Raw genomic sequence first — 113432 nt, 5'->3', positions numbered from 1 at the left:
CAGCGACCTTGATGCCAAACCCGACGCCTTCTTCGACGTGAGCTACCGTGGCATCATCATGGCTGGCCAGTTGAATGCCGCTTGCCGTGGCGCGGGCTGCAATCTCGCGGCGGTTTTTATCCGAGTTGCGCTCCCCGCGCGCTGTCATGTGCTCAATGAACACTTCCAGCTGTTCATCAGAGAAGCCTTTGGCCTCCTTGTAGTACTTTATGTAGTAATCAAGGGAGGTGAACTGACGTTGGCCCGGCGTGTGGTCCATCAACGAGGTCAGGCGAACGCGGTCGTCGCCTTCAAACAGGCTAAAGCCTTCCACACAGTTGTCTGCAGAAACTTCGCAGCGCAGGTGCAGGAAGTGGTCAGCTCGCAGCCGACCGGCGGCCTGTGCGGTTTCAATGGCGTCTGCCATGGCGCGCATGTCTTGGGCGGTGAAATCAGCGCCATCGTCCATACCCACGCGCAGCGCGTCGAGAACGGTTGTGATGCCCGCGCAGGCAATTTGCGCGTCATGAGCTTGAACGGCTGAAATCGGATTCCACAGGACTCCCGGGCGCGGTTTGTAGTGGTTTTCCAAGTGGTCGGTATGCAGCTCAACCAGACCCGGGATCAGGTAGTCGCCTTCGCAGTCATGGCCTTGAGCGGCGTTTCCGCTGTCGATGCTCCGGATCAAGCCGTTTGCGGTATCAATGGAGCCGTCGATTACTTCGTCAGGCAGAACGACCTTGGCATTCGTGAATGTCAGAGCGTTGGCGTTGTATTCGGCTTCTTCAGTACTCTTGCTGCTTTGGGATGTGAGCGCGTCGCTCATTGGGAAGCTCCTTCAAACCGAAATGTTTCTGCAACCCGGAATGGGCCGCCACGCTCTTCTTCGACATAGAGCGCGATTTGATTGATGGTGACAGGCTTGTTCAGTACCGGTGCGAAGTGATGTTCCGCTGCCGCCTGAAGCGCAGGCATAATCGTCTTGTCGTTGATCTTGCCTGTCAGGGTGAGATGGAAGCGGAAGAATTCAAAGATGTATGGATAGCCCCATTGCAACATGTAGGCATCTTGCTCTGGGGTCAAACCGGACTGACGCCTGCGGGCAATGTCGGCGTCGGAAAGTGGCGCGCGAAGTGTATCGAGTTCTCGAATGGCCCGGCTGGCGAGATCGTTGAGCCCTTCACTTGGGGCCGTTGGGGTGAGGGCAAGAAAGGCACCGAGCCGATTTGGGGCAATGCCATCCAGCTGGAAGGGGCGGGTTCGTGCGGCAAAGCTGCGGACCTGCTCGCAAACCATGTCCTCTGTAACGCCTTCGGCGAGCTCGAAGGGTGGCTTCAACGTGCCGTGAAAGCCGTAGCGGCGGGGCGTTTCCGTGTACTGCCAGAGTTCGGCGGCGCTGATGCCATCGATCTTCGGCTGTGTGAGAGGGGTGTTGGTGAACGGATCCCGGCCCAGCCAGGTGTTACCCAGCTCGGCTAGAGGTTCGGTTCGGGCGGCGGAGTAATAAACTGCGTAACGCATGGCAATTCCCTGTTTGCCCACTGCTTTATTGAGCGCCTGTGTCTGATGAATGACGGTCTGAAATTTGTCCAAAAATCTCTACAAATTTCTCGATATCTTCGGACTGAAACAAGGCAAGGTTGTGGAAGAGTACATCCTCTGGCAGATCCCACCACCTCAAAGCGCGTAAACGCTTTGAAAGCTCTTGTGGGAAACGGTCCTTGATCTTCTTGGCCGGGACGCCGCCCACGATCGTATACGGCTCGACATCTTTTGCGACCAGAGCTCCTGCTGCAAGGATGGCCCCATCGCCGACCGTCACACCGGCAAGCACGGTAACGCCATGGCCAATCCATACATCGTTCCCAATCGTGACACGCGCTTGACGGCGTTCCTTGAAGAATGCGTGGTCGCGTTCTGCGTCGGCCTCGTAATACTCCGGCGTATAGGTGAAGCGATGCTGACTGGGGCGATGCATCGGGTGATTTGGCGGCCCCAAACGGACATGGGCGGCGATTGCCGTGAATTTGCCGATGGTTGTGTCCGCTATCATACAGTCCGAGCCGACGTAGGAATAATCGCCCAGCTCGGTGTATTCGAGGGTTGAGCGCTGCAAGATTTCGCAGCGCCGGCCAATGGTCGTTTCTCTCAGTTGGACAGAAGGGTCGATGACCGTTTCGGTTATCTTCGGCTGAATGCTCATGGTCAGGCCGCTGCCTTGAACTGAGTGACGTCGATGATACGGTCGGCAATCTGATCACGGGCTTCGTGATCGTGCAGAATGCCGAGCATTGCAACGCCCTTCTTCTTCTTCTCTTCAACCAGTTCCACGACGACGGCGCGGTTCTTGGCATCCAGAGACGCAGTAGGCTCATCCAACAGCAGGATTGGGTAATGGGCGATAAAGCCGCGGGCAATGTTCACACGTTGCTGTTCACCGCCTGAGAACGTGGCGGGCGGCAGCTGCCACAGCCGCTCTGGCACATTCAGACGGGTGAGCAGAACACGCGCTTGTGCAAGTGCTTCTTCTTCGGACACGCCCTGAGCGATGAGCGGATCAGCAACCAGCCGTAACGCGGGGACCCGTGGGATGGCCCGGAGGAACTGGCTGACGTAGCCGATTGTATTGTCACGCAGGCGTATGATGCGCCGAGGGGCAGCTTGTGCCACGTTGATGATTTCTTCGCCGTCGGTGATCAGGATTTGGCCCTTTGGGCAGCGGTAATTGCCGTAGATCATTTTGAGCACGGAGCTCTTTCCGGAGCCGGACGGGCCGCCCAGAATGACGCATTCTCCTTCTGCTACGGCGAAAGAGACGTTGTCGACCACCGGCAGTTCAATGCCCTCGCGCAGATGCATGCGGAAGGTTTTGCCAACGTTGGAGAGGCAGATTTTCGTCTTCATGGCGGACCTCAAGGCTGCAAAATGGAGGAGACAAGAAGCTGGGTGTAGGCTTCCTGCGGATCATCGAGAACCTGATCTGTCAGGCCGGTTTCAATCACATGGCCGCGGCGCATTACCAGCGTGCGATCTGACAGCAAGCGTGCCACAGCCAGATCATGCGTGACGATGATAACGGAAAGGCCAAGGTCTGAAACCAGACCGCGGATAAGGTCCAGCAGCCGGGCCTGAACAGAAACGTCGAGGCCGCCAGTGGGCTCATCCATGAAAACCAGGCGTGGATTGGTGACCAGATTGCGAGCAATCTGAAGCCGCTGACGCATGCCGCCCGAGAATGCACGCGGATCATCGTCAATGCGATCTTCCGCAATTTCCACGCGATCAAGCCAGTCAATTGCGGTGGAACGAATGTCGCCGTAATGGCGCGCACCAACGGCCATCAGCCGCTCACCAACGTTTGCACCGGCGGAGACAGACATCCGCAACCCATCTGAGGCATGCTGATGAACAAAGCCCCAGTCCGTGCGCATGAGCATGCGGCGTTCCGCTTCACTCATTTGGTAGAGGTTTCGCATGGCGCCTTGGCGGTTGCGGTACTCGATCACGCCCGAAGTCGGAGCCAGCCGGGTGGACAGGCAGTTCAGAAGGGTTGTCTTGCCTGAGCCACTTTCGCCAACAATGGCAAGCACTTCTCCGGGGTAAAGCTCGAAGTTTACGTCCTTACAGCCAATACGGTCGCCATAGTACTTGGTGGCGCTGGAGACACGTAGAAGCGGCAGATCTTCACTCGCATCTGCAGTGGTCTGCGTCATTTCACTGGTTTGCATAGGAGTTTAGCCTTTGTTCTAGCGTGCCTGTGTGCAGCTCAAAAAGGTGGTTGTCGAAGTCGTAGAAGTAGAGCGAGCGGCCTTCGCCTTCGATGCGTGGGCGGTCGGGAAGAACTTCGACACCGATTTTCTCCAGCCGGGCTCTTGTGCTGTCGATGGCTTCTTCGTTCACCTCAAAGGCGATGTGATTGTAGGTCCTGCTTGGCAGAGCCTCGCCTTCCATTGCTGCAACCCAAAGCCCGCCCAGATCGAAAAACTTCTCACGTGAGTGGGAGAAGGTCTTGTCGCCACTGGAATAAATCTCCGTCGCCCCAAGGCCTTCAACAAGGAGCGTGCTCATCCGATCCAGATCCGACACGATGAAGGTCATATGGCTAAGGCCCTTAATCATGCGTCCGCACCCTGGTTTTCGCTCTCAGTGATTGGGTTTGCCGCCATGTGGCCAACGTGCCCGTTCTCCCGGCGGTCCTCACAGAAGTCGCTGTCGGAACACACGAACATGCGTGCACCCTTGTCATCCAGAATGACTTCATCGAGGTAGACATTCTCAGCACCGCACAATGCGCAGGGCTCCTCAAATTTCTGGATCTCGAACGGGTAGTCTTCGAAGTCCAGGCTCTCGACCTTTGTGTGGGGCGGCACCGCGTAGATGCGCTTTTCACGGCCCGCGCCAAAGAGCTGAAGGGCTTCCATTTCGTGCATTTTGGGGTTGTCGAACTTCGGGATTGGTGATGGATCCATCACGTACCGATCGTTCACCAGCACTGGATAAGCGTAGGTTGTGGCGATCTCGCCGTATTTGGCGATGTCTTCGTAAAGCTTCACGTGCATGAGGCCATACTCTTCCAGAGCATGCATCTTGCGGGTTTCGGTCTCACGAGGTTCCAGCTTGCGCAGGGGTTCGGGGATCGGCACCTGATAAACCAGTGTCTGGTTGGCCTTGAGCGGCTCTTCCGGGATGCGGTGACGGGTCTGGATTATTGTTGCATCACTGGTCTTTGTGGTTGCTTCAACGCCGGTTGTCTTGACGAAGAAACCGCGCAGCGCCACTGCGTTGGTGGTGTCGTCAGAGCCTTGGTCGATCATTTTCAGAACGTCATCGGCACCAATGATAGCCGCAGTAACCTGTACGCCGCCGGTGCCCCAGCCATATGGCATCGGCATTTCGCGGGAAGCGAACGGTACCTGATAGCCCGGCACGGCGATGGCTTTCAGAATTGCGCGGCGGATCATGCGCTTTGTCTGTTCATCCAGATAAGCAAAATTGTAGTGGTCTGCGAAGTTGTCGTAGGTCTGCTCGGTCATTGTGCTGCCTCTTCGACGGGGCCATTTGCCTGTACGGCTTCAACTTCTTGTCTTGCTTGCCAGTCCTTGCGCATGCGCCGTACCAGCTCCAGCTCTGCCTGGAAGTCCACATAGTGTGGCAGCTTCAGGTGCTCGACGAAGCCAGTGGCCTGAACGTTGTCAGAGTGGGAGAGCACGAACTCTTCATCCTGCGCCGGGGCAACCGCTTCTTCGCCCAGTTCGCGGCAGCGCAAGGCGCGGTCCACGAGTGCCATGGACATGACCTTGCGCTCTGCCTGACCCGGTGCGAGGCCGTAGCCACGGGTGAACTGTGGCGGTGCGACGGTGCTGCCCTGAAACTGATTGATCATCTGACATTCAGTCACGGACATGCGACCAAGAGGAACGGAAAAGCCAAGCTCCTCGACAAAGAAGTCCACGTCCACCTCGCCGAAGCGTATCTCACCGGCAAACGGGTGGGAGCCACCAAAGCCGCGCTGGGTGGAGTAGCCAAGTGCCAGCAAGAAGCCTTCATCACCGCGTGCAAGGTTCTGCAGGCGAATGTCCCGGTCCGCTGGGAACTCCATGGGCTCACGGGTCAGATCGCCCACCACGGCATCTGACGGCACCTGCGGGTCAGGCTCCATCATGCCTTCCGCATTCAGAAGGTCCGTCACGCGTGGTATCTCTTCGGCGGCGTCGTACTCAGCTTGCACTGGCTCGGGCAGTTCGCCATCAGCTGCCAGTTTGAAGTCCAGAAGTCGATGGGTGTAGTCGTAGGTTGGGCCCAAAAGCTGACCGCCCGGCAAATCCTTGTAGGTTGCCGAGATGCGGCGGCGCACCAGCATGGCAGCTGTGTCTACCGGCTCGGAATACCCGAAGCGTGGCAGTGTGGTTCTGTACGCGCGCAGCAGGAAGATAGCCTCGATCAAGTCACCTCGGGACTGCTTGATGGCGAGCGCCGCCAGCTCCACGTCGTAAAGGGAGCCTTCTGACATGACACGGGATACAGACAAGTAGAGCTGCTCGGCGATTTGCTTGAGTTCCAGAGCTGGAACCGAACGATCGCCGCGGCGGTCCCGTTCCATGAGCTTGTGTGCATTGCGGATGGCCTTTTCGCCACCTTTGACGGCAACATACATCTATCGGGCCTCCTTCATGGAAATCTTGCTACTGCGGGGCAGGCCGGCCACGTGGGTCGGGCTGGCGAAAAGAACATCCACGCCCAGAGGATATAGCGTCTGATTGGCGATCATCTGTGGCCAGAACGCTGGCGACAATGGGACGGCATCAAACTCGGTTTCTGTCTTGATGCCGGGGCCTGAGAGCGTCGCGCCGCTCGTGTTGGTCATGTCATCTACTGCGATGAGAAGGGTGGTGGAACGGTCTGGGTATTCGTCCGTGCCCACAGCAAAGCCAGAGATGGCGGTCATTTTTTTCGGATCGCTGATAAGGGCAAAGGCTGCGTCAGAGGCCAGCGCGACAATGGGAGCACCCGTATGGAAGCGAAGATAGTCGACCACGTCCACTTCTTGAGCCAGTGCCGGGTCCAGATAGACGGGGGTGTCGTAGTCCAGAAGCGTGAGAGCGAGTGCTGCAACCGTCTGTGTCAGGGGTGCTGGCACTTCCAGACCAAGCTCCGGCATTTCTTGCAGGGAACCGGGGCGTGCCAAGGCATTCATGGCCACTTTGAAGATTTTCTGCGCATCATGAACCGGGTTTTTCAGGCCGGGTGCCGGTGCTTTTTGCAGGCCGAGGGAAGGGGTCGTCATACTCAATCTCCTCGTACCATGGTGAAGAAGTCCACCTTGGTGGCGGCAACTTCCCTACGGGTCTGGTGTTCCTGTTCTTGTTGAGCTGTGCGCAGTTGCTGAAGAAGCTTAGCTTCGATCTCTGCATTCCATTTTTCGGTCTGGAGCAGGGCGTCGAACACCGCAGCGTAGAGCGCCTTTCGTTTGCTGCGCCCAAGACATTGGCCGAAACCTGTCTCACCGCTTTCCAGCGCAACGACGCAACGGGTGACAGTTGCTTCGCAAAGATTGAATGGAGCTCCCGTGCCGCCAGCACGACCGCGCACCATGACCAAGCCAGTTTCTGGCTGGCGCAGCACGGTGTAGGTGGGGCTGGGTTCAAGTGCTTCCCATGTGGCCTGCAAGGTGGCTTCTGGCGCTTCTGCCAGAAGAGCCATTGCTGCCTGCCGGGCCTTAATTTCCGGGGCTAGGGCCGGTTGCGCGTCAATCGACATTTTGAATCCTCAGAGGCGTTGGATAAGGGCGATTTGGCCTATGCTTCGGGTTAGTGTCTGTTTGCAGTACGGCTTAAATATGTCTATTTGTATAGACAAATTTTTTACTCGCATCCGAGCTACAGATGTTTCATGACAAGCGAATGACGGATCAGTTGGATTTCGAAGGGCGCCCGGTCAAGCGACGGGCAGGCATCGCGGTGTGGAAGCAAATCGCCGAGACCTTGCGTATTGAGCTGACGCGCGCCGGCCTTGGTGAAGGCGCACGCATCCCCACTGAGCAAGTTTTGGCAGAGAAGTTCTCCGTCAACCGACACACGGTTCGCAGAGCTATTTCTGTCCTGATCGAAGAAGGGTTGCTGCGCTCCGATCAGGGGCGAGGTACTTTTGTGGCTAAGAGTCCAATAGCCTACAAAATTGGCCCCAGAACTAGGTTTACAGAGAATCTGAGAGATCAAGCCGAGACCATTTCAGGTCGTCTTCTTGGCATTCGGGAGGTGGAGGCAGATGATCTGTTAGCCGCCGAACTACAGGTCGCAATCGGAACTGTACTATTTGAAATGCAGACCTTGAGCCTTGCTGACGGCGTGCCTCTGATTACTGGTACAGGCTATTTTGAGAAAGCGAAATTCCCGACCCTCGAAGCGGATTATCTGGAGACCCGCTCGATCACAAAAGTGATGCAGAAGATGGGCTACGGCAATTATCGGCGAGGCGAAACCCGAATCACGGCGGTACATTGCTCGAAGGAGCACGCCGCGATTTTGGAAATCGAGGCGGGATCCCCAATGATTGCTACATACAGTGTGGATGTTTTGGAAGACGGAACTCCCATTCAGGTGGGCCGAAGCTACATGGCATCAGAGCGTATTCAGCTCACCGTCTAGGGGGCTTGTGAGCGTTTCAGTCACGCCAGAACCGGGGCGTTTCTTTCAGTTCCTTCCAGCGATCCTGTGCGTCTTCCCAAGCATGGTCAGCCCGCGCTTTGTGCCAGCCTGCGACAAACCCTATGGCGGGTAGGAGCGGGTGCTTGGTTTCTGCGGCTGGCAGGTCCATGGCTACAAGACGGTCGGTCATTGCAACGTCATTCAGATAGCCAAACACATCTTGCAGTTGCTTAAGCGATTTGATGAAGACAGCGGTCTGTTCTTTGTCGTAGAGGCTCTTGAAGAACTCGATGCAATAGCGGAGTTTCTTCAGCGCCTTACGCAGGTCGTGACGCTCTTCGATGGTTAGTTTTTCGAGATGCTTGGCGCGCTTGGCGCAGGCTTTCCAGCGCTTTTGAATGGCGTAGTTGGCAAACTCTCTCGCTGGCATGTCCAGAGCCTCAAGGATTTCCGTGTTCAGCGATTGACGCCATTCGCGTGTTTGTATGAAGCGTGCAAGCTGAAGGATCAGGTGGTTTGCACGTTCCGTCTCCAGCTGCTTGATCACGTCTTCGCGCACGGCATCCCGCGCGGAATCCAGCGCCTTCAACAAGTCTGTGAACTCGATACCCTCGGGGCGCAAGTCGTCCAAAGGCCCGATAATGTCTGTTGCCATCACGTCCAGATCACGCAGATTGCCAAGGTAGGTGGCAAGGCGTTGGGCTTCCCTTCCCATCTCAGAGAGCGCCGTGCTTCCGATCAGGGATTCGTAGACTTTTAGCGCGCTCCTAAAACGACGCAGGCCGACGCGCATCTGATGGGTGAACTCAATGCGGTCATTATTGGCATGCTGAATGAGGCTGGCACGGTTGCCGGCGATTTGCGTCAGGCAAGAGGAAAGGATCGAGACCAGCGCGTCTTCCGCGGTCTCAGATTGACCGAGGGCGATCTTCCCGGCTGTCGTTGCCTCGATGGACCAGCTCAACTCCTCATCCGCTTCAAGGCAATCGGCCAGAGCGTGGCCGATCTCGGCCTTGCTCTGCTTGGAGAAGTTGAAAGGAATGTCGCCCAGAATCTGGCCGGCCAGAATGTAGAGTTCTTCAACTGGGCCTGACTTCAGCTCAAGCTCAATTTCGCAAATCTCTTGTTCAATGCTCTTGGCCACGGCCTTGCCATTGTCAAAGGCCACCTCGATTTCGGTCGCTGGACCCCGCACAAAATCCCGGGCGACGCGGTCTATCCGCGTTTCAAACCGCGCAACGATTTCCGAGCCATTCAGAAGCTCTGCCACTGAGGCGCGGACGCTTTCATCTTCAATCAGGGCAAGATCGGGTTCGGTGTTCTCGGTCGGGACTTCAAACTCGCGCGTGTTGGACAGTCCGCGCGTCAGGCCGGTGCCAACTTTCAACGTCTGCACAAGACCGCTGCCGGTGTTGCGAATGCGAAGCGTTGTAGAAGCTTTTTTCAGCCGCTTGTCAGGTGTGTCGAAATAAATTGAAACAAGTTTCTTGGTCTTTTCATCTTCGACAGAGAAATCTGCGCAATCAGCTCTGGCCAGAGCCTTGGCCAGATTTTCGCTAGACACAGAGAGTTTGAGTTCAACTTCATTCATAGGGATTGAACTACCTCTAATTGCAGGTTCTCACGAGAAGTTGTGGCAAGAGTCACAGGTATCTCAGCGGCTGTAAAGTCCTGCATTCGGGTTATGTTTCAACGTTTCTTGCGCGGCAAAAGAAAACACCAGCAGACCTAAACTAAGATAAGGATATACCCTAAGGCAAGTCGAGGAATAGAGGTAAGCAACGGAAAACGCCCTTAGAGGTGACACCTAGCGAAACCAAGGGTTTAGGTTGCCGTGATACGAAGATCCGGCGCTAGCTTGATGATCTGTAACCTGTTAGCTGGCGAAGTTGGCCTTGGGCAATTCACTGTTTAAAACTCGTTGGTTACGCGCGCGAGGGCTCCGACAAGCCGCAGGGGAGCGCGGTTCGCATGATGAATGCATGCAGCGAGCGAATTCGTGAGTCGGCTCAAGGCTTGATTGCAAGCGGGTTCTGGTCGAACAAGTACGCATCAAAGCTCGGGTCATCGACATCAGACAGGGCCAGAAGGCGCGCTCGCACGTTCTCCAGATGTTGCCACATGGCTTTGCGGGCTTCTTGTGGATCCTTGATCTGCAGCGCTGTCAGAATGGCCCGGTGATCTTCAAGCCATTCCTTGCGATATTCATGATCGAAAATGCGCTCATGCAAGGTCGCCCACATACGCGACCGCTTGCGCTGCTGCCAAAGGTTTCGCATCATTTCAACGAGAGCGGAGTTCTGAGTGGCCTCAGCAATGAGCATGTGAAACAGTTCATCTGCCTCTTCACCACCCGATCCATCTGCCAGCTCGCGGCGCTCCTGTTCCAGCGCATTGCGCATTTTCATGATGTCGTTCTTGGTCACCATGGTTGCAGCGAATGCAGCGATGTTACTTTCCATCAGCTGGCGCGCTTGCAAAAGCTCAAAGGGGCCAATGTCTTCTGAAGCTGGCGTAGTGGTCGGCGCGTCACTTGGCAGGCGCAGTACATAAGTGCCGGAGCCCTTGCGCACATCCACAAGGCCTTCAATTTCCAGCATGATCATAGCTTCGCGGACGAGTGAGCGGGAAACGCCCAACTCCTCGGAGATTTGCCGTTCGGGGTGCAATCGATCGCCCACAGCATACCGCCCTTTTGACAGATCCTCACGGATCGCCTGCGCGACATCCTGGTAGCGTCTTTTTTGTTCTCCGCCTGGCACTTGTATTCTCCTTGAGCTCCTGTCGTCGCTTCCGGCCCAAATCATGGAAACGAACCTGATGGAGGCTTGTGCAGCTTACGCCATCATCCTCATGATATCACTATGCTGTTTCGGCGCCATGTGTAGTTTTGACCAAGTGTTGCCGTCGGTGCGACCTTCATTCATTCGCACACAAAAACAGTTCTTTCCGAGTTGAGTGATATCGGAAAGCTTAGATGTGCCTTTGCTTCGAAAATGTCAATTCTTCTTTGAAGAAAAGCGCCCTTAAGAGCAGTGAACGCTGAGTTTATGCATCATTTCCGTCTTGTGGCTTCCATCTACGAAGTAAAGCGGCATTCGTCACCACCGAGACTGAACTCATTGCCATGGCAGCTCCGGCGATAATTGGAGAGAGCATACCGAAGGCGGCAAGTGGGATGCCGATTACATTGTAGATGAACGCCCAAAACAGATTCTGCCGGATTTTGGCGAGCGTTGCTTTTGAAACATCAAGGGCGGAAGCAATCATTTTGGGATCTGAGCGCATGAGCGTGATGCTTGCCGCTTCCATGGCAACATCTGTGCCGGAGCCCATGGCAATGCCCAGGTCCGCCGCAGCCAAGGCCGGGGCGTCGTTGATGCCGTCACCTACCATGGCAACCGACTTTCCGGCGGCCTTCAGCTCATTGACAACAGCGTTCTTGCCTTCTGGCTGGATGCGGGCGCGGACATCCTCAACGCCCACCTGCTCCGCAACAGCTTTGGCGGCCAGCTCAGCGTCGCCAGTGAGCATGACAGTTGCAATGCCGCGCGCTTTAAGCTGCGCGACAGCTTCCGCTGCGGTTTCGCGAGGTGCATCGGAAAGGCCCAGAACGCCCACCACCTTGTCACCAACGGAAACGGTGACTGCGGTTTGCCCCGCGCTTTCGTAGGTTTTGATCAGGCCATCGGCCATCAAACTGGAGATACCAAGGCCATCCATCAGCGCTTTGTTGCCGATGGCGACCTGCTGTCCAGCCAGCTCAGCCACAAGGCCTTGCCCCGGCACGGCTTTCACTGCGTGGGGTTTGCCGAGCTTGATATTGTGTTCTTCTGCGGCGCGGATGAGCGCGCCTGCCAGTGGGTGTTCGCTGCCCTGCTGCAGCGTTGCAGCGATGAACAGCAGACGCTCGTTGTTGCGATCAAACGCCTGAATGCTTGTCAGTGTTGGGCGGCCAACCGTCAGCGTGCCTGTCTTGTCCAGCACAACGGTATCAATCTTGTGCGCCCGCTCCAAAGCTTCAATATCGCGGATGAGAATACCGGCGCGCGCCGCTGCCCCGGTGCCCGCAACGAGGGCCGTGGGAGTTGCCAGACCGAGCGCGCACGGGCAGGCGATAACCAGAACAGCAACCGCGGCACCTATGGCAGCGTTAGTGTCTCCGGTCAGGTAAAGCCAAGCGCCTAGTGTAATTGCAGCAATGACGAGAATGGTGGGAACGAAGATTGCGGCCACCCGGTCTACAAGCCGTTGGATGGGAGCCTTGGATGCTTGCGCACCCTCTACAAGGCGAATGATTTGCGCAAGTCGTGTTTCTTCGCCCAAGGCGGTAGCGCGCACGTAAAGGGCGCCAGAGCCGTTGATTGTGCCGCCGGTTACCATTTCGCCAGCGCTCTTTTCAACCGGCAGGCTTTCGCCGGTGAGCATGGACTCATCGACCGCGCTTGCGCCCTCCAGCACTTCGCCATCGGTGGCAATGCGTTCCCCCGGTTTCACCAGAATGACGTCGCCAAGGCGCAAGTCGGCAATGTTCACGTCGGTGATGGTTTCGCCATCCACGCGGTGCGCCGTATCTGGACGCATGGCAGCAAGCGCGCGCACTGCCGCCGTGGTGGAGCGTTTTGCCCGGTGTTCCAGATACTTGCCAAACAGAACCAGTGTCAGAATGACGGCGGAAGCTTCAAAATACAGGTGGGAGTTGCCGGAGAACTCCGGCATGAAAATCTTGTAGAGGCTGTAGCCGAAGGCGGCGCTGGTGCCGAGGGCGACCAGCACATCCATGTTGGCAGAGCCGTGGCGCAGAGACTTGAACGCACCGCTATAGAAACGGGCACCTACAAAGATCTGCACTGGCGTTGCCAAAAGCAGCTGGATCATGCCCGGCAGATGCCAATCCTGACCAAAAGGCATGCCTGCCATTGGGGCGACAAGAGGCAAGCTGAGCAGGGCGGAGAAAACGAGCAGGACGAACGTGCGCCGCTCTTTCTTTTGGTCTTCTGCCTCAAGGCGCTCACGCTCCAAGCGCGCTTTCCGTATGTCTTCTTCGCGCCTCTTGGCACCAAAGCCCGCTTTCTCAACTACATTCACCAGGGCCTGGGGCGGCATTGGCTGATCAAGATGAATCTCAGCCGTTTCAAGGGCCAGATTCACAGTGGCGTGGTTCACACCTTCGGCCTGGTTCAGGGCGCGCTCTACTTTCGAGGCGCAGCCCGCGCAATTCATGCCAGAAATATCAAGGGTGATGCTTTGTAGATTGGAAGCAGTGCTATCGGTCATCAGAGCAGTCTTAAATGCTTTAGGTAAGATTTTCGCAGTTATGACCATTGTTCATGGCGGGTCAAGACTTGTTGCCAATGCCGCGTGCTTCGCTGTTGCACTGGTGCATTCCTGCAATCAACTGCCGGTGTCCGGTTCGCACTGCTTGGGGCTTTGCGCCGTTGGAACTTGCCCGAGCATCTTGGAGAGCAGGTCGAACACCAAACGGATGCGCCTGCTTGTATGCAGTTCCCTGTGCGTGGTCAGCCAGATTGGAACGGGGATTGGCGGAAACTCTGGCAAAATCTGGACCACCTCCGGGGTGCGCTCCGCAACATCTTTCAGCATGATACCGATACCGAGGCCGCGTTTAACCATTTCCCACGCGACGGTTCCATCTTCAGAGAACAGGCGCACATTGTCTGCCGTGATTGGCAGCTCCAAGTCCTTCAACCAACCGAGAAACCTGTCTGGCTTGCTGAAGCCGACGAAATCGTGCCCGGACAGATCGGCGGGACTTTGAGGCGTGCCTCGGGCCTCCAGATACTCCGGACTGGCATAGAAATGTGCTGTGGTTTCGCGCAGGAGTTTGGCAACCAGCGTTGCATGATCGGGGCGAACGTGGCGAATGCCAATGTCGGCCTCGCGGGTGCGCAGGTCAGCCAAGGCATTGGAGGCCTGAACCTCCACCTCAACACCCGGCGCTTGGTTTCGCAGCTCTTTGAGGATAGGCGGAAGCAGATAAACGGCAAACAGGTCCGTGGTGGCGATACAAACTTTTCCAGCCACGTCCTGCGACTGCCCGGACGCCTTCAAGGAGATTTGCGTTGCCGCCTCGGCCATGGCCTCAACGTGTTCCAGAAGTTCGCGGCCAGTGGGGGTCAGCGATAGCTTTTGGCCGGTGCGCTCAAACAGCGCGACGCCCAGATCTTCTTCAAGCGCGGCGACCTGTCGTCCCAGTGTTGGCTGCGTCAGGCTAAGAGCGCGGGCGGCGGCCGACAGCGATCCTTCCTTGGCGGTGACAAGAAAAGCCCGGGCTTGGTTCCAATCAAAAGCGACCGACTGCCAGTTCATGCAGTTTCGTATACCAGATCAACGGATTTCGGCAATTCAATTTGAGGTTGGTGCTGGCTACGGTTGAGGCAAAGGAGAAAGCCATGACCACCTCAGCCAAATTCTGGGACAATATCTCGGAAAAATACGCCAAAGCCCCGGTTCGCCAGCCATTGGCTTATGAGCAAACCCTTGACCGGGTCCGCACCTATCTGGAGCCACAGCATGAGGTTCTTGAGTTGGGCTGCGGCACCGGATCAACAGCTCTGACGTTGAGTGAAAATGTACAGCGCATCACGGCGACCGACTTGGCAGAAGGAATGATTTCCATCGCAACGCAGAAGGCCGCGAAGCAGGGCATTGAAAATGTTGAGTTCCGGCAGTGTTCTGCGTTGGGGGAGGGGATCGGCGAGGCTCGATTTGATGTTGTGATGGCGTTCAACCTGTTCCATCTGTTGCCCAATCTGGAGCACTGCCTTGCTGCCAGCCATAAACTGCTCAAGCCCGGCGGCCTCTTCATCTCCAAGACGCCTTGTTTGTCAGAGGGAAATCCGCTTTTTCGCGTGCTTGTTCCCGCGATGCGCCTGATTGGAAAGGCACCCTATGTCAGATTTCTTGGTGTGTTTGAACTAGAAGGTCTGGTGAAGAATGCGGGCTTCAAGATTTTAGAGACGGGCAACTATCCCGTGAAGCCGCCAAGCCGCTTGATTGTGGCGCAAAAGCTCTCGGAGCCCTCAACATGACAAAGGGGCCGTTGCGGCCCCTTTGATATCTAATCGTGGTGTTCGCCTCAGGCGACTTCCTCTTCAAGGTTGTCGCGGGAGAGGATATCCATGCTCGGCATGAGGCTGAGCAGTTCCTTTGTGTACGCGTGCTGTGGTGTCTCGAAGAGCGCTTCTGTCTCCTGAACCTCCAAGAGCTCTCCAAAGCGCATCACGCCGGTGCGGTTACACATCTGGCGAATTACTGCCAGATCGTGGGAGATGAACAGCATTGTCAGGCCCAGTTCGTCCTGCAAGTCCTTTAGAAGGTTAAGGATTTGCGCCTGAATGGATACGTCGAGAGCTGAGGTCGGTTCATCGCAGAGCAAAAAGCGCGGCCGTGTCGCCAGTGCACGGGCAATGGAGATGCGCTGACGCTGACCACCAGAGAACTCGTGGGGGTACTTTTTGCCTGCCGCCGACCCAAGACCAACGTGGTCCAGCAGGTCGTCCACGATACGGAAACACTCTGAGTTCGTGGAAGCCAGTTTGTGGAACTTGATCGGCTCGGCCACAATGTCCCGCACTCGCATGCGCGAGTTGAGCGAGGAATACGGGTCCTGAAAGATCATCTGCATCTGGCGGCGCATGGCCAGCACTTGCTTGCGATCGCTCAAGCTTGTGAGTTCTTGCCCGGCAAAATGCACCGTGCCGCCGCTGGGGTGATAAAGGCCGGTGATCACGCGGGCCACAGTGGACTTGCCCGAGCCGGATTCACCCACCAAACCAAAGGTTTCTCCGGGCTGGATGTCAAAACTGACTTTCTTCAGAGCGGAGAAGTACTGCCGGTTCTTCGGAATCCAGGCGTTCTTTGTCAGGAACTTCATGTCGATGTTCTTGACGGAGAGAAGAGCGCCATCAACCGGCTTGTAGTCACGGGACTGACCAAGCCAATGGGTTGAAATGTCGATTTGCTTGAACGGTTTCGCTGAACCCTCAATGTAATCCACCTGCGGGAAGCGGTGAACCTTCACATCTGGGCGCGGGACAGCAGCAATCAGGCTTTTGGTGTATTCGTGAGTTGGCGCGCCGAGTATCTGGTGAGACTCGCCATACTCCACCAGATTACCCCGGTACATGACCGCCACGTGGTCGGTTATTTCAGCGATCACTCCCATGTCGTGCGTGATTACCAACATGGCCACGTTCTTTTCGGTGCAGAGCTTTTTCATCAGCTCGAGAATTTGCGCCTGAATGGAAACGTCGAGTGCTGTGGTTGGCTCGTCTGCGATCACGACTTCCGGTTCTGCACACAGTGCCAGAGCGATCACCACTCGCTGGCGCATGCCGCCTGAGAACTGGTGCGGATACTGCTTCACGCGTTCCGCTGGGTTTGGGATGCCCACCTGGTCCAGCAGCTCAATGGCACGCTGTTGCGCCTCCGACTTGGACAGCGGCAAGTGTTGCAGCATGGTCTCCACCAGCTGGAACTCAACTGTCTGCAGGGGATCCAGAGAGGTGAGGGGATCTTGGAAGATCATGCCGATGCGCTTGCCGCGAAGCTCACGCATCTTCTTCTGGGGCAGGTTGTCAATGCGTTCGCCGTGAACGTAGATCTCACCGGCACCGATGCGGCCCGGATTTTCCAGAAGGCCGATGACAGCGTTACCCACGGTGGATTTACCAGCACCGGACTCGCCTACCACGCCCAAAATCTTTCCGGGATCGATGGACAAGGTGACGTCTCGCGCCGCAACGAAGGTGTTCTTTCGGCCCGGAAACTCAACGGTAAGGCCACGGATTTCAAGAATGCTCATCTGAAGCCTCCCCTATCGCAGTTTCGGGTTGAGCGCATCGCGCATCCAGTCGCCAAGCAGGTTCACTGCCAGCACAAGAATCGCGAGGGTGAGACCCGGGAAGATGGCGATCCACCATTCGCCGGAAAACAGGAAGTCGTTGCCGATGCGGATCAAGGTACCCAGCGAAGGCTGGGTTGCTGGCACACCCACGCCGAGGAACGACAAGGTTGCCTCAGTGATGATGGCCAATGCCAGATTGATGGTTGCAATAACCAGAACCGGCCCCATCACGTTCGGAAGCACATGGCGGAACATGATGATGAAAGAAGGGATGCCGATCACGCGGGCGGCCTGAACGTATTCCTTGTTCTTCTCGACCATGGTGGAGCCACGCACCGTACGTGCATACTGCACCCAGAAGGACAGGCCGATAGAGAAGGTCAGGATCCACACGGCCCAGCGTTCCCGGTCCAGATTGCCGAAGATGCCGTTGGCAACGCCGTCAATCAGCAGCGCAATCAAGATCGCCGGGAAGGTCAGCTGTATCTCGGCGATACGCATGATGATTGCATCGGTCCGTCCGCCCACGTAGCCTGAAAGGAGCCCGAGGAAGATACCGAGCACGGCTGCAAAGGCCACGGAAAGGAAGCCGACGGCAAGAGAAATCCGCATGCCATAGAGAATGCCAGAGAGCATATCGCGGCCCTGATCATCCGTGCCCAAAAGGAACTGGGGGTCATGGTATGCCATGCCTACGGGAGGGACGCGGGCATCCAGAATGCTGATCTGCGCCAGATCAAATGGATCATGGGGCGCAATCCATGGAGCCAAGAAGGCGGAAATCATCAGGACTGCCGTCACGATCGCCGCGATGACGGTGACTTTGGAGCGGATGAAACTGTGAAAGATGTCGCTGTCCAAAATCCGCGCAATACGTCCCTTGGCAACGTCCTGTTCAGGCATTGTTGTTTGTTCTGTCATTGCTTTAGCCCTCAGAGTCCGGAGCGCTCGGTGCGCAGACGTGGGTCAATCACAACGTAGAGAATGTCTACGGCCAGATTGATCACCACGAAGATGAATGCGGTAAGCATGAGGTATGCTGCCATGATCGGGATATCTACATTCTGCACGGCCTGCAGAAACAGAAGGCCCATGCCCGGCCACTGGAATACCGTTTCCGTGATGATGGCAAAGGCGATGATCGATCCAAGCTGCAAGCCGGTAATGGTGATAACAGGCACCATGGTGTTTTTCAGAGCGTGAACGAAGTGAATTGAGCGATCGGGCAAGCCGCGAGCGCGGGCGAACTTGATATAGTCCGTCCGGATGACTTCCAGCATCTCGGCGCGGATGAGGCGCATGATCAGCGTCATCTGGAACAAGCCCAGCGTGATGGATGGAAGGATGAGCGCCTTGAGCCCGCTTAATGTCAAGAAACCGGTGGTCCACCAGTCGCCGATTGCCACAACGTCACCCCGGCCGAAGCTTGGCAGCCATTGCAGGTGAACAGAGAACAGGAAGATCAGCAAGATCCCGATAAAGAAGGTCGGGAGAGAGACGCCAATCAGCGAGACTGTCAGGAACAGTTTGGACAGTGGGGAATGGCGGTTCAGACCGGTATAAACGCCCATTGGCACGCCAACGACAAGGGCGAACAGGGCGGAGACGAAGGATAGCTCCAGTGTAGCCGGGAGGCGCTTGGCTATGAGCTCTGCGACCGGCTGCTTGAACTGATAGGAGTTGCCGAAATCGAACTGAAGTGCGCCCATGATGAAGCGCGCAAACTGAATGATGATGGGGTCGTTCAGCCCCAAGCGTTCTCTCAGGGCCTCGCGTTGTTCAGGTGTGGTCTCAATGCCCACCATCTGGTTGATGGGATCTCCAACAAACCGGAACAGCATGAAGGAGATAAGGGCCACGACAAACATGACGACAACCGCCATGACGAGGCGACGAGAAATGAAGCCAAACATGGTATTCCAATGAGGTTCTTGTGATTGAGAAGACCCGACGCACGTGTTGCGTCGGGCCACTATTTCGTGTCGGAAACCTGACTAGTTTTTGACTACATGGCGGAATTTGAAGTAGTTGTCTGCGCGCTGTGCAACGGAGACGTTGTCCGCAACACCCCAAGCCAAACCTTGCTGGTGGAGAGGAATGTGAGAGACTTCTTCAGTGGTCAGCCGGTAGGCTTCAGTAATGTAAGCGTTGCGCTTTTCCTGATCGTTCTCAGAGAGGATCAACTTGCTCAGCTCATCTACCCGCGGGTTGCAATAGCCGCCGAGGTTGAATGGGCCGCCATTGCCAGCGTCATCCCGGCAGTTGTGCAGGTTCAGGAGCACGTTGTAGCTGTCAAAGGAACCTGGGGTCCAACCAAGCAGGTAGAAGGAGGTGTCGTAGCCGCCAGAAGCCAGAATTTTTGCAAAATACTGTGCCTTTGGTTGGGCGTTCAAATCTACCTTGATGCCAACACGTGCAAGGAACGACGCAACAGCCTGACAGATTGCCTCATCGTTCACGTACCGATCGTTTGGACAGTCCATGCCAACGGAGAAACCGTCTGGATATCCCGCTTCTGCCAGAAGTGCCTTTGATGCTTCCGGGTCGTATGGGAACCGCTGGAACTCGTCAGAGTGCTCGAACAGGAACGGAGAGATCATGAGAGCGGTAGGCGTTGCCAGATCGCGCATGATCTTGGTCTTGATCGCTTCAATATCAATGGCCTGGTAGACAGCTTTGCGCACCCGAACGTCCTTGAACGGGTTCTTGCCCTTCACATCGGAGTAAAGAAGTTCATCGCGCTTCTGGTCCATGCCAAGGAAAATGGTCCGCAGTTCCGGGCCTGTCAGGGCCGAGGTGCCATCATTGCTGTTAACGCGGTTGATGTCCTGAACTGGAATTGGGTACACCATGTCCATCTCACCGGACAGCAATGCTGCAACGCGGGTTGCGTCAGAGCTGATCGGCGTGAACTCAACTGTGGTCAGGTTGTGCTTGACCTCATCCCACCAGTTCTCGTTCTTTTCGTAAACTGTTCGTACACCTGGTTCGTGACTGGTGATCTTGAACGGGCCCGTACCGTTCGCATTGAGCGAAGCATAGTTCGGGCTGGTGTCAGATGCAGAGGTGACCTTGACGGCATCATTTGCCTCGGTCCACTCCTTGTCCATGATGAGCCAAGTGCCCCATTCCGAGTGGAGGATTGGGTTTGGTGCCGACAGAACGAAGTCAACGGTGTAGTCGTCGACAATTTCGACTTTTACATCTGGCGCAAGGCGTGTGGTCACGTCAGAGCCTTCTGACCGGACACGCTCGGCGGAAAACACCACATCTTCGGCAGTGAAGTCATTGCCGTTGTGGAACTTCACGCCCTCGCGCAAATAGAAGCGCCAACGCGTTGGCTCAATGATTTCCCAGCGCTCAGCAAGTGATGGCTCGATCTGGAGATCTGGTGTCAGTCGCACCAGTCCTTCATACACATTGCCGTGCATGCCAAGCGTGAAAGATTCATTCAAGCTGTATGGATCGAGCTGGTTTAAGGTGCCCTGAAATGCGAACTTTAAGGTCTCGGCGGACGCACTGGTTCCGGCCAATGCCGCAATGACTGCGGCTGCTGCAGCTACGCGATAACGCATGTTCCCCTCATCTCCACGCTGTTGAACGCGCGGTTCTTAATGATATCGGTACGATGTAGACGACGTTGACCCGATCCCAGTTCCCACGATCCAACGTCGATGAAGGGAGTGTACCTACGTAATTGCACGCGTCTAGAGGGAGAGTGAAACTTTCGTGATCCAAATCAGCACATTATTGATGAAAATATGTGTTTCTGCCTGATTTTTGGCATTTATTTTCTGATAGCTCATGCAGAAGATGAGAAAAGCTAAACAGCGCGTTGTTGCTCTTTCATGGTTGTCGTGCTGGATGCCGTTAGGACATTCTCAAGTTTCGAACCATTTTCGAGAATCGTTACGCTGAGCGGGCGTTCTCGGCCACGCACCGTGATGTCTTCCTGTTTGCCGATAAGGCTTTCATTCAGGCCAGCACTGCGTATGACGGATGTCGAAACCACAGCAGTCGCCCCGTGGGACTTTGTTTCCGTTTCCAATCGGCTGGCAACATTCACAGTGTCGCCCAAGGCTGTCAGGCCGGACTCCAGAACATTTCCGCCATCAAGTCCTACCCGGCCGATGATGGCTGGTCCGGCATGCAGGCCGATGCCGATGCGCAGGGGGACAGCCAGCTGGCTCTTGAGTTCGTCGTTCATGACCTGCATTTCGCGCTCGATATCGATGATGGTTTGCAATGCCGCGCGCAGCGCTTGAGTGCGGTCCATATCGATGCCGAACAAGGCCATCACCCCGTCTCCCATGACCTTGTCTATGAGCCCGCCGTTCTGGTTCACCGCCTTGGTCACGCCTTTGACATAACGGTTGAGAATGAACACCACGTCATAAGGCAGACGGTCCTCGGCCATACGGGTGAAGCCTCGCAGGTCTATGAACATGACTGCAATGGGTTGCTCAACGCCCCAGCGGTATCGGTCCATAGTGCCGGGCTCGGGCTGTTGGAGCTCGGTCGTGAGCAATGGGTAGACGCGCATGTTGGCCTTGGGGCGGATCTGGCAGGCCAGCCGCACGCCTTTACCTGCCCCAATGCGTTCTAATACCTTGGCTTCCGCCGCATTTGGCGGGTCCAGCTCGTCCAGCCCTTCCATAACCAATGTTCTGCACGTGGAGCATCGGGCTCTCCCGCCGCAAACGGCTTGAACTGGCACCCTGTTGGCGCGGCTTATTTCAAGCAGCGTGGGCCCGGGGGCAGTGCGTACCCGCACACTATTGGGATAGTTGATGGAAATCTTTTTGCGGAACTGGGCAGTGAAGGTGCGCATTGCAAACAGAATAACAATCGATACGGCCACAACCGCGAAGATGGCCCTTCCGATTGTGTCGTATTCCATGAGCTGGGCCAATACCTCTGGGGGCAGGGAAGCAGCTTGTTCTCCCTTCAGGTAGATCATCCGGCCAGCGTGGGTCCACCCGGTTGTAGCCGTAACCGGAATTATGATGGCGAGTGTCAACAGACCCAGTTGGACGCGTCGGTACCAGGGCTTCAACCGCAGCCAGAAATGCAGACCAATGCAGCTGTGTATCCAGACGAAAAGCAAAAGCAGTGTCTGGTTGAGGAAACCGCCCGGCCACATGAGAGAAAGCACCGAGTTGTAGTCAACAGAGGTGTTGAACAGGTTCTCGCTGATGCGGGTTCGGTTGAGATGCAGAACCAGAAAAAACGGAATGCCCATGCCAAGGGCCAGCTGCAAGGCTTCCCAACTAGGCATCTTAAGCGTTCTCCGGCGCACCGTCTTCCAAAGGGCCATGGCGACATGAACGATCAGAGCGCCATAGAGCAGGATCGTTCCGGGCCATGAGTGCCAGATGGCATAGCGCCAGTCCTGAAACTGCATCATTGCCGCCAAAGAGATGTTGCCCAGAGCATGGTTGATGAAGTGCGTCAGCGCAAAGACAAACAGCACCAGCCCGGAGACGAGGCGCAAGCGCTGGTTCAAAGACCCTTGGACAGACTGTTTGTCGACAACATCGTTCATCGGCATCTCCGGTGGCTGGTGCACGAAGATGTGCGTCTATGCCATGACCGTCAAACACCAATTTTGTTTACAGACTGTTTAAGGCATGGACGGGGAGCCTGCAGGCTTTTATCCAAGCCCGGATATCTGTCGTTTGTGGCGGGTCTATCACTTGATTTGATGGGCCTGCGTGCTGCTGATCTGGAGGGCCCTATGAAGCTTTATGGTATTCGAAATTGCGACACCGTCAAAAAAGCGCGGAAGTTTCTTGATTCCGCCGAGGTGGCCTATGACTTTCATGACTACAAGAAAGAGGGCGTAGACGCAGACGTTTTGAAGGCGTTTGTCATAGAGTTTGGTTGGGAAGCGGTGCTGAACAAACGCGGCACCACGTGGCGTCGCCAGCCCGATGAGGTCAAAGAGGCGGTCAACTCCCAAGAGAGCGCAATTGAGTTCATGATGGGCGAGCCGAGCGCAATCAAACGCCCGCTGGTTCAGGCCAATGAGAAGCGTTTTATCGGGTTTGATCAGACGGCATGGGAAGTTGCGCTTGCTGAAGGCACTCTGGCCTGATCAGTCGAAGTCTGCGATGTCGAACTGATGCACATCTTGCAATAGCTGGACAAGACCGCGTGCGCCATGATCCAGTGACGCACGCCCTTTTTCCGCTGTTGCGGCAGCTGCGTTTCCCATGACACCTTGCGGGTTCAGGTCTTCCGTTTTCCAGCCATACTGGTGGCGGCCATGACCTCGCAAATGCTCGAAGTTTTTGAGGTAGTCCTGCTGGGCAGAAGGGAAATCTGCAGCTTTCTCCATGCGAACCAGATCAGGTCGCAGCGCCAGCATCAGGGAGGTTTCAATATCACCCCCGTGGATGCCATAGGTGAATTCTTCTTGCGTAAACAGGCCCTCTGGCTGTCCATAGCGCAGCCAGCTGGTTTCCACTGCGAGCATCTTGTTTTCCACGCGCAAAGTGCGTGTCACAACGTCCATCAGGGGTGCATTGCCGCCGTGGGAATTTACGATCACCAGTTTGCGCAGACCGGCCCGGTTTACGCTTTTGCCAATTTCAATCCAGCTCTTGATGGCGGTTTCCCAGCTGATCGTCAGTGTTCCGGGAAAAGAGATGTGCTCGTCTGACTTGCCGATGGCCTGAACGGGCAAGAAGGTTACGGGCAGGTCGTCCGGCAGAAGCTCAATGGTGCGTTCCACCTGTCCTTCGGCAATGGTTGCGTCTGTGCTCAACGGCAAATGTGGGCCGTGCTGTTCGATTGCCGCTATTGGTAAGACGGCAATCCAGTCTTTTGACGCCTCAGAGAAATCGGTGGTTGTCATCTCTTGCCAATGGCGACGCGGCAGACCCTGCATCTTTTTTGTTCCCGAACTGGTTGGGGCTTGCTTCATCCTGAGTGATGAAGCCTTGTGATCTCGTAACACCTTAAATAGATAGATAGCAAATCCGGTGAAAGGGAAGAGAATGCAGTTTCGCACAGAACATCAGCACGCCGTTCATCTGCCGCTCGAATCGTCCAATGCGATTTTGGCGCTGAGTGGGGTGACAAAGAGCTTCGATTCTGGCGGTCCTGTTCTGAGCGACTTTTCTCTTACTGTCACAAAAGGCGAATTCCTGAGCATTCTTGGGCCATCTGGCTGCGGGAAATCCACACTGTTGCGGCTAATCTCCGGTCTGGAAGAGCCTACATCCGGACGCATTGAGGTGGACCATGGTCCCGCTGCAACGGATGAACTTGGCTTTGTGTTTCAGGAGCCCACCTTGCTGCCTTGGACGACCGTTTTTGGCAACGTTCACTGGCCTTTGAAGATCAAGGGTATTTCTGCCAAGAAGGCGGCGGAACAAGTGATGGAAGCCCTGGCGTTGGTGGGGCTGGCCGACAGCGCAGACAAGTGGCCATCGGAGCTTTCTGGCGGCATGAAAATGCGTGTCTCCATTGCAAGAGCCTTGATCACGAAACCAAAAATTCTGCTTATGGATGAACCGTTTGCGGCTCTGGATGAGATTACGCGAAACAAGCTCAACGATGATCTTCTGGAGTTGTGGGAACGGTTTGGCTGGACCATCGTTTTTGTAACACACTCCGTCTATGAGAGCGTCTACCTGTCCTCTCGGCTGGTGGTGATGAGCAGGCAGCAGGGCCGGGTGGTCCGTGACTTTGAAGTTGAGGCTCCCTATCCGCGGGGCAGGGAGTTCCGGTTGTCGACACCCTATGCAGAATTGTGCAGGCAAGCGGTTGATGCTTTGGAGCAAGCCAGCGTATAAGTTAGCTGGTTTAATTGTTAGGTTTCTAACAAAATCCACAGACCGTCATTGGACATATAAAAACGCAGGCTAAGAAAATGCCGTGAGCACGACGTGCGTGCTTACTATCGATTCCTTAAACAGCGAGAACTGCATCGCCATGGGTTTCAATTTCAAGAAGAGCACCACTTTTCGACTTGCTCAGGCCGCCAAGGCTCAACGAGCTCGTTCCGGTGCGCACCTTTCCCGCATCGGCCTTCACCCGGGTCAGGAAGCGGTTCTGAAGGTCCTCAGCGAGGCTGATGGCCGCACCATGAGCCAGCTTGCTCTCGCGCTTGGTGTTCAGCCGCCTACAGTAACCAAAATGGTTACACGCCTTACAGCGCAAGGTCTGGTTGAGCGCCAGCTTTCTGATACGGATGGTCGCCTTGCGCGCGTTTACCTGACTCAAGAAGGTCAGGACCGCATTCAGCAAGTTGATCGGGCCTGGAAGCGTCTGGAACGTGAAGCTCTGGCCGGCCTTGACGACAAGGATCGCAAGAAGTTGCGCAAGCTGCTGCGCGTCGTCGAGAAGAACCTCTCCAACAAGCAGTTGGATGATGATGACGATGAAGATGATGACGCCGATGACGCCAAGGTTGCATCTGACAAGGTTGTAGACGCGCTTCCGGTGGAAACACAGGTTTAACCTGCGTTTCTACCCAAGCTGTCATGCGCCTTTAAAGAAGACCGCGTACCGAACCTCCACGGAGGTTCGTAATGTCATCTGTCAAAATAAATAATATTTCCAAGAGCTTCGGTTCCCATAAAGCTCTTAGCGAACTGGATCTGGATATCCAGGAGGGCGAGTTCCTTTGCGTGCTCGGCCCATCTGGTTGTGGTAAGACGACCCTGTTGCGTATCATCGCTGGTCTTGAGCGCATCGATGACGGTGAAATCCGTTTCGATGATGAGTTGGTTTCGTCTGCTCACACGCATAGAACGCCTGAAGAGCGCAACGTGGGGATGGTCTTCCAGTCCTATGCGTTGTGGCCACACATGACGGCAAAAGAAAACGCCGAATTCCCTCTTAAGGTGGCGAACAAGTCAGCTGAAGAGAGGGCGAGCATTGTGAACGGGGCCATGGACGCGGTGCGTCTGACGCCGTTTGCAGATCGGCGCCCCAGCGAGTTGTCAGGTGGTCAGCAGCAGCGTGTCGCGCTTGCACGGTGCCTGACGCAGGCTCCAAAAATCGTGCTCATGGATGAGCCGTTGGCCAACCTGGACATGCACCTGCGCGAAGACATGTTGCAGGAGTTTTCCCAGTTTCACAAAACGACCGGCTCCACGATCATGTACATTACCCATGATCAGGCCGAAGCCATGTCCATTGCGGACCGGATCGCGGTGTTGCTGGATGGCAAGTTGCAACAGCTTTCGCGACCGGAGGAGCTTTACAACTGTCCCAAGAACGCAGCGGTGGCTCGGTTTATTGGCGCAGGCTCGGTGCTTTCCGCCGTTGCCAATGGCGAACAGACTGTCTCATTCGACGGCGAAACCGTTGTAGCCAACTCTGAAACCCCATTGGTTTCAGCTGAGGCGGTGACCATTGTCATTCGTCCCGAAGACCTTCACCTCGGGTCCGGGCGCTTCAAGGGCAAGGTGGATGATGTGACCTACCTTGGCGGCCGTTTCCGGGTGCGTTTGCTCTGCATCCATCAGGATAAGCAGGTCGAGCTGACGGCTTACAGTTCCAGCCGCTTGGCCGAGGGCGAACATATTGCCTTCGACGTGGCGCAAGTCTGGGCCATGAAGGGCTAGGGGCAACGCTCAGACGTTGTCAATCAAAGCCAGCAGGTCGGTGACGCCGATGTCTTTACCGGCCTGCAAAAGCAGCGTGCTCACTTGGCCTCGGTGATGGGTCTGATGATTGAAGAAATGCTGCAGCAGATCCGAAAACGGTTTGGTCATCGGGATCCCGGCCATGTTCTTGTAGGTGAGCGTTTGGTTGAGATCAAACTGAGTGATCTCCGAGGTGAACTTCGTAATCGTGCTATCCATCTGCACCCGAGCTTCCCAAAGGTCTGGCAGCCGATCGTAGAGGACCATGTCCAAAGACGAGGGCTTGGCGCGTTTCGCAAGGGGAGCGAGCGCTGAAAAATGTGCCGGGTGCTCTGAGAAGCGTTGAAGCCATATGATGTCTGCCACGTAGACGTGGTTCAGCGTGCCAAGAATGGACTTGAAGTAGGCTCCGCGATCTTTTTCGATCTCTTCAGCAGTCAATGTGTTCGCCGCTGTGTAGATCTTTTCGTTCATCCAGCGGTTATAGCGTGCCATCAGGGCGAGGTCGTGAGGCGTCGGCATTCATCTCTCCCATGTCATTGCTCGGCGAACTATGGCACGGGAGAGAGGTTTTTTCAGTTGGTCATTTCTCAGTGACTAGCGCTTCGTGTGCGGTTGGTCATCAGTCCAAGGCAACACACCGCGTGGCAGCACCCCGCTTAGTGACTGGGCAATCAGCATGATCAGGAAGATCACGACGACAGTTACCACTGCCAAAGCGCTTGACAGCACCGTGTAACCACCATCATCCAGATTGAACACCAGCACACCAAGCGTTTCGTTGCCAGCTGACCAGAGCAAGGCGGAAACCGTCAACTCGTTCATGGCTGTCATGAACACGAGGATGCCACCTGCGGCTGCCACCGGCCCCAGCAGAGGGGCTGCGATGCGGAACAACCGGTCAAAGAATGATGCGCCGACAATGCGTGCCGCTTCATCCAGCTTCGGGTCAAGCTGTTCAAACCCAGCGATCACGGGCTTGATGGCAAGTGACAGGAAGCGGGCAAGGTAGGCCACGAGAATGATGCCCAGAGTGCCATAGAGGCTGATACCGATGATAGGCAGCGGCTTGAGGAACACGAGGATCATGGCGATGGACAACACGACACCGGGAAGGGCGTAGGGCATTTCGGAGAGTGTTGCTGCGAATTTTGCCGCGCGGCTTTTTTGCCAGACCATGAAGAAGCCAAGAGGAATTGCCACAATCGCCAAGGCAATGGCGCTGACGAGTGCCAGACCGCCAGAGTTGGCGAATGCCCGCAAGGTTGCGCTCTGACGGAACAAGATCTCGCGGAAGTTCTCTAAGCTGGCTGTCTCAAAGGTGAGGCCAACGCCGTAGGCTGGTACCAGGGCCGTCGCAAGCAGAGCGGACAGTGGCAAAACGAGAATCATGAGAATGATGAGCCAAAGCAGTGCCTCTACAAGGGGGCGCAGGCCTTTGAGAGGTATGAACAGCGGGGCACCGGGTTTGGACATGAGCCGGGCTTCGATGCGCCCCTTCACCCAATTTTGCAAAAGGACCGCTGCAAGGCCAATCAATCCCACCAATATGGCGAGGATCGCGACATCCGAGATGATTGATGGACCGAATGAGGTCAAGCGGCGGTAGATCAGGGTTGGCAACACATAATAACTCTCGGGAATACCCAGCATGGCCGGAATGCCGAAGTTGCCCAGAGCCGATACAAAGGTGAGGCCTGCTGCTGCGACCAGAGAAGGGGTGAGCAGCGGTACGATGATCTGAAACGCGATGCGCTGGGCTCCTGCGCCTGCCATCCGGGCTGCCTCGATCAGTTCCCGCGGGATTTGACGGAAGGCCGCGCGCAGCAGCAAGAACGCCAGAGGCGCGTGCTGAATGCCAAGCAGAAGAATGATGCCTTCTCTGGAATAGACCGGATTGGTGGAGCCGGGTTCCGGGGCAATGCCAAGGGTGTTGAGCAGTGCTGAGGAAGGACCAAAAACCTGTATCCAGGAAAGCGCGGTGACCTGCGGCGGGATCATCATGGGCAGCATGAAGCAAAACACCAGCGGCAGCTTCAGACGAATGTCCGTCAGGGCAACCAAAAAGGCGAAAAAGCCGCCGAGGACGATGGCAAACAGCATGCCGAAAAAGCTGGTTTCCAGCGAGTGCATGGTTGCACGCCATGTGGAGCGGGAGCTCAGAGCCCGTTCCACTGGACTGATTTCAAATGCGCCGTTGGTGAAGACTGCTTCCGTGGCAAGGCGCAGCAAGGGCCAGCCAGCCAAAACGGTGATGGCCAGAACAATCACCCAAAGTGTGGTGTTTTCTGCCAGCCATTGCGCGGAGAGCCGCGGCTTGAAAGGAAGGACGCGCCGGAGGAAACCTGCCGACGCGCCACGTTCATTCGCAATGTTGAGAGACAAGATTATTCCCCGAAGATCTCGATGAACTTCATCTTGTCCTGCTCAGCAGTTTCCAAAGCTTCACCAGCGTCAAAGTCCATCAGCTTGATCTTGTCGCGGGAAGGGAAGCCAGCTGGAGCGTCAACACCTGGATGTGCCGGCAGGTAGCCCTGTGCTGCTGCGAGCTTCTGACCTTCTTCGGAGAGCAGAAACTCAACGAACTTGGCTGCGGCAGATGGGTTGTTTGCAGTAGACAGAACAGCAACTGGCTCGGTTACAGCAGAAACGCCCTCTTCAGGGAATACGAACTCAACTGGTGAGCCTTTTGCCTTCTCACGAATTGGCAGGAAGTCTACTACAACACCGGCCATTTTCTCGCCGCCTGCAACAGCCTTGAAGGTGCCGCCGTTGCCGCCTTGTGGCTTCACGTCGTTTGCGGCCAGTGCGGAGTAGTAGTCCCAACCCAAAGCTGGGTTCTGGGTCAGAGCTTCCATGTGGATGGTCGCTGCACCAGAGGTGAGCGGAGATGGCATGGCAACAAGGCCCTTCAGCTCTGGGGACACCAGATCTTTCCAGGAAGTTGGCTTCACGTCAGAGTTGGTGTTGTAGACGATGCCGGTGGTGATCAGCTTCGTGGAGAAGTAATGGTTGTCGGCGTCATAAAGAGCCTTGTCATAGGCGCTGAGGTCCAGACCTTCGACTGGGGCCAGACGACCTTCACGCTTCAGGCCTTCCATGGTGACGATGTCAGCAATCAACAGCACGTCTGGCTTTGGGTTACCTGCAGCGAACTCAGCGCGCAGCTTCGCCATGATCTTGGTGGTGCCGTCGCGAACCCAGTCTACCTTGATGTCCGGGTTGGCAGCCATGAAAGCATCAACAGTTTGTTGTGCGTCAGCATTTGGCTGGCTGGTGTAAACAACCAAGGTTTCTTCGGAGAGAGCTGGTGTGGCGACTACAGACGCAAGGCCGAGCGCCAGAACGAGTTTGCGTAGTGACATGATGCTACCTGTTTGTATGTGAGGCTGCGATGGCGGTTGCTTTCGCGATGAGCGCTTGCTTAATCGTTACATGTTACGCGAGTACGACGGTTTCCTTACACGCCAATGACGAAATGATTGATATATAATCGCTTTTTTGCTCACATTCGAAATTATCCTTATAAATCAAGGCGTGCAGGTTAGCTGGTTTATCAATTAGAGGCGCTAAGCATTTGAATGATCTTTCTTCATTTGTGTTCTGGTTTTAATGGTTGGTTCTGTTGGCCTTCGCCGATGCACCTAGCCTGTAAGGACAGGCAGTTGCCGTGGGATGGGCCGACGAACTCTGCGAGGCGGAGGCCTTCACTGCGCTCATCTATCGCCGAAGTAGCTGTTTGCTTTCAGGGGAGGGCGTGTTACGAAGCCAAAGCAGAGCCAGCTTGGAGTATCAGGACGTGCGTGCAGCAGGTAAGCGCCTTCGCTTGGGTGATCTTGCAGAAAAACTGGGAATTTCGACCGCGACCGTGTCGCTCGCGCTTCGAGATTCGCCTTTGGTGGCCAAGGAAACGCGCCAGCGCGTGAAGGATTATGCTGCCGAAGTTGGCTACATCTACAACAGATCTGCCGCTTCGTTGCGGACGTCCCAGTCAGACATGATTGGCGTCGCCGTCCACGACATCCTGAACCCTTATTTTGCCGAGGTTTTTCGCGGTCTTGAGGAAGTTCTGGCGGAAGAAGACAAGACCATCTTGATCTGCAACCACCGGGACATGCTCAAAAGGCAAGATCAGTTCATTGATACGCTGCTTCAGCACCGCGTTGATGGGTTGATCCTGTGTCCTTCTGTTGGCACCTCGCCGGAGCGGATCAATCAGATTTCTGAGCAGGGTGTGGCCATTACGCTGGTTTGTCGAGATCTGCCGGGCGTTCAGACGCCATGCGTGCGTGGGGACGACTATCATGGCAGCTACCTGATGACCAAGCACCTAATTGATCAGGGGCACCGCCAAATCGCGATGATTGGGGGACGCCGCCAGAGTTCTTCCGGCCGGGACCGCAACAACGGGTGGCGGGCTGCGCTGGTGGATGCCGGGATTGATCCTGATGAACAGCTCGATATTCCGGAGCTCATGACACAGGCCGACGGTCAGGCCGTGGTGCCGAGAATCCTGTCGGCGATTCCGCGTCCAACTGCCGTTGCGTGCTTTAATGATCTGGTCGCACTTGGTGTCTTGACAGCGGTTCGTCGCGCTGGGGTTGAACCGGGGCCGGAACTGGCGATTACGGGGTATGACGACACGGAGGGTGTGCAAAACCGCACTCCTGCACTGACGACTGTTGCGAACGGCGCGGAGACCATCGGTCGTGAGGCGGCTCAGATGATGCTCAAGCAAATCAACGGAGAACCAGTTCCAAGCGGTATCAAGTTGATCAAGCCGGAACTGCGGATTCGCGAAAGTGCGCCGCCAATCGGGTGCCGTCTTGGGCCTGTGGTTGGGGTGTGAGTGCTTTGTGAGCACACTGTGGTGAATCTGTGGTTTTATAAGGAAGCGTCACAAATCTACTGATTGTTAAGCTGAATCGCCTAGTCTGATACCCAGTAAAGGTACTGGGAGTGGCGTTATGATTGATGTTGCGGTAGCGCATGAAGAGCGCAAAGACCTCAAGATGTTTGGTTTTTTCACGCTGGCCATGGCCTGCATGGTTCTGTTGGTCGGTTAAATCAAACCTCCGACAACACAGCTTGCGTAACGTGGCTGTGACAACTCTGCCAAACAAATCAAAAGTTTTCCCTAGGTTCCACGCAATTACTGCGCAGAATTCCTAATAAAACGCCTTAAATTATCCTTTTTTTATTGCGAAACCAAAGCATGACTTCGTCGTGCTGGGGTTAGTCGCGTTTACGTATTGGCGCGCAGTCATGGTTAATCTAGAATTAACCATAAGTGACGGAGTATTACCTTAATAACGTAGTTGCGGGGAAATGCTGCGATGGTTGGGCGAACTCCAATTCTATCATTGGCCACCTGTTTGGTGGGTGCCGTTATGGCGCTGACCGCTGCGAATGCGGGCACGAATTCGACAAAACCTGTCGGAGTGTGGCGTGTTTCGGACGCGCTGTCTTCGGCGGCCTGTGTGGTGGAACTGCGCAAAGACCCTACGGACAATGGACATGGCTACGAGTTTGCAGCCTGGGGCTGCGAGCCGCTGCGCGCTGGCCTTCAAGCTGCGACCACATGGCGTTGGAGCCATGACAGCGGCCTCCTCATCATGAATGAGGGTGGTTCAACCATTGCGCAATTTGACCTGGCGGAGCTTGACGGACTGGCCTCTGTTTTCCCTGCTTCCCATTTTCTGGTGATGCGTCCCGAGACCGGCACTGAGCTGGCAGACCTGATCGAGAAGGCGATCACAATTACGGCGCAGAGGTAGGATAAGTCTTCCCGAGAAAAACCAATTGCTATTCGCCGCTTATGTTGGGTAGCCTTTGACGAAAGAATCTGTTGCTCGGGTTATCATCATGTATCGTCGCTTTTTGGCGTCCGCCGTTGTTGCTCTAACTCTTTGTGGAACTGTTGCTTCAGCCTCCGCCTCGCCGTTTTGGCAGCGCGTTGAGAACGAAGTTATTGGCAACGGCGCTGCTGTTTGCAAAGACGATGAAACCACCGGCAACTTCTTTTGCTTTGGCTTGCGCTGCGACAAAGGGGCGGGGACAGAATTTTTCGTCATGCTCGCCGGTGGTTACATTGAACCGGATTCTGACCTCAGCATAGAAGTGGATGGCGTAACCGTGGCGCGGATGCCGTTGACCGTTGTGGAAGAATCCGCTGAATACACTTCACCCTATCTGCCCGACCAACACCTTGATCTGATTGAAAAACTGCGGGAAGGACGCGCGCTTACCGTGACCACCACGGACAGTGTTCAGATGCCGCTGATCGGTGCAGGGCCAGCGCTGGATGAGACACTGGCAGCCTGCCTGCGTTAACGGGGCGAGTGCTCCGACAAGAAAGCCTCGACACGTGAAATGGCTTCTTTAATGTTCTGCGTTGAGTTGGCATAGGACAGCCGCAGATAGCCGTCGCCCAGTACGCCGAAATCTGGTCCGCCGATGGTCGCGACGCCGGCCTCTTCCAGTAGAGCTGAAGCCAAGGCCTTGGATTTCCAGCCGGTTCCCGTGATGTTCGGGAAGGCGTAGAAAGCCCCAAGAGGCGTACGGCATGTTACGCCGGGCAGTTGGTTCAGCAGTTCGGTGATGACCTGTCGCCGTTCATCGAACGCTGCCATCATTGCATCTACTTCATCCTGAGGACCGTTAAGTGCCGCAAGCCCCGCATACTGAGCGGCGGTGTTGACGCAGGACCAGCAGTTGACTGCGATCTTGCGGGCATAGTCTACAAGCGCGTCCGGCCAGACCCCATAGCCCATGCGCCAGCCTGTCATTGCCCAGGTCTTTGACCAGCCGTTGAGGAGGATAAGTCGCTCCCGGATCTGTGGGTACTCGATCAGTGAGGTGTGAGGCAGGCCCTCATAGGTCATGCGCGCGTAGATCTCGTCAGAGAGGATAGCTAGATTGGGATGATTTTCTAAGCCATTGACAAGTTTAGTGATTTCGTCTCTTTGCGTGACGCCGCCTGTGGGATTGGCCGGGGAGTTGAGGATCAGAAGCCGTGTGCGCTCGTTGATTAATGAAAGCGTTTCATCAGCAGAAAAGGCGAAGTCGTTTTCTTCACGGATCGGGACGGGGATAGGTGTTGCGCCAGTATACTCGATCATGCTGCGATAGATGGGAAATCCGGGGTCTGGATAGAGGATCTCGGTGCCCGGTTCTCCGAACATGGTGATGGCCATGAACATGGTAACCTTGCCGCCCGGCACCACGAGGATGTTGTCTGGTGACACGGATGCCCCGTGACGGGCAAAGAGGTCTGCTGCAACGGCTTCGCGCAAGGGCAGAACACCGCCAGCCTGTGTGTAGCCATGGGCCCCGCCGCGCAACGCTTCAACGGCAGCTTCAACAATGTGTTCCGGGGTGCGGAAGTCCGGTTGTCCGATGCCCAGATTGATGATGGAGCGGCCTTGCTGCTGAAGCTCTGTGGCGCGCGCCAGAACGGCAAAGGCGTTCTCGTCCCCCAGTCTGTCGAGTGCTGCTACTGGCTGCATGCTGTAAATCCTCCCGTGTTTTCTGATCTCTAAGACATTTCAGGGGCGTGCGCCAAGTGGGCAAAGGGCTGATCTGTGATTGTTGGGCCGGGATAACTGCATGGCCCCTTTCGTCACACGCATAACCCATTATATTGGGGGCAATACTTGAAGACACTGCGAGGGCTCCTGTTTGGGGCCCTTTTGGGCAGGGGCCCATGGCCTCAGGCCCGTTTCCTAGGAGAATAATAATGTCAGAAGCTGCTGACACCCGCATTCCGGTGACCGTGCTTACAGGTTATCTCGGCGCGGGCAAGACCACCTTGCTCAACCGCATCCTCACTGAAAACCATGGCACCCGCTACGCGGTGATCGTGAATGAGTTTGGTGAGATCGGCATCGACAATGACCTTCTCGTTGAGTCCGACGAAGAAGTGTTTGAGATGAACAACGGCTGCATCTGCTGCACGGTGCGTGGTGACCTGATCCGCACGGTTGAAAACCTGATGAAGCGCAAGGGCTCGTTTGACGCAATCATCGTTGAGACAACCGGCATTGCAGATCCGGCTCCTGTCGCGCAGACCTTCTTCATGGACGAGGACGTGCAGGCTGCCGCCCAGCTTGATGCCGTCGTGGCCGTGGTGGATGCTCGCCATGTGCTGGACCGGCTGAAGGACACCGATGAGGCGGAGGATCAGATTGCTTTTGCAGATGTCATTTTGCTGAACAAGACGGACCTGGTGAATGAAGAGCAGCTGGCCAAGGTCGAGCGCCGGGTTCGCAAGATCAATCCTTATGCAAAGCTGCACAAGACCGAGCGTTGCTCTGTCGAGCTGACCGACGTGCTGAACCGTGGCTCCTTTGATCTGGACCGAATTCTGGAGTTGGAACCAGAGTTCTTGAAGGACAGCCATCACCACGCTCATGACCATGAGTGTGGCCCGGATTGCGACCACGAGCACCACCACCATGACCATGAGTGCGGCCCGGACTGCGATCACGATCATCATCAACACCACCACCACCACCACAATGAAGAAGACACTCACTCTGTGCGTTCCATTTCGCTGCGCGCCGGGGAGCTGAATGCGCAGACGTTCCTGCGCTGGATTGGTGACGTGACGCAGATCGAAGGACCCAAGATCCTGCGTTTGAAAGGCATTCTGGCGTTTAAGGATGACCCGCAGCGCTATGTGGTGCAGGGTGTGCACATGATCATTGAGGGCAACCACCAGCGGGACTGGAAAGAGGACGAGGCGCGCGAAAGCCGGCTTGTGTTCATTGGGCGAGATCTTGATGAAAAGGCTCTTGAAGAGAGCTTCCTCTCTTGCAAGGCATGAGGTGAGATGTGCCTGTAATTGCTCCTGTTGATTTGGAAAGCTTTGTTGTTTCAACGGCTTTCATCGGGGATGTTGCGCTGTTCGCCGCTGGTGACGGTACTGTTTATTTTCAAGGCGGGGCCGAAACCGCCTCCCCGGTTCACAAGGATGGTTTGCTGTGTGCTGCGCTGACGCAGGACGGCAAAGCGCTGGTTACCGGTGGCGGTGATGGCAAGATCTGCCGTGTGACCGCAGATGGCGCTGTGGAACAGCTGACCGAGCGGCCGCGCAAGTGGATAGACATGATTGCCACCGGTCCGCAGGATGCGGTGGCCTTTGCCTCTGGCCGGACGGCGTGGGTGCGCCTCAAGAACGGTGAGGAGAAGGAGTTCGTCCACCAACGTGCGGTGGGCGGATTGGCCTTTGCACCGAAGGGCATGCGGTTGGCCACGGCCCGCTATGATGGCGTTACGCTGTGGTGGGTGAACGCACAAGGTGATCCGCAAGAGCTGTTCTGGAAGGGGGCGCATAGCGGGGTTTGCTATTCGCCGGATGGCAAGTACATCGTAACCACCATGCAAGAGAACGCCCTGCACGGGTGGCGGCTTAGTGATAATCAGGATATGCGCATGAGCGGATATCCGAATAAGATCAAAAGCATAAGTTGGTCCGCCAAGACAAAATACCTGGCGTCTTCCGGTGCGTCTGCTGCGATCCTGTGGCCGTTTACGGGCAAGAATGGCCCAATGGGTCAGCAGCCTTTGCAGCTTGGCGCGCGAGCGGACACGGCGGTGTCGGTGGTGTGTTGCCATCCCAAGGAAGACATGCTGGCGATTGGCTACAAGGACGGCATGGTGCTGGCGGTCCGGTTTTCTGATGGCGCGGAAGTGTTGCTCCGCCGCCCCGGCCAAGGGGCAATTTCGGCGCTGAGCTGGGACAAGGCAGGTCTGCGTCTGGCATTTGGCACGGAAGAGGGCGCTGCCGGGGTCATCACGATCAACGACTAGTGCCAGAACATTCTGGCGAAGGGGGATAGATGGGGATAGCTCGAACAATGGCACTTGCGGTGGCGTTGTTCAGCGCGACCGCTACCTCCCAATTGCCAGAATTTTCTCAGCAATACCGCCAGCGTTTGGGTGGCGCGATCGATGCGTTGGAACGAATAAAACTGTCATTTTATGAAGATGCCAACGCATTTGGGATGACGGTTCAAGCAGCCTTGGCGCAGATGCGCGAAAACGGCGATGCGTTTGTGGTGGCGCGGGCGCAGAGCATGGAGCAGGCCTTTGACCGGCTCGAGAGCCTGAAAGCACAACAGGCGGCCATGCAGGAAGCTGGGAGCTTGCAACGCATTCTGGTTTTGGTCCGTTCCCACGATCCCGAGTTATCCTCCTCGGCCTGGTCTGATTTCGAGCCGGCTATCCCCGTCACTCAAGAAGCGCTTATCATTGGTGGTTTTGGATTTCTCATAGGCTATAGCCTGTTTTATGGCGGCGTTGGCCTTGGCAAGGCAGGCCGCAAACGCTTGAAGCGCCGCAAGGTGAAACAGGCGGCGTGAGTTTAAGCACCGGGCGGAGCAGCCGCGAAAGTTGGAACGAGTATGTTGGAAACAGTTGCATCAATGCATGGGATGGTGACGGCCCCCCACAAACTGGCGTCGGAAGCGGGCAGTGAAGTCTTGAAGGCTGGAGGCACGGCACTGGATGCCATGATTGCCGCCGCTTCCACCATTGCTGTTGTCTACCCGCATATGAACCACCTTGGAGGGGACGGGTTCTGGCTGATTGCCGAGCCGGGCCGCCCGCCGAAGATCATCGAGGCATGCGGTGCTGCAGGTAGCCGGGCAACCATTGCAGCCTACAACGCCAAGGGCTATGGCGAGATACCGGCGCGTGGCCCCCATGCCGCCCTTACCGTTGCGGGCGCTGTAGGCGGTTGGCAGCTGGCGCATGAAATCGCGGCTGAACTGGGCGGCGGGTTGCCGCTGCGCGATCTGCTGGCCTTTGCCATTGATCACGCCAAGTCCGGCTATGCGGTTTCCAAATCTCAAGCGGCGCTGACCCGAGAAAAGCTTGGAGAGCTTAAAGATCAGCCCGGTTTTGCCGATGTGTTCCTGGAGGACGGCAAGCCGCCTGAAGTGGGTTCCTTGCAGAAACAGCGGCAACTGGCGCAGACGCTGGACTATCTGGCCAACAGTGGATTGCATGAGTTCTACAAAGGAGACGTTGGACAGGCTATCGCGGCGGACCTCGAGAAAATTGGATCGCCCGTGGTGCATGACGACCTGCGCAGCTATGAGGCGCGTCTGAAGAGCCCGCTTTCTCTGAAGACAAAAGACGGCACGCTGTTTAACGCGCCGCCGCCCACGCAGGGATTGGCTTCGCTTTTGATCCTGGGCCTTTATGAGCGCATGAATGTGGATCGTCTGGAGAGCCCGGAGTATTTTCATGCCTTGATCGAGGCGACAAAACGGGCCTTCATTGTGCGTGATGAACACATAGCGGATCCGTGGATAATGTCTGCTGATCCGAAGGACTACCTCAAGCCGGAGTGGCTGGACAAAACGGCCTTCGAGATTGACCGCAAACGCGCGTTGCACTGGCCACATGAAGCGGGGGCGGGAGATACGGTCTGGCTTGGGGCGATGGATGCCAAGGGGCGCAGTGTCTCCTACATCCAGTCTGTGTTCTGGGAGTTCGGGTCTGGCTGCGTGCTGCCGCAAACGGGCATCCTCTGGCAAAACAGGGGGGCGAGCTTCAGCCTTCATCCGGAAGCGCTGCGGGCGTTGAAACCGGGTCGCTTGCCATTCCACACGCTGAACCCGGCCATGGCCCGGCTTGATGACGGCCGAACGCTTGTTTATGGCACCATGGGCGGCGACGGCCAGCCGCAAACGCAAGCTGCTATCTTTACCCGCGCGATCCACGGCAAAATGGATCCGGCTGAGGCGCTGGACGCACCCCGTTGGTTGTTGGGGCGCACCTGGGGCTCGGATGTGACCTCGGTAAGAGTTGAAAAGCGGTTTGATGAAGATGTTCTGCTTGCGCTGCGGCGTTTGGGGCATGACATTGAAATTCTTGAAGAGCCGTATTCTGACGTGATGGGACATGCGGGCTTGATCCTGCGTGGGGCCAATGGTGAGATGCGGGGCGCACATGACCCGCGGTCTGACGGCGCCGCAGTTGCAGCCTGAGGCGAAAGCCCAGGGGACACTTGGAGATTGGAATGGACTCGATTACCCGCATTCGTTGCTTCTTGAAGGTTGTCGAAAAGGGAGGCTTCTCTTCGGCAGCGCGTGACATGGGGCGGTCGAAAGCGCTGGTTTCCAAGTACGTTGGTGAGCTGGAAGATGAACTGGGTGCCCGCCTTTTGAACCGCACAACGCGCCAGATTTCTCTGACCGAAGTGGGGCAGGCCTACTACCGCGAGGCGGGCGAGTTATTGCAGCGGTTTGATGACCTGAAGAACTCCATTCAGCAGGACCATCAAGAGGCGCGTGGCTTGCTGCGCGTATCTGCCCCGCGCTCCATGGGTGACTTTCTGGTGACGCAAGCGATGATCGACTTCCTTGCTGAACACCCGGAGGTTCGCGTGGAGCTGCATCTGGATGACCGCTTCGTGGACATCGTGGAAGAGGGCTTTGATGTTGCCATTCGCGTGACGGAGCTGACAGATTCCAGTCTGATCGCCCGTAAGGTGCGTGACTTCAAGACAGTGGTGTGTGTGCGTCCTGACCTTTTGGAAAGGTATGGCGAGCCGCAGCACCCCTCTGAGCTTGCCAAGGTGCCATGTGTCATCGACACCAACTACCGCAACAAGTCAAACTGGGGCTTTGAGGGGCCGGACGGGAAACTGTCAGTTGCGGTGAAAGGGCCGATCGAGGTGAACAGCGCCGTGACTGCCCGTCAAGCAGCGCTGGCGGGGCTTGGGTTCTTGCGCACGCCGGAGCTGTTCGTTGGCAAGCAGCTGCAGACTGGGGAACTTGTTCCGGTGCTTGAAGACTACCTGCGCGGCGATCTGGGCATCTACGCGGTGTATCCGCACCGACGTCACCTTTCCGGCAAAGTGCGGGCCTTCGTGGATTATCTGGTGAAGTGGTTCAAGGACTACGACAAGAAAAATGCTCCCCAACCGGTAGCGGCTGAGGAGCAGACCACGGCGTGATGCCGGAGGTTAGCCAGCTGCGTTCAAGCGCTCCAGTGCGATCTCATCCGCAACAACGCTGGTTGGGCGCTGTTCCTCATCGGCGCGATTGAAGATGGCTGTCAACGTGTCGCCAATGGCAAGCGTCTTGGCACGGACCTCGGTATCGTCGTCCCCGGCTTTGGCGATTGCAACGGAAATGACACCGCCTGCATTGATGACGTAGTCGGGCGCGTAGAGCACCCCACGGTCCATGAGCGCGATGCCATCAGTCGGTGTCTTGAGCTGGTTGTTGGCCGCGCCAGCGATGACGGTCGCCTTGAGCTCCGGAATGGTGAGCACGTTGAGCGTGGCACCTAATGCGCAGGGTGCATACACATCTGCGTCAGCGGAATGGGCATGGCGCGGGTCGATGGGGGTTGCGCCAAACTCAGCAACAGCGCGCTCCACATTGGGTTTGTGAATGTCGGAGACAATGAGCTGGGCACCGTGGGCATGCAGGTGGCGGCACAGACCGTAGCCGACGTTGCCAAGGCCCTGAACAGAGACGCGCAGACCTTTGAGACTGTCGGTTTTCAGCTGGTGCCGGACCGCCGCTTGAAGGCCGACGAAAACACCAAGAGCGGTGTAAGGGGAGGGATCGCCAAGGCCTCTTGCCTTGGTGCCGCGGGCATGGTCTGTCTCGGCGGCGATGATTTCCATGTCGCTTGCTGTAATGCCCACATCTTCAGCGGTGATGTAACCACCTGCAAGGCGGTCGACATGCTTGCCAAACGCGCTGAGCAGTTCCGGCGTTTTTTGCGTCTTTGGATCTGCGATGATGACCGACTTGCCGCCCCCCAGCGGCAGACCGGCAAGCGCGTTCTTATACGTCATGCCTTTGGAAAGGCGGAGCGCATCGGTCAGGGCTTCACGGTTCGAATGATACCCCCACATGCGGCAGCCTCCCAGTGCCGGGCCGAGGCGGGTGTCGTGAACAGCGATGATGGCGCGCAGGCCTGAGGCGGCATCATGCGCGAAAACCACCTGCTCATGGCCGGAAAACTCCGGGTGATCAAAGGTGGTTGATGACTCGTCCAGTGTTACAGATTGTGCCAAAGGGGCGTTCATTTTTTCCTCCCGAAAATGAACTGGAATGCTATGTGAGAATGGTAATGCAAGCGACTAGCAAAATTCGGTCGAATTTCCGCTTTGTTTAGATTTGGTCGAATAAAAGATTCCCGTGTTTACGCGTAAGGGGAATTATATATCTTCCTGTTTGCGAGAAGACGCGTCTTGTTCTTGCCGCGTTTTTGAGTGAGTAATGTTGTAACGAAAATACTTGGGGCAACGGTACCGTGAACTCACTGCTGCGATGGGCACTGCCCGCGCTTGTTTCCTCCTGTTTGGTGGCGCCGGGGGTGGCTCTGGCGCACCCGCACGTGTTTGTGCAGGCCAAATCCGAACTCGTGTTTGACGATGCGGGCTATCTGACGGCAATCAATCACAAATGGCTCTTTGATGACCTCTACACAGCCTTTGCCATTCAAGGGCTTGATGCCAATGGCGATGGCAAACTGGACCAGGATGAACTGAGCGAACTTGCTTCGGTCAATGTGCAGGGTCTGGAAGAGTTTGGTTACTTCACGTTTGGCGATGACACCAAGGTGGAGATGGACTTTGTGCAGCCGCATTCGGAATGGATGCGCATGCAAACAGAGGCCTTTGACACCTATTGGCTGATCTCCGAGGAAGAAAAGCGGGCGATTGCCGAAGACATTGCCGCCGGGCGCGATGTGCAGGTGCCGGACACGGTTTCCATGGTGGAGTTGAATTTCACACTGCCGCTGAAAGAGCCCTTGTCCTCCGAAAACGTGCTGACGATTGATGTGTATGATCCGACATACTACGTCGACTACCAATGGGCGCCGGGCACTGCGGTGACACTGAAGAACGCTCCGGGCGCATGTGATGTGAAGCTGGTGCATCCACCAGAGCTGGACATGGCGGCGGCGGCCCAACTGGCGGCCATCGGCGCGGATGTGCGAAACGTTCCGCCAGAGCTGCGCAGCCTGACGGAAACACTGGTGAACCAGGTGATCGTTGCCTGTGGCGATGCCGCAGCGGCGGTGGCGGAAGCGCCAAAGACAGCGACCGAGCTGCTTGACGGACAGGAGGCGATCTCCTCCATGATGTCCGGCAGCCCTTCGGTTTCTCTCACCGAACTTGCAGCGGAAGCTGAGGCGGCCACTCCCACAGCCCCTTCCGAGGCCAACGTTGATGCGGCTGTAGCTGATGGCACAGCGCCGGGTGTCAATGGCCACGGCACCGGGTTGTGGTCACAGGCCATGGGGGCGATTGCCCATTGGCAGAACGTTTTTTATCGCGAGCTTACAAGCTACCTGCGTCAGTTCCGGTCTTCACCTGAGGCGGGCTTGTGGCTGATGCTGATCAGCTTTGCCTATGGCGTGTTCCATGCAGCAGGCCCCGGGCATGGCAAGGCCATCATCTCTTCTTATGTGGTGGCGGATGAGCAGACGTTGAAGAAGGGCATCATCCTGTCGTTCCTTTCTTCCATGGCGCAGGCCGTTACCGCGATTGTGCTGGTGGGCGGCGCAGGTGTCGCCTTGAGCCTGACCAGTATCGCCATGACGCAAACCACCAGATGGTTCGAAGTTGGCTCATACGCGCTGGTGTTTGGTCTGGGCCTATGGATGGTGTGGACCCGCATCTTGCGCCCCTTGATCCCTGCGGATGTCCGCCAGGCCCTGACAGAGACGAGCTGCGGCTGCGGCCAGTTTGAAACCAAAGACTTCGACTACGAGGAATACCGCCGTAGCCATGCCAAGCCGGCGCAGGCCACCACGGCCATCAAGGAGCTGGAACTGGAAGGTGCGGAACAGTCTCATGCTGCCCCTGACCATGGGCACACCCATCACCATGGGCAAGGCCATAGCCATGATCACAAGCCTCACAGTTGTGGGCATGAGCACCTCCACCATGATCATCATCATGCACATCATCACCACGATCACGGTGATGACTGTTGCGGCCATTCCCATGCGGCGGATCCTTCCGAGTTGAAAGACGTGAAGCTGAACATTTGGAGTGCCTGGTCCATTATCGTAGCCATCGGGCTGCGCCCATGCACCGGTGCCTTGATCGTGCTGGCCTTTGCGCTGTCACAAGGCATGATCTGGGCTGGTATTGCTTCCACGCTTGTAATGGGTGTGGGGACCGGCATTACCGTTGCTGTGATCGCCAGCCTCGCGGTACTTGCAAGAGATACGGCCTATCGGATCTGGGGCAGCTCTTCGCGTTCCGGCGCGGTGGTGCGACGCAGTTTCGAGGTGGCTGGTTCGCTGTTTGTCTGCGGTATTGGCGGGGCATTGTTCTTTGCAAGCGTGGGGTGGTATTGACGCCGGTTGGCCGGCCCGTACTCTGAAGTACTCATTGTTTCAGGGGCGCTTTGCAGAATCATCAAAACATGGAGCCGCGTAGATTTCTGCGCGGCTTTATTTTTTGCCCTAGTAAAATGGAATGAGCAGAAGCGACGATCAACTTGATGCGAAAACTATAACTCGGAACAATTCATAGATGAAACGCTAAGAAAACCGAGAAAAACTAGGATTAATATATCAGATAAGGGGCTGGGTTGTGTTTGTCATTTTGTTTTGACTTTTCCACGCCGCCTGAGGTTGGTCGATTTTTGCCCTTGCTTTAGCCGGATCACTGTTTAGGTCTTCCGTGTGGCTGGGTCATCTATCTGAAATATATCATATTTTTACCGTAGTGGAATGTTTTTGATAGTTGCGCGAAGTAGGGTAAAGACGATCATATTGTTAGGCTTTTCATTTTGCTGATTGAAACAATGATAACGAAAAATCGAATTTATCATTTCAATAATTACAATTGATGCCGCTGCGTTAACTTTTATCTTCCTCCTGCATAGTCTATAAATATCAATAAGTTATGATACTTTTATGCGACCAAAGTTGGGTGGGGGAAGTGCGCCCGGATGAGTAATTAATTTGGCCAATGGGGATTGGTTTTCCTTGTGCCGCCCTGCATCATGGGGTTTATAAGGAAAATGACATAGTGCCTAACCGGGTCGCTTGAGGGAGGTGGGCACGCGTCAACTATCGAACGAACTGTTTGATTGACTTCGTGGGAGGAGTATTTATGGACCGCCGTAGTTTTCTTAAAAATGCAGGTCTTGCCGCCGGTGCAACCGCTGGTGCTGCTACACTAGCCGCTCCAGCACTTGCACAGGACAAGCGTGAGCTGACCATGGTCACCACCTGGCCAAAGAACTTTCCAGGTCTGGGAACCGGGGCACAGCGCGTGGCTGACCGCATCACCGCCGCATCCGACGGCCGCCTTACCGTAAAGCTGTTTGCAGCTGGTGAGTTGGTTCCGGCATTCGAGAGCTTTGACGCCGTTTCCAGTGGCACTGCCGACATGTATCACGGCGCCGACTACTACTGGCAAGGCAAGCACAAGGCTTTCAATTTCTTCACTGCCGTTCCAATGGGACTGACAGCGAACGAACTGGATGCCTGGATCAACATTGGCGACGGTCAGGCTCTGTGGGATGAGCTTGCTGGTCGCTTCAATGTGAAGCCATTCATGGCAGGCAACACCGGCCTCCAGATGGGCGGCTGGTTCAACAAGGAAATCAACACACTGGAAGACCTGAAGGGTCTGAAGATGCGTATGCCGGGCCTTGGAGGCGAAGTGCTTCGTCGTCTGGGTGCCACTGCTGTTGCATTGCCAGGTGGTGAAATCTTCCCAGCGCTTCAGTCTGGTGCGATTGACGCAACCGAATGGGTGGGTCCATGGAACGATCTGGCATTCGGCTTCTACAAGATTGCCAAGTTCTACTACTACCCAGGCTTCCACGAGCCAGGCTCTGGCTTGTCCTGCGGCATCAACGGCGATGTCTGGAACAGCTTCTCTGAAGCAGATCAGGCACTGGTACGCGATGCGTGTCTTGCAGAGAACAACTACATGTTCTCCGAGTTCAACTACAACAACGGCGCGGCTCTCGACACGCTCATCAACAAGCACAACGTGCAGCTCAAGCAGTTTACACCAGAAGTGTTTGACGCCATTGCCGGTGTCTGTGAAGAAGTGGTTGCTGAAGTGGCTAAGGAAGATGAGCTGTCTCAGCGCATTTACGACAGCTACATCAAGGCCCGCAAGGACATTGGTGGCTGGGTGAAGATCTCTGAAGGTTCTTACCTTGATGCCCGCGAGCGCGTGACTGGCTAGTTCCTTCAGCTTCTGTTGAATTTGAGGCTTCCCGCCGCAGGGTGGGGAGCCTTGTCCTCCAGGGGGGAGGCCCTAACAATTCACGAGTTGTCCGGGGGCACGTTCGGGGACGGGTCGGACGCATTCCATGGGCAGCGGCTAACAAGAGGCGGAAATGCGCGCCCTACTCAATATAATTACCTCATTAAATAGTGGCATTGGCCGGGCAAGCGCCTGGTTGACCTTGGGTATTGTGCTGGTCCAGTTCACCGTTGTGGTGATGCGGTATGTGTTTGGCATCGGCTCCATCTGGATGCAGGAATCCATTACTTACATGCACGGCTTCATGTTCATGCTGGCTGCGGCCTACACCTTGAGCGTGGATGGCCATGTGCGGGTGGACATCTTTTATCGCGAGGCCGACCCGCGCAAGAAGGCGTGGGTGGACCTGCTCGGGTCGCTGTTTCTGTTGCTGCCGGTGTGCGCAACGATCATCTTTGTTTCTTGGGACTATGTTGCTGCATCCTGGGCGATCCTTGAAGGCTCGCAGGAAACCTCCGGTATTCAAGGGCGCTATCTCTTGAAGAGCGCCATCATTGCGTTTGCGGTGATGATGGGGTTGCAGGGTATTGCAATTATCTGCCGATCTTTACTGGCCATTGGAGGCGACAAGGTCGCGCTCAAGAGTTTCAAGAGTGTGGGAGTGGAATAAAACATAATGGACGGTTTGCTGCACACTCTTGATATTTTCATGTTTGCTGCCGCCTGTATCTTGCTCATGGCGGGTTTTCCGGTCGCGTTCACGCTGGCCGGTGTTGCACTGGTATTTGGCCTGATCGGCACCATGTTCGGCGGTTCGATGACGCTTGGTGCCATTCCGAGCCGCATCTTCGGCACGATGACCAATGAAACGCTGATCGCGGTTCCCCTGTTCATTTTCATGGGCGTGATGCTGGAGCGGTCTAAGGTTGCGGAAGAACTGCTGGAGACCATGGGGCGTTTGTTTGGCCGCATGCCGGGTGGTCTTGGCATTGCAGTGTCGGTGGTGGGCGCGTTGCTTGCCGCTTCCACCGGTATCGTTGGCGCGACCGTGGTAACGATGGGGCTTTTGTCGCTGCCTACCATGTTGCGCAACGGCTACAGCCCGCGTCTTGCCTGTGGGTCCATCGCGGCTTCAGGCACCTTGGGGCAGATCATCCCGCCTTCAATCGTGCTTGTTTTTCTGGCTGATCAGCTTTCCAACGCCTATCAGACCGCGCAGCGCGAAATGGGCAACTGGTCTCCGGAACCCTTTTCCGTGGGTGACCTGTTCGCAGGGGCGCTCTTGCCAGGGCTCGCGCTCGTGGGCCTTTACATCACCTACCAGCTTTTTGTTGCGTTTACCCAGCCGCATAAGTCACCGCCTATGAAGGTGGATGCGGACAATGCGCCGTCACTCAGTCAGGTTCTGCACGCCCTGATCCCGCCGATCGGCCTGATCGTTGCCGTGCTTGGCTCTATTCTGGCGGGTATCGCCACGCCGACCGAAGCCGCGGCAGTGGGCGCTGTCGGTTCAATTCTGCTCGCCGGGTATCGTCTGCACGAGGAAAAGCCATGGCCAATTTATGCTGCCGTTCTGGCACTGATTGCGCTGCTCGTCTTGACGAGCACAATGGACCTTCGCATTGCCCGGAACCAGATTCCGACGACTGACATGGTGGGCATCGTGGTGGCAGGCATTTTGACGGCGACGCTGACCTTCGGCGTGGTCGTCTCCCTTGCGCGCGTGCTTCGGGACAAGGTTCTGGTCCCCGTCATGCAATCCACCACGCAGATTACCTGCATGGTTTTTGTCATCCTGATTGGTGCCACTTTCTTCTCCCTGATCTTCCGTGATCTTGGCGGTGAGGAGATGGTGCACGAGCTGCTCACGGGCATTCCAGGGGGCTCACTGGGGGCGATCATCGCAGTCATGCTGATGATGTTTGTTCTTGGCTTCTTCCTGGACTTTCTTGAAATTGTGTTCGTGGTGGTGCCGCTTGTGGCGCCGGTGCTGTTGCAGTTGCCAATGCCAAACGGCGATCCCATGAGCCCAGCATGGCTTGGGGTGATGATGGCTGTGAACCTGCAGACGTCGTTTTTGACGCCGCCGTTCGGGTTCGCGTTGTTTTATCTGCGCGGTGTGGCTCCGGCGACGGTGAAGACCTCGGACATCTATTGGGGTATCATCCCATTCGTGTTCATTCAGATCCTGATGCTGGTTCTGCTGTGGTTTGTGCCTGCGATTGCCACGTGGTTGCCACAGGTTATCTATGGGTAGCGCGAGCCGCCGAAATACCTGAGAAAAGGCGTGGGGGTAGCTCCGCGCCTTTTTCATATCTGCCCTAAGCCGATAATGCGCGAGGGCTTGTGCTTCCAGAGGAGGCCTTGTGATGATTACACCGATATATGCTGCAATACTGGCCCTGTTTTATGTGTGGCTTTCCATGCGCGTTATTCAAATGCGCCAGAAGACGCGGGTATCTCTGGGGGAGGGCAACAGCAAGCAGCTGCTAAGGCGGCTGCGCATTCACGGGAATTTCGCGGAATACGTGCCCTTTGCGTTGCTTTTGATCTTGCTGGTGGAGTTGAACGAGATGCCAGATTGGAACGTTCATGCGCTGGGCGGATTGCTGATCGTGTCCCGAACGCTGCATTTCATCGGCTTGAGCCGGGAGAAAGACGTGAATGCCTTTCGTGTGCTTGGAATGGTGGGCACATTTACAGTGCTGTTGCTTGGCGCATTGGCTTGTCTGGTGCCCGATTTCTTCTGATCAGTGCGGACAAAAGAAAAGGGCCCCGAAAAACGGGGCCCAGCTTGGTTGGGAGACTTGGAGGTCTGTTCTTGATTGGCTCTACATGCCCTGTTGCAGCAGGACAGAGAGTTGTTTGGCTTCATGCCTCACCTCGGTAACGGAAGCCGAGGCACCAGAAGCTGGGTTGAAGCTGAAAGGCCGATCCTGCTTTTGGGAGGACGGGGAATGCGCAGTGCTTTCGACCTTCAGCTCGTATTTGGCGTTATGGACAGGCAACTCTGGGGCGGTGGTGCCTGCTTTCGCAACAATTAGCCCGGCAGTGAGGAGCAGCGCACAACCGATCAGGGGAGAACCGAGTGTGCGAACAGCAGAGGGGAGAGCTGTTTTGAAGAGCGGGATGCTGGACCGTCTCATTGTTCGCTCCTTTCTGCTGGGCTATGAGAACCATAATAAGAAAACCGCAGGCATCTGCTGTGATCCGTGTCACGATAAATCCGGTTTTTATTTTAGGGATTGATCTGAAACGAAGTCTTCACGCGCAGGTGATTTGAAGCGCTGCGTATATGGGGTGTGTTTACTTGCTTTTTAAGAGGGTGAGTAGCTTCTATTATGTATGACAGGCATGATGGACGTGCATAGATCAGCTAGGTGATCCATCGCACATCTGCGGTAAGCATGTATCCTGAGCCGTAAACGGTGCGAATGAGTGCGCCGGTGTCACTGCTGTTGAGTTTTTTCCGGATGCGGGAGATGCGGACGTCGATAGAGCGGTCCATGCTTTCATCGTTGCCGCCGTATTCCAGCAGTTGATCCCGGGAAAGGACCCGGCGGGGAGCGGAGAGCAGCGCCTGCAGCAGAACGGACTCACCGGTGGAGAGAAAGCTCTCTTCGCCCTGCGGGGTGCGGAGCAGGTGGGAGTCTGGCTCAAACTGCCAGCCTGCAAATTGCGCCCGGCGTTTGCCGGTCTCCGTTTTGGGCGCGGTTGGCGTTGCCCGGCGCAGCAAGGAGCGGGCTCTGGCGACAATCTCCCGCGGGTCGAAAGGCTTGCACACATAGTCATCTGCGCCGAGTTCCAGGCCTATGACGCGGTCAGACGCATGGGTGCGGGCAGACAGGACGAGGATCGGGACAGAGGTCTTTTCGCGGATGCGCTCGATCAGCGCCATGCCATCAATATCGGGCAGGCCAAGGTCAATGATGAGCATTGCCGGGGGTGTGTCCGCAATGGCGTTGTACGCCTCATGCCCCGCATGGAAGATGGCCGTCTGGAACCCATAGGATTGCAAGGTGTCGCTGAGAAGGGCGCAAATCTCTACCTCGTCATCCACCAGATAGACGAGCGGCTGGCCCCTTGAGAGCTGGCGGGTCTTTGCGGCGTCTTCGGCCATCATGACAGGATCTCCAAAAGGGCTGAGCTCAAAGTGGCCTCATCAAAAGGCTTTCTCAAAATTCTGAGGTCGCGGGGAATTTCTACTGGTGTTTCAGTATTGTACCCGGTCATCAGTATGATTCCTATGCCTGACTTCTCGTTGGCTATCTGGTTAGCCAGTTCAATTCCGTTCAAGCCTTCGGGCATGATGATATCGGAAAGAAGGCCGCGCACTTCTGGAAGGGTGCGCACCAGTTCCAAGGCATCCCGGCCATCTTCTGCAAGGATCGCCGAAAAGCCGAGGGCTGAGACTTGCTCGGTGAGAATGGCGGCGAGATCCGGCTCGTCCTCCACGATGATGATAAGCTCGCCATGCCCCACACGCCGGGCCGTCGTGCCGGTGGGCCGGGGGAGCGGTTGGTCGGTGGTCTTGGCAAGAATGGGCAACAGGATCTGGACGCGGGCGCCGCTGCGATCCTCCCGGTTGCTGATGCGAACGGTGCCGCCTGCCTGTTTTGCAAAGCCATAGACCATGGAGAGCCCAAGGCCGCTGGAGTTGCCGAAGGTCTTGGTGGTGAAAAACGGCTCGAAGGCCTGCTTCAGCGCGCCGTCGGAAAGGCCCGCGCCTTCATCCAGAACCTCCAGCTCCGCATAGTCGCCGACGGGTAGGTTGAGGACTTTTGCTGTTTCGCCGCTCAGATTAACCGCGCTTAAGGTGACCGTCAGCGCTCCGCCGCCGGGCATGGCATCCCGTGTGTTGAGGGCCAAGTTGACCACGGCGTTGTCGAAGAGTGTCGGGTCGACAGCGGCCATGAGCGGGTCAGCAGGCAGGTTGAACTGCACCTTGATGGCTTTGGGCAGAGAGCCCTCTACCAGTTGTTGAGCGTGCTGCAAGGCCCTGCACAGCTGCGTGGGTTGATGTTCTTGGGAACCGCCGCGGGCGAAGGCAAGCAAGCGCTTGGTGAGGTCGGCCCCCCGGTTGGCCGCTTGCAGGATGGGCCGTGTATAGCGCTCGACCTCGTCATGGGCCAACGGGCCTTGCGCCGCCTTGCGGTTCAAACTGAGGCCGTTGCCGATGATGATGGAAAGCAGATTGTTGAAGTCATGAGAGAGCCCGCCCGTAAGCTGGCCAACGGCTTCCATGCGCTGGGATTGCAACAGGCGGTTTTCGCTTTCCTTTTGCTCTGAAGCATCAATGGACAGCACAAAACAGCCCAGGCAACGGCCATCAGCGGTGCGGTCCGGTACCAAGGTGGAGCGCATGGTGATGTGCTCGCCCTTGCGGTTGGTGCGGGCGTACTCGAAGTTGACCACCTGGCCGGACAGGGCCTTTTCGATGATTGGGCCCATGCGGGCAAAAAGATCGGTACCAACGACAGTTTCGACGGACTTGCCCATGATTGACGCGGGGGTGTGGTCAAACCAAACGGCGTAGGGGGCGTTGGCGAACCGGTAAACCGGTCCGGGCGCGATGTAACACACCAGCGCGGGGATGTTGTCTGTGACGAGGCGCAGCCAGTCCTCACTCTGCTGCAAGGCGCGGGTGCGCTCTTGAACGGTGCGTTCCAGCTGCTGCTGGTGCTGTCGTTCACGCGTGACGTCGGTGTAGGTGGTGACGAACCCACCATTGGGAAGCGGGCCGCCCCGAATCGAAATGATCTGCCCGCTGGGGCGTTTGCGTTCAAACGCATGGGGTTCGAACCGGGCAGCGCGTTCGACACGCCGCGAGATTTGCGCTTCGATATCGCCGTCACCGTATTCGCCTCTCTCAGCATTTACCCTTAGGAATTCAGAGAGATGAGTTCCTCTTGCTTGAAGCCTGTCGGGGAAGTCCAGCATCTCGAACAGGATGCTGTTTGCGGCCACGAGGCGCAGATCCGCATCAAACACACTGAAACCCTGGTTGATGTGGTCCAGAGATGCCTGAAGCAGGTCTAACTGCGAGACTTCCGTTGTGCAGTCGCTCACTCTTCTAGAATTCGTCATACGTTAGTCTACCGGCGGATGAATTAAGTTATTGCATTCTTTGGTTGTTGCGGTGCAACTGAAACAATTCGTAATAATCTTCTCATATTGGCGAAATGAAAGACTACTAGCCTTTATGCTAAACATTTGATCGGAGGCCACTTTGCAAGAGGGAGACTTGCAAAAACCGCCAATGGGCGGCGGCTTCCCTAGAGGATTAGAAGAACTGAAAAGCTGGCAAACAGCTGAAGCATTCTGGGAGGAACGATGGCTGAGCCGCCTGTCAATGGTGGGGACACCTTTCCGAAGATCTTGTTCTACAACGCCCGCGTGTATGGCCAACGCCCTGCCGTGCGTGAGAAGGACTTCGGCATCTGGCAAACCTGGACTTGGGCTGATGTGCTGGAGGAAGTGCGCGCCCTGTCCCTGGGGTTGAAGCAATTGGGCTGCGTTGCGGGCGACAAAGTTGCCGTGATCGGTGCCAACCGGCCGCAGCTCTATTGGTCCATGGTGGCCGTACAGGCCCTGGGAGGAGTGCCTGTTCCGCTTTATGCGGACTCGATCGCTGAAGAGATGGCGTATGTGCTCAACCATGCCGAGGCCAGATTTGCCGTCGTCGAGGATCAGGAACAGGTCGACAAGGTCCTGGAAATCTCCGGCGAACTGAACCAGATGGAGCACATCCTCTACGATGATCCAAAGGGTCTGCGTGACTATGACCGCAAACGCCTGAGTTCCATCAAGCATGTTCAAGAAATCGGCGCTCAGATGCTGGCAGCAGACCCGCTGCTGGAACAAAGGTGGCGTGAGGAGGCAGAGCAGGTCGCTGGCGGGGATGTGGGCGTCATGCTTTACACCTCCGGGACCACCGGTCGCCCGAAGGGCGTGATGCTGACCTATGACAATCTCATCATTTCTGCGCGGAATGCCAACGAGTTCGACCATCTGGACCATACCGAAGATGTGCTGGCGTATCTGCCGATGGCATGGGTAGGCGACCACGTGTTCTCGTTGGCGCAGGCTTATTGTGCTGGCTATTGCGTGAACTGCCCGGAAAGCATGGAAACCGTGCTGACGGACCGCAAGGAAATCTCACCGACATACTTCTTCGCGCCACCTCGCGTTTTTGAGGGGCTTTTGACCCACGTGATGGTGCGCATGGAAGATGCCAGCAAGACCAAGAAAAAGATGTTCGAGTACTTCCTTGGCGTTGCAAACCAGGTAGGTGAAGACATCTTGAACGGCGAGAAGGTGAGCTTAAAGGATCGCCTGCTGTATGCGCTGGGTGAGTTCTTCGTCTATGGGCCGCTTAAGAACCAGATGGGCTTTTCGCGCATCAAGGTGGCTTACACGGCCGGTGAGGCGATCGGGCCGGAGATCTTCAAGTTCTACCGTTCCATGGGCCTTAATCTGAAGCAGCTTTACGGCCAGACGGAATCGTCTGTTTACATCACCAGCCAGCCGGATGGGGAGATCTATCCGGATACGGTGGGCGTGCCGTTCAAGGATGTGGAGATCAAGATCGCCGAAAATGGCGAGGTGCTTTACCGGTCGCCGGGCTCGTTCAAGGCCTACTTCAAGAATGAAGAAGCAACCGCCAGCACAAAGGATGCCGAGGGCTGGGTGAAGACCGGGGACGCGGGCATCTTTCTTGAGAACGGTCACCTGAAGATCATCGACCGTGCGAAGGATGTTGGCAAACTGACCAATGGGGCGATGTTTGCGCCCAAGTACCTGGAGAACAAGCTCAAGTTTTTCCCAAACATCAAGGAAGCGGTGGCCTTTGGTCATGAGCGCGACTTCGTGTGTGTGTTCATCAACATCGACCTGATTGCCGTTGGCAACTGGGCGGAGCGCAACAACATTGCCTATGCCTCCTATCAGGAGCTGGCCGCCCACCCCAAGGTCTATGACATGATCAAGGAGAATGTGGAGCAGGTGAACCGGGATTTGGCGAAAGAGCCCATGATGGCCGGATCGCAGATCTCCCGTTTCCTTGTGCTGCACAAGGAGCTGGATGCGGACGATGGCGAACTGACCCGGACACAGAAGGTGCGCCGCACATTTATCGCTGACCGCTATGCGCCGCTTATCGAAGCGTTCTACGACGGCTCCACTCACAAGCACGTGGTGACGGAAATGAGCTTTGAAGACGGCCGCAAAGGCACGATCAAGGCGGATGTGGAGATCCGGGATCTGGCCGTTTATCCGCCAGAGGGCGCTGGAGCCTATCAGGAGGCAGCAGAATGAACATGCTCGTAACACCTGAAACACGTTCCAACGCGGCGACCACGGCAAAAGAACCTGAGGTTCTTCTCGACCTTGAGAACGTGTCCTTGTCCTTCGGCGGTGTGAAGGCGATCACAAACATCTCCTTCAACATCATGAAGGGGGAAATCCGCGCCATCATTGGCCCGAACGGTGCTGGCAAGACCTCAATGCTCAACGTGATCAACGGGTTCTACCAGCCACAGGAAGGCAAAATCACCTTCAACGGCAAGACTCGCCGGTCCATGAAGCCGCATCTGGCAGTGTCTCAGGGCATTGCACGCACGTTCCAAAACGTGGCGCTGTTCAAGGGCATGTCGACGCTGGACAACATCATGGCCGGTCGTGCGACGCGCATGAAGAGCAACATGTTCTGGCAGATCCTCTACTACGGTCCGGCGCGCAACGAAGAGATTGAGCACCGCAAGAAGGTGGAGGAAATCATCGACTTTCTCGAAATCCAGCACATTCGCCGCACGCCCGTGGGCAAGCTGCCCTATGGCCTGCAAAAGCGCGTGGAGCTGGCGCGTGCGCTGGCAATGGAGCCGGACCTTCTGCTTCTGGATGAGCCCATGGCGGGCATGAACCTTGAAGAGAAGGAGGACATGAGCCGCTTCATTCTGGATGTGAATGACCAGCTTGGCACCACGATTGCTCTGATCGAGCATGACATGGGCGTGGTGATGGATCTTTCCGACCGCGTTGTGGTGCTGGACTACGGTCGTAAGATTGCCGACGGACCTCCGGAAGAAGTTCAAAGTAATCAAGAAGTTATTGATGCCTATTTGGGCGTTTCGCACTGAGGCCTGGGGGGAACCGTGGAAATTTTTTACGATGTACTGATTGACCCGTTCGTGCAGATGGTGGAAGCGCCAGATTTTGTGTTGCAGGTCTTGTGGGAGGGACTTGTTTCAGGGGTGCTTTACGCCCTGATCGCACTGGGTTTCGTGTTGATCTTCAAATCCTCGCGTATCTTCAACTTTGCCCAAGGCATCATGGTGGTGTTCGCCGCGCTGACCCTTGTAGGCCTTCATGAAAATGGTGTGCCTGCGTGGTTGGCCGTGCCCTTGACCCTTGGGGTGATGTATGTGCTTGCCGTTGGCGTGGAACGCGTTGTGCTGCGCCCGCTGGTGGGCCAGCCGGACATCATCTTGTTCATGGCGACCATTGGTGTAACCCTGTTCCTGATCGGCTTTGGCGAATTCGTCTTTGGCGGTGAGAACAAGGTGATGATCACCGAAGCGCTGGGCATACCTACAGGTGCTTTCGAGTTCTACCCGTTCGATGGTTTCGTGCTGATTGAGCAAAAGGACCTGACGGCTGTGATCATGGCAGTTCTGCTGGTGATTGCGCTGATCACGTTCCTGAACCGTTCGTCCATGGGCCGTGCGATCCGTGCATTGGGGGATGACCACCAGGCCGCCCTTTCCGTCGGGATTTCCCTTTCAACCATCTGGGTAATTGTCTGGTTCATTGCCGGGGTGATTGCGCTTGCGACCGGTGTGGTCTGGGGTGCCCGTGCGGGGGTCTCGTTCGCGCTGGAGGTGATTGCCTACAAGGCTCTGCCGGTTCTCATGCTGGGAGGCCTGGAATCCGTCGCAGGTGCCATCGTGGGTGGTTTGGCCATTGGCATTCTGGAAAAGCTCTTCGAGATCTACTGGGGGCAGCCGTTCCTTGGTGGCAACACGGAGACTTGGTTTGCCTTCATTCTTGCGCTGCTTGTGCTGTTGTTCCGTCCGCAAGGGCTGTTCGGCGAGCGCATCATTGAGCGCGTGTAAGGAGGGCTGACAATGCTTTACAGAACTTCAGGGCAGTTCAAGACCTCTTACGAAAGCGATCAGGCGCTGTTTCCTGTCAAACAGGATGCCTGGCTCTTGATGGTCATTCTGGTGGCGGCCTACGTGGTGTTCCCGCTGACCGCTTCGGAATTCACTTTCAAGGCCCTGCTTGTGCCGGTGCTGATCTACTCGCTTGCGGCCATGGGGCTCAACATCCTCACTGGCTTTGCGGGACAGCTTTCATTGGGCACTGCAGGGTTCATGGGGGTTGGTGCTTATGCTTGCTACAAGCTGACAACCATCTTTCCGGAGATGAACGTGCTTGTGGCGCTGGCGCTGTCGGGTTTGTTCTCGGCCGCGGTGGGGGTCGCGTTTGGGCTTCCATCGCTGCGCATCAAAGGCTTCTATCTGGCGATTGCCACACTGGCCTCGCAGTTCTTTCTGGTGTGGCTCTTCGAGAAGTGGGCATGGCTTTACAACTACAATGCCTCCGGCGCCATTGAAGTGCGGACCATGGAGTTCTTCGGGATCGTGGTGACCGGCCCTACCGCTTCACCCGTGACGCAGTACTACTTCGTGCTGGCTGTGGTGACCATCATCTGTTTTGCCATGATCAACCTGACGCGGGGCCGCTATGGCCGCATGTGGAAGGCTGTGCGTGACATGGACATTGCAGCGGAACTGGTGGGCATCAACCTGATGCGCGCCAAGCTGACCGCCTTTGCCGTGAGCTCCTATGTGGTGGGCATTGCGGGCGCGCTGCTGGTGTTCTTCTGGAAAGGCGCGGCGGAACCAAACCTTTTCGATATTCCGCTGAGCTTCCAGATCCTGTTCATCGCCATCATTGGCGGCCTGGGCAGCATTCTGGGCAACTTCCTCGGAGCGATCCTGATTGTGGCGCTGCCGGTGGTGTTGAACGTGCTGCCGGAGACCCTCGGCATCAGCATCAACTCTGCGACCATGGAACATGTGAACGACATGATCGTGGGCGCCCTTATCATCATGTTCTTGATTGTTGAGCCGCACGGGCTGGCGCGCTTCTGGGCGCTGATCCGCGAGAAGCTCATCATTTGGCCTTATCCGCACTGATCGAAAACGCGAAAACGCAGGATCTGACGGAATGGCATCTCCGGTTGGAGGATCGGAAAAGTGGAGGAGAGAATGACTAAATTTTCCAAAATCGGCGCCATGCTCGCCGCTGGAGGTCTGGCTCTTGGCGTTGGCGTGACAAGCGTCGCTGCAGAGACCATGTATACCCCGAACATGTCCTATCGCACCGGACCGTTTGCAGCGACTGGCATTCCGCTGATGAACGGCCAGCGGGACTATGTGAACATGCTCAACGCCCGAGACGGTGGTGTTGGCGGTGTCATGGTTGACTTTGAAGAGTGCGAGACCGGCTACAACACCAACAAGGGTGTTGAGTGCTACGAGAAGACCAAGGCAAACGCCATTGTGACCCAGCCATGGTCTACCGGTATCACTCTGCAGGTGCTGCCGCGTACCAATGTGGACCGTATTCCAATTCTGGCTCCGGGCTACGGCTTCTCGCCGATGTCTGACGGTGAGACCTTCGCATGGGCCTTCAATCCGCCGGTGTCCTATTGGGACGGGGCGTCCATGATCATGAACTACATCAGCGATGGTGACATGAACTCGCTGGAAGGCCAGAAGATCGTGCTGCTGCACCTGGACCATCCATTCGGCAAAGAGCCGCTGCCGCTGCTTGAGAAGTACGCTGAGCAGTACGGCTTTGAGCTGGTGCCGGTGCCGGTTGGTCTGAAGGAAATGCAGAACCAGTCAGCGCAGTGGCTGCAGATCCGCCGCGAACGCCCGGATTGGGTTGTCATGTGGGGCTGGGGCGCAATGAATGCCGGCGCTCTGACAGAGGCAGCGAAAACCCGCTTCCCGATGGATAAGTTCGTGGGCGTGTGGTGGTCCGGCTCTGATGATGACCTGCTTGCGCTGGGCGACAAGGCCAAGGGGTACAAGTCCATCAGCTGGAATGCACCGGGCAATTTCCCTGTCATCGACGAGATCAAAACCCATGTGGTTGATGCCGGTAACTCCATGATCGAAGACGCGTCTGACATGGACAAGATCTTCTATCAACGCGGTGTTGTGATGTCGATGTTCCTGACTGAAGCGATCAAGACGGCGCAGAAGCATTTCGATGTGGGTGCCGTCAACGCCGAGCAGCTGCGTTGGGGTCTTGAGAACCTCAACATCACTGAGGAGCTGCTCAGTGAGATTGGCATGAGTGGCATGGTTGCTCCATTCCAGATGAGCTGCACCAACCATACCGGTCACGGCGGTGCTTGGATGCTTGAGTGGGATGGCGCGAAGTTCGTTCAGGCGAGTGATCTCCTGAAGCCTGACCGGGCCTCCATTGAGCCTCTCGAAAAGGAAAAGGCCGCTGAATACGCGCAGAACAACGCGCCTTGGCCGACGCGTGACAGTCTGCCTTGCGAATAAGGCACACTTTGCGACAGCTGCACCGGGTGGTTTTCACCCGGTGCCCATAACCCAAAGCAACACAGGGCAGGTCGGGAACAGGAAGATGACAGCAAGCGCACACGCGACGCAGACACCGGCGGGACAACAGGATGTGACGGAGACCATTCTGTCCGTGAACAACATCGAAGTGATTTATGATCACGTGGTTCTGGTGCTCAAAGGCGTTTCCCTGACAGTGCCCAAAGGCGGCATCGTGGCGCTGCTGGGTGCCAACGGCGCGGGCAAGACGACGACACTGAAAGCCATTTCCAACCTGTTGCAGGCCGAACGCGGTGAAGTGACCAAAGGCTCCATCGAGTTCCATGGCGAACAGGTGCAGGCGCTTTCGCCCAACGCGCTGGTGCGGCGGGGCTGCATTCAGGTGATGGAAGGACGCCACTGTTTTGGCCACCTCTCCATTGAAGACAATCTATTGACCGGAGCTTACACCCGAAAAGACGGTTACCACGAGGTGCGCCGTGATTTGGAGATGGTCTATGAGTACTTCCCGCGCTTGAAAGAGCGCCGGTCTTCGCAGGCGGGCTACACATCCGGCGGCGAGCAGCAAATGTGTGCGGTGGGCCGTGCCCTGATGAGCCGCCCGGAGATGATCCTTCTGGACGAGCCTTCCATGGGGTTGGCACCGCAGCTGGTGGAGGAAATCTTCGAGATTGTGAAGAAGCTCAACAAGAACGAGGGTGTGTCCTTCCTTCTGGCGGAGCAGAACACCAACGTGGCGCTGAAGTACGCCACCTACGGCTACATCATGGAGGCCGGTCGGATCGTGCTGGACGGTGAGGCATCAGCCTTACGGGAGAACGAGGACGTGAAGGAGTTTTACCTTGGTGTCGGCGGGGAAGGGCGCAGGTCTTTCCGCGATGTGAAGCACTATAAACGCCGCAAGCGCTGGCTCGCCTAAGGGAAGTAATCCACGTTTTAAACCGGATGACGCTTGTGTCTGTATTGAGGTTCAATCGGAAAGCTCAGAGACTCTCTGGCAGAGGGACAGATCGGAGATTTCGATGAAAATACTCACGCAGATCGCAATGGCGACAAGCACGAGTCTGATGGCCGCACAGGCCGGGGCACAAATCCCGTTGGATGGCTATTTCATCGCGGAAGATGTGTGTCCTGCTTACCAATCGCTTCGCAAGGAAACCAATCCGGGTTCCGTTTATGTGGAGCAGGGACGGGCCTACCATGTGGTGGCCAAGAACAAGGATGAAGCGACCCATTTTCTGGTGCGCATCGAGGGCGCTGACCCCGAACAGCGCTGGGTTCCGGTGGCCTGTGGCATTCGAACGGTGGTTGTTGAGGATGACGGACGGTTTACGCCGATCTCCGGCTCGGCAACCGGGAAATCGGACTATGTGCTGGCGGTGAGCTGGCAGCCGGGTTTTTGCGAAACACGGCCCGACAAACTGGAGTGTCAGACGCAGACAAGCATGCGGATTGATGCGGAGAATTTCTCGCTGCATGGCTTGTGGCCACAGCCACGCAGCAACGTCTACTGCGATGTGCCAAGAGGCTATCGTCGGTTGGCGGAACAAGGCCATTGGGATGAGCTGCCCTCACTGGAGCTGAGTGAGGATACAGCGCGCACCCTTGGCCACATCATGCCCGGTGTTGCCTCTCATCTCGATCGGTATGAGTGGGTAAAGCACGGCACCTGTTTCGGTCCGGATGCGGAAGCTTACTATCGCGAGTCCATCAACTTGCTGGCGCAGGTGAACCTGTCCGGTGTGCGGGATTTGTTTGTTCGCAATCTGGGTGACTATGTGGGCGGAGATGAAGTCCGCCGGGCGTTTGACTCCGCCTTTGGTCCGGGGGCTGGAGACCGCGTGTCTCTGGTCTGCGCTGAAGATGGTGGGCGCACCTTGATCACGGAACTGCGGGTCAACCTTGCTGGTGATCTGGAGTTCGGCATGCCGCTGAGAGACTTGCTGAAAGCGGCGCCAAAGGCAAAACCGGGATGTGATGGCGGCGTGGTCGACGTCGTGGGGCTGCAGTAAAACAGCTCTTCTCATCATCCCCTGGGGGCGGAGCTTTCTGCCCCCGATGAGACTGAAAAGGCCAGGAGGGGATGATGAACCCACAGCACTTCGATGAGCGTGAAACACGCAGTCCCGAGGCACGAGAAGCCGAGCTTTTCGCGCGGTTACCTGAATTGATCGCCCATGCCTTGGAAACGGCAGAGGGTTGGCAAGAGCATTTGGCAGGCATTGACCCTGCTTCTGTAACGAGCCGTGAAGCGCTTGGAAGCCTGCCGGTTTTGCGCAAGTCGTCGCTCCTTGAAGCGCAGGAAAAGCGTCCGCCGCTCGGAGGGTATACCACCGTTGCGCCAACCGCCTTTGAGCGTGTTTTCATGTCGCCCGGCCCGATTTGGGAGCCGCAAGCGGGCGGGAGCGACCCATGGGCTGGCGCCCGCGCGCTTTTTGCAGCAGGTGTGCGCCCGGGGGATCTGGTCCACAACGCCCTGTCCTATCACATGACGCCCGGCGGGTTCATTCTAGATTACAGCGCCCGCGCGATGGGCTGCACCGTGTTTCCAGCGGGCATTGGCAACACGGATTTGCAGGTGCAGGCCATGGCAGCGCTGAAGCCAAAAGCCTACACGGGCACACCGGACTATCTGAAGGTCATCATGGACCGAGCTGAGGAGCTGGGTGTTGAGCTTGGCTTTTTGAAGCTGGGTCTGGTGTCCGGTGGTGCGCTTTATCCATCCTTACGTGAGGAGTATGCCCGCCGTGGCGTTAAGGTGAGCCAGTGCTACGCGACCGCAGATCTTGGCGTGATTGCCTATGAAAGTGAGGCCATGGAAGGCATGGTGGTCAACGAGGATTACATCGTTGAAATCGTGCGTCCGGGAACAGACGATCCTGTCGCCCAAGGGGAAGTGGGGGAGCTGGTTGTGACCACGCTCAACAAGGACTACCCCTTGATCCGGTTTGCGACCGGAGATCTTTCCGCCGTGCTGCCGGGCGTATCATCTTGTGGGCGCACTAACATGCGTATCAAAGGCTGGATGGGCCGGGCCGACCAACGCACCAAGGTGAAGGGCATGTTTGTTGACCCGGCACAGGTGGCGCGGGTGAAGAACGCCCATGCGGAGATTCGCAGGGTGCGCCTTACGGTGTTGCGCCAAGGGGAACAGGACCACATGGAGCTTTCCGTGGAAACAGAACAGGCTGATGACGGGCTGGATGCGCGCATTCAGGCGTCGCTGCGTGAGCATACCGGCCTTTCTGGCAGCGTGAAGTTGGTTGACGTCGGGTCTTTGCCCAACGATGGCAAAGTGATTGCAGACGAGCGCCCAATAGACAACTGAGTTGGTGAGGCGGAGCGCTGCTCCGTTTTACACCAGTCATTAGTTTTAGCGGGTTACCAATAAGTTTTTCTGACTTGCGACCGGTTGTGCTCTCGTCAAAAAAGCATTTAAGCCTATGTAAGCTACGTGTTTTTATGATGATGGGTGCACAATGGTCGCTGAGATGGAAGCATTAGAAAAAGAACGGCCCGCTGAGGGGCAAATTCCGCATGTGAAGGACCATCCGCCTGTAAAGTTCGGCAAGGTTGGTGTGCTGCTGGTGAATTTGGGTACTCCTGACGGGACTTCCTATTGGCCGATGCGGCGCTATCTGGCCGAGTTTTTGACCGACAAACGCGTCATCGAGTGGCCCAAGCTGCTGTGGTACCCAATCCTTTACGGGATCGTGCTGTCCAAGAGGCCGCAAAAGTCCGGTAAGGCCTATGAGGAAATCTGGAACAAGGAGCTGGACGAAAGTCCGCTGCGAACCATCACACGCAGCCAATCTGACCAACTGGCTGAGAGCTTTGGAAAAGAGTTTCCCAATGTGGTTGTGGATTGGGCCATGCGCTATGGCAACCCCTCCATCAAATCACGGCTTGCCAACCTGAAAGAACAGGGCTGTGACCGCATTCTGGTGTTTCCGCTTTACCCGCAGTATGCAGCGTCCACAACGGCGACGGTGAACGACGAAGTGTTCCGCGCGCTTATGGAAATGCGCTGGCAACCCGCGATCCGCACGGTGCCGCCGTACCATGACGACGAAACCTATGTGGATGCCCTGGCGGAATCGGTAAAGCGCAAGCTTTCTGAGCTGGAACACGAGCCGGATGTGGTTCTGACTTCGTACCACGGCATTCCGCAGAGCTATTTCAAGAAGGGCGACCCCTATCACTGCCACTGCATGAAGACCACGCGGTTGATGCGTGAGAAGCTGGGTTGGGACAAGGACAAACTTCGAGTGACATTCCAGTCCCGTTTTGGGCCGGAAGAGTGGTTGCAGCCCTATACGGACAAGACGGTCGAGAAGCTGGCCCAGGATGGCGTCAAGCGCATTGCGGTGATGGAGCCGGGTTTCGTCTCCGATTGTTTGGAAACGCTTGAGGAAATTGCCGGTGAGGCTGCGGAAATCTTTGAGGAAAATGGCGGTGAGGAATTCACCCATATCCCATGCCTCAATGACAGCGATTTGGGCATGAAGGTGATCGAGACAGTTGTGCGGCGGGAGCTGCAAGGCTGGGCCTGAACCGGCGTATTTACCAAGTTGTGGCGTCTGCAATCGGAAAGCGGTTGCAGGCGTTTTTTTTGTCTTGAATTGCGTGTAGGGTGCCTCCGGAAAAATACGCTGCGTTAGGGGCAAGCTACAATGGACGTTCTTGGAATTAACATAACCCTCCTTATTCTGGTTGGGTTGATCATCCTCGTAATCTTGGCGGGTGTGAAGACTGTGCCGCAGGGCTTCAACTACACAGTTGAGCGTTTTGGTAAGTATCGCACGACCTTGAAGCCCGGCCTTAACCTGATCATCCCGTTCCTGGATCGCATCGGTCACAAGCTGAACATGATGGAACAGGTGCTGGACGTGCCTGCACAGGAAGTCATCACAAGGGACAATGCCACGATCACGGCAGATGGCGTGACATTCTATCAGGTTGTGGACGCAGCGCGCGCGGCCTACGAGGTTCTTGGTCTGCAGAATGCAATCTTGAACCTGACCATGACCAATATCCGTAGCGTTATGGGATCCATGGATCTTGATGAGCTGTTGTCCAACCGTGACACGATCAACGCTCAGCTTTTGCGCGTTGTAGACGCTGCGGCCGAGCCATGGGGCGTTAAGGTGACGCGCATCGAGATCAAGGATATCAATCCGCCTGCTGATCTCGTGGAAGCGATGGGACGCCAAATGAAGGCCGAACGTGAAAAACGCGCGGCTATTCTGGAAGCTGAAGGTGACCGTCAGGCCGAGATCAACAAGGCGGAAGGTGTGAAGCAGTCACTCATCCTTGAAGCTGAAGGTCGCCAGCAAGCTGCGTTCCGGGATGCTGAAGCGCGTGAACGTCTGGCGGAAGCCGAAGCAAAGGCAACAGAGCTGGTATCCAAGGCGATTGCCGAGGGTGACATGGGTGCCGTGAACTACTTCATTGCCACCAAGTATGTTGAAGCCTTCGGTGAGCTTGCCAAGTCTCCAAACCAAAAGACCATCATGATGCCAATGGAGGCCTCTTCGCTGATTGGTTCTCTTGGCGGTATTGCGGAGATCAGCAAGGACATCTTTAATGAGCAAGCACGTGAGGAACGCCGCCGCGCACGCTCTGTGCCGAATGTCGGTTCCTCCGAGGAATAAAGAAGCTCATGCGTGATATCGTTGACTATCTTGGACCCTACACTTGGTGGGTTCTTGGGTTGATCCTCCTGGGGCTGGAAATCATAGCCCCGGGGTTCGTGTTCTTGTGGTTCGCCATTGCTGCCATTATGGTTGGCGTGCTCGCCATGTTCGTGGACCTGACCTGGCAGTGGATGGTGTTTCTGTTCGGCGTTCTTTCTCTGACAACGTTGATTGTCGGCCGGAAGTGGGCTTCAAGCCGCTCCAAGAATGAAGGCGATGAGATGCTCAATCAAAGGGGCAGCCGCTATATTGGGCGCACCTTCATCTTGCGCGCGCCGATCGAGCAGGGGCAAGGCTCACTCAACATCGATGATACGGTGTGGCGGGTACGCGGACCGGACTTGCCTGAGGGCACCTTGGTCAAGGTGGTGCGCATTGAAGGCGTTTCTCTGGTCGTGGAGGAACCCAAAGCGACCTGAGGCCTGATCAGGGCTGATAATCCTGAGGCAGAGGCGGTTCTTCTGCCATCAACAGCACGGAAATACGACGGTTTGCAGCCAGAAAGGGGTCGTTGGGAAAGAGGGGCTCGGTATCCGCTTTGCCAACGACCGAGTGAATGCGATCTGACGGCAGACCACTCTCAGTCAAGATGTGCTGAGCCGCATTGGCGCGACCAGTGGACAGATCCCAAAGGCTTGCCGCGTTGGAGCGGGCGGTGTAGCCGGACGTGGTGTGACCTGTGACGCGGATGCGGTTTGGCATCTGCGACAGGACCGGGGCCATCTTGGCAAGAAGACGGCGCGTGATCTCATAGGGGTACTTGGAGCCCTCCGGGAACATGGAGCGGCCTTCCTGATCGACAATCAGGATGTTCAAGCCTTCTTCAGTCTCTTCCATGATAATATTGCTGGAAAGCTCAGTGATTTCAGGCATTTCCTGAAATGCTTGGCGTAGTGAAACCGCCGCGGTAGCAAACTGGCGCGGCTTTTCCACGTCCGTTTCTTCTACACTGTGGGTGTTGGCTTCCGGCCCCTGCTTTCTGCGTTGCATGTGGGAGACCGTGGCAAAATCCGCATCACGCAGCTCTTCCAGAAGAGAGGCGTCCTTCATGTAATCACGAAGCGGAACACCATCGAGCTCGATGATGCCGGTACGCTTGGACTCCTGCTTGATGCCGAAGGCATCGCGGATGGAACCTGCAACCACCTGCAGCTTTTGTTGGTCCTGCACCGAGAATGAGATGATAAGCACGAAGAAGCAAACAAGCAGGGACATGAGGTCAGCAAAGGTGACCAACCATGAAGGGGCGCCGCCGTCTCCTGCTTTCTTTCTGCGTGCCATGAAAGCCTGATCCTTCCCGCGTTACGCGGCTTGTTCCATAAACTCTTCGCGGTGATGTTCTGGCATGTAGGCCAGCAGCATTTCGCGGATCAGGGTTGGGCTCTTGTTGTCCCGGATCTGCAATACACCGTCTATGATGAGCGTCTGGTTCAGCTCTTCCATATCGAACTTGGCGTCCAGCTTGTCCACGATTGGCAAGCAGAAGACGTTTGCGATCACGGAGCCATAGAGTGTTGTGAGAAGCGCGATTGCCATGGATGGGCCAATGGTCGACGGATCGTCCATGGTTGCCAGCATCTGCACGAGGCCAACCAGTGTGCCGATCATGCCAAAGGCCGGTGCCGCTTCTCCGAGCGCCTTGTAAACGCGTTTGCCTTCTTGAAGACGCGTCAGATACAGATCGCGCTCTCGTTCCATGGAACTGCGAATGTGATCATGCTCATAGCCATCTGCGATGAACTGGATGCCTTTGGTGAGATAGGGATCTGAAACTTCAGCGGTTTCAAGACCGAGTGGGCCTTGCTTGCGTACGATATCCGCCAGATTGGCAATTTCTTCGATCAGGTCGCGGGGCTGCACGTTCTTGTGCGTGAACGCTTCCTTGCCGCCAAGCACGAAGGCACGGGCGATGCCGGACAGCGGAAAACGCACCAGTGTCGCTGCCATGCCGCCGCCAATCACGATGAGAATCGAGGGCAGGTCAATGAACTGGGAAAAACTGCCGCCGATAAAGATCGCGATAGCAATAACCGCGCCTGCAGCAATGATGCCGATTATGGTTGCGAGATCCATTCGTGAGCCCTGTTGAGACCTGTGCTTGTCTACTTCGGCTCAGACTACGCGATTTATGACTAATCAAATCCTAATGAAACTCGAATTATTGCTTGTGAAGTTTACCAGTTCACATCTGTGTAGAAGGTCGGAAAGAGGGGCGCGCCCTGTTGGATAGCGCTGTTGTGCGCTCAAAAAAAAGCCGGGAACATGTCCCGGCCTTTCGAACACTCATTGTGATCACGCAGCGCCAATGCGCAGCAAGTCGTGCAAGTGGACGATGCCCACCGGGCGAGAATCCTCGACCACAAACAAGGCGGTGATGGCCATGGAGTTGATCATCTCCACGGCAGAGGCCACCAGCAGATCACCCGTGATGGTTTTGGGATCTTCTGTCATGATTTCCTCTACGGCTTTGTCGAGGAAGTCAGAGGAGATGTGGCGGCGCAAGTCACCATCTGTGATGATGCCCTTGAGCTGACCAAGTTCATTGACGATGCCGAGCACGCCGAAGCCTTTTTGCGTCATGAGCACAATCGCTTCGCGCATAGAGGTGCCGAGCTTGGCTAGTGGCATGGTGTCGCCGCCATGCATGACATCGCGTGCATGCTGCAGGCTGGCCCCTAGGCGGCCACCTGGATGGTAGACCTTGAAGTCCTGTGCGGTAAAGCCACGTGCTTCGAGCAGAGCGATGGACAGGGCATCGCCAATGGCAAGCTGCAGCAGCGTGGATGTGGTTGGTGCGAGCCCATGCGGGCAGGCTTCTTCAACTCTTGGAAGCGCCAGAACAATGTCGCTTGCCTTGCCGAGCGCACTGTCCTTCTTCGACGTGATGGAGATCAGCGGCACGCGGAAGCGGCGTGTAAAGGCAATGAGGCTTGCCAATTCCTGTGTCTCGCCCGACCAGGAGATGGCGATGACCACATCATCTTCAGTAATCATGCCGAGGTCGCCGTGGCTGGCTTCGCTGGCATGCACAAAAAAGGCTGGTGTGCCAGTGGATGCCAGTGTGGCGGCAATTTTGGTGCCGATAATCCCGCTCTTGCCGATGCCTGAAATGATGACGCGACCGGTGGACTTGGCGATGGTCTCAATGGCGCGCGTAAAAGGCGCGGACAGACCATTGCCAAGTGCAGCGCTTAGCGCCTGCAGTCCTGTGATTTCAGTTTGGATGGTGCGCTCAGCGGAGAGCAGCCAGTCTTCGGAGGGCGTTACAATTCGCTCTTCGTGCTTTTGAAAAGAAGGCATGTGCATGGTTTATAGGCCCCTCAGGCAAACGCTTAGGCATCGAAATTTTGGGAACGTGCAGCAAGGCCTGAAATATCGCACCTTCGCGCTGATATGTTCAAGGCCGGAGTTTCATTACCAAAAAATAAACGGGAAAACAAATGGAGTGACTACTGAGTTTTCAAGGGAGCGTTAACCATAATGCCGCAAAAGTTGTATGTGGTTTTTTAGGAAGCGCAGCTGCGGCTGTGGATGGTTTGAATGCATCGGTGCTGGGTCGCGTTGATCTATACTCTCTGTTTTGGTGTTTCAACGCCTGCGGCTTTGGCGCAGAGTGCGAGCGATCCGCTGCGCGGTTCGCTTTCTGCCGATGCTGAGGTCATTGGTTCTGAACAGGAATTGAATCAGGCAGCAGCAGCGGGTGGTGCTCAAGGGGATGTCAGCGCTCTGCGCCCGACTTACCGGGAGGGTGCGCTGTCCAAGGCGCGCGTTGGCGCCCGTGCTCCCCGATTCTCCGAGCGGCTTTCTGCAGCGCAAGCACGTGCAGGTGGTGGTGCCACAGAAGATCCACAGTCTGGGATATTTGATGGCGAAACACAGCGGGACCGGCCGGAGGGCCTGCGAGTCGGACGATTTGTCGTGGTTCCGAACCTGACCTCAGGGACGGGCTGGACCGACAACGCCGCCAAGACCGCAGGAGGGGAGGCCGACGGCTTCTACTCTGTTGAGGGCGGTTTGGATGCTCGGTCAGACTGGTCACGCCATGAGTTGGCCTTGAGCCTGCGCGGAAGTTATCAGGCGTTTTTCGAGGATGGTGATAACAACACGCCGCAATTTTATGCTGCTGCGGATGGCAGGGCGGATCTTTCGGAACAGACACAGATCCTGACGCGAGGCACTTACAGTTTCACCCGTGAGGCCCGTTCCTCAGCAGAAAACACAGTGACGACTGGACGAACAGCCAGTCGGCAGGAGTTTGGCGGTTCAATTGGTGTGCAGCGCCGTGTTGGCGTTGTTGGTGCTACCGCCTCAATTGAAGTGGACCGCACTTTGTATGGTGCCGAGGCGAGCTCTGATGACAGCACCCGAAACAACACCGTTTTCAGCAGCACCTTGAGGCTGGAAAGTCAGGGCGGAGGGGTTCTGGGAACCTTTGTTGAAGCGGGCGGGCTCCTGCGCCGCTATGACGATGAGTGTGCACCGGGTTCAATCGATTGTGTGGACCGTGACGCTCATGGCTACCAGATCCGCGGCGGCATCATGATTGACCGCGGCCCAAAGCTTGCCGGCGAACTCGGCCTCGGGTGGCGAAGGGAGACGCCGGAGGACGATCAGCTAAGTGATTTGAAGGGGCTACTGGTAGATGGCTCTCTGGTTTGGTCGCCGAGCCGACGCGATACAGTCACCTTTGGCGCCCAAACAGGCTTTGAAGCCTCCAGCCTTGATGGCGCGACGGGATCATTGCTCTACTCCGGATCCCTGGCCTATGCCCATCAGTTCACGGAGGATCTGGTAGGGGACGTCGGAGCGGCATTTTCCTATCGTGAGTACGAGGGCATTGCTCTTGATGAGCGAGATTTCAGTTCCACCGTTGGACTGACCTGGGCGTTCTCGGATTTTGCAGCGCTTGAAACCCGGTACACCTTCGAAGCGTTTCGAAGCTCTGAACCCGGGCGCAATTATGACAGCAGCACCATTGAGGCGGGCTTGAGATTAAGGCGGTAGTTTTGCCTGAAGATCTGTCTCTTATTCTTCTGGTTGTTCCATGAAAACTCTGAAAACCAGAGGTTTTCCACTTTAACAAATATGCGGTGACATGTTTTAGCCAAGCTTTATGGGCCAATTTTCGACACGAGTTTGGCGTAAAGTTTCGCTTAAATCTGATGAAACCAAAACGGAGACTTTAGTGAGGCGACTAATTCGCAAGGCGCTGATCGGCCTAACACTGCTATTCACTGTAAACGCCGGGTCAGCCTGGGCTGATGCGGGCTTTGATCGCTGGGTTCAGGGCTTCTGGCCGGAGGCCCGCAAGGCTGGGATTTCCCAGAACCTCTATGTGGACGTGTTCCGTGGCATGACGCCTGATCCGGACGTGATCCGCAAGGCGGAAGACCAGCCCGAGTTTACTCGCGCCATTTGGCAGTATCTGGACTCAGCTGTATCCGACAAGCGTATCGAAAACGGCCAGCGTATGCTCGACGAGTGGGGCGGATGGCTTGATCAGATCGAAGCCCGGTATGGTGTCAGCCGTTACGTTGTGGTGGCCATTTGGGGCATGGAAAGCTCCTACGGTCAGGTGCTTGATAACCCGAAAATCGTCAAGCATACGATCCGCTCGTTGGCGACACTGGCCTACAAGGGCGGCAAACGTTCCCGCTTTGGCCGTACCCAGCTGATTGCTGCGCTCAAGATCTTGCAAAATGGCGATGTAACCCACGGCGATATGGTGGGTTCCTGGGCCGGTGCGATGGGGCACACCCAGTTCATTCCAACCACTTATCTTGCGCATGCTGTAGATGTGACAGGTGATGGACGCCGGGACATCTGGAATACCATTCCCGATGCTCTGGGATCGACGGCGGCTTATCTGCGCGATTCAGGTTGGAACACGGGCAAAACATGGGGCTATGAGGTCAAGCTTGCTCCCGGCTTCAACTACACGCTGGCGGATATGAAGACCAAGCGGACACTGGCACAGTGGTCCCAACTTGGTGTGCAACGCGTTGGTGGCCGCGCCTTTCCTCGGCCGTCTGACCAGGCGATGTTGTATCTGCCTGCAGGCGCCAAGGGGCCAGCCTTCTTGATGCTGGATAACTTCCGGGTCATCAAGCGCTACAACAATGCCAATGCCTATGCTTTGGCAGTGGGGCACTTGAGTGATCGACTGATGGGCTTTGGGGAGTTCTCCTCTTCTTGGCCACGCGGAGATCGCCCGCTGAATCTTCAAGAACGCTCGGAAGTGCAACGCCTTTTGAACCGTGGCGGCTACTCTGTTGGAAAAGTTGATGGCAAAATTGGCCCCAACACCAAGAGAGGTGTGATGGCCTACCAAAAGTCGCGGGGCATGACCCCGGATGGATACGTTTCGCTTGACTTGTTAAGTCGCTTGAAACGAGACTTCTGATAGGACTTGCTCCGGCCACCGTTTCGGCGGGGCCGGAGGAACCTGTAGAAGTTGGCTGGATTTGTTGTGATGCGTCATAGCGTGGTGTTTAAAGTTCTTGCATTGGCCCTGTGCTTTGCCGTTGCAGAACCCATTTTGATAACCGAGGCACATCACGCCTACGCTCAAAGCCGCGAACGCGGGTCTTCGGGTGGGGGCTTCTTCTCCAAGCTGTTTGGCGGGATCTTCAAGCCGAAGCAGCAGACCAGAGAGCGCAAGATAAAACAGCGCTCACCTTCCCGAACAACCAAACGGCGCAGCACCCGGCCAACCCAAAGGGCGGCCCCGGTTGCCCCTCAGATCAATGAGGAACCGAAAAACGACGACGCCAAGGTGTTGCTTGTTGTCGGAGATGATCTGGCGGGAGGGTTGGCAGATGGCCTGCGGGCTGTATACGCCAAGACGCCGTCCATTCGCGTCAAGAAGCTGGTTTATCCCAGCACCGGACTTGTGCAAGACAAGTCGCCAGATTGGCCGGAGGATGTTTCCAAGACATTGGCGCTGGAAGATGTGGGGCTGGTTGTTGTCTCGCTTGGTGCCAAGGACGACGCGGGTATTCGCTTTGGTGAGCAGGAGGTTGCTTTCCAGTCTCCCGAGTGGATGAAGCAGTATCGCTTTCGCGTTGCTTCGCTGGTCGCTTCAATTCGCAACGAGCAGCTTCCCATGATCTGGGTGGGACTCGCTCCAGCCGAAGACTATTTAAAAACAGCGAATTACAGCCTCATAAATGACCTGTACATGGAACAGGTTGAGCCGTCCGGTGGTATCTTTGTGGATATCTGGGATGCATATCTGGATGAAAATGGGGTCTACACGAGCCACGGGCCGGATATTAACGGCAAGCGGACCCGGCTTCGTTCCCGCGATGGTGTATTTTTTACATGGGACGGCTACCGGAAGATGGCCTTCTTCGTGGAGCGGGAGATTGCGCGCGTGTTCGGCAGCGCGAGTGCCTTCATCTTCGAGGGGGTCAAGGATGACCCCAACTTCATGGTGCTTACGGGCCGGCTAACTTCCCCGGAAACAAAGCTAATTTCCAATTCTGATGAAAAACAGAAACCTGTTCCCGGAACAGCGCAACACAAGCTGACGGTATCTGGTGCCGACCTTCCTAACGTTACGGGACGTGTTGACGAGAACCGTTGGCCCATTTTCTAAGATTGCTGATTGGAATTAATCCAAAAGTAGTTGTACGTAAGTCCATTTTACCAACCTAAATAAATGGAGCGTTTACGTTATTTCGCGCATGATCCGGGGCAGTGATCTTAAAATATCAGGAATGCGCGAAATGCCGGCCGAAGAATCGAGCGTTTTTCAGTTTTCGATTGTTGGAAAGTTCGTTTTGATCGTACTGCTTGCTCTGGCCATTATGGCGGGTGGTACTCTGTTTTCCTTTCACAACATCTACAGTGCGCTGACTGAATTTTCGAGTGATGGAAGAGGCCTTGGTGGGCCCGATGAGGCAAGTGCTCTCATCATCGACCAGCTGTTGTTCATTGCAGCCGCCTGTACGCCTGTTGGACTTGCGTTCATGGCGCTGGCTGTCTGGCTGGGCCGAGGTATAATGACCTCGCTCAATCAGCTGCAACATGATCTGGACGGGTTGGCTGATGGCAAGCTGGACACGCCGATCTCGGGCACCAAGCGCGGGGATGAGATTGGCGATATCGCGCGCTCTGTGGCAACTTTCCGCGTGATCCTGCGTGAAAAGGCTGAGGCGGATGCCAAAGCACATATGGAGCACGAGCTGAAAGTTGCCGAAGAGCGTCAGCAGGCGTTGGCGTCCGTTGCGGTAAACTTCGAGCAGACGGTTGGCGGGGTCATCTCTGAGCTGCTCGAGATCAGCACCACTGTGGAGCAGCGCTCCAAGGAACTCGATGAAAGCGTTCATCATGCAGCAGAGATCATGTCTTCGTCTCGCGTGGCCGCAAAGACAACGCAGGACTCAGTGAGTGACATCGTTGAAGCCGCAAGTGAGATTTCCACTTCGTCGAACAGCATCGGTACCGAGATGGAGCAGGCAGCAGGCTTTGCCCGCGAAGCGGTGAACCATGTGGAAGCGACTGACGAAATTGTACGCCGACTTGCAGAAAGCGGGAAAGCGATTGGCGAAGTGATCGCGTTGATCGATCAGATCGCAGGGCAGACCAATCTTCTTGCCTTGAACGCGACCATAGAGGCTGCTCGAGCCGGAGAGGCTGGACGAGGCTTTGCCGTGGTCGCCAGTGAGGTGAAAACGCTTGCTGGGCAAACCTCAAAGGCGACGGAAGAAATTGCGAGCCAGGTGGAATCTGTCCAAGCGGTGGCAGATCAGGCCGTTGGGGCTATTGGTTCCATTGGTGAGACGATCAAGAAGATCAGCCGCATTTCCGAGAACATCAACGCATCTGTTCATGGCCAACGGCAGGCGACGGAAGACATTTCTCGCAACCTTGGCAGCGCTCACGATACCGCGCGCCGTGTTGCCCATGACATGGATGGCTTGGGTGAAAGCTACAATGGCACCAAGAGTGCGTCTTCTGATCTGCATGTCGTTGCAGGCCAGCTTGGCTCTGTTTCGCAGGAGCTGCGCGGCGCGGTCTCAAACTTTTTGCAAACAGTGAAGGCGGCTTAGGCGGTCTGACAGTCGTCGACGCTTCGGCAATTGAAAAAGGGCGCTGGGAAGAACCCAAGCGCCCTTTTTGCATGTCTGGTCTGGTGCCGTGATCAGCGTGGCAGATCGGATGATCCTGTCAGAAACTCGTCGATGGAGCGAGCAGCCTGGCGGCCTTCGCGGATCGCCCAAACCACCAAAGACTGTCCTTTGCGGACATCGCCAGCGGCGAACAGACCCGGAATGCTGGTCTTGTAGTCTTCCGTGTTGGCTTTCACGTTGGTGCGTGCATCCAGCTCCAGCTTGTCTCCGGCTTCCTTGATGTAGGTGTTCAGCTCAGGTCCTGAGAAGCCGATCGCTGCCAGCACAAGGTCTGCCTTGAGGATGAATTCAGTGCCTTCAATTGGCGCGCGCTTTTCGTCAACGCGGGCGCACTTTACGCCGGTGACGTTGCCACCCTCATCGCCGATGATCTCCAGCGTTGCGGCCTGAAACTCACGTTCTGCGCCTTCCGCCTGAGAGGAGGAGGTGCGGAACTTGGTCGGCCAGTACGGCCAGAACGCAAACTTGTCTTCCTTGACCGGAGGAACCGGGCGGATGTCCATTTGCGTTACTGACAGGGCGCCTTGCCGGAAAGAGGTGCCCACACAGTCTGATGCGGTATCACCACCGCCGACAACCACCACATGCTTGCCACCAGCCCAGTACGGGGTCTCGTGGGAGACGTCCTCACCACCAACGCGGCGGTTCTGCTGAACGAGGAACGGCATTGCGTACATGGCCCCGTTCAGATCCATTCCCGGAATCTGTGGGTCACGTGGCCGCTCTGCACCGGCACACAGCAAGGTTGCATCATGACGGTCGTGGAGTTCTTCGAGCGTTACATCCTTGCCGATCTCGCAGTTGTAGTGGAAGACAACGCCTTCCGCTTCCATCTGCTCGACACGGCGATCGATGTAGTGCTTTTCCATCTTGAAGTCAGGAATACCGTAGCGCATCAGGCCGCCAGCGCGGGGCTCGCGTTCATAAATGTGCACGGTGTGGCCTGCACGTGCGAGCTGTTGACCTGCGGCCATACCTGCAGGACCAGAGCCGATGATGGCGACAGTCTTGCCGGTCTTGTGGGCTGCCGGTTCCGGCTTGATCCAGCCTTCCTTGTAGGCGCGGTCGGCGATGGCCTGTTCCACGGTCTTGATTGAGACCGGGACGTCTTCAAGGTTCAAGGTGCACGCTTCTTCGCAAGGTGCCGGACAGATGCGACCGGTGAACTCCGGGAAGTTGTTGGTGGAATGCAGGTTGCGAGCTGCCTCTTCCCACTCACCGTTGTAAACAAGGTCGTTCCAGTCCGGAATCTGGTTGTTTACAGGGCAGCCCGTGGGGCCGTGACAGAACGGAATACCGCAATCCATGCAGCGCGCAGCCTGACGGCCCACTTCCTGTTCAGGCAGCGGAACGGTGAATTCGCGGAAGTGACGAATGCGGTCCGATGCCGGCTGGTACTTTTGCTCCTGCCGATCGATCTCCAAAAAGCCAGTTACTTTTCCCATTGTCTTCCCTTATTCCGCTGCTGCCAGACCCATACGCGCTGCTTCCATTTCCTTGAGCGCGCGGCGGTATTCAACAGGCATGACCTTCACAAATTTTGGACGCCATTCCTGCCAGTTGTCGAGGATCTCCTTGGCTTTGGATGAACCGGTGTACTTCACGTGGTTCTCAAGGACGCCGCGCAGACGCTCATCGTCGTGACGCGTCATGTCCGCTGAAATGTCCACCCGGCCCTTGTGCTCGATGTCACCGCCGTGATGGTGGAGTTTTTCAAGCAGGTCATCTTCCTCTGTCACTGGTTCGATGTCGACCATTGCCAGATTACAGCGCGAAGCGAAGGCGTTGTCTTCGTCCAGAACATAGGCCACGCCGCCGGACATGCCCGCAGCGAAGTTGCGGCCGGTCTGTCCAAGAACGACAACCACACCGCCGGTCATGTACTCACAGCCGTGATCGCCGACGCCCTCCACAACGGCGGTCGCGCCGGAGTTTCGAACCGCAAAACGCTCACCGGCAACACCCCGGAAGTATACCTCGCCTCCAGTTGCACCGTAGAGCACAGTGTTGCCCACGATGATGGAGTTTTCAGGAATGATGCGTGTATCTTCTGGTGGGCGTACAATGATGCGGCCACCGCACAGGCCCTTGCCAACGTAGTCATTGGCATCCCCCTGCAGATCCATGGTTATGCCTTTAGACAGGAATGCACCAAATGCCTGGCCAGCCGTACCTGACAGGGAAATGTGAATGGTATCGTCCTTCAGACCCTTCGCACCATAGCGCTTGGCCACTTCACCTGAGAGCATTGCGCCAGCTGAGCGGTCTACACTGCGGATTTCGGCCGGGAAGCTGACGGCTTCCTTTGTTTCCAGCGCCGCAGCTGCATTGGCGATCAGCTTGCGGTCCAGAATGTCCTCAATCGGGTGGCTCTGGGTTTCGCTCCAACGGCTCTGTTCCGGTGTCGCATCAGGACGGTAGAACAGGCGTGAGAAGTCGAGGCCCTTTGCCTTCCAATGGTCAATGGCATCGCGCTTGTCGAGAATGTCGGAACGACCGATGATCTCGTCGAGCGAGCGATAGCCGAGGGCAGCAAGCAGGGAACGCAACTCTTCTGCAACGTAGAAGAAGTAATTGATCACGTGCTCTGGCGTGCCCTTGAAGCGCTTGCGCAGAACGGGGTCCTGCGTTGCAATGCCGACCGGGCAGGTGTTGAGATGACACTTGCGCATCATCAAGCAGCCTGCTGCGATAAGCGGTGCCGTGGAGAAACCGTACTCATCAGCACCGAGAAGAGCACCAATGAGAACGTCTCGGCCAGTGCGCAGACCGCCATCCACCTGAAGGGCCACACGAGAGCGCAGGCCGTTCAGAACCAGTGTCTGCTGGGTTTCTGCAAGGCCCATTTCCCATGGCGAACCGGCATGCTTGATGGAGGTCAGCGGGGATGCTCCTGTGCCGCCGTCATAACCGGAAACGGTGATGTGGTCCGCACGTGCCTTTGCCACACCTGCTGCAACGGTACCGACACCCACTTCTGAAACCAGCTTGACCGAGATGTCTGCAGTCGGATTCACGTTCTTGAGGTCGTAAATCAGCTGAGCCAGATCTTCGATCGAATAAATGTCGTGGTGCGGTGGTGGGGAAATCAGACCAACGCCAGGTGTTGAGTGACGCACCTTCGCAATGACAGCATCGACCTTGTGGCCCGGCAACTGCCCACCTTCACCCGGCTTTGCGCCTTGCGCCACCTTAATCTGGATCATGTCGGCGTTGACCAGATATTCGGCGGTCACACCAAAGCGGCCGGAAGCGACCTGCTTGATGGCAGAACGCTCTGGGTTTGGAGAGCCGTCCGGCAGTGGGGTGAAGCGCTCGGGCTCTTCACCGCCTTCACCGGTGTTTGACTTGCCGCCCAACCTGTTCATGGCCACTGCCAGCGAGCTGTGTGCTTCGCGGGAGATGGAGCCAAAGGACATGGCGCCAGTAGAGAAACGCTTCACGATTTCGTGGGCAGATTCCACCTCATCCACGTTGATTGGGCGACGGCCCAGTTCTTCAGCGGTCTTGATGCGGAACATGCCGCGAATGGTGTAGCGGCCGGTTTCCTCGTTAATCTGCTTTGCAAACTCGAGGTACTTTTCCGGCAAGTTGTTGCGAACCGCATGCTGCAACGTTGCGATGCTGTCTGGGGTCCACATGTGGTTTTCACCGCGAACGCGATAGTTGTAGTCCCCACCAACGTCCAGAGAACGGCGCAGAACCGGAATGTCATCGAACGCAGCGCGCTGACGCATGACGGTTTCTTCAGCCACTTCCTGAAGGCCGATGCCTTCAATGGTGGTGGCGGTGCCGAAGAAGTACTTTTCGACGAAAGCAGAGTTCAGGCCAACGGCGTCAAAAATCTGCGCGCCGCAGTAGGACTGATAGGTGGAGATGCCCATCTTCGACATGACTTTCAGCATGCCTTTGTTGATGGACTTGATATAGCGTTCAACGACTTCGAACTCGTCCACCTCTTCCGGGAAATGCATCTCGGAGTGCATGGAGCGCAGAGTTTCGAAGGCAAGGTATGGGTTGATTGCCTCTGCACCGTAGCCAGCCAGAACGCAGAAGTGATGCACTTCACGGGCTTCACCGGTTTCCACCACAATACCAACGGAGGTGCGCAGACCCTTGCGGATCAGGTGGTTATGAACCGCAGCAGTTGCGAGCAGGGCTGGGATCGCCAGACGCGCGCGCGAAACCACACGGTCTGACAGAATGATGATGTTGTAGCCGTTGTGAACGGCTTCTTCAGCGCGCTCACAAAGACGCTCCAGCGCCTTTTCCATCCCTTCAGCACCGTTGTCGGTGGAGTAGGTGATGTCCAGCGTTTTGGTTTGGAACTGATTGTCGGCCATGTCGCCAATGGCACGGATCTTTTCAAGATCTGCATTGGTGAGGATCGGCTGCCGCACTTCCAAACGCTTGGAGGTGGCAAGGCCTTCCAGATCGAACAGATTCGGGCGCGGGCCAATGAATGAGACTAGGCTCATCACCAGTTCTTCACGGATCGGGTCGATCGGTGGGTTGGTCACCTGCGCGAAGTTCTGCTTGAAATAGGTGTAAAGCAGCTTTGACTTGTCAGAGAGGACAGAGACGGGCGTGTCCGTGCCCATGGAGCCAAGCGCTTCCTGACCGACTGTCGCCATTGGCTGCATGAGCAGCTTGATGTCTTCCTGCGTGTAGCCGAAAGCTTGCTGACGGTCGAGCAGGGTTTCACCCGCGACCGGCGCGCGCTCGCGTACTGCTGGCAGGTCCTCAAGTACGATCTGCGTGCGGTGCACCCAGTCTTTATATGGGTTCGCCGTAGACAGCTCGCGCTTGATGTCTTCATCAGAGATGATGCAACCTTTTTCAAGGTCGATCAGCAGCATCTTGCCCGGCTGAAGCCGCCATTTCTGAACGACTTTCTCCTCGGGAATGTCCAGTACGCCAACTTCTGAGGACATCACAACGAAGTCGTCATCGGTCACGATATAGCGGGCGGGGCGTAGGCCGTTACGGTCCAGCATGGCGCCGATCTGGCGACCATCGGTAAACGCCACAGCGGCAGGGCCATCCCATGGTTCCATCAGTGCTGCATGGTACTGGTAGAACGAGCGGCGGTTCTCGTCCATCAACGGATTGCCAGCCCAAGCCTCAGGGATCAGCATCATGGCCGCATGGGACAGGGAGTAACCACCCATCACGAGGAACTCGAGCGCGTTGTCAAAGCACGCCGTATCTGATTGCCCCTCATAGGAGATCGGCCAGAGCTTGGAAATGTCGTCACCGAACTTGGGCGATGACACGGAAGCCTGCCGGGCTGCCATCCAGTTTACGTTGCCACGCAAGGTGTTGATTTCACCGTTGTGGGCAACCATCCGGTATGGGTGGGCCAGATCCCAAGATGGGAACGTGTTGGTTGAAAAACGCTGGTGCACCAGTGCGAGAGCAGACGTGAAGCGCTCATCGCGCAGGTCATTATAGTAAGCGCCCAGCTGGTAGGCCAGGAACATGCCTTTGTAAACGATGGTGCGGCTGGAGAACGACACAACGTAGAAGCCTTTTTCTACAGCGTCGGACTGGGCGCGCACTTGGTTAGAGATCACCTTGCGGGCAATGAACAGGCGGCGTTCCAAAGCCATGTCATCTGCGCCAACGTCCTCGGAAGTGACGAACAACTGGCGGGAGACCGGCTCTGTTGCTGCAATGTCTGGCGCTTTGGACAGGGAAGAATTGTCCACCGGAACATCGCGCCAACCGAGGACCGTCAGGCCTTCCTTGGCTGCGCATTCGGCAATAATTCCCTCGCACTTGGCGCGCAGAGCATCATCTTGCGGCAGGAAGAAGAAGCCAACGCCGTATTTATCTGCGTCTGGTAGCTTGAAGCCGAGCTTTTCTGCTTCTTCCTTGAAAAAGTCGTGCGGGATCTGTGTGAGCATACCTGCACCGTCGCCCATGAGCGGATCGGCACCTACAGCGCCGCGGTGGGTCAAGTTCTCAACGATCTGAAGACCGCTCTTTACAACGTGATGGGACTTCACACCCTTCATGTTGGCAATGAAGCCAACACCGCAGGCGTCGTGTTCCTTGGCTGGGTTATAAAGGCCCTTCTCGGCGGCAGTGCGGAGAGTGTCCTTAACTGTGCCTGTTGTGGCACGGGTCACTGGTTTCTGGCCCCCACTAATATGCACCGTCTGTCCTCCTGTCCTCGCCATAATCGGCCTCACTTTCAGTCACTCTCTGCGCAAGCAGAGTCAGGTCTATCGTTCGGGTCGCGTACTCCAATGACGCGGCTCGTTCGAAGCCCAGGCACTTGTGCCACGGATCTGTCGAATGAAGAGCGTTCCTCTACGCTGTTGTAGGGACACCCTGATACGGAGTTGCCTCCGACCTCTTAACGCTTAGCCAACTATAACGCATTGCGATATGTCGGCCTGCAGGAACTTTTTCTCAGTTCCCTCTCTGGTTTTATGCTTCATTAAATATAGCGCATTCAGTTTTCTCAAGAAAACGTGAGCAGCGTGTGACGCTACATTATAAGGGACAGTAGTCCTGTCCTATCCGAAGCTGGCGAAAGATGCCAGATTTCTTAATCTAGAGCAAGCAAGAAGTTCTGCCCAAAGGTTGCAGTTCTTTCAATGTTTTTGCCGAATTTGTCGAATTCGCATTGGCGGCTAAAGATAATCGCAACAATCTTTCTAAAGGCTGCTCACGCGTGCGAAGAACTTTCTTTTCTGCGTCCGCTCAAGTGATTGTAACGGGCCTTTGATTTCCTGTTGAGCGGGAACTTCGGCAAAGTCCAGTTGCGAGCGGGAAAGATCTTCCTGCGATCCGACAAGATTAACTAGGAGAACCCCCATGAGCAATAAAGGTGTATCCGCAGCAGTTCTGGCTGGCGCGGTTGCTGCTGCCGTCATTTCCGTAAACGCGCCGACTGCGGCGTATGCTCAGGCAAAAGAAAAGTGCTACGGCGTTTCTTTGGCTGGCGAAAACGACTGTAAGGCCGGTGCTGGTACCACCTGCGCAGGGACATCCACCGTTGACTACCAAGGCAATGCATGGACGCTGGTTCCAAAGGGCACTTGCGAAACCATGGAACTACCGGGCGGCCGCCAGGGGTCACTGACCGAGTTGGATCGCGATAATCCAGAGGCATAGTCGCTAGCGATGCTTCGAGGCGGCTGTCGTGATGATGGGCGGCTGCCTCCGGAGCCTCTTTGAACACCGGAGGGTCTCATGTCTCAGAGCGAAAGAATCAGCGCGACAGTTCCTGCGGGCGCGGGGCTCGGTTTGAAAGCCGACCACTATGCCCAGATTCTGGAGACGAAACCCGCTTTGGGTTTCTTTGAGGTCCATGCCGAGAACTACATGGGGGCTGGCGGACCTCCGCACGCCTATCTGAAGGCCATCCGTGCGCGCTATCCGATCTCGCTTCACGGTGTTGGTCTGTCCATTGGCGGCATGCAGCCCCTCAACAAAGACCATTTGCAACGGGTGAAGCAGGTTCACGACCGTTATCAGCCGGGCTTGTTCAGTGAGCATTTGGCTTGGTCTTCGCATCAGCCAGCCTACTACAATGACTTGTTGCCGCTGCCTTACACGGAAGAGACCCTTCAGCGTGTTGCTGACCACATTGATGAGGTGCAGCAGGTGCTGGGCCGACAAATGCTGCTGGAAAATCCATCCACCTATGTCCTTTTTGAAGACAGCGTCATAGAGGAAACCGACTTCCTGATGCGCGTAGTCGACAAGACCGGCTGTGGTTTGCTGCTTGATGTAAACAATGTTTTTGTGTCGGCCACCAACTCGGGCCGATCCGCTTCGGAGTATCTGACGTCGTTTCCCGTTGAACATGTGGGCGAAATACATCTGGGCGGTCACGCCCCGGATGAAGATGAGCAAGGCCATCCTCTGCTCATAGATGCACATGACCGCGAAGTTGCCGATCCGGTTTGGCATCTCTACCGTGCTGTGATCGACCGCGTTGGTGCCGTACCGACCTTGATCGAGTGGGATGCCGAGGTGCCCGCTTGGGAAGTGCTTTATGCCGAAGCCCAACGGGCTCAAGCCATTTTGACCCAGCGCCAGAAGCAGGGAGCGTCCTATGCCCAGGTCAGCTGAGCAGGTGCTTGCGTCCTTTTCTGGAAATTTGACGCGTTCAGACTTCTTGGTGCCAACCGGCCTTGTTGGACGGGACGGTGAAACGTCGCAGCGCCGGTTTGAGGTTTACAGAAACAACGTCTTGAGCAGCCTGAGCGCTGCGCTTGCCGCTAATTTTCCCGCGATTCAACGTTTGCTCGGTGAGGAATACTTCAAGGCACTTGCGGTGGAGTTTGTTCGGCAATCGCCGCCCACCCAACCTGTGCTTTCTGAGTATGGAGCAGACTTACCAGAGTTCGTGCGGAGCTTCCCGCCTTTGGCTGACTACCCCTATCTTGGTGATGTTGCCTCTTTGGAGTGGGTATGGCTGAAGGCCTACCATGGCGCAGAACTGGCGGTGACCGCTGCCGAGCAGTTGCAAGAGGTGACAGGTGAACGCCTCAATGAAGTGAGATTTAAGGTTCATCCAACCGCGTCCTCGGTGATCTCACAGTTTCCAATCTATGAAATCTTCAAGGTGAACCGTGATGGGGCTGCTGCCACCCCGGTGGCGGGCGGCGGCCAAGGCGTGCTTGTGGTGCGCCCCGGCATGCATGTTGTTGTTGAGCAGGTTTCACCTGAGACCCTCTTTCTTTTTGAGCAGTTGAAACAAGGCGTTTCCCTTGGTGCAGCCGCAGAAGCCGGTCTCTCACAGTTTCCGGGGTTTGATCTCGGAAGTTGTCTGTCGTCACTACTTCAGACGGGCGCGCTCGCTCAGGTCCTGATGGCTGATACTTAACGCATAATCGCAGGAGGGCATTATGTCTGGAATCATCTCACCCTTGGTGAGCATCTACACGGGTATTTTTGGTGCGATTGAGCGCGCTGCAGGCGATTGGTTCCTTGGGCTTTTGGCGCGTGTGGTGTTTGCCAGTGTGCTGTTTGGCTACTTCTGGAACTCTGCACTGACCAAGATCAGTGATGGTCTTCTCGGGTTTCTCACTCCCACAACAGGGGCCTATGCGCAGATCTTGCCCCAAATCACCGAAGCAGCCGGATATGATGTGAGCCAGATTGCCTTCTTTCCATATGGTCTGATTGTCCTCATGGGAACGTGGGCCGAGTTTGTCCTGCCAGTGCTGGTAGTGATCGGGCTCTTCACGCGCGGAGCCAGTCTGGCCATGATCGGGTTCCTTATTGTGATGACCTATGTGGACATCACGGGCCATCATGTGGACATGGGCACCATTGGCGGTTTCTTTGACAACGCGCCAAACAGCGTGATTGCCGATCAGCGTGTCATGTGGGGCTTCCTGCTGCTTTATCTCGTCATTCGCGGCCCGGGTTTGTTGTCTGTTGATGGCCTACTGGGCAAACGGACGCAACCTACTGAAAAACTGGCCTAATGATGGCCTCCGAGTGCAAGATTTGGCTTGCCTCGCGCACCAACGCTGGTATGCGTAGGTCATGATCTTTTCGAGTGATAACTGGGCTGGTGCCACGGACGCCGTGATGGCGGCTTTGGCCCGCCATACGAGTGGATTTGCGCCTGCTTACGGTGTGGATCCGCTGAGCCGCTCCATTGAAGCGAAGTTCAACGAGGTTTTTGAGCGCGAAGTGGCCGTTTTTCTGGTTTCCACCGGAACAGCAGCCAACTCTCTTGCCTTGGCTAATTATGCCAAGCCGGGTGGAGCCGTTTTCTGCCACGAGGAATCGCATATCGTGGTGGATGAGTGCGGGGCCCCTGAGTTCACGACTGGTGGCAACAAGCTGTTCGGCATTGCAGGTGAACATGGCAAGATCAATGCGGCCTCTTTAGCAAAGGCGCTGACAGCCATTCCTGAGGGCGTGGTGCACCACGGTCAGGCCTCTGCGGTTTCCATTACCCAAGCGACCGAAATCGGAACGCTTTATACACCGTCGGAAATCGCTGCGATTAATGAAGTGGCCAAGAGCCGCGGTCTGCCTTTACACATGGATGGTGCCCGCTTTGCCAATGCACTGGTGTCATTGGACATCAGCCCAGCGGAAATGACCTGGAAGCAGGGCGTGGATGTGCTCTCTTTCGGCGCAACCAAGAACGGGTGTTGGTGCGCTGAAGCGGTGGTGTTTTTCAATCCGCAGGATGGCGCAGGTTTTGAGTATCTGCGTAAGCGGTCGGCCCAGCTTTTCTCAAAGAGCCGCTTTATCTCCGCACAGTTTGAAGGTTTTTTCGAGGACGACAACTGGTTACAAACAGCGCGCCATGCCAACGCTATGGCCAGGCGTCTTGCTGAAGGCCTGAAGGCTGCAGACGGTGTTGATCTGCCGGTTTGGCCACAAGCGAACGAGGTGTTCCCAATCATAAGCCGAGTCAAAGCCGCTGAGCTTCAAAAGGCAGGCGCGGGATTCTATGAATGGCCAGCGGAAGGCTTGCCAGAAGACCGCCAGATGATCCGCCTGGTAACAAGCTTTGCGACAACGACTGGTATGGTCGACGAGTTCATCAGCTTGCTGTAGCGGATTGCATTCGTTACGCAAAAAACGGTCCCTTATGGGGCCGTTTTTTGTTGGAAAGTCGGGAGGGGAAAAGCGCCCCGCAGGGGAGAATACGGGGCGCTTCGGAGAGGTCTGACCAATTGGGGGAGGAAGTCAGACTTGGGAACGGTTGTTAGTGCGATGTGTTCGCAGGACTGCCTTCGATCTGCTTCACTTCATCGCGCGGAGCTGTCTTGATGTCGATCTTTCGTGGCTTCATCGCCTCTGGGAGCTCACGAACAAGGTCGATATGCAAAAGGCCGTGTTCCAAAGAAGCGCCGACTACTTTCACATACTCAGCAATTTGGAAGCGACGTTCAAAAGCGCGCGAGGCTATTCCCCGATATAGAACTTCCCGATCATCAGCTTCTGGTGCTTTTTCACCAGAGATGGTGAGTGCGTGCTCCTTTGCTTCGATGCTGAGTTCTTCCTCAGTGAAGCCCGCGACGGCCATAGTAATCCGGTAGGCGTTCTCGCCGGTGCGCTCAATGTTGTATGGGGGATAGGCTGAGCTCTGTTCACCTGTCGCTGTGTCCAGCATGGAAAACAGGCGGTCGAAGCCTACGGTGGAACGATAGAGTGGGCTCAAATCAAAATGACGCATAATCTTGTCCTCTCTCGAGCAACGGACATGGGTCGCCGCATGCGCGCACGATCCGCGTTTCATATTTGCAATCAACCCGTTATGGCGATGAGTGCGGTTTTCTGCAGGCCCGTATTGGCGCCTGTGAACTAGAGATAGTTAGGCTCAATTGGGTTTCAAGAGGGGGGCTTTGTACCTTTCAAATTCGTAATGAACGCGCCTTGCCAATAAGGTGAATGATCCATGAACAAGCGCTTCGGAACGGGTTCAGGCGGGTCTGGCTATGGTGATTCCATCATTGACCAACAAAGGATCGGAGGATCGCCATGCTTAAGACCAAAATGACCGTAGCTGCTGGTGCACTCTTGATGGGGCTGGCTTTTTCTGGCGCCTCAGCACAGGCAGGGAACTGGGTTGTCACCACGGGGAACGGCCCGGCCGGATATGCAGCGCCGCAGCACCTGATCCATCAGGTACACAAGGTGCATAACCCCTACGGATGCCGGATGAGCCGGAAGGAAGTACGCCGCAGCCTACGCCATAAAGGGTTTCGGAAAATTGAGTTCGTCCGCGATCGCGGAGACAGGTATGTGTTTTTTGCGCGTAACCACCACCGTCAAAAAGTCCGCCTTGTCGTGAGTGCCTACCATGGCGAAATTCTGCGCTACAAGGTACGCGGGCGGTGGCGCTGAAGCCCATGGATGTATGCGCCAAAGAGGGTGCATCCCTATTGATTATGGGTTGCACCTGCGCTCGTAGCGGGGCTATCACCTAAACTTCACGTGTGGTGTGGCGGGGCATTTATGCAGCTTTACTCGATTGACGGCATTGCAGTGCCGGAAGGGGCGACTTCGGGCCTTTTGAAGATGGATGATGGCATCCAGCTGCGATGGGCGAGGTGGGCACCCACCGGCAACGGCATTAAGGGAACGGTGACCCTTGTTCAGGGCCGTGCAGAGTTCATTGAGAAGTACTTTGAAACAATTGAAGAGCTGCGTTCTCGAGGTTTTTTCGTTCTAACCTACGATCTGCGCGGACAGGGCGGTTCGGATCGCCTCCTCAAGAACCGGCACAAGGGGCACGTCAGCAGCTTTCAGCGCTATGTGGACGATCTGCATGCGGTGCTCGACAACCTGGCGCTGTCTGACCTACCAGGACCGCACTATTTGCTGGCGCATTCAACCGGCGCAGCCATTGTCATGACCGCAAACCAACGTCTGCGCACGAAGATCGATCGAGCGGTGCTGTCGTCTCCATTCGTCGAGCTGCCCATGAACCCTGCGCTGCTTTCCATGGCCCGGGCGATTGCGGTCGGGTTGGTCGCGGTCGGCATGGGGGGATATTATGTTCCCGGCGGCAAGAACTGGCAGCCTGACGCCTATGAAGGCAATGTGCTTACTGCGGACCGCACCCGCTTTGAGCGCGGGCAGAAGTATTTGGCCGAGTTTCCGGATCTACAGTTGGGCTCGCCAACACTTGGCTGGTTTTGGACCGTCAGCAGAGCACTAAAAAAGTTCCAAAAACCGAATTTTGGATTGGACTTCGCGTTACCTTCTCTGGTGCTTACGGCAGGTGCAGACAAGGTTGTTTCATCCAGCGCAACAGACGCATTGTGCAGGACGGCTCCCGTGATGGGCCATATTGAAATCCGCGGCGCGAACCATGAGATCTTGATGGAACGCGACCCCTACCGTGAGCAGTTCTGGGCCGCGTTCGATGCGTTTATTCCAGGAAGCGCGTGATCATGCTTCCGGCGGGACGTCGCTAAGGCGTTTCAGAAGCTTGTCGTGGAGGCGTGGATCGCCAGAGGCCAGCACCCGGCCTCCTTCACTCGCCTTTCCGCCTGTCCAGTTGGTGACAACGCCGCCAGCACCCTCAATGATCGGGATCAGGGGCAGGATGTCGTAGATCTGAAGCCCACTCTCAATGACCGCGTCACATTGGCCCGCAGCAACCATGGCGTAGCCATAACAGTCTGTGCCGTATCGGATGAGGCGTGCTTCTTCCTCAATGGCATCAAAGTAGGGGCGCTCTGTTGTGGTGAAGAGGGCGGGTGTGGTTGTCATCATGATGGCGCTGCTGATGTCTTCGCAAGCGCGTGTGCTCAGCGTTCGACTGCCCAGTGGGCCTCGGTACCAAGAGGCCTCTCCCGTGCCCCAATAGCGCTCTGCGTTGTAGGGTTGGCTCAACATGCCGAGTGTCGGCTCGCCGTTGGTGCGCAAGCCTATGAGGGAGCCCCAGAGCGGAATTCCGGTGATGAAGGCGCGTGTGCCATCAACAGGATCCAGCACCCAGACGTTTTCCGCTGTGTCCTGAACGCGGCCATGCTCTTCGCCAATGATCCCGTGATCCGGATAATGCGCTGCAATCAGGGCGCGGATGGCTTCTTCTGCGGCCTTGTCGGCGATTGTTACCGGATCAAATCCGCCCTCAAGCTTGTTGTCGACTTCATATGCGGAGCGAAAGTGCTTCAGTGTTTCCTTGTCGGCAGCGTCGGCAAGCTGGTGCAGAAACTCTGTCAGGTCTTTTGTGTTTTGTTGGGTCATAAGGCGCACTTTGGGCTGGTGAACGTGAAGCGCAGCCTAGCGGGGTTGCCCGGCCTTAACAATCACGTTTTGTGGAAAAGCCATTGATGTGCCAAAGGTTTCACGGTAGTGGCCGGGTGCATAGCGTGCGTCTCAGCAGCGGCGAGGAACCCCGCGGAATTAGGGGTTCTCCTTAGGTTCTAATTGACTTTGCTGCGATGCAATGTTGATATTGTGCAGTGCAATCAGCTTGGTTGCGCACCGCCCTCCTTGGGCGTTTCCTCCCTAGACTTAAGGCCGCCGTTGTTGGCGGCCTTTTTTTGTCTACTCCGCAGCCAGTGGTTGGGCACCGAGTTCCCCGGCGTCGAGCCGGGTCAGTTCTCTAACGAACAAGCCAAGACTGCGACGAACCGCGGAAAAATGCGGTTTTGGGGTGAGCGTTTTTTCGTCCATGTACAGGCCTCGGTTGATCTCGATTTGCAGTGCATGAACGTTGCGGTCCGGACGGCCATAATGTTCAGTAATGAAGCCGCCTGCATAGGGTAGGTTGCGGCTGACGGAAAAGCCCATGGTTTCCAAGATTTCCGTGGCGCGCTCCGTGATCGCTGGATCACAACTGGACCCAAACCGATCTCCGAGAATGAAGTCGGTCTTCACCATGTTGCCGTTGGCATGAGTTGTTGACGGCATGGAGTGACAGTCAATGAGTATAGCGGCACCATAGAGCTGGCGCACCCGAGCAAGGGTGCTGCGTACAGCCATGTGATAGGGGCGATAGAGCGTTTCAATTCGCTCCATGCCCTCTTCCATGGGAATGCGGTGCCGATAGATTTCCTTGTTGTCGTTGACAATGCGCGCGATGGTGCCCAAGCCGCCAGCTACGCGCAGTGAGCGTGTGTTGACGTAGCTTGGAAGCTTGCCCTCGAACATCTTGGGATCGAGCTCGTAAGGCTCCCGATTCACATCAAGGTAAACCCGCGGAAAATTAGCAGCGATGAATGGCGCGCCAAGGGTGACGGCGTCCTTGTAGAGATGATCCACAAAGGCATCTTCCGAACTGCGAATTTCACGCTGGTCAAGGCGAGAAGAATTAACAAAGTCAACGCGGTAGTTGCGCCCCGAGTGGGGCGAATTGAACACAAAAGGAACCTTGGGTTCCATTGCGTTCTCAATAGTGAAAGGAGGTACGAAGGCGTGGGCGTTGCCCGTATCAGCGTAGCCCTGAACGAGGCGCATATGGTGGTCTTCGAAAATCTCTCCCAAGCCTTGAGCTCCTTACTCTATTGATTTTCTCAGCACAGACTATGTAGTGTCCACACGAGAAGTTCCAGTCGTTCTCTGAACTCAGTATTTCTTGAGTCCAGTAAAATGTTATAGGAATTGGAAGTATGTGCCGCCAATCCAGTGATTGGTAGGCCTAAAAAGGTCTTGGAGCGAAACGGTTGACACCCATGTCACGAATCCTGCTTGCAGAAGATGATAATGATATGCGCCGATTTTTGGCCAAAGCGTTGGAAAAGGCTGGCCACGACGTTGTCTCCTTCGATAACGGCATGAGTGCATATGAGCGGATTCGGGAAGAACCGTTCGCGTTGTTGGTGACGGACATCGTGATGCCCGAGATGGACGGCATTGAGCTGGCGCGCAAGGCAACACAGCTGGATCCGGACCTGAAGGTCATGTTCATCACCGGATTTGCCGCTGTCGCGCTCAACCCCGATTCAAAGGCGCCTAAGGATGCAAAGGTGCTGTCAAAACCCTTCCATCTCCGTGATTTGGTTCAGGAAGTGGAGCGTATGCTGGCGGCCTGAATTTTCCCCACCCGTGTGGAAATGAAGCCAGAAATTGAAATTAGACCTTGCGTGGTCCCGAGATTCCTCTTATACGCCTTTCCACCGCAGCGGTGACGCTGTTGGGCAGGCCTCCAAGAGGTCTTGAAGAGTTTAGGGCGTGTAGCTCAGCGGGAGAGCACTACGTTGACATCGTAGGGGTCACAAGTTCGATCCTTGTCACGCCCACCATTCTTCGCCAGAGTTGATTTCTCAATTCTAGCGGACTTGCCCTAAAAGTTCATACCTGCGCAGCTCAAGAGATTGAGATTTGGCGCGGATGACTGTAAGGGGTTTCACCGAAGGCGTTCTTACGTCTTTTTTCGTTGGCGGATCGTGCTAGGTCAGGATCCCGAAAAGGCAATATCCCGACCGGGGACAGGACAATGAAGATTAAGAATTCTCTTAAGGCACTCGCAGGCCGTCATCGTGATAACCGTATGGTTCGCCGTCGCGGTCGCGTTTACATCATCAACAAGAAGAACCCTCGCTTTAAAGCACGTCAGGGTTAAGGGTTTCGGGCTATATGCCCGGTGCCAATTCTAAGAGTTGATCGCCGCATTTCGGAAGTGTAGTCTTCTGGAATGCGGCTTTTTGCGTATTCAGGTTGCTGCCTTGCAGCCCTGATCTCAGTTTCAAGTCTGACCGTGGCCACAGCTGGTGAATGTGCCTTCCAGCAGTCCTTCGCCGATTCTCTGGCGCAGTCTCAACCTGCCTCCTTCGCTTCAAAACATTTTTTTGTTCCCGTTCAGCTGACCGACCCAAACTTGGATCCGCCCTCCATGGACGATCTGGAGAGTTTTCCCGAGGCCGATGAGTTGCCGGACGGCGATGCATATGGCGGCAGTCAGTCCGGGTCGGAGGATGAAGCCTCACGTGCCCATGGCGGTGCGCTGGACAAGTTGTTTGTGGAGCTTGGCCAGGCGACCGATGTGGATGAGGCGCGTGTGTTGTCAGCGCGCATTCAGCAGCTGATGCTGCTTTCCGGTAGCCATACGGTGGACCTTCTCATGCACCGTGCCTCCCAGGCGATGCGGTTGGAGCAGTATGGGTTAGCGCTTGATCTGCTGGATGCTGTTGTTCGACTGCGCCCTGCCTATGCAGAGGGCTGGAACCGAAGGGCGACCGTGCATTACCTGCGTGAAGACTTCGGCCAGTCGCTGTCTGACATCGAACAGGTGCTCCGGCTGGAGCCTCGCCACTTCCCCGCTTTGACCGGTCTGGGGATGATCTTGCGCAGGATGGAGCAAGACAAGAAGGCGCTGGAAGTCTATGAGCATGTTCTTTCCATCAATCCTATGCTGGAAAGCGCTCAGGAGGCCGTCAGGGAGCTGAAACTGGAAATGGAAGCCGACGAGATCTGAAGATCTCAATGTGCTCTCCAGCGGCGCCTCTGGCGTTCCGTTGTGTTCTGCGGCATTTGTTGTTTGGTGTCGCGTCCAATGAAGACTGTAATCTCACCTCAAAACTCGTGAGTGAAAACCAAAAGGCCCACAGCAGAACTGCGGGCCTTTCGTCGATCTAAACCGATTAAAATTCAGATCAAAAATATTATTTCTCGTCGCCTACGAAAGCGATGCGCAGCATATTGGTGGAACCTGGGGTGCCGAATGGAACACCTGCGGAAACGATAATACGCTGACCTTCAACTGCGACGCCTTCCTGGCGAGCGAGCTGACATGCGCGGTCGATCATGGTTTCTTCGTTGCTTGCATCTTCGTTGGCCACGCAGTGCAGGCCCCAACCGATGGTCAGGCGACGTACAATACGCTTGTCCGGAGAGAAGGCAATGATTGGCTTTTCTGGACGCTCACGAGAAGCGCGCAGTGCGGTTCCGCCGGAAGCCGTGTAGCAAACGATTGCAGCGAGATCGAGCGTTTCAGCCACTTGGCTTGCTGCAGCTGTGATTGCGTCAGCGCCGGTTGCTTCTGGCTCGGTGCGCTGTGCGTGGATGATGCCACGGTACAGGCTGTCCTGCTCAACTTCTTCTGCGATGCGGTTCATGGTGGAAACTGCTTCAACCGGGAAGTCTCCGGCTGCAGATTCTGCAGAAAGCATCACGGCGTCAGCGCCTTCGAACACAGCAGTTGCAACGTCGGACACTTCTGCGCGCGTTGGAACTGGTGCGGTGATCATGCTTTCCAGCATCTGGGTTGCCACAACAACTGGCTTGCCAGCGCGGCGACATGCGCGGATCATGCGCTTCTGCAGGCCAGGAACCTGTTCCAGAGGCATTTCTACACCAAGGTCACCACGGGCGATCATGATTGCGTCAGACAGCTCGATGATTTCATCGAGGCGCTCGATAGCCTGTGGCTTCTCGATTTTCGCCAGAACACCAACCTTGCCCTTTGCAACGCTGTGTACTTCCGCCAGATCTTCTGGACGCTGTACGAAGGACAGTGCAACCCAGTCAACATCGGTATCGAGTGCTGCAACAAGGTCCTTACGGTCCTTTTCGGTGAGCGCACCAACAGGGATTTCAGTGTCAGGAACGCTGACGCCCTTACGGTTGGAGAGCTTGCCGCCAACTTCAACTGTGGTTTCACAGCGGTCAGATGCTGCCTTGGTAACGCGCAGGCGGATCTTGCCGTCGTCGAGCAGCAGGCGGTGGCCAACTTCAAGGCTTCCGAGAATTTCCGGGTGAGGCAGATGAACGCGGGTTACATCGCCTGGAGTTGGATCGTCGTCAAGAACGAAGGATGCACCGTTTTCCAGCATTACCTTCTGATCACCTTCAAAGGTGCCGACGCGGAGTTTTGGACCTTGAAGGTCTGCAAGGATGCCGATTGGGCGACCGACTTCCTGTTCCACTTCACGGATCCGCCCAACCAGATTGTTGAGGATCTCATGACTGGAGTGGCTCATGTTGATGCGGAACACGTCCGCGCCAGCCTGCCAAAGCTTTTTGATCGTCTCTTTGTCTGAAGAGGACGGGCCGAGAGTTGCGAGGATTTTCACCCGTCTATTGCGCTTCATCGTCCACCTGTTCCTTGCTCTGTCGGTTCAGTCAGCTGGACCGTCCAGCTGCTCTGTTCGCCTGTGTCTATTTCAAAGAAGCCTGCGCGTTCGTAGCCACGAGCTACGCAGTCTTCGATCCCACGAATGGTGAATTCTTTTTGGCGTACACACATGAATGCCTGTCCGCCCCATTCGCCGATCTTATCGTTTTCTGCAGCGTAAATGTAATAGTATCGTGACTGTAGATCACCCGGAACGAGGGTCTCGCAGCTGTTTTTGGAGAGGTTCCACCAGCCTTCAGTCACCCACTCCGAGCTGTCACGGTACCCGATTGCTATGCTTACGGTGTCGTCGGTCTTGTTACATAACCGAAGATCAGCAAATGCTGGCGGCGCGAAAACGAAGAGGATCGCCCCCAGTAGGACAGCCTTGAGTTCGAATGCTCCGACAAACATGCTCAGTGCAAGGCCGGATAAACGTTTGGTTTTAGACAGTCTCATAACAATCTTTACAGCTACAATCGGCAGTTTAATGCTTATTGTTGAGCGCCTTGTCAATGTGACCACGCTGGGTCACGCCCCATAAACAAGACGGTAGACACAGGTCCTTGAGCAGCTAGATCTTCGCAAGAACCATAAGAGCGTTTTGGCCACACAAAAGAGGCATGAAAATGTCTTTTCATTCGCCCGGTTCAAGCGACTATTTTTTAAGCAAGGACATACAATTTACAGTCGAAATTTCGTTAAATTCGCGGCGGTGGCATTTGCACCGAACCGCAGGAAAACGAGGTCTCGACTGCTTATTTATGCTGTGGGAGAGGGTCCCTGATCAAGATAAAAAAACCAGACCAAATTGGGGTATTGGTCTAAAAAGCCGCTGTCATATATGATGACTGTGAGGTTTTACAGTGCTCTAGTGGCGAGCCGTCAAAGAAGTTCATCTCCAAAGCAATTAGTTTAAACAGTGTTTAATGTGTATTCGCGCTCTTTCTTTGACATGTGGCGGCAGTGAGATGTCAATGATTTTCCAGTTAATGCGCCGACCAGTCACCTGCAATTTTTGAGTGGGGGAAAACAATGTTGGTTTCGGGGCAGTTTACGTCAACGTTGCTTGCGTTGGCGGTGAAATGTGGCAGCAGCATCTTTCGAAATATGGCGGCGAACCATTGTGTGCGTTTGAATACTTAACGCGCGAATTTGTCACGGGAAATTTCGTTTTGGCGTGAAATCGGCCTGTTCTTCGGCTGTAAACGCCAGAAAAGGTTTAGTTGTGCGACTCACTTCCGCTGAGGCTGTTAGAGGCGTTTTGAAGGCTGGGGTTGCCAGCCGAAACCGTCGGTCTCCGTAATGCTGTCGTGACGGTTGGCTGCTACGCCTTTGCAATGCCAGAGGGCTTGGGGGGCGCTGTTATGGACAAGAGGCCGTAGGGCGAGTCTTTTGCCACACAGCTATAAGGAAAGAGTTAGGCGGGACCGATGCTTTTGTTTTGTGCCTGAAGCCGTTGGCGCAATGAAGTTGGGACAACCTGTGTACCTCGGGTATGAAGGTCAGAGCGTTGTTGACCCTATGGCTTAGTTCTGGCAGCTACGGGGCACACTATTTTTCAGCGACCAACATTGGGGATTCTTGCATGGTTGACACTGGCGGTGTTGCTGCAGACCAGCTGCGTGCCTTTATCGAGCGCGTCGAGCGACTTGAGGAAGAAAAGAAGGTTATCGCAGACGACATCAAGGACGTTTATGCGGAAGCAAAGGGCAATGGCTTTGATGTGAAGGTCATGCGCAAAATTGTTTCCCTGCGGAAGCGTAAGCCACACGAGCGCGAAGAAGAAGAAGCCATCATGGATCTCTACCTCCACGCTCTGGGAATGGCGGGGCCGGCTGACTAAGGTCGCGCTCGATGGACGAAGATACAAAAAACGGCCCCGCGGGGCCGTTTTTTTTGACTAATTTTACGGCAACTCAGTTCGCAGAGGCTCTCTTGAGGAACTTCACGGCCTGGCCGGCGAACTGCGCATTGACCTGCGCTGCAGGGCGCTTTGCAAAGTCGTTGGCGACGATTGAGTTCACTGGTGCGATCAGGCCATCCAGATGCATCTGATTGGGATGATAGAGATAAGCCAGCTGCCAATTGCGGGCTGTTTCATCCTGTCCGAGCATAACAGCCTTTGAAGGGGCTGGGCGATCAATGAACTTTGCCAGAGGGTCCTTCATGTGGCCGGAAACGGAGGCTGTTGTTTGCGGCGCTGTCGAGGCGGGTGGCAATAGCGCATTGAGAGAGGACATTGGCAGCGCGCCGTTAGGAGCTGCGTCATTAGTTGGCGCATAGGCCGCAAGCTGGATGTTGTTCGGCTTGGAGGCTGGGGTGTCCCCAGCAAGGGCCGCAATCGCATCTACAGCATCACGCGGTGTTCGCGGAAGGGGGACGGCCACCTGAGGCTCGGCGCTTGCCACCTGAATGGCTTGAATTGGCTTGCCGCGCGGCTGAATGGTGATCGGTGCAGCTTCAGCGAGTCCTGTCGTCGCTTCAGCGGGAATTTCTGTCTCCGGCTTGGCGTGAGGCAGGGCAGAGGCGAGGGCGAACTCTTCAGCTGTCGGCTCTGGCTTAGCGGGTGCCGGTGCCTCGGCCACAGCAGGTGCTGCTGCAACAACAGTCTTGGGCGCGGGAACAGCAGTTACAGGATCAGGCCGAGCACTCGCCACGGCGCGTGTGGGATTGTTGCTCCGAGTGCTTGGTGTAGCGCCTTCGTCTTCGTCGTTATCTGTAAACAGGCGAGCGAAGAAGTTGCCACCCCCACTGCTGCGTTCGCTGCTTGAAGAGCGCGAGCTTGCAACGGCGGTGCGGCTGCCACCGCTGTCACGGCGTTTGATTTCTGCCAGAGCGACCTGATACCCCTTCATGGGCTTGCCGTCGCTTGGGACGTGAATGGTCTTGCCATCCGGGAATACCTTGGCCAGTTCGCGGCGCGACATGCGCGGCCAGTGACGGACGGACCCGGTATCCATGTGAACGAATGGGGTGTTGGAGCGAGGATAGTACCCGACGCCACCTACATGCTGGCGCAGCCCGAGGGCGCGCAACTTAGCCGGGCTGACTCCGGGGATGAAGAAATCCATGGCATGCCCCTTGGTGTGCTGGCTGTTTTTAGCCACGCCACGGGAGCGGCTGCGGAGCATGTTGTTTGTCTTCAACGAGCGATAGGCGGAGACAACGTGAATGTACTCATTGGTGCGCGCCTTGCGATAGACCTCCCAAACCAGATCGAACAGCTCGGGATCCATGTTGGTTGGTTCGTTGCGGCGCCAGTCACGCAGAAAGTGGTTCAGCTGCTTCAAACCGGACTGCACGTAGCGCCCGTTTCTTTTGAAGGTGATTTCCGCGCGTTCTTTGGTGTGGGTATTGTAGAGCTTCAGACTGCGAGTTTCCGCGCTGGCATCGGATGCAGTGGCTGCAACGAGCGCGCAAAATGCCAGGGCCGTCAAAAAAGCTTGGCACCCCAGTTTCGCAATAAAACCCCTAGACCCGAATGCAGATCGGTTACGCAAATCAAACTCGCTTTCTTGCGTTTGAATAAATGAACAATTAGCCCCAACTGTTCATTTAAAGGCAGACAGGTTAATGAGCATTTACCCTGTTTGCCTTCAGATTTGAGTAGTGTCCGGTGCGCAACATTCCAAGAAAAAACGGCCTAATTGCAGCGGGCCGTGGATATTTATTACATATACCCTAGCGTAAACGTTGAGTCGTGTCTGTGGGCTTCTGTGGATAAAGTTTATTGAGAAAGCCCAAGTGCCTCAATTGTCTTGTCGTTATGACCATAAACATCCGGCCGCCTCTGTAGGTTGCCGTTCTCATCCACAAATGCCGTAAAGTAGGTGATGTGGATTGGGATGGTCTTTTCCAGGTTTACCTGCTTCTGTTTCCCGCCCAACATGCTTCTGATCTTGTGACCTGTCAGCGAAGGTTGTTGTGCCATCAGCGCGTCTGCGAACTCAAACGGGTTCTGAACCCGTACGCAGCCATGGGAGAAGGCGCGGGCGGAGCGGCGGAACAAGGATTTCGACGGCGTATCGTGCAAGTAAACGTTATGTCGGTTGGGGAACATGAACTTGATGTCTCCCAGAGCATTACCGGTGCCTGGGCGCTGCCGGATACGCAGTTGCTTGAAGGTCACGCCATCCCAGTTAACACGGCTTGGGTCCACCACCTTGCCGCGGGACAGAATCTCGTAGTTGCCCCTCATGAGGTAGGCCTGCGGGTTGCGGCGCAGTTCCGGCAAGATCTCCTTGGACGCGATGGAATACGGCACATTCCAATAGGGATTTACAATCACGTGGTTCATGACGTCCGAGAAGATCGGCGTCATATGCTTTTTCTTGCCGACCACCACACGGGTTTCATGCAGGGTGTGTTGGTCCCGTTGCAGACGAACCATGAACTCCGGGATGTTGACCATGAGATGGGTTTCACCCAAATCGCGGGGCAGCCAGCGCCAGCGTTCCATGTTGGCAATGACATCATGAATTGGGTTGCCTGAAACGGTTGCATTTATTGCCAGCAATGTTCGCGGGCCTACAACGCCATCATCATTCAAGCCGTTCTCGCGCTGAAAGGTTTTGACGGCTTCTTTCAGCTCTGAGGTAAAGCGTTCCTCGTCCTCAGGCAACAGGGCCGACACCTCCAGCCGTTGGCGCAACAAGGACACACGTTCCCCAGTTGAACCGAGCTTGAGCAGCTTGCCTTCCGGCACAACGACCACCTCGCGTTCTTCATGCTGCTGCGCACGCAGGAGCTTGAGTTGCCGCTTTAGCGCTTGATAGCCCGCATGGGGTGGGTTGAACGCTGCCATCACCTGGGCTGGCAAAGTGGTGCGATGGATGTTCTCCAATGCCATCACGGGATCAGGGCGAGGGGGCTCTACGCTGATGGATTTCGAGATGTTGCCTGGAACAACGCGGCCTGACTGAGCATCTTCTGCATAGGTCAACACTGATTGTGTCAGAGTGAAGTCTGCACGGGCAATTTGCTCAGCGGTGGCGAGCCGGTCTTGATTGAAAGTTTCGAGCGGGGTGGGATAGTTGGCCGGGTCGAGACCATCCTCATCTGCCCGTTGCAAGAACGCGATGATTTCTCTGGCGTCTTGCGTCAGTTCTCCGTTGCGGATCCAGGCGGCCTGAAAGCCCCGGCGTTCGTAGAACAGTTCGGCAGCGGCACGATCCCTTTTCTGGCGGAAATTCAGATGGGCAGTGTTCTCGTGGAATGCATGTCTGATCGCCTTTTGAACGGGGCTTTGCATGATGACCACATGCGTGCTGTCCTGAGGCCAGACATGATCAGCGATTGCTGCAACCGCCTGTGTGGTTGCGCTGCTCAACGCAATGGTGGTGCCCAGCACCAACGCCCGAACTACTGCTGTACGCTGCATTTACTGTCCCGCTTTTCAGCAACTCACCTGTCAATGTTGCCCCACATTGACAGGCCAAACTTTTCTGGAAATTACCAGTTGAAACCCTTTTTTAATCTATCGTTAGGGTAGTTTTCAAGCCGCACTCTTGTCATCAAGGCCGTATTCCTTGAGTTTCCGGTAGAGAGTTGAGCGCCCAATGCCCAATCTCTTGGCCACTTCCGTCATGCGGCCGCCGTAGTGGCTGATGGCAAGGCGGATGAGCTCAAGCTCGGCATCTTCAAGCGTACGTACATGACCATGGTCATCAATTGAGCGCATGAAACCGAACGGCGCGGTTGAGCTGTCAAATGCGCTGCGGGCTTCGGTGCGGATGAACTCTTGATCCTGCAGATCTTCCTGGCTCACGGTACCGCTACGGCCCATCTCGTGGCCGCCGATGAGTGTCTGTCGGTCTGCTTCCGGTTTTGGCGGTGCGGTGACCTGCACGATTTGCGGGAAGTCTTCGCAGGTCAGCAAAGAGCCATCGCACAGAACTACTGCACGATAAACGGCGTTTTCCAGCTGGCGGATGTTGCCGGGCCAGTCATAGCTTTGCAGCATCTGAACCGCCCTTGGTTCAATGCCGGTGACATGCGGCTTGCTTTCTTCCGCAGCAAAGCGGGCGACAAAGTAGCGAACAAGGCTTGGAATATCTTCCAAACGGTCGCGTAGCGGCGGGATCCAGATAGGGAAGACGTTGAGACGATAATACAAGTCTTCACGGAACTTGCCTTCCTTCACCTGATCCAGCAGGCGTCGGTTGGTGGCAGAGATCAGGCGGAAATCCACCTTGATCGGTTTGCGAGAGCCAACGGGATCGACTTCGCCTTCCTGCAGGGCGCGAAGCAGCTTGACCTGAACATCGAGGGGAAGCTCACCGACTTCATCGAGGAACAGCGTGCCGCCACTTGCTTCCTGAAATTTGCCGATGTGGCGATCAACCGCGCCTGTAAATGCCCCTTTTTCGTGGCCGAAGAGAATAGACTCAACCAGGTGATCGGGGATGGCACCGCAGTTCACGGTGATGAATGGTTTTGACTTGCGGTCGCTGGTGCCTTGGATGGCGCGTGCGATCAATTCCTTACCAACACCGGATTCCCCTTCAATAAGGATAGGGATGGTGGAGGATGCCGCTTTCTCCCCTAGCCGCAGAACGCGGTCCATGGTTTCAGAGCGGGTCACGATATTGTTGAAGGTCAGTGTGCCAGTGGTCTGGCTATGAATACGGGTGAGCTCATCCTCTAGTGCAGACACCTTCAGCATGTTGCGAATGGAGACTTCCAGTCGCTCTGGGCTTACAGGCTTCACGACGAAGTCCTGCGCTCCTGCACGCATGGCTTTGATAACCGTGTCGATGCCGCCATGGGCCGTTTGCACGATTACGGGTATCTTGCTTTTGGCTTCACGCAGCTCGGTGAGCACAGTGATGCCGTCCACCTCCGGCATGACCAGGTCCAGAATGACAAGATCAAACTCGGTCGCCTTGGCCCCTTTGAGCAAGGCAAGTGCCTTAGCGCCATCGGAAGCCGTTTGGGACTTGTAGCCGAACCGCTTTACAGCTTCTTCCAAAAGTCTGCGTTGGACTGGATCATCATCGACAATCAGAATTCGGCCACTCATACTCACCCACCTGTGTACTCAGTAGTTTTGCACTTTTGCTGTGCCATTGCGGGTCATCTTGCGGCGAGTTTAGTAAATAAATTGCACTCGATAGCTAGGGGATGCCTCAAAAGATGGCGTTGCAACCTCAGGAAATGAGGTCATATTTAAGAAACTCTTGCCGCGATCTCATAAGCTCGGCACTTCATGGTTAATCAAGAACCTAAAACGGACATCTAATGCCTTACCTGACCGCCTCGAAATTCCAAATGGTTTCAAACGCTTCCTCTGCTGAAGGGGGTGCTGCAACCGACCTTGGAAACCTTCCTCGTTGGGATCTGACAGCCCTCTATCCCAGCATGGAGGATGAGAGCGTTCAGAAGGACCTGGCTCGGTGTCAGGCGGAAAGCGAGGCCTTCGAAGCGGCCTACAAGGGTAAACTTGCTGAGATTGCCAAGCGGTCCGGTGCGGAACTGGCAGCAGTCGTCAAGGAGTACGAGGCACTTGAAGACCTCATGGGGCGCGTCGCTTCGTTCGCGGGGCTTTGCTACACGGAGAACACCACGGATCCCAAGCGCCAAAAGTTTTATGGCGATGTGCAGGAAAAACTCACGGCCGCCAGTGTGCATCTGCTGTTCTTTGGGCTGGAGTTAAACCGCATCGATGACGCCGTATTGGATGCCGCCGCTCAGGACCACACACTTGCCTACTACAAACCGTGGTTGGACGACATCCGGAAGGAGCGTCCGCACCAGCTGGACGACAAGATCGAGCAGTTGTTCCATGAAAAGCATGTATCTGGCGCGGCGGCGTGGAACCGGTTGTTTGATGAGACGATTTCTTCCTCCCGTTATGAAGTTGACGGGCAGGAGCTTTCCATTGAGCCAACCCTGAACCTTCTTCAGGATGCCGATCCTGAAAAGCGTAAAGCCGCAGCGCAGGCTCTTTCCAAGACCTTTGCCAAGAACCTCAGCACCTTCACGCTGATCACAAACACGTTGGCCAAGGACAAGGAAACCTATGACCGCTGGCACAAGTTTGAAGATGTAGCCGACAGTCGCCACCTTGCTAACCGGGTAGAGCGCGATGTTGTTGATGCGTTGGTGAAGGCTGTGCGGGAGGCCTATCCGCGGCTCTCCCATCGCTATTACGCTATGAAAGCCAAGTGGCTGGGCGTTGAAAAGATGAATTTCTGGGATCGCAACGCGCCACTGCCCAAAGCTGACAACCGACTGATCCCATGGGACGAAGCACAGCATACCGTATTGACGGCATACTCCAAGTTTTCGCCCGAGCTATCCGCGATTGCCAAGCAATTCTTCGACAATAACTGGATTGATGCGCCTTCTGTGTCAGGTAAAGCGCCGGGTGCCTTTGCCCATCCAACGGTGCCAAGCGCGCACCCCTATGTGTTGTTGAACTATCAGGGCAAGGTGCGTGATGTCATGACGCTGGCCCACGAACTGGGACATGGTGTGCATCAGGTGCTTGCTGGTCCTAACGGAGCGCTAATGGCACCTACGCCATTGACACTGGCGGAAACCGCCAGCGTCTTTGGCGAGATGCTGACCTTCCGTGATCTGCTTGATGGTGCAGAAAGTGCTGAGAAGAAACGCATCATGATCGCTTCTAAAGTGGAGGACATGATCAACACCGTGGTGCGTCAGATCGCGTTCTATTCTTTTGAGCGAAAGGTTCATGAAGAACGCCGTCAAGGCGAGCTGACCTCCGAGCGCCTTGGTGAGATCTGGATGGAAGTTCAGGTTGAAAGCCTTGGGCCCGCCATTGATCTTGAAGGCGGCTACGAGAACTACTGGACCTACATCCCGCATTTCATCCACTCGCCGTTTTATGTTTATGCCTATGCCTTTGGCGACTGCCTCGTGAACTCGCTTTATGCAGTCTACGAGGAGGCTGAGGAAGGCTTCCAAGAGAAGTATTTCAATCTTCTCAAGGCGGGTGGCACAAAGCACCACAGTGAACTGCTGGCACCTTTTGGGCTTGATGCCACAGACCCGACCTTCTGGCAGAAGGGTCTCAGTGTCATTGAGCGCCTCATCGATGAACTGGAAGAGATGGATCAGGCGAGCTGATCAAACGCTCGTAAATTTCTTTATTGTTAGCCAAGGCTCCGCATATGCAAAAGTGCGGAGCCTTTTTGTTGCAACTTGGCCCTTGATAATTTATACGTTGTATAAATTATCAAGGGAGCCCCGAATGACGACAGGTCACGTTTACATAGCCCAATCTTTGGATGGCTACATCGCACGTCCTAACAACGAGATGGACTGGCTGCTGCGCTACAACAAGGAAGGCGAGGACCATGGGTTTGACGACTTTATCAAGCGCATGGATGGGCTCATCATGGGCAGCAACACCTTCAAGACCGTGTTGAGTTTTGAAGGCGAATGGCCCTACTACATGCCCGTGTTCGTTATGAGCAAGTCCCTAACGGATGCGGACGTCCCCGAGCATTTGCGCGATCGCGTTTGGATCACGGACAAAGAACCTGCCGACCTGATGGACTATCTGGCGCGGGCTGACTGGCTGACCGCCTACATTGATGGTGGGGCGGTTATCGAAAGTTTCATGAGGGCCGGTCTCGTTGAGGACATTCGGCTGTTCACTGTCCCCGTGCTGATTGGTGAGGGTCGCAAGCTCTTCGGCAACATAGGAAGGGACGTGAGCCTTGAATTGCTGAGTACCGAGGACTACGCCTCTGGCATCGTAAAGTCCCACTACCGCATCAAGAAGGACGCCAAGTAATGGTTCGTTCCGTTGGGCGTCCTGCGAAAGCCAGCGCACGGTTAAACAAGCAAATCATCGTTGAGAAAGCCCTCGAGCTTCTTGATGAAAAGGGCGAGGCTGGGGTGACGTTTCGTGCACTTGCGCGGGAGCTGGACGTAACCGCCATGGCAGTCAAGCACCACGTCGGGTCCAGCCTTGGCCTCATGACAAGCCTTGTCGATTTCGTCTACGAGAAGGCGATGGAACTGGAAACCCCGATCGTGGACCTACCATCTTTCAAAGCGCGCATGGAGCTCTACTGCAGCAATGTGTTGGCCCATCCGAACCTGCTTCTCGCCGTATTTGCCGATACTCGCTACTACACTCAGGTGATGCTTAATCTTACTGAGGATATACGCGCGGGACTTCGGGTGATCGGAGTGCGTGAGAGCGATGTTCCCACATTACTCAATCTTCTCGTGGACTACACGAACGGGTTTGCGCTCTCGGCCGCCGCAGCCATGAAGTCGGAGAATGCGGATCAGCTGGCTCGACCTGTCCCGACAATGGACGACTATCTGCGGATGTTGGACTTCTTGTTGGCGCGCTTCATTGAGCTTCCCGAAGCTGCAAACACTGAAGCTTCGTTAGGGCATGGTGTTCACCATTGAGCCAATGCTCAATCAAGGAAGTCGCCGCGTTGTCACCCAAGATGACGGATGGGTGGTTGTGACCAAGGACGGCAAACTCTCTGCACAGTTTGAGCACACTGTTGCGGTTACCGGTTCGGGTGTTGAGGTTCTGACACTGCGCAAGGATGAAACGGTGCCTTTCTTGCTCGCCACCTGAGGGTCAGTAGGAAGTGTTGCTTAACTTCAGGCGCAGGTCCTTCGCGCCTTTCCAGAACAGCGCCAACTGAAGCGCCGCCATTGGTGTGAACACATAAGGCAAGAAAACATAAAGCAGCGACTCGGCAGAGGCGGGCGCGTCCACCAGCAGTATGTAGAGGCCCAAGGCAAGGATCGGCAGAATCTGACCATAGACGAAGATGCGGAACGACAGAGGCAAATCTTCGAAGCGAATTCTAGGCTGATCGATGCGATTGTGCGCCATGTGCAAACCTTGTTTCAAAGCGAATTTCGAGTTCTGTTTCGGAGTCAAACTCTACCGATTCCTTTGATCGACATGCGCGAAAACGGCTGTGGTCGTTAATGAACCATAAAAAGGCCTTATTTTGCTTCCCGCAGATTCACTCTGGACACTTGTAACTATTGCAGTTTTACGGAGTGCACACCCGTTGTGGCCATTGAGCCGCGGAGCTACTCCTGATAAACCCTGCCTGAGAATTACCCTGAGAAACGAGGACACGCATGATCCCGCGCTATTCGCGACCTGAGATGGTCGCCATCTGGTCTCCGGAAACTAAGTTCCGTATTTGGTTCGAAATTGAAGCGCATGCCTGTGATGCTTTGGCGGAGCTGGGAGTAATCCCAAAAGAGTCAGCCAAGGTCATTTGGGAAAAGGGTGGTCCTGCGACCTTCGACATTGCACGCATTGACGAAATCGAGCGCGAGACAAAGCATGATGTCATCGCTTTCCTGACACACCTTGCCGAAATCGTCGGCCCGGACGCTCGTTTCGTTCACCAGGGCATGACCTCTTCAGATGTGCTGGACACCTGCTTTAATGTTCAGCTGGTTCGCGCTGCAGACCTTCTGCTGGCTGACATGGACAAGCTGCTGGCTGCTCTCAAGCGCCGCGCCTACGAGCACAAAGAGACTGTTACCATCGGTCGTTCTCACGGCATTCACGCTGAGCCGGTTACCTTCGGTCTTAAGATGGCTCAGGCCTACGCGGAATTTGACCGCTGCAAAAAGCGCCTTGAGATTGCCCGCGAAGAAATCGCGACCTGCGCGATCTCTGGCGCTGTTGGCACCTTCGCAAACATTGATCCTCGCATTGAAGAGCATGTGGCCGAGAAACTGGGTCTGGGTGTTGAACCTGTCTCCACGCAGGTGATCCCACGTGACCGCCACGCCATGTTCTTCGCGGTTCTGGGTGTTGTCGCTTCCTCCATTGAGCGTCTTGCTACTGAGGTGCGCCACCTGCAGCGTACCGAAGTTCTGGAAGCGGAGGAGTTTTTCTCCAAGGGGCAGAAGGGCTCTTCTGCCATGCCGCACAAGCGCAACCCGGTTCTGACTGAAAACCTGACCGGTCTTGCCCGCATGGTGCGTTCCTATGCCTTGCCAGCCATGGAGAATGTGGCGCTGTGGCACGAGCGGGACATTTCTCACTCTTCCGTTGAGCGCATGATTGGCCCTGATGCGACGGTCACTCTGGACTTCGCTTTGGCCCGTCTGACCAACGTCATGGAAAATCTCGTTGTCTACCCTGAGCGCATGATGGGCAATATGGACCGTCTTGGCGGTCTCGTGCACTCCCAGCGCATTCTTCTTGCTCTTACGCAGGCAGGCGCTTCCCGTGAGGACAGCTACCGTCTGGTGCAGCGCAACGCCATGAAGGTATGGGATAGCTATCAAACCTCAGGTGAGGCTAAGGTAGACTTCCTGAGCGAACTGCTCGCAGACGAAGACGTGCGCAACTACCTGTCTGAGGAAGCGATCCGCGAGCGCTTTGATCTGGGTTATCACACCAAGAACGTGGACGCCATTTTCAAGCGGGTGTTCAAGGAGGACTAAGATGAAGCTCTATGGTCTCAGAATTTTCGTCGATGATTTGACTGCCGCGAAAACCTTCTACATCGAGACCATGGGGCTTAGCCTCCACTGGGAATTGCCTGAGCTCGGCGCCTTTGGTGCCGCGCTCGACAACGCAGAACTCATCGTAGAGACCGCTCAGGATGCGGAAGGGCGGTCTTATGTCGGACGCTTCGTGGGCGCGTCTTTGCAGGTAGATGATATCTACGATGAATATGATCGGCTGAAATCCCTCGGCGTACATTTTGAAACCGAGCCGGAGGAGCAGGAATGGGGCGGCGTTCTAGCCCATTTCAAGGACCCGAGTGGTAACACGTTGACCTTGCTCGGTCCCTCGCGTACCGGCGGGACACCAACGCCGATGTAAGTACTCTCTGTTCAGTTGTTGAATACTGTTGATGGCGCTGCATCTTTCGCGGTGCCTGCCGCTTGCACCTGCGCGCACTTCGCAATATCTAGGTCGCAACCGTTGAGAACACGCACGTGACGCGAGGCAGCATCATGAAGATATCTGAAGCAGAGGTTCTGATCGTTCCGGGCTGGCAAAACTCTGGTCCCGATCATTGGCAGAGCCGGTGGCAGGCCAAGCTGTCTACTGCGCGCCGTGTAGAACAGCAGGACTGGGAGCTGCCACAGGTCGAGGCTTGGGTTGATCAGCTTGTTGCAGACGTGGAAAAAGCGACCAAACCTGTGGTTCTGGTAGCTCATTCTCTGGGGGTTGCAACTGTTGTTCATGCTGCACCCAAGATCGCGCCTTGGGTTAAAGGTGCCTACCTGGTTGCTTGCCCGGATGTCGACGACAGTTCGCGCGTGCCAGAATGTTTGCGCAATTTCGGCCCGCTGCCTACCGCTGCCTTACCTTTCCATGCTCATCTCACGGCAAGCCGTAACGATCCCTATTGTACTTGGGAGCGGTCGGAGCAGTTGGCGAAGCTATGGGGCATCATCCTGCAAGACGCGGGAGAGACCGGTCACCTCAATGAGGAAAGTGGCCAGGGGCCGTGGCCGGAAGGCTTGATTTCCTTCGCGCATTTCATGAAGGCGCTTTAAACACCTCATTATTGCTTTCAAATACGCACACCAGCCGCTCATCGTGGTTGCCTGTTACGTAGTAAAGCCTATCTAAGCTGATGAGTTTTAAGGTTTAGCAAGGCATACTGCGTCTCCGCTTGGAGATAGAGCAGCAGAGAATCTGGAGTGCAAATGGCAGTAGAACGGGATCGGGAAGGTAACCGCTTCAGCGCCCGCGTTGGACGGTACGCTCGCGTCGGTGCCAACATGAGTGGGCTCGCCGCCAAAATGGCGGGGGCTCGCCTGTTCGGTGCCGAGATCGACAAGTCCGCGAATGCTGCCGAAATTCGAGAGGTTCTCGGTAATCTCAAAGGCCCCATGATGAAGGTGGCCCAACTACTTGCGACCATCCCTGACGCCGTTCCGCCCGAGTATGCCGCCGAGCTTGCCAACCTCCAAAGCAACGCGCCGCCGATGGGGTGGGGCTTTGTAAAACGCCGCATGCGGGCTGAGCTGGGTGCGGGCTGGCAGGAAAAGTTTGGATCCTTTGATCATCAACCTGCTGCGGCCGCTTCATTGGGTCAGGTCCACCGTGCCAGTGACCATGCAGGGAAACCGCTGGCTTGCAAGCTACAGTACCCGGATATGGACAGTGCCGTTGAGGCTGACCTTTCCCAGTTCGACATGTTGCTCGCCCTGCATCGGCGCATGCGTCCGGCCATCGACACCGCCGATATCGGCGAAGAGATTTCCGACCGTCTCAGGGAAGAGCTGGATTACACTCGTGAGGCCCGGCATGCTGCTGTTTATCGGCACATTTTCGAGCAAGATCCTGAGATCAACATTCCGTCAGTATTGCCGGAACTCTCCACACGGCGGCTTTTGACCATGTCATGGCTCTCCGGTCATCCGCTCCTGAGCTACAAGGAGCATGCGCTGGAAGAGCGCAACGAGATCGCACGTATCATGTTCAAGGCGTGGTGGTCGCCTTTCAGTCACTACGGTGTCATTCATGGGGACCCACACCTGGGCAACTACACCGTCTTTGAACAAGATGGCCGTCCTGTCGGCATCAACTTGCTCGACTTCGGCTGCATCCGCATCTTTCCGCCGGGGTTCGTTCAGGGCGTCGTGGACCTTTACCTCGGTCTGCTGGAGGACGATCAGGCGCGGGTGATTTCCGCCTATGAGCGCTGGGGGTTTCAGGGGCTGACGAAAGAGCTTATCGAGATATTGAACATCTGGGCTCGGTTCATTTATGGGCCGCTTCTCACGGATCGAGTGCGTCCGATTGCTGAGGGCATTTCGCCCGGTGCCTATGGCCGCAAAGAAGCGTTTCGGGTGCATCAGGCCTTGAAAGAGCTGGGACCCGTGCGGGTGCCCCGCTATTTCGTATTCATGGACCGTGCAGCAATCGGCCTGGGCAGTGTGTTCCTCCATCTCCAGGCAGAGCTGAACTACTTCCGGCTGTTCAACGAGCAGATTGAGGCATTCGATGAAGCTGTGCTTGCCGAAAAGCAAAGTGACGTTCTGAAAGCCGCCGGGCTGTAACATCACCAAAGCGACCTAAGGTTATCCCGTCTCTAGTGCGTCAATCGAAAGGCGCGTTGCATTATTTCTCGATTTGGTGCTAATAGAATTATTAGTAATATTACGTGTATGGGGAGGTCTTATGGCTGACGGGAGCTCTAAGGCAATGGACTACAACGAACATGAGAATACCTACGAAGGTTTCATCAAGTTTGCAAAGATCGGTTCGGCGATTGTTCTGACTTGGGTAGTGTGTCTTGCGGTCATTGCTTTCGGTGGCACTGCAGGCTCCGTATTGGGAACGCTGCTCATCATTGCAAGTTTTGCAGCGGCAGTTGCCGGGGTGGTGTCAAAAAACAGTCCGATGACAATGCCCGGCGCAGTATTTGTTTTGTCGATGGTGGCCTTGCTGTTTACAGCCAGCTAACGCGACACACGAATTCCTCACGTGTTTTCAAGAGCCACGGCATTTTGCTGTGGTTTTTGTGTTTGGGAGCCCAACTCTGGACAAGAGCCTTGGTATGCTCAAAGAGCGCCGACAAAGGCTGTCGCTGCAAAGCTTGGAAAGGATGAACGCGCCGTGTTTCGGTTTCTAGGATTGATGGCTTTGGTCGCCATGTTAACCGGTGGCGCGTGCGTGATCCCCCAAGCATATGCGCTCTCAAAGGCGCAGGGTACCGTCGAGCCCTCCTTCAAGCAGGTCTTGCTGGACGAGGGCATTGATATTTCCGGCCCGGGCTATGAAATCCTTGCTCCTATTGAGCGGTCTGGCACGCTATTCTCCTTTCAGCTCAAAACGGACTTCGGCACCTTTCCTGTACGTGGAACAGCCTTGTTGCGAAAACGGCTCAAGGAGCTTGAGGCTTTGCGCCGACTGGAGCGGACCGATTGGGGCGCGCTTGCCGGAGATGGTGCTGTTGAAGCCGTGAAGCGGCCACTGTCCTTTCTTGGTGATCTGGTGCGCAGCCCGGTTGATACTTTGAGCAACAGCGCTGAGAATTTGGGGCAGCTTGTTGATGGAACAGTGAAGACGGTCGCCGGTGAAACACCGGTTGCTGCTGGACCTCAGCGCGAGGACGAGGCTACCTCCACCAAGATAGCGGCAGCTGTCGTGGGGCGCGACCGTGCACGCCGAGAAATCGCCGTGAAGCTGGGTGTCGATCCATACACAACGTTTGCGCCGCTTTCGGCGGGGCTGGATAAGGCCGCGTGGTCGTTCGCTTCGTCCAACCGGGTTGTCAGGCTTGCGACAATCTTTATCCCAGGCGGCGTGGGAACGGCTGTAACCGGTGTCATGACTTCCGCCGGCATTCAGGAGATGTTGGTTGAGAATCCAACCATTTTGAATGAGCGCATGCGTGAAGCGCTGAGCGACCTTGGGGTTTCACCTGAAGCCACGCGCGCGTTTCTTGGGCAACGGGTTCTGACGCCGGCTGAAAAGCTTGTTTTCGTTGCAGCCCTGCAGCAGCTCGGCCCAGTCCCGTCGCTGGACGAGCAGGTGCAGCTCGTCGCGCAGGCTGAGCACACAAGCAGCGCGTACTATATGGTGATGGCCGCGTTGATGGCGGTAAACTACCACCAAGAACAAGAGCCGCTCATCGAGTTCAAGCTGCTTGACGGCGTGCCATATGGCCGAACAGCAGCGGGCAAGGTGGTGGTCTTCATTGCTGGTGATCGCATTGGCTGGGATTTGGCACAGCGCATTGCCTTGATTGAACTGCAAGGCAAACTCGAGAGAATGCAGCCGGTTGGCGAAATCGAGTATCGCGTTTATGGTCTGGCGCAGGCGTCGCTTCATGAAGCGCTGTGGGATCGCAACGCCTTTATTCGGGAACGCGCACCGCTGGCAGGGTCACTTGAATTTCACTAGTTTATCAAAAAAAGGTCGTGCCATGAGGCTCGCTCGTCTGGCGCTTGCAGGGGTCCTTACCACCCTTGCGACCAGCGCTCTGGCATTTTCCCTCGGCCCCTACAAGGATCCATTGTTTGCCTATCCGGGAATCCTTGATCAATCCGCTGATGGGTCGCTGGTGGTGGTGGATTACCAAATTGAGCGGGACTTGCGGGGGCGAGATCAGGTTCCAGAGCGGCGTGTTAAGAGCGACTATGTCTCACACAAGCCGAGTTGGTCGGAGCGCGATACCAGCGTCACCGTCAATGGGCAGCGGCTTGCGCACATTCGTGTTGGCAAACCCAGTGCAGAAACGCGTGTGATTACGCTGTACCTTCACGGGAAAGGCGGGAATCGCCATCAAGGTGCCAACGACAACACGTTTGGGGGAAACTTCAACCGCATCAAAAACCTCATGATCCGCAATGATGGGGTGTACATCTCTCCGGATTTCAATGGCTTTGAACAGCAGGGCTTGAACGAGATTGCAGGTCTTATTGCCACCTACAAGGCAGAGGCTCCCAACGCCTCTGTGTTTGTGGCCTGTGGTTCGATGGGCAGCCTGTTATGTTATCGGCTGGCGCAAAGTCCGGACACCGCCAGCTTGGTGGACGGGTTGTTGTTTTTGGGCGGCGCGACCGATGAAACGCTGCTCACCAGTGCAGCGGTTAAGCGCCGGGTGCCGATTTTCTTCGGTCACGGCTCCGAGGATCGGGTTTATGACTGGACCCGCCAACATGCCTTGTTTCTCAAAGTGAAGAAGTTGCCCGGCGCGTACCCAGTTCGGTTTGCGCTGTTTCAGTCCGGTTCACATGGCACGCCGATACGCATGCTGGATTGGCGCAGGACCCTGAACTGGATGCTGGCTAACCCGCCCGGATAGCTGGCATTTGGCGCGCCTTGCACGGCGCATGGAACAGCGCCGCGACTTTACAATCGTGATTCTTTAGGAAGGAACGTTGCCGCCAACGCGGTTCAGCCCATCACGCGCAAGCTGGTTGCTGCGAGACAGCTGTATGGCGCGCATATAGGATTTGCGCGCTTCAACCATTTCGCCAAGCGCTTCTTCTGCGCGGCCCTTGTTGGCCCAAGCGGCATCAGAGCGATTGTTGAGTGCGGTGGCAGCTGAGAAATCCTTCAATGCGGCCTTCGGGTCATTCAGCGCCATGTAAGTAACGCCGCGCGCAATGAGGGGAGAGTAGGCGCGTGAGTTGATGCCGATCGCTGTAGAGAAGTCGTTAAGCGCTACCTGGTGCTGGCCCTGACTTTGGTAAATCAGCCCGCGATTGTGGTAGGCGCGTGCGTTGCCGCTGTCGAGGCGAATGACTTCGTTGTAGTCACGCAGTGCCTGTGTGTTCTGGCCAATGGCCCGGAAGGTATTGCCTCGGCCATTCAAAGCCTGCACGTAGTCTGGCTGGATGTTCAGCGCAGAAGTGTAGTCTGAAATTGCCTGTTGGTTGTTGCCCTTGCGCCGCTCCGCCAGAGCGCGGTTGGAATAGGCTTGGTAGTATCGTGGATTCAGGGAGATTGCCTGATTGAAATCGGCAATGGCATCGTCCAGTCGACCCGCTTGCGCATAAGCAATGCCGCGGGTGTTGTAACTTTCCGCATTCTGAGGATTGGCTTCGATTACTTCTGTCAGGGAAGAAATGTTTGCCGCAGAACCAGCCGCCGGATTGGTTGCCACGTTGTCATAGACGAGGCCGCCTGTTTGGCAAGCTGCAAGGCCAGCAAGCAAAAGCCCAGTACCCAACACGTTGCCAATTGGTTTGTGTTGGCGAAGAATAGATATAAGCCGCATCCGGCCACCCTCTGTGTGAACCACCAAGAGATCTCAGTCTCTCAAATCCCGAGTGGAAAGGCTATAGGCAAACAGCAAACGGACCAACCGGTTTTTCCGGTGGGTCCGTTTTGAGAAACTGTCATATCTGCGGACCCCGATTCTTTATGAAATCAGGATCGGGCCAGTCTTAGCGACGACCCTTGCCTACCAGCAGACCTTCACGCTGTGCGCGCTTACGGGCCAGCTTGCGAGCGCGGCGAACTGCTTCGGCCTTCTCGCGGGCTTTCTTTTCCGATGGCTTTTCGTAGTGGCCACGGAGCTTCATTTCACGGAAGATGCCTTCGCGCTGCATCTTCTTTTTGAGCGCCTTGAGCGCCTGATCGACGTTGTTATCGCGAACGAGAACCTGCACGCGTATATCCTTATGCTGCATACGCTGGAGGTCTTGAAAAAGACATCTCCCGCGCTTGATTATCGAGACACTGATGAAGAACGATGCGCCCAGCAGTGGTTCGGCAAAGTGCGAACGTGCACCGCTAATGCGTCGCCTGATGTTGCGCGTTCCTAGCAGAATGGATTGTGTCTGTCCACCGTGAACAGGTGGATTCAGTGCGATTTAATTGAAGCCCCACTTAGCTGGGTGCGTCAATTTTAGGTAAGGAGCTCCTTGGGTGGGCTATTTATTTCACCTCTGACCAAGATGGAAATGATTAGAGATGGAATAATATTTGACTTTAATAGTATTCGCCATCAATATTACTTAGATATCGTGCAAATACTTATGTGCAAATCCAGCGAGGCTCCCCAGCTCCGATCTCCCCTTAATCTCGGGGATTTGTGAGACAGCTTCATGAAGTATGTAGCCTGTTTTGTGGAATTGACGGCCTCCGTCAGGGGATTGGCATCCGTAAGCCTCCGTAGAAACTGAGGTTAATCCAAAAAAGACTCAATGGAGCGCTGGGGATTTCTGTCTGCGCGCGACTCAGCAAACGGCCTGACACGAGGATTGAGTAGGGCGCTCACCCGCATTGTTGAGGGTGGATGCAAGGAAGCAGATTGGTTTGTCGCTAGCGGTTTGCCCAAATTGACGATTGCAGCTGCGCTCTACCGTTTGACGCGGTTGCCAGTTGTTGCCTGCCACTCCTATGCACTCAGAACTAAGGGGGCGTGTGTCCGTGCTGAGTTTAGTAGGCTTGAATTGACGTTTCAGGAGGGGCTGTTGTGATCGCATATCTTATAAAGAGTTTTAGAGACCACCCCGCATCTGTCGGGGAAAGCTACTTTGAGCATGCTGCTTTCGCCGGTCGAACCGGCGTGCTGCTGATAGCCGTGGGGCTGGCTGCTTTGGTGCATGCGGTTTTGCCGTTTGCCTTTGAACGCACTGCGAGCCGCACCATCCTCAGATTGGCCGCTCGTTTCCACAATCGAACGGGAACTGGCGATAACTGACTCCGGTACGCAAGTAGATGTAGCTGTAGCGATGTTGTTATCCTAAAACTGTGGGACGGCAACAAAGCGCGCGCTGCATTTTCGGAGAACTTATAATGTGTAGATGGTTGGCCTATCGCGGAGAGAGCATCTTTTTGGATGACCTGATCTCGCGTCCAGACCATTCACTCATTGCTCAGGCGCGCCGATGCACCGAAGCCAAAGTAGATACCAATGGCGATGGGTTTGGTATCGGCTGGTATGGTGAGCGCGAGGTGCCGGGGCTTTACCGGGATACCCAGCCGGCATGGGGAGACGACAACCTCATGCGCTTGGTACACCAGATCAGATCAGGTCTGTTCTTTGCCCACGTTCGGGCCTCTACAGGTACAGCGACGTCACGTGCCAACTGTCATCCGTTTGCTGTTGGCAAGTACATGTTCATGCACAACGGCCAAATTGGCGGCTATGACAAGGTGCGGCGGCGTGTTGAGAACCTGATCAACGATCACTACTACCAGTTCCGGCAGGGTACCACAGACAGCGAGGCGCTGTTCCTGGCCATTCTGAGCCATGGTTTTGAGGTTGATCCTTACGGCGCCGTTCAGCAGGTCTTGAAGAAGGTTCGAGCGCTTATGACCGAGGCGGGTGTGACCTGCGCCTTGCGTGTGACTGCAGCTATTTCCGACGGGGAGCGGCTTTACGCAATCCGTTATTCGAGCGATTCCATCGTCCCGAGCCTTTATTATCGTCTGTGCTCCAACAATCTGACTGTGGTTTCTGAGCCGCTTGATGAGACAGCGACAGAGTGGCATGCAGTTCCCTCTGGACATTTCCTCGCTTTTGGTGGCATAGCAGCTCCCAGCTTCATGCCTCTGGACATTGCCCCTGCGGCCCCCGAGGTTTTGACCCTCGCTTAAGCGAGGCAAGCCATCTTCATTTCCGCAAAGCTTCTGTGCTGTTGGTCCGTTCGGCGGCAGTTTTGCGGCTCACATTTCTAGGAGCAAGATATGACGCCGGTAGAGTATGCCAGCGGCAAGCGGCATGGCTTTTCTTCGTGGCTCGCTGAAACGAAGGCAATGCTGATTCTGGGTGTGCCATTGATTGGTGCGCAGCTTGCTCAGATGGCTATCAATGCGACCGATACCTTGATGATCGGCTGGTTGGGTGCAACAGAGCTTGCGGCGTCTGTTCTAGCACTGCAGCTGTTCTTCATGACGTGGCTTGCAGGCCTTGGCATCATTCAGGCAGTAATGCCGCTTGCCTCCCGTGCTGAAGGGCAGGGCGATGTCCGCGGTGTGCGCCGCGCAGCGCGCATGGGTATCTGGATTGCTGTGAGCTACACCTCTTTGGGCATGGTGCTGCTTTGGCATGGGGAGAGCATTCTGCTATACCTCCAGCAGGACCCAGAGGTTTCGAAAATCGCTGGTGAATATTTGCGCGTTGTGCAGTGGTCGATGTACCCATCGCTCATCGTTGTCGCGCTACGGTGCTTCCTGACTTGTATTCAGAAGGCACAAATAGTGTTGTGGGCGACGCTCGTCAGCGCGGTGGTGAACGCCGTTTTGGACTACGGCCTGATCTTTGGTCATTGGGGCTTTCCGGAAATGGGCATTCTGGGGGCTGCCATAGCGTCCATTGGTACTGCAATCGCCTCTGCCGTTTTCCTTGTCGTGTACATTCTCTGGGAGCCGAAGGTCAGAACCTATGATGTTTTCGTGCGCATTTGGCGTGCGGACTGGGGCGCGTTCTTTGAGATTCTGCGTTTGGGCTGGCCGATTTCTCTCATGCTGCTTGCTGAGACGGGCTTGTTCGGGGCTTCTGCCTTCATGATGGGATGGATTGGCACGCTTGAGCTGGCGGCTCATGGCATCGCAGTTCAGTTGGCAGGCATTGCCTTCATGATTCCGGTCGGCTTTTCCAACGCTGCAACGGCACGTGTTGGTCAGGCGCTTGGCCGCAATGATGAAGATGGGCTGCGTCGTTCAGGTTGGGTTGCCATTTGTCTCGCGGGATTTTTCGCCGTGATCGGTTCCATGCTGTTCTGGCTGTTCCCAGAAGCGCTGATCGGCTTGTATCTCGATGAAAGCAATCCGTATGCAGCTGATGTGCTGCGTCTAGGGATCCCTCTTCTTGCAATTGCTGCACTGTTTCAGCTTGCTGATGGTGTGCAGGGCGTGGCCGCAGGTGTACTGCGCGGCATGTCTGACACCACAACACCGATGATAATTGCCATCATTGGGTATTGGGCGATCGGCTTCACCATGGCGTATGTGCTGGCATTCCCGATGGGGTATGGGCCGGAAGGTATTTGGGCCGGACTGGCGGCTGGGCTCATGTTCTGCGCGGTGGTCCTGACAGTCCGTTTTCACAAGCGCAAGGAATGGAAGCTGGTCCGGTTTTAAGCGGCGCGCTGGCTTTCAAAGATCCAAGAAAAAGGCGGCTTTTGAAGCCGCCTCAGACTGCTGACAAAGTGATTGAAAGTCCTCGCTTTATGCGGGGACTTTTGATTCAATGGGGTATGTTGAAGAAACCCTCCCCCCAGCAGACCGCTTTTGAGATGGTCAGTCTCGAGAGTT

The 113432-nt window shown here is 55.9% G+C and carries 103 protein-coding genes, 1 tRNA gene and 1 pseudogene (1 of these 105 running past the window's edge); 61 read left to right on the top strand and 44 right to left on the bottom strand.

Annotated elements, in window-relative coordinates:
- The 10 genes in view from Q3Y58_RS14470 to phnG are tightly spaced (at most 25 nt apart) and all read right to left on the bottom strand, a layout consistent with a single transcriptional unit that may run on beyond the window.
- On the bottom strand, positions 1 to 805 hold the 5' portion of the coding sequence (locus tag Q3Y58_RS14470) for an alpha-D-ribose 1-methylphosphonate 5-triphosphate diphosphatase (RefSeq protein WP_319622719.1). 389 nt of this gene lie to the left of the window's left edge; the window shows 805 of its 1194 coding nt (coding positions 1–805); its start codon is at positions 803 to 805; its stop codon lies off the left edge, out of view.
- Positions 802 to 1500: a DUF1045 domain-containing protein gene (locus tag Q3Y58_RS14465; RefSeq protein WP_319622718.1), complete on the bottom strand. Its 699-nt coding sequence runs from the start codon at positions 1498 to 1500 to the stop codon at positions 802 to 804. Before Q3Y58_RS14465 ends, Q3Y58_RS14470 begins: the two co-directional genes overlap by 4 nt.
- Before the next feature lie 25 nt (positions 1501 to 1525).
- On the bottom strand, positions 1526 to 2182 hold the full coding sequence (locus Q3Y58_RS14460; RefSeq protein ID WP_319622717.1) for an LbetaH domain-containing protein: 657 nt from the start codon (positions 2180 to 2182) through the stop codon (positions 1526 to 1528).
- A gap of 2 nt (positions 2183 to 2184) precedes the next feature.
- Positions 2185 to 2883: a phosphonate C-P lyase system protein PhnL gene (gene phnL / locus Q3Y58_RS14455; protein WP_274219937.1), complete on the bottom strand. Its 699-nt coding sequence runs from the start codon at positions 2881 to 2883 to the stop codon at positions 2185 to 2187.
- A gap of 8 nt (positions 2884 to 2891) precedes the next feature.
- Entirely contained in the window at positions 2892 to 3692 is an 801-nt protein-coding gene (gene phnK, locus Q3Y58_RS14450) for a phosphonate C-P lyase system protein PhnK (RefSeq protein ID WP_274219938.1), read from the bottom strand.
- A gap of 1 nt (position 3693) precedes the next feature.
- Positions 3694 to 4098, bottom strand: a complete 405-nt coding sequence (fosX, locus tag Q3Y58_RS14445) for a FosX/FosE/FosI family fosfomycin resistance hydrolase (RefSeq protein WP_319622716.1) — start codon at positions 4096 to 4098, stop codon at positions 3694 to 3696.
- Positions 4095 to 5012, bottom strand: coding sequence for an alpha-D-ribose 1-methylphosphonate 5-phosphate C-P-lyase PhnJ (locus Q3Y58_RS14440; protein ID WP_319622715.1), 918 nt, complete (start codon positions 5010 to 5012; stop codon positions 4095 to 4097). The genes fosX and Q3Y58_RS14440 overlap by 4 nt, the downstream gene beginning before the upstream one ends.
- Complete coding sequence (locus Q3Y58_RS14435; protein ID WP_319622714.1) at positions 5009 to 6133, bottom strand: carbon-phosphorus lyase complex subunit; 1125 nt, start codon at positions 6131 to 6133, stop codon at positions 5009 to 5011. Before Q3Y58_RS14435 ends, Q3Y58_RS14440 begins: the two co-directional genes overlap by 4 nt.
- A complete protein-coding gene (gene phnH, locus Q3Y58_RS14430; protein ID WP_319622713.1) occupies positions 6134 to 6763 on the bottom strand; it encodes a phosphonate C-P lyase system protein PhnH in 630 nt (209 codons plus the stop codon).
- A 2-nt stretch (positions 6764 to 6765) separates the two neighbouring features.
- Positions 6766 to 7236, bottom strand: a complete 471-nt coding sequence (gene phnG, locus Q3Y58_RS14425; RefSeq protein ID WP_319622712.1) for a phosphonate C-P lyase system protein PhnG — start codon at positions 7234 to 7236, stop codon at positions 6766 to 6768.
- A 125-nt stretch (positions 7237 to 7361) separates the two neighbouring features.
- Here phnG and phnF point away from each other — a divergent pair, with 125 nt between their 5' ends.
- On the top strand, positions 7362 to 8123 hold the full coding sequence (gene phnF / locus Q3Y58_RS14420; RefSeq protein ID WP_319622711.1) for a phosphonate metabolism transcriptional regulator PhnF: 762 nt from the start codon (positions 7362 to 7364) through the stop codon (positions 8121 to 8123).
- A 16-nt stretch (positions 8124 to 8139) separates the two neighbouring features.
- Here phnF and Q3Y58_RS14415 read toward each other — a convergent pair whose 3' ends face one another.
- From Q3Y58_RS14415 to Q3Y58_RS14400, 4 genes are all read right to left on the bottom strand, one after another.
- On the bottom strand, positions 8140 to 9714 hold the full coding sequence (locus tag Q3Y58_RS14415; protein ID WP_319622710.1) for a CYTH and CHAD domain-containing protein: 1575 nt from the start codon (positions 9712 to 9714) through the stop codon (positions 8140 to 8142).
- A 418-nt stretch (positions 9715 to 10132) separates the two neighbouring features.
- Complete coding sequence (locus tag Q3Y58_RS14410) at positions 10133 to 10885, bottom strand: FCD domain-containing protein (RefSeq protein WP_274219946.1); 753 nt, start codon at positions 10883 to 10885, stop codon at positions 10133 to 10135.
- Between the two features lie 286 nt (positions 10886 to 11171).
- Positions 11172 to 13400 carry a heavy metal translocating P-type ATPase gene (locus Q3Y58_RS14405; protein WP_319622709.1) on the bottom strand — a complete coding sequence of 743 codons (2229 nt, stop codon included), beginning with the start codon at positions 13398 to 13400 and terminating at the stop codon, positions 11172 to 11174.
- Positions 13401 to 13517: 117 nt separating this feature from the next.
- On the bottom strand, positions 13518 to 14453 hold the full coding sequence (locus Q3Y58_RS14400; RefSeq protein WP_319622708.1) for a LysR family transcriptional regulator: 936 nt from the start codon (positions 14451 to 14453) through the stop codon (positions 13518 to 13520).
- Positions 14454 to 14536: 83 nt separating this feature from the next.
- Between Q3Y58_RS14400 and Q3Y58_RS14395 the strand changes: the two genes are divergently transcribed.
- Entirely contained in the window at positions 14537 to 15175 is a 639-nt protein-coding gene (locus Q3Y58_RS14395; protein WP_319622707.1) for a class I SAM-dependent methyltransferase, read from the top strand.
- Between the two features lie 47 nt (positions 15176 to 15222).
- On the opposite strand, the gene Q3Y58_RS14390 is transcribed toward Q3Y58_RS14395, so the two are convergent.
- The 5 genes from Q3Y58_RS14390 to Q3Y58_RS14370 form a co-directional block, all read right to left on the bottom strand.
- Positions 15223 to 16950: an ABC transporter ATP-binding protein gene (locus tag Q3Y58_RS14390; protein ID WP_319622706.1), complete on the bottom strand. Its 1728-nt coding sequence runs from the start codon at positions 16948 to 16950 to the stop codon at positions 15223 to 15225.
- A 12-nt stretch (positions 16951 to 16962) separates the two neighbouring features.
- Complete coding sequence (locus Q3Y58_RS14385) at positions 16963 to 17913, bottom strand: ABC transporter permease (RefSeq protein WP_319622705.1); 951 nt, start codon at positions 17911 to 17913, stop codon at positions 16963 to 16965.
- A gap of 11 nt (positions 17914 to 17924) precedes the next feature.
- Positions 17925 to 18905, bottom strand: coding sequence for an ABC transporter permease (locus Q3Y58_RS14380; RefSeq protein WP_274219952.1), 981 nt, complete (start codon positions 18903 to 18905; stop codon positions 17925 to 17927).
- 81 nt (positions 18906 to 18986) lie between these two features.
- Complete coding sequence (locus Q3Y58_RS14375; RefSeq protein WP_319622704.1) at positions 18987 to 20567, bottom strand: ABC transporter substrate-binding protein; 1581 nt, start codon at positions 20565 to 20567, stop codon at positions 18987 to 18989.
- Between the two features lie 248 nt (positions 20568 to 20815).
- Positions 20816 to 22537, bottom strand: coding sequence for an adenylate/guanylate cyclase domain-containing protein (locus Q3Y58_RS14370; protein ID WP_319622703.1), 1722 nt, complete (start codon positions 22535 to 22537; stop codon positions 20816 to 20818).
- A 192-nt stretch (positions 22538 to 22729) separates the two neighbouring features.
- Between Q3Y58_RS14370 and Q3Y58_RS14365 the strand changes: the two genes are divergently transcribed.
- Positions 22730 to 23089, top strand: coding sequence for an ArsC family reductase (locus Q3Y58_RS14365; RefSeq protein ID WP_319622702.1), 360 nt, complete (start codon positions 22730 to 22732; stop codon positions 23087 to 23089).
- Here the strand turns inward: Q3Y58_RS14365 and Q3Y58_RS14360 are convergent, their stop codons facing one another.
- Positions 23090 to 23884: a creatininase family protein gene (locus Q3Y58_RS14360; protein WP_319622701.1), complete on the bottom strand. Its 795-nt coding sequence runs from the start codon at positions 23882 to 23884 to the stop codon at positions 23090 to 23092. It lies immediately after the preceding gene.
- 109 nt (positions 23885 to 23993) lie between these two features.
- Between Q3Y58_RS14360 and Q3Y58_RS14355 the strand changes: the two genes are divergently transcribed.
- The 3 genes from Q3Y58_RS14355 to Q3Y58_RS14345 all read left to right on the top strand — a co-directional run bounded on the left by Q3Y58_RS14355 (position 23994) and on the right by Q3Y58_RS14345 (position 26573).
- On the top strand, positions 23994 to 24794 hold the full coding sequence (locus Q3Y58_RS14355; protein WP_319622700.1) for an ABC transporter ATP-binding protein: 801 nt from the start codon (positions 23994 to 23996) through the stop codon (positions 24792 to 24794).
- 139 nt (positions 24795 to 24933) lie between these two features.
- Positions 24934 to 25461 (top strand): MarR family winged helix-turn-helix transcriptional regulator, encoded by a 528-nt coding sequence (locus Q3Y58_RS14350; RefSeq protein WP_319622774.1) that lies wholly within the window; start codon positions 24934 to 24936, stop codon positions 25459 to 25461.
- A gap of 71 nt (positions 25462 to 25532) precedes the next feature.
- Positions 25533 to 26573 (top strand): ABC transporter ATP-binding protein, encoded by a 1041-nt coding sequence (locus tag Q3Y58_RS14345; RefSeq protein ID WP_319622699.1) that lies wholly within the window; start codon positions 25533 to 25535, stop codon positions 26571 to 26573.
- Positions 26574 to 26582: 9 nt separating this feature from the next.
- Here Q3Y58_RS14345 and Q3Y58_RS14340 read toward each other — a convergent pair whose 3' ends face one another.
- The 3 genes from Q3Y58_RS14340 to Q3Y58_RS14330 form a co-directional block, all read right to left on the bottom strand.
- Entirely contained in the window at positions 26583 to 27116 is a 534-nt protein-coding gene (locus tag Q3Y58_RS14340) for a DinB family protein (RefSeq protein ID WP_319622698.1), read from the bottom strand.
- Positions 27117 to 27191: 75 nt separating this feature from the next.
- Positions 27192 to 28979: an ABC transporter permease gene (locus tag Q3Y58_RS14335; protein WP_319622697.1), complete on the bottom strand. Its 1788-nt coding sequence runs from the start codon at positions 28977 to 28979 to the stop codon at positions 27192 to 27194.
- Between the two features lie 2 nt (positions 28980 to 28981).
- Positions 28982 to 29962, bottom strand: coding sequence for an ABC transporter substrate-binding protein (locus tag Q3Y58_RS14330; protein WP_413697828.1), 981 nt, complete (start codon positions 29960 to 29962; stop codon positions 28982 to 28984).
- A 389-nt stretch (positions 29963 to 30351) separates the two neighbouring features.
- Here Q3Y58_RS14330 and Q3Y58_RS14325 point away from each other — a divergent pair, with 389 nt between their 5' ends.
- From Q3Y58_RS14325 to Q3Y58_RS14315, 3 genes are all read left to right on the top strand, one after another.
- A complete protein-coding gene (locus Q3Y58_RS14325) occupies positions 30352 to 31443 on the top strand; it encodes a LacI family DNA-binding transcriptional regulator (RefSeq protein ID WP_274219961.1) in 1092 nt (363 codons plus the stop codon).
- Between the two features lie 541 nt (positions 31444 to 31984).
- Positions 31985 to 32371 carry an AprI/Inh family metalloprotease inhibitor gene (locus tag Q3Y58_RS14320; protein ID WP_319622696.1) on the top strand — a complete coding sequence of 129 codons (387 nt, stop codon included), beginning with the start codon at positions 31985 to 31987 and terminating at the stop codon, positions 32369 to 32371.
- A 55-nt stretch (positions 32372 to 32426) separates the two neighbouring features.
- Positions 32427 to 32927: a hypothetical protein gene (locus Q3Y58_RS14315; protein ID WP_274219963.1), complete on the top strand. Its 501-nt coding sequence runs from the start codon at positions 32427 to 32429 to the stop codon at positions 32925 to 32927.
- Here the strand turns inward: Q3Y58_RS14315 and Q3Y58_RS14310 are convergent.
- Positions 32924 to 34102, bottom strand: a complete 1179-nt coding sequence (locus Q3Y58_RS14310; protein WP_274219964.1) for a pyridoxal phosphate-dependent aminotransferase — start codon at positions 34100 to 34102, stop codon at positions 32924 to 32926. The genes Q3Y58_RS14315 and Q3Y58_RS14310 overlap by 4 nt on opposite strands.
- Positions 34103 to 34332: 230 nt before the next feature.
- Here Q3Y58_RS14310 and Q3Y58_RS14305 point away from each other — a divergent pair, with 230 nt between their 5' ends.
- From Q3Y58_RS14305 to Q3Y58_RS14285, 5 genes are read left to right on the top strand one after another with little or no spacing between them, the layout of a single operon-like run.
- Positions 34333 to 35421 carry a CobW family GTP-binding protein gene (locus Q3Y58_RS14305; RefSeq protein WP_274219965.1) on the top strand — a complete coding sequence of 363 codons (1089 nt, stop codon included), beginning with the start codon at positions 34333 to 34335 and terminating at the stop codon, positions 35419 to 35421.
- Positions 35422 to 35429: 8 nt separating this feature from the next.
- Positions 35430 to 36407 carry a WD40 repeat domain-containing protein gene (locus tag Q3Y58_RS14300; protein ID WP_274219966.1) on the top strand — a complete coding sequence of 326 codons (978 nt, stop codon included), beginning with the start codon at positions 35430 to 35432 and terminating at the stop codon, positions 36405 to 36407.
- A 29-nt stretch (positions 36408 to 36436) separates the two neighbouring features.
- Positions 36437 to 36958, top strand: a complete 522-nt coding sequence (locus Q3Y58_RS14295) for a DUF2937 family protein (RefSeq protein ID WP_274219967.1) — start codon at positions 36437 to 36439, stop codon at positions 36956 to 36958.
- Positions 36959 to 37000: 42 nt separating this feature from the next.
- Positions 37001 to 38593 (top strand): gamma-glutamyltransferase family protein, encoded by a 1593-nt coding sequence (locus tag Q3Y58_RS14290; RefSeq protein WP_274219968.1) that lies wholly within the window; start codon positions 37001 to 37003, stop codon positions 38591 to 38593.
- 32 nt (positions 38594 to 38625) lie between these two features.
- A complete protein-coding gene (locus Q3Y58_RS14285) occupies positions 38626 to 39564 on the top strand; it encodes a LysR family transcriptional regulator (protein ID WP_274219969.1) in 939 nt (312 codons plus the stop codon).
- 9 nt (positions 39565 to 39573) lie between these two features.
- Here the strand turns inward: Q3Y58_RS14285 and Q3Y58_RS14280 are convergent, their stop codons facing one another.
- Complete coding sequence (locus tag Q3Y58_RS14280) at positions 39574 to 40653, bottom strand: Glu/Leu/Phe/Val family dehydrogenase (protein ID WP_274219970.1); 1080 nt, start codon at positions 40651 to 40653, stop codon at positions 39574 to 39576.
- Positions 40654 to 40880: 227 nt separating this feature from the next.
- On the opposite strand from Q3Y58_RS14280, the gene Q3Y58_RS14275 reads away from it, so the two are divergent.
- The 5 genes from Q3Y58_RS14275 to Q3Y58_RS14255 all read left to right on the top strand — a co-directional run bounded on the left by Q3Y58_RS14275 (position 40881) and on the right by Q3Y58_RS14255 (position 47567).
- Positions 40881 to 42941: a HoxN/HupN/NixA family nickel/cobalt transporter gene (locus tag Q3Y58_RS14275; protein WP_319622695.1), complete on the top strand. Its 2061-nt coding sequence runs from the start codon at positions 40881 to 40883 to the stop codon at positions 42939 to 42941.
- Between the two features lie 763 nt (positions 42942 to 43704).
- The gene (locus tag Q3Y58_RS14270; protein WP_274219972.1) at positions 43705 to 44796 is read left to right on the top strand and encodes a TRAP transporter substrate-binding protein; all 1092 of its coding nucleotides are present in this window, start codon (positions 43705 to 43707) and stop codon (positions 44794 to 44796) included.
- 154 nt (positions 44797 to 44950) lie between these two features.
- Entirely contained in the window at positions 44951 to 45487 is a 537-nt protein-coding gene (locus tag Q3Y58_RS14265) for a TRAP transporter small permease subunit (RefSeq protein ID WP_274219973.1), read from the top strand.
- Between the two features lie 6 nt (positions 45488 to 45493).
- Positions 45494 to 47074, top strand: coding sequence for a TRAP transporter large permease (locus Q3Y58_RS14260; protein ID WP_319622694.1), 1581 nt, complete (start codon positions 45494 to 45496; stop codon positions 47072 to 47074).
- Positions 47075 to 47186: 112 nt separating this feature from the next.
- A complete protein-coding gene (locus Q3Y58_RS14255) occupies positions 47187 to 47567 on the top strand; it encodes an MAPEG family protein (RefSeq protein WP_319622693.1) in 381 nt (126 codons plus the stop codon).
- An 81-nt stretch (positions 47568 to 47648) separates the two neighbouring features.
- Here the strand turns inward: Q3Y58_RS14255 and Q3Y58_RS14250 are convergent, their stop codons facing one another.
- The 3 genes from Q3Y58_RS14250 to Q3Y58_RS14240 form a co-directional block, all read right to left on the bottom strand.
- Positions 47649 to 47963, bottom strand: coding sequence for a hypothetical protein (locus tag Q3Y58_RS14250; RefSeq protein WP_319622692.1), 315 nt, complete (start codon positions 47961 to 47963; stop codon positions 47649 to 47651).
- Between the two features lie 230 nt (positions 47964 to 48193).
- On the bottom strand, positions 48194 to 48940 hold the full coding sequence (locus Q3Y58_RS14245) for a response regulator transcription factor (RefSeq protein WP_319622691.1): 747 nt from the start codon (positions 48938 to 48940) through the stop codon (positions 48194 to 48196).
- Complete coding sequence (locus Q3Y58_RS14240) at positions 48937 to 50904, bottom strand: PAS-domain containing protein (RefSeq protein WP_319622690.1); 1968 nt, start codon at positions 50902 to 50904, stop codon at positions 48937 to 48939. The genes Q3Y58_RS14245 and Q3Y58_RS14240 overlap by 4 nt, the downstream gene beginning before the upstream one ends.
- Before the next feature lie 246 nt (positions 50905 to 51150).
- Here Q3Y58_RS14240 and Q3Y58_RS14235 point away from each other — a divergent pair, with 246 nt between their 5' ends.
- From Q3Y58_RS14235 to Q3Y58_RS14185, 11 genes are all read left to right on the top strand, one after another.
- A complete protein-coding gene (locus Q3Y58_RS14235) occupies positions 51151 to 53133 on the top strand; it encodes an AMP-binding protein (RefSeq protein WP_319622689.1) in 1983 nt (660 codons plus the stop codon).
- Complete coding sequence (locus Q3Y58_RS14230) at positions 53130 to 53954, top strand: ABC transporter ATP-binding protein (protein ID WP_319622688.1); 825 nt, start codon at positions 53130 to 53132, stop codon at positions 53952 to 53954. Before Q3Y58_RS14235 ends, Q3Y58_RS14230 begins: the two co-directional genes overlap by 4 nt.
- A gap of 15 nt (positions 53955 to 53969) precedes the next feature.
- Positions 53970 to 54929: a branched-chain amino acid ABC transporter permease gene (locus Q3Y58_RS14225; protein WP_319622687.1), complete on the top strand. Its 960-nt coding sequence runs from the start codon at positions 53970 to 53972 to the stop codon at positions 54927 to 54929.
- Between the two features lie 12 nt (positions 54930 to 54941).
- A complete protein-coding gene (locus Q3Y58_RS14220) occupies positions 54942 to 56018 on the top strand; it encodes a branched-chain amino acid ABC transporter permease (RefSeq protein ID WP_274219982.1) in 1077 nt (358 codons plus the stop codon).
- A 72-nt stretch (positions 56019 to 56090) separates the two neighbouring features.
- Complete coding sequence (locus Q3Y58_RS14215; RefSeq protein ID WP_274219983.1) at positions 56091 to 57404, top strand: ABC transporter substrate-binding protein; 1314 nt, start codon at positions 56091 to 56093, stop codon at positions 57402 to 57404.
- Between the two features lie 85 nt (positions 57405 to 57489).
- Entirely contained in the window at positions 57490 to 58344 is an 855-nt protein-coding gene (locus Q3Y58_RS14210) for an ABC transporter ATP-binding protein (RefSeq protein ID WP_274219984.1), read from the top strand.
- Positions 58345 to 58447: 103 nt separating this feature from the next.
- Positions 58448 to 59437 carry a ribonuclease T2 family protein gene (locus Q3Y58_RS14205; RefSeq protein WP_319622686.1) on the top strand — a complete coding sequence of 330 codons (990 nt, stop codon included), beginning with the start codon at positions 58448 to 58450 and terminating at the stop codon, positions 59435 to 59437.
- A gap of 74 nt (positions 59438 to 59511) precedes the next feature.
- Positions 59512 to 60753, top strand: a complete 1242-nt coding sequence (locus Q3Y58_RS14200; RefSeq protein ID WP_319622685.1) for a phenylacetate--CoA ligase family protein — start codon at positions 59512 to 59514, stop codon at positions 60751 to 60753.
- 163 nt (positions 60754 to 60916) lie between these two features.
- Complete coding sequence (hemH, locus tag Q3Y58_RS14195) at positions 60917 to 61978, top strand: ferrochelatase (protein ID WP_319622684.1); 1062 nt, start codon at positions 60917 to 60919, stop codon at positions 61976 to 61978.
- A 120-nt stretch (positions 61979 to 62098) separates the two neighbouring features.
- Positions 62099 to 63079 carry an SPFH domain-containing protein gene (locus Q3Y58_RS14190; protein WP_274219987.1) on the top strand — a complete coding sequence of 327 codons (981 nt, stop codon included), beginning with the start codon at positions 62099 to 62101 and terminating at the stop codon, positions 63077 to 63079.
- A gap of 8 nt (positions 63080 to 63087) precedes the next feature.
- Positions 63088 to 63540, top strand: coding sequence for an NfeD family protein (locus Q3Y58_RS14185; RefSeq protein ID WP_319622683.1), 453 nt, complete (start codon positions 63088 to 63090; stop codon positions 63538 to 63540).
- A 7-nt stretch (positions 63541 to 63547) separates the two neighbouring features.
- On the opposite strand, the gene Q3Y58_RS14180 is transcribed toward Q3Y58_RS14185, so the two are convergent.
- The 3 genes from Q3Y58_RS14180 to Q3Y58_RS14170 all read right to left on the bottom strand — a co-directional run bounded on the left by Q3Y58_RS14180 (position 63548) and on the right by Q3Y58_RS14170 (position 66427).
- Positions 63548 to 64402 (bottom strand): flagellar motor protein MotB, encoded by an 855-nt coding sequence (locus Q3Y58_RS14180; protein WP_319622682.1) that lies wholly within the window; start codon positions 64400 to 64402, stop codon positions 63548 to 63550.
- A gap of 21 nt (positions 64403 to 64423) precedes the next feature.
- The gene (locus Q3Y58_RS14175) at positions 64424 to 65194 is read right to left on the bottom strand and encodes a motility protein A (RefSeq protein ID WP_274219990.1); all 771 of its coding nucleotides are present in this window, start codon (positions 65192 to 65194) and stop codon (positions 64424 to 64426) included.
- A 219-nt stretch (positions 65195 to 65413) separates the two neighbouring features.
- On the bottom strand, positions 65414 to 66427 hold the full coding sequence (locus Q3Y58_RS14170; protein WP_274219991.1) for a KpsF/GutQ family sugar-phosphate isomerase: 1014 nt from the start codon (positions 66425 to 66427) through the stop codon (positions 65414 to 65416).
- 234 nt (positions 66428 to 66661) lie between these two features.
- On the opposite strand from Q3Y58_RS14170, the gene Q3Y58_RS14165 reads away from it, so the two are divergent.
- The 4 genes from Q3Y58_RS14165 to Q3Y58_RS14150 all read left to right on the top strand — a co-directional run bounded on the left by Q3Y58_RS14165 (position 66662) and on the right by Q3Y58_RS14150 (position 72177).
- Complete coding sequence (locus Q3Y58_RS14165; protein ID WP_319622681.1) at positions 66662 to 68125, top strand: outer membrane beta-barrel protein; 1464 nt, start codon at positions 66662 to 66664, stop codon at positions 68123 to 68125.
- A gap of 181 nt (positions 68126 to 68306) precedes the next feature.
- Positions 68307 to 69524 carry a lytic murein transglycosylase gene (locus Q3Y58_RS14160; protein WP_319622680.1) on the top strand — a complete coding sequence of 406 codons (1218 nt, stop codon included), beginning with the start codon at positions 68307 to 68309 and terminating at the stop codon, positions 69522 to 69524.
- Between the two features lie 51 nt (positions 69525 to 69575).
- Positions 69576 to 70721, top strand: coding sequence for an SGNH/GDSL hydrolase family protein (locus Q3Y58_RS14155; protein ID WP_319622679.1), 1146 nt, complete (start codon positions 69576 to 69578; stop codon positions 70719 to 70721).
- A gap of 130 nt (positions 70722 to 70851) precedes the next feature.
- Entirely contained in the window at positions 70852 to 72177 is a 1326-nt protein-coding gene (locus Q3Y58_RS14150) for a methyl-accepting chemotaxis protein (protein WP_274219995.1), read from the top strand.
- 92 nt (positions 72178 to 72269) lie between these two features.
- On the opposite strand, the gene Q3Y58_RS14145 is transcribed toward Q3Y58_RS14150, so the two are convergent.
- Together Q3Y58_RS14145 and gltB are read right to left on the bottom strand one after the other, a co-directional pair.
- Positions 72270 to 73703: a glutamate synthase subunit beta gene (locus Q3Y58_RS14145; RefSeq protein WP_319622678.1), complete on the bottom strand. Its 1434-nt coding sequence runs from the start codon at positions 73701 to 73703 to the stop codon at positions 72270 to 72272.
- Positions 73704 to 73712: 9 nt separating this feature from the next.
- The gene (gene gltB / locus Q3Y58_RS14140) at positions 73713 to 78443 is read right to left on the bottom strand and encodes a glutamate synthase large subunit (protein WP_319622677.1); all 4731 of its coding nucleotides are present in this window, start codon (positions 78441 to 78443) and stop codon (positions 73713 to 73715) included.
- 643 nt (positions 78444 to 79086) lie between these two features.
- Between gltB and Q3Y58_RS14135 the strand changes: the two genes are divergently transcribed.
- From Q3Y58_RS14135 to Q3Y58_RS14115, 5 genes are all read left to right on the top strand, one after another.
- Positions 79087 to 79386: a BufA1 family periplasmic bufferin-type metallophore gene (locus tag Q3Y58_RS14135; RefSeq protein WP_274219998.1), complete on the top strand. Its 300-nt coding sequence runs from the start codon at positions 79087 to 79089 to the stop codon at positions 79384 to 79386.
- A gap of 78 nt (positions 79387 to 79464) precedes the next feature.
- Positions 79465 to 80349, top strand: a complete 885-nt coding sequence (gene bufB, locus Q3Y58_RS14130; protein ID WP_319622676.1) for an MNIO family bufferin maturase — start codon at positions 79465 to 79467, stop codon at positions 80347 to 80349.
- Positions 80333 to 81106: a DNA-binding domain-containing protein gene (locus Q3Y58_RS14125; RefSeq protein ID WP_319622675.1), complete on the top strand. Its 774-nt coding sequence runs from the start codon at positions 80333 to 80335 to the stop codon at positions 81104 to 81106. The genes bufB and Q3Y58_RS14125 overlap by 17 nt, the downstream gene beginning before the upstream one ends.
- Before the next feature lie 22 nt (positions 81107 to 81128).
- Entirely contained in the window at positions 81129 to 81713 is a 585-nt protein-coding gene (locus tag Q3Y58_RS14120; protein ID WP_274220001.1) for a DoxX family protein, read from the top strand.
- 61 nt (positions 81714 to 81774) lie between these two features.
- Positions 81775 to 82806, top strand: coding sequence for a threonine aldolase family protein (locus tag Q3Y58_RS14115; RefSeq protein ID WP_319622674.1), 1032 nt, complete (start codon positions 81775 to 81777; stop codon positions 82804 to 82806).
- A 151-nt stretch (positions 82807 to 82957) separates the two neighbouring features.
- Here the strand turns inward: Q3Y58_RS14115 and Q3Y58_RS14110 are convergent, their stop codons facing one another.
- Positions 82958 to 83428 (bottom strand): Hsp20 family protein, encoded by a 471-nt coding sequence (locus tag Q3Y58_RS14110; RefSeq protein WP_274220003.1) that lies wholly within the window; start codon positions 83426 to 83428, stop codon positions 82958 to 82960.
- A gap of 305 nt (positions 83429 to 83733) precedes the next feature.
- Here Q3Y58_RS14110 and Q3Y58_RS14105 point away from each other — a divergent pair, with 305 nt between their 5' ends.
- Entirely contained in the window at positions 83734 to 84099 is a 366-nt protein-coding gene (locus Q3Y58_RS14105) for a hypothetical protein (RefSeq protein ID WP_274220004.1), read from the top strand.
- Between the two features lie 111 nt (positions 84100 to 84210).
- Positions 84211 to 85149, top strand: coding sequence for an alpha/beta hydrolase (locus tag Q3Y58_RS14100; protein ID WP_319622673.1), 939 nt, complete (start codon positions 84211 to 84213; stop codon positions 85147 to 85149).
- Here Q3Y58_RS14100 and hisN read toward each other — a convergent pair whose 3' ends face one another.
- Together hisN and Q3Y58_RS14090 are read right to left on the bottom strand one after the other, a co-directional pair.
- Positions 85150 to 85953, bottom strand: coding sequence for a histidinol-phosphatase (hisN, locus tag Q3Y58_RS14095; protein WP_319622672.1), 804 nt, complete (start codon positions 85951 to 85953; stop codon positions 85150 to 85152). It abuts the gene before it with no gap.
- 303 nt (positions 85954 to 86256) lie between these two features.
- Positions 86257 to 87168, bottom strand: coding sequence for an N-formylglutamate amidohydrolase (locus tag Q3Y58_RS14090; protein ID WP_413697827.1), 912 nt, complete (start codon positions 87166 to 87168; stop codon positions 86257 to 86259).
- A gap of 215 nt (positions 87169 to 87383) precedes the next feature.
- On the opposite strand from Q3Y58_RS14090, the gene cpdR reads away from it, so the two are divergent.
- The 4 genes from cpdR to Q3Y58_RS14070 all read left to right on the top strand — a co-directional run bounded on the left by cpdR (position 87384) and on the right by Q3Y58_RS14070 (position 89125).
- Positions 87384 to 87743: a cell cycle two-component system response regulator CpdR gene (gene cpdR / locus Q3Y58_RS14085; protein WP_274220007.1), complete on the top strand. Its 360-nt coding sequence runs from the start codon at positions 87384 to 87386 to the stop codon at positions 87741 to 87743.
- A gap of 135 nt (positions 87744 to 87878) precedes the next feature.
- A tRNA-Val gene (locus Q3Y58_RS14080) sits at positions 87879 to 87953 on the top strand.
- A gap of 194 nt (positions 87954 to 88147) precedes the next feature.
- The gene (gene ykgO, locus Q3Y58_RS14075; RefSeq protein WP_274220008.1) at positions 88148 to 88273 is read left to right on the top strand and encodes a type B 50S ribosomal protein L36; all 126 of its coding nucleotides are present in this window, start codon (positions 88148 to 88150) and stop codon (positions 88271 to 88273) included.
- Between the two features lie 72 nt (positions 88274 to 88345).
- Positions 88346 to 89125, top strand: a complete 780-nt coding sequence (locus Q3Y58_RS14070; protein ID WP_319622670.1) for a tetratricopeptide repeat protein — start codon at positions 88346 to 88348, stop codon at positions 89123 to 89125.
- Between the two features lie 187 nt (positions 89126 to 89312).
- Here the strand turns inward: Q3Y58_RS14070 and pyk are convergent, their stop codons facing one another.
- Together pyk and Q3Y58_RS14060 are read right to left on the bottom strand one after the other, a co-directional pair.
- The gene (gene pyk, locus Q3Y58_RS14065) at positions 89313 to 90740 is read right to left on the bottom strand and encodes a pyruvate kinase (protein WP_274220010.1); all 1428 of its coding nucleotides are present in this window, start codon (positions 90738 to 90740) and stop codon (positions 89313 to 89315) included.
- Positions 90737 to 91222: a DUF1036 domain-containing protein gene (locus Q3Y58_RS14060; RefSeq protein WP_413697826.1), complete on the bottom strand. Its 486-nt coding sequence runs from the start codon at positions 91220 to 91222 to the stop codon at positions 90737 to 90739. Before Q3Y58_RS14060 ends, pyk begins: the two co-directional genes overlap by 4 nt.
- A 1129-nt stretch (positions 91223 to 92351) precedes the next feature.
- Between Q3Y58_RS14060 and Q3Y58_RS14055 the strand changes: the two genes are divergently transcribed.
- On the top strand, positions 92352 to 92609 hold the full coding sequence (locus Q3Y58_RS14055) for a DUF2312 domain-containing protein (protein ID WP_274220011.1): 258 nt from the start codon (positions 92352 to 92354) through the stop codon (positions 92607 to 92609).
- Between the two features lie 73 nt (positions 92610 to 92682).
- Here Q3Y58_RS14055 and Q3Y58_RS14050 read toward each other — a convergent pair whose 3' ends face one another.
- From Q3Y58_RS14050 to Q3Y58_RS14040, 3 genes are all read right to left on the bottom strand, one after another.
- The gene (locus Q3Y58_RS14050) at positions 92683 to 94203 is read right to left on the bottom strand and encodes a DUF882 domain-containing protein (protein WP_319622669.1); all 1521 of its coding nucleotides are present in this window, start codon (positions 94201 to 94203) and stop codon (positions 92683 to 92685) included.
- Between the two features lie 290 nt (positions 94204 to 94493).
- Positions 94494 to 96146 (bottom strand): L,D-transpeptidase family protein, encoded by a 1653-nt coding sequence (locus tag Q3Y58_RS14045; protein WP_319622668.1) that lies wholly within the window; start codon positions 96144 to 96146, stop codon positions 94494 to 94496.
- Between the two features lie 114 nt (positions 96147 to 96260).
- Positions 96261 to 97787, bottom strand: coding sequence for a sigma-54-dependent transcriptional regulator (locus tag Q3Y58_RS14040; protein ID WP_319622667.1), 1527 nt, complete (start codon positions 97785 to 97787; stop codon positions 96261 to 96263).
- Between the two features lie 218 nt (positions 97788 to 98005).
- Between Q3Y58_RS14040 and Q3Y58_RS14035 the strand changes: the two genes are divergently transcribed.
- The 4 genes and pseudogenes from Q3Y58_RS14035 to Q3Y58_RS14020 form a co-directional block, all read left to right on the top strand.
- A complete protein-coding gene (locus Q3Y58_RS14035; protein WP_413697825.1) occupies positions 98006 to 99859 on the top strand; it encodes a M3 family oligoendopeptidase in 1854 nt (617 codons plus the stop codon).
- A 124-nt stretch (positions 99860 to 99983) separates the two neighbouring features.
- On the top strand, positions 99984 to 100532 hold the full coding sequence (locus tag Q3Y58_RS14030) for a dihydrofolate reductase family protein (protein WP_319622666.1): 549 nt from the start codon (positions 99984 to 99986) through the stop codon (positions 100530 to 100532).
- Entirely contained in the window at positions 100532 to 101164 is a 633-nt protein-coding gene (locus tag Q3Y58_RS14025; protein ID WP_319622776.1) for a TetR/AcrR family transcriptional regulator, read from the top strand. The genes Q3Y58_RS14030 and Q3Y58_RS14025 overlap by 1 nt, the downstream gene beginning before the upstream one ends.
- Positions 101145 to 101342: pseudogene (locus tag Q3Y58_RS14020) on the top strand (hypothetical protein); the annotation flags it as partial. The gene Q3Y58_RS14025 and the pseudogene Q3Y58_RS14020, both read left to right, overlap by 20 nt.
- Before the next feature lie 3 nt (positions 101343 to 101345).
- On the opposite strand, the gene Q3Y58_RS14015 reads toward Q3Y58_RS14020, so the two are convergent.
- On the bottom strand, positions 101346 to 101606 hold the full coding sequence (locus Q3Y58_RS14015) for a hypothetical protein (RefSeq protein ID WP_274220020.1): 261 nt from the start codon (positions 101604 to 101606) through the stop codon (positions 101346 to 101348).
- 257 nt (positions 101607 to 101863) lie between these two features.
- On the opposite strand from Q3Y58_RS14015, the gene purB reads away from it, so the two are divergent.
- The 7 genes from purB to Q3Y58_RS13980 all read left to right on the top strand — a co-directional run bounded on the left by purB (position 101864) and on the right by Q3Y58_RS13980 (position 108525).
- On the top strand, positions 101864 to 103192 hold the full coding sequence (gene purB, locus Q3Y58_RS14010) for an adenylosuccinate lyase (RefSeq protein WP_274220021.1): 1329 nt from the start codon (positions 101864 to 101866) through the stop codon (positions 103190 to 103192).
- A gap of 1 nt (position 103193) precedes the next feature.
- Entirely contained in the window at positions 103194 to 103577 is a 384-nt protein-coding gene (locus Q3Y58_RS14005; RefSeq protein ID WP_274220022.1) for a VOC family protein, read from the top strand.
- Positions 103578 to 103711: 134 nt separating this feature from the next.
- Positions 103712 to 104260, top strand: a complete 549-nt coding sequence (locus Q3Y58_RS14000; RefSeq protein WP_274220023.1) for an RBBP9/YdeN family alpha/beta hydrolase — start codon at positions 103712 to 103714, stop codon at positions 104258 to 104260.
- Between the two features lie 153 nt (positions 104261 to 104413).
- Positions 104414 to 105772, top strand: a complete 1359-nt coding sequence (locus tag Q3Y58_RS13995) for an ABC1 kinase family protein (protein WP_319622665.1) — start codon at positions 104414 to 104416, stop codon at positions 105770 to 105772.
- Between the two features lie 121 nt (positions 105773 to 105893).
- Positions 105894 to 106178, top strand: coding sequence for an aa3-type cytochrome c oxidase subunit IV (locus tag Q3Y58_RS13990; protein ID WP_274220025.1), 285 nt, complete (start codon positions 105894 to 105896; stop codon positions 106176 to 106178).
- Positions 106179 to 106331: 153 nt separating this feature from the next.
- Positions 106332 to 107621: a hypothetical protein gene (locus Q3Y58_RS13985; protein ID WP_319622664.1), complete on the top strand. Its 1290-nt coding sequence runs from the start codon at positions 106332 to 106334 to the stop codon at positions 107619 to 107621.
- 22 nt (positions 107622 to 107643) lie between these two features.
- Positions 107644 to 108525, top strand: a complete 882-nt coding sequence (locus tag Q3Y58_RS13980) for an alpha/beta hydrolase (RefSeq protein WP_319622663.1) — start codon at positions 107644 to 107646, stop codon at positions 108523 to 108525.
- A 63-nt stretch (positions 108526 to 108588) separates the two neighbouring features.
- Here the strand turns inward: Q3Y58_RS13980 and Q3Y58_RS13975 are convergent, their stop codons facing one another.
- Both Q3Y58_RS13975 and rpsU read right to left on the bottom strand, forming a co-directional pair.
- Positions 108589 to 109443 (bottom strand): tetratricopeptide repeat protein, encoded by an 855-nt coding sequence (locus tag Q3Y58_RS13975; protein ID WP_274220028.1) that lies wholly within the window; start codon positions 109441 to 109443, stop codon positions 108589 to 108591.
- 169 nt (positions 109444 to 109612) lie between these two features.
- Entirely contained in the window at positions 109613 to 109837 is a 225-nt protein-coding gene (rpsU, locus tag Q3Y58_RS13970; RefSeq protein WP_028481160.1) for a 30S ribosomal protein S21, read from the bottom strand.
- An 809-nt stretch (positions 109838 to 110646) separates the two neighbouring features.
- Here rpsU and Q3Y58_RS13965 point away from each other — a divergent pair.
- The 4 genes from Q3Y58_RS13965 to Q3Y58_RS13950 all read left to right on the top strand — a co-directional run.
- Positions 110647 to 110874: a DUF6356 family protein gene (locus Q3Y58_RS13965; protein ID WP_274220029.1), complete on the top strand. Its 228-nt coding sequence runs from the start codon at positions 110647 to 110649 to the stop codon at positions 110872 to 110874.
- Between the two features lie 95 nt (positions 110875 to 110969).
- Positions 110970 to 111773, top strand: coding sequence for a class II glutamine amidotransferase (locus tag Q3Y58_RS13960; protein WP_274220030.1), 804 nt, complete (start codon positions 110970 to 110972; stop codon positions 111771 to 111773).
- A 90-nt stretch (positions 111774 to 111863) separates the two neighbouring features.
- Complete coding sequence (locus Q3Y58_RS13955; RefSeq protein WP_274220031.1) at positions 111864 to 113258, top strand: MATE family efflux transporter; 1395 nt, start codon at positions 111864 to 111866, stop codon at positions 113256 to 113258.
- Positions 113237 to 113432 (top strand): hypothetical protein (locus Q3Y58_RS13950; RefSeq protein WP_319622662.1); only part of this gene is annotated, 196 nt, incomplete at its 3' end. The genes Q3Y58_RS13955 and Q3Y58_RS13950, both read left to right, overlap by 22 nt.

Source organism: Nesiotobacter zosterae (assembly GCF_033843645.1).
In the GTDB taxonomy this organism is placed as follows: domain Bacteria; phylum Pseudomonadota; class Alphaproteobacteria; order Rhizobiales; family Stappiaceae; genus Pseudovibrio; species Pseudovibrio zosterae.
The sequence above is the reverse complement of the archived record's forward strand: the minus strand, read 5'-3'. Positions and strand labels throughout refer to the sequence as shown.

Excerpts from the sequence above, each read along its gene's own strand:
- Q3Y58_RS14465 (WP_319622718.1), bottom strand. The coding sequence starts at position 1,500 with ATGCGTTACGCAGTTTATTACTCCGCCGCCCGAACCGAACCTCTAGCC.
- Q3Y58_RS14460 (WP_319622717.1), bottom strand. The coding sequence starts at position 2,182 with ATGAGCATTCAGCCGAAGATAACCGAAACGGTCATCGACCCTTCTGTC.
- phnL (WP_274219937.1), bottom strand. The coding sequence starts at position 2,883 with ATGAAGACGAAAATCTGCCTCTCCAACGTTGGCAAAACCTTCCGCATG.
- phnK (WP_274219938.1), bottom strand. The coding sequence starts at position 3,692 with ATGACGCAGACCACTGCAGATGCGAGTGAAGATCTGCCGCTTCTACGT.
- fosX (WP_319622716.1), bottom strand. The coding sequence starts at position 4,098 with ATGATTAAGGGCCTTAGCCATATGACCTTCATCGTGTCGGATCTGGAT.
- Q3Y58_RS14440 (WP_319622715.1), bottom strand. The coding sequence starts at position 5,012 with ATGACCGAGCAGACCTACGACAACTTCGCAGACCACTACAATTTTGCT.
- Q3Y58_RS14435 (WP_319622714.1), bottom strand. The coding sequence starts at position 6,133 with ATGTATGTTGCCGTCAAAGGTGGCGAAAAGGCCATCCGCAATGCACAC.
- phnH (WP_319622713.1), bottom strand. The coding sequence starts at position 6,763 with ATGACGACCCCTTCCCTCGGCCTGCAAAAAGCACCGGCACCCGGCCTG.
- phnG (WP_319622712.1), bottom strand. The coding sequence starts at position 7,236 with ATGTCGATTGACGCGCAACCGGCCCTAGCCCCGGAAATTAAGGCCCGG.
- phnF (WP_319622711.1), top strand. The coding sequence starts at position 7,362 with ATGTTTCATGACAAGCGAATGACGGATCAGTTGGATTTCGAAGGGCGC.
- Q3Y58_RS14415 (WP_319622710.1), bottom strand. The coding sequence starts at position 9,714 with ATGAATGAAGTTGAACTCAAACTCTCTGTGTCTAGCGAAAATCTGGCC.
- Q3Y58_RS14405 (WP_319622709.1), bottom strand. The coding sequence starts at position 13,400 with ATGACCGATAGCACTGCTTCCAATCTACAAAGCATCACCCTTGATATT.
- Q3Y58_RS14400 (WP_319622708.1), bottom strand. The coding sequence starts at position 14,453 with ATGAACTGGCAGTCGGTCGCTTTTGATTGGAACCAAGCCCGGGCTTTT.
- Q3Y58_RS14395 (WP_319622707.1), top strand. The coding sequence starts at position 14,537 with ATGACCACCTCAGCCAAATTCTGGGACAATATCTCGGAAAAATACGCC.
- Q3Y58_RS14390 (WP_319622706.1), bottom strand. The coding sequence starts at position 16,950 with ATGAGCATTCTTGAAATCCGTGGCCTTACCGTTGAGTTTCCGGGCCGA.
- Q3Y58_RS14385 (WP_319622705.1), bottom strand. The coding sequence starts at position 17,913 with ATGACAGAACAAACAACAATGCCTGAACAGGACGTTGCCAAGGGACGT.
- Q3Y58_RS14380 (WP_274219952.1), bottom strand. The coding sequence starts at position 18,905 with ATGTTTGGCTTCATTTCTCGTCGCCTCGTCATGGCGGTTGTCGTCATG.
- Q3Y58_RS14375 (WP_319622704.1), bottom strand. The coding sequence starts at position 20,567 with ATGCGTTATCGCGTAGCTGCAGCAGCCGCAGTCATTGCGGCATTGGCC.
- Q3Y58_RS14370 (WP_319622703.1), bottom strand. The coding sequence starts at position 22,537 with ATGAACGATGTTGTCGACAAACAGTCTGTCCAAGGGTCTTTGAACCAG.
- Q3Y58_RS14365 (WP_319622702.1), top strand. The coding sequence starts at position 22,730 with ATGAAGCTTTATGGTATTCGAAATTGCGACACCGTCAAAAAAGCGCGG.
- Q3Y58_RS14360 (WP_319622701.1), bottom strand. The coding sequence starts at position 23,884 with ATGCAGGGTCTGCCGCGTCGCCATTGGCAAGAGATGACAACCACCGAT.
- Q3Y58_RS14355 (WP_319622700.1), top strand. The coding sequence starts at position 23,994 with ATGCAGTTTCGCACAGAACATCAGCACGCCGTTCATCTGCCGCTCGAA.
- Q3Y58_RS14350 (WP_319622774.1), top strand. The coding sequence starts at position 24,934 with ATGGGTTTCAATTTCAAGAAGAGCACCACTTTTCGACTTGCTCAGGCC.
- Q3Y58_RS14345 (WP_319622699.1), top strand. The coding sequence starts at position 25,533 with ATGTCATCTGTCAAAATAAATAATATTTCCAAGAGCTTCGGTTCCCAT.
- Q3Y58_RS14340 (WP_319622698.1), bottom strand. The coding sequence starts at position 27,116 with ATGCCGACGCCTCACGACCTCGCCCTGATGGCACGCTATAACCGCTGG.
- Q3Y58_RS14320 (WP_319622696.1), top strand. The coding sequence starts at position 31,985 with ATGGCGCTGACCGCTGCGAATGCGGGCACGAATTCGACAAAACCTGTC.
- Q3Y58_RS14310 (WP_274219964.1), bottom strand. The coding sequence starts at position 34,102 with ATGCAGCCAGTAGCAGCACTCGACAGACTGGGGGACGAGAACGCCTTT.
- Q3Y58_RS14305 (WP_274219965.1), top strand. The coding sequence starts at position 34,333 with ATGTCAGAAGCTGCTGACACCCGCATTCCGGTGACCGTGCTTACAGGT.
- Q3Y58_RS14295 (WP_274219967.1), top strand. The coding sequence starts at position 36,437 with ATGGGGATAGCTCGAACAATGGCACTTGCGGTGGCGTTGTTCAGCGCG.
- Q3Y58_RS14290 (WP_274219968.1), top strand. The coding sequence starts at position 37,001 with ATGTTGGAAACAGTTGCATCAATGCATGGGATGGTGACGGCCCCCCAC.
- Q3Y58_RS14285 (WP_274219969.1), top strand. The coding sequence starts at position 38,626 with ATGGACTCGATTACCCGCATTCGTTGCTTCTTGAAGGTTGTCGAAAAG.
- Q3Y58_RS14280 (WP_274219970.1), bottom strand. The coding sequence starts at position 40,653 with ATGAACGCCCCTTTGGCACAATCTGTAACACTGGACGAGTCATCAACC.
- Q3Y58_RS14270 (WP_274219972.1), top strand. The coding sequence starts at position 43,705 with ATGGACCGCCGTAGTTTTCTTAAAAATGCAGGTCTTGCCGCCGGTGCA.
- Q3Y58_RS14265 (WP_274219973.1), top strand. The coding sequence starts at position 44,951 with ATGCGCGCCCTACTCAATATAATTACCTCATTAAATAGTGGCATTGGC.
- Q3Y58_RS14260 (WP_319622694.1), top strand. The coding sequence starts at position 45,494 with ATGGACGGTTTGCTGCACACTCTTGATATTTTCATGTTTGCTGCCGCC.
- Q3Y58_RS14255 (WP_319622693.1), top strand. The coding sequence starts at position 47,187 with ATGATTACACCGATATATGCTGCAATACTGGCCCTGTTTTATGTGTGG.
- Q3Y58_RS14250 (WP_319622692.1), bottom strand. The coding sequence starts at position 47,963 with ATGAGACGGTCCAGCATCCCGCTCTTCAAAACAGCTCTCCCCTCTGCT.
- Q3Y58_RS14245 (WP_319622691.1), bottom strand. The coding sequence starts at position 48,940 with ATGATGGCCGAAGACGCCGCAAAGACCCGCCAGCTCTCAAGGGGCCAG.
- Q3Y58_RS14240 (WP_319622690.1), bottom strand. The coding sequence starts at position 50,904 with ATGACGAATTCTAGAAGAGTGAGCGACTGCACAACGGAAGTCTCGCAG.
- Q3Y58_RS14235 (WP_319622689.1), top strand. The coding sequence starts at position 51,151 with ATGGCTGAGCCGCCTGTCAATGGTGGGGACACCTTTCCGAAGATCTTG.
- Q3Y58_RS14230 (WP_319622688.1), top strand. The coding sequence starts at position 53,130 with ATGAACATGCTCGTAACACCTGAAACACGTTCCAACGCGGCGACCACG.
- Q3Y58_RS14220 (WP_274219982.1), top strand. The coding sequence starts at position 54,942 with ATGCTTTACAGAACTTCAGGGCAGTTCAAGACCTCTTACGAAAGCGAT.
- Q3Y58_RS14215 (WP_274219983.1), top strand. The coding sequence starts at position 56,091 with ATGACTAAATTTTCCAAAATCGGCGCCATGCTCGCCGCTGGAGGTCTG.
- Q3Y58_RS14210 (WP_274219984.1), top strand. The coding sequence starts at position 57,490 with ATGACAGCAAGCGCACACGCGACGCAGACACCGGCGGGACAACAGGAT.
- Q3Y58_RS14205 (WP_319622686.1), top strand. The coding sequence starts at position 58,448 with ATGAAAATACTCACGCAGATCGCAATGGCGACAAGCACGAGTCTGATG.
- Q3Y58_RS14200 (WP_319622685.1), top strand. The coding sequence starts at position 59,512 with ATGAACCCACAGCACTTCGATGAGCGTGAAACACGCAGTCCCGAGGCA.
- hemH (WP_319622684.1), top strand. The coding sequence starts at position 60,917 with ATGGAAGCATTAGAAAAAGAACGGCCCGCTGAGGGGCAAATTCCGCAT.
- Q3Y58_RS14190 (WP_274219987.1), top strand. The coding sequence starts at position 62,099 with ATGGACGTTCTTGGAATTAACATAACCCTCCTTATTCTGGTTGGGTTG.
- Q3Y58_RS14185 (WP_319622683.1), top strand. The coding sequence starts at position 63,088 with ATGCGTGATATCGTTGACTATCTTGGACCCTACACTTGGTGGGTTCTT.
- Q3Y58_RS14180 (WP_319622682.1), bottom strand. The coding sequence starts at position 64,402 with ATGGCACGCAGAAAGAAAGCAGGAGACGGCGGCGCCCCTTCATGGTTG.
- Q3Y58_RS14175 (WP_274219990.1), bottom strand. The coding sequence starts at position 65,194 with ATGGATCTCGCAACCATAATCGGCATCATTGCTGCAGGCGCGGTTATT.
- Q3Y58_RS14170 (WP_274219991.1), bottom strand. The coding sequence starts at position 66,427 with ATGCACATGCCTTCTTTTCAAAAGCACGAAGAGCGAATTGTAACGCCC.
- Q3Y58_RS14165 (WP_319622681.1), top strand. The coding sequence starts at position 66,662 with ATGCATCGGTGCTGGGTCGCGTTGATCTATACTCTCTGTTTTGGTGTT.
- Q3Y58_RS14150 (WP_274219995.1), top strand. The coding sequence starts at position 70,852 with ATGCCGGCCGAAGAATCGAGCGTTTTTCAGTTTTCGATTGTTGGAAAG.
- Q3Y58_RS14145 (WP_319622678.1), bottom strand. The coding sequence starts at position 73,703 with ATGGGAAAAGTAACTGGCTTTTTGGAGATCGATCGGCAGGAGCAAAAG.
- gltB (WP_319622677.1), bottom strand. The coding sequence starts at position 78,443 with ATGGCGAGGACAGGAGGACAGACGGTGCATATTAGTGGGGGCCAGAAA.
- Q3Y58_RS14135 (WP_274219998.1), top strand. The coding sequence starts at position 79,087 with ATGAGCAATAAAGGTGTATCCGCAGCAGTTCTGGCTGGCGCGGTTGCT.
- bufB (WP_319622676.1), top strand. The coding sequence starts at position 79,465 with ATGTCTCAGAGCGAAAGAATCAGCGCGACAGTTCCTGCGGGCGCGGGG.
- Q3Y58_RS14125 (WP_319622675.1), top strand. The coding sequence starts at position 80,333 with ATGCCCAGGTCAGCTGAGCAGGTGCTTGCGTCCTTTTCTGGAAATTTG.
- Q3Y58_RS14120 (WP_274220001.1), top strand. The coding sequence starts at position 81,129 with ATGTCTGGAATCATCTCACCCTTGGTGAGCATCTACACGGGTATTTTT.
- Q3Y58_RS14115 (WP_319622674.1), top strand. The coding sequence starts at position 81,775 with ATGATCTTTTCGAGTGATAACTGGGCTGGTGCCACGGACGCCGTGATG.
- Q3Y58_RS14110 (WP_274220003.1), bottom strand. The coding sequence starts at position 83,428 with ATGCGTCATTTTGATTTGAGCCCACTCTATCGTTCCACCGTAGGCTTC.
- Q3Y58_RS14105 (WP_274220004.1), top strand. The coding sequence starts at position 83,734 with ATGCTTAAGACCAAAATGACCGTAGCTGCTGGTGCACTCTTGATGGGG.
- Q3Y58_RS14100 (WP_319622673.1), top strand. The coding sequence starts at position 84,211 with ATGCAGCTTTACTCGATTGACGGCATTGCAGTGCCGGAAGGGGCGACT.
- hisN (WP_319622672.1), bottom strand. The coding sequence starts at position 85,953 with ATGACCCAACAAAACACAAAAGACCTGACAGAGTTTCTGCACCAGCTT.
- Q3Y58_RS14090 (WP_413697827.1), bottom strand. The coding sequence starts at position 87,168 with ATGCGCCTCGTTCAGGGCTACGCTGATACGGGCAACGCCCACGCCTTC.
- cpdR (WP_274220007.1), top strand. The coding sequence starts at position 87,384 with ATGTCACGAATCCTGCTTGCAGAAGATGATAATGATATGCGCCGATTT.
- ykgO (WP_274220008.1), top strand. The coding sequence starts at position 88,148 with ATGAAGATTAAGAATTCTCTTAAGGCACTCGCAGGCCGTCATCGTGAT.
- Q3Y58_RS14070 (WP_319622670.1), top strand. The coding sequence starts at position 88,346 with ATGCGGCTTTTTGCGTATTCAGGTTGCTGCCTTGCAGCCCTGATCTCA.
- pyk (WP_274220010.1), bottom strand. The coding sequence starts at position 90,740 with ATGAAGCGCAATAGACGGGTGAAAATCCTCGCAACTCTCGGCCCGTCC.
- Q3Y58_RS14060 (WP_413697826.1), bottom strand. The coding sequence starts at position 91,222 with ATGAGACTGTCTAAAACCAAACGTTTATCCGGCCTTGCACTGAGCATG.
- Q3Y58_RS14055 (WP_274220011.1), top strand. The coding sequence starts at position 92,352 with ATGGTTGACACTGGCGGTGTTGCTGCAGACCAGCTGCGTGCCTTTATC.
- Q3Y58_RS14045 (WP_319622668.1), bottom strand. The coding sequence starts at position 96,146 with ATGCAGCGTACAGCAGTAGTTCGGGCGTTGGTGCTGGGCACCACCATT.
- Q3Y58_RS14040 (WP_319622667.1), bottom strand. The coding sequence starts at position 97,787 with ATGAGTGGCCGAATTCTGATTGTCGATGATGATCCAGTCCAACGCAGA.
- Q3Y58_RS14035 (WP_413697825.1), top strand. The coding sequence starts at position 98,006 with ATGCCTTACCTGACCGCCTCGAAATTCCAAATGGTTTCAAACGCTTCC.
- Q3Y58_RS14030 (WP_319622666.1), top strand. The coding sequence starts at position 99,984 with ATGACGACAGGTCACGTTTACATAGCCCAATCTTTGGATGGCTACATC.
- Q3Y58_RS14025 (WP_319622776.1), top strand. The coding sequence starts at position 100,532 with ATGGTTCGTTCCGTTGGGCGTCCTGCGAAAGCCAGCGCACGGTTAAAC.
- Q3Y58_RS14015 (WP_274220020.1), bottom strand. The coding sequence starts at position 101,606 with ATGGCGCACAATCGCATCGATCAGCCTAGAATTCGCTTCGAAGATTTG.
- purB (WP_274220021.1), top strand. The coding sequence starts at position 101,864 with ATGATCCCGCGCTATTCGCGACCTGAGATGGTCGCCATCTGGTCTCCG.
- Q3Y58_RS14005 (WP_274220022.1), top strand. The coding sequence starts at position 103,194 with ATGAAGCTCTATGGTCTCAGAATTTTCGTCGATGATTTGACTGCCGCG.
- Q3Y58_RS14000 (WP_274220023.1), top strand. The coding sequence starts at position 103,712 with ATGAAGATATCTGAAGCAGAGGTTCTGATCGTTCCGGGCTGGCAAAAC.
- Q3Y58_RS13995 (WP_319622665.1), top strand. The coding sequence starts at position 104,414 with ATGGCAGTAGAACGGGATCGGGAAGGTAACCGCTTCAGCGCCCGCGTT.
- Q3Y58_RS13990 (WP_274220025.1), top strand. The coding sequence starts at position 105,894 with ATGGCTGACGGGAGCTCTAAGGCAATGGACTACAACGAACATGAGAAT.
- Q3Y58_RS13980 (WP_319622663.1), top strand. The coding sequence starts at position 107,644 with ATGAGGCTCGCTCGTCTGGCGCTTGCAGGGGTCCTTACCACCCTTGCG.
- Q3Y58_RS13975 (WP_274220028.1), bottom strand. The coding sequence starts at position 109,443 with ATGCGGCTTATATCTATTCTTCGCCAACACAAACCAATTGGCAACGTG.
- Q3Y58_RS13960 (WP_274220030.1), top strand. The coding sequence starts at position 110,970 with ATGTGTAGATGGTTGGCCTATCGCGGAGAGAGCATCTTTTTGGATGAC.
- Q3Y58_RS13955 (WP_274220031.1), top strand. The coding sequence starts at position 111,864 with ATGACGCCGGTAGAGTATGCCAGCGGCAAGCGGCATGGCTTTTCTTCG.